The organism is Streptosporangium nanhuense (genome assembly GCF_059358815.1).
Genome location: NZ_JCADBG010000015.1, coordinates 57,395 through 169,124, shown reverse-complemented (window position 1 = coordinate 169,124; position 111,730 = coordinate 57,395). Strand labels below are relative to the sequence as shown.

Here is a 111,730-nt window from a genome sequence, read left to right as displayed (position 1 = left end):
GTCGAAGCCGAGCTCCTCGGCGAGCACGGCGTTCTCGACGACCTCGCGCAGGCGCGCGTTGGTCGACTTGAGCTCGCCGGTGATGGGGTCGGGGCCGTGGACGATCAGGGTGATGGCCAGAAATCTCATCGTTCGTTCTCCAGGCCCAGGTGGCCGCGCAGCGTGGTGGTCTCGTACTCGGCGCGGAAGACCCCGCGCTCCTGCAGCAGCGGTACGACCCTGTCGACGAAGTCGTCCAGGCCGCCGGGGGTGAGGTGCGGCACCAGGATGAAGCCGTCGGAGGCGTCGCCCTGCACGAACTCGTCGATCTCCTCGGCGACGCGCGAGGGCGAGCCGATGAAGGACTGCCTGCCGGTCACCTCGATGATCAGGTCGCGGATGCCGAGCTTCTTGGCCTCGGCCAGGGCCCGCCACTCCGCCGCCGTCTTGAGCGGGTCGCGCGACATCCGGGTCCGGCCCTTGATGATCGAGTCGTCCGAGACGTCCGGGTCGATCTCGGGCAGCGGGCCCTCGGGGTCGTAGGCCGACAGGTCGCGGTTCCACAGCTGCTCCAGCAGCAGGATCGCGGTCTGCGGGCTGACCTGCTGGCGGCGGATGTGGTCGGCGTTCTCCTGGGCCTCGGCGTCGGTGTCGCCGAGCGCGAACGTGGCACCGGGCAGGATCTTCAGGGAGTCGGGCGACCGGCCGTGCGCGGCCAGCCTCGACTTGACGTCCCGGTAGAAGGCCTGCCCCTCCTGGAGCCTGCTGTGCCGGGAGAAGACGGCGTCGGCGGTGGCCGCCGCGAAGGCCCTGCCCCCCTCGGAGTCCCCGGCCTGGATGGTGAGCGGGCGCCCCTGCGGGCTGCGCGGCACGGTGAAGTGGCCGCCGATGTCGAAGTGGGTGCCCCGGTGGGCGAACTCCCCCGCCTCCGGCCTGGCGAACGTGCCCGCCTCCGGGTCGGCGACGAGGTCGCCGGCGGCCCACGAGTCCCAGAGCTCGTTGACGGTCCGCACGAACTCCTCGGCCCGCTCGTAGCGCCGCGCGTGCTCCAGGAAGCCGCCCCTGCGGAAGTTCTCCCCGGTGAACGCGTCGGAGGAGGTGACGACGTTCCACCCGGCCCGGCCGCCGGACAGGTGGTCGAGGGTGGCGAGCTTGCGGGCGAGCTCGTACGGCTCGTTGAAGGTGGCGTTGATCGTCCCGGCCAGGCCCAGGTGCTCGGTGACCGCGGCCAGGCCGGAGAGCACGGTGAGCGAGTCGGGGCGGCCGACCACGTCGAGGTCGTGGATCCTGCCGCGCTGCTCGCGCAGCCGCTGCCCGTCCGCGAGGAAGAAGAAGTCGAACCTTCCGCGTTCGGCGGTCCGCGCCAGATGGGTGAAGGAGGCGAAGTCGATCTGGCTGCCCGAGGCGGGATCGCTCCAGACCGTGTGGTTGTTCACGCCCGGGAAGTGGGCGGCGAGGATGACCTGCTTCATCGTCGGCTCCCTGCGTAGCGGCTGGCGGGTCGGGGCAGGCGGAGGTGGCCGCGCAGCGTGTCGGCCTCGTACGCGCGGCGGAAGGCGTCGCGCGCCTGGAGCTCGGGCACCAGGCCGCGGGTGATCGCCTTCAGGTCGGTCGGCAGCACGGCCGGCCGCAGCCTGAAGCCCTCCAGACCGGCCGCGCGCCACTCCAGGAGCAGGTCGGCGAGCTCGCCGGGCGTGCCCGCGAAGATCGCGGCGTCGGAGGTGTGGGCGGCGCCGTCGAGCTCGTCGAGCCGGACCCCGCGCTCGCGGGCGTCGTCCCCGTTCTCCGCCAGGAACACGACGAGGTCCGCGAAGATCTTCAGCTCTCCGGCGTCCGGGTCGCGCACCTCGCCCTCGATCTCGCGCACCTCGCCCACGATGGCCCGTACCTGCCCGGTGTCGTGCGGCGTGACGTGGACGACGTCGGCCCCGCGCGCGGCGAACTCGTACGGCAGCCGGGCGTGTGCCAGCGCGGTGACCAGCGGCTGCCCCTGGGGCGGCCGCGGCACGATGGAGGGCCCCTTGACGGTGAAGCGCTCGCCCTCGAAGTCGACGTAGTGGAGCCTGTCGCGGTCGACGAACCGGCCGGTGGCCACGTCGCGGATGACCGCGTCGTCCTCCCAGCTGTCCCACAGGCGCCGCACCGCCTCGACGGCGTCGGCGGCGTCGCCGAACAGCTCCCGCACCAGGGGGGACCTGTCGATGTCGGCGAGGTCCTCGGGCCTCAGCTCGGGAACCTCCCTGCGGCCGAAGTGGGCGGCCTCGGTGTGGCGCCCGGAGATCTGGGCGCGCCACCCGGCCCGCCCGGAACTGACGTAGTCGAGGGTGGCGATGGAGCCGGCGACGTGGAAGGGCTCGGTGTGCGTGGTGGTGACCGTGGGCACCAGCCCGATCCTGCTCGTCAGCGGGGCGATCCTGGAGGCCACGAGGACGGCGTCGAGACGCCCGCGCACCTGGTCGGTACGGCCGTCGTGGCCGTCCAGGCGCGTGGTCTGCAGGGCGAGGGAGTCCTCGATGGTGACGAAGTCGAGGAGGCCGTGCTCGGCCTCGGCCACCAGGGCGGCCCAGTAGGCGGCGGTGAACAGGTCTTTCGGGGAGGCGGCGGGGTCACGCCAGGCCGCGGGATGCCATCCTGCGCCGTCGAGCGCGACGGCGAGATGCAAAGGAACTGCCGACATATGACGACAATAACACTAAAACCCTTAATCTCTACATGTTTAGTCGGTTATATCGCCGGAGCCCGCTTGGCGGACCGGCCGCGTCCGGGACGCGGGCCCCCGGGGAGGACGTCCCCCTGACGCGGACGCGAGGATCTGATAGGCATTCCTCCCGTGACGCGTTTTCCGGTAGTACTCGCGATGGTTCTTCCCCTTATGGCGGCCAACACCCCGGCTTCGGCCGGAGTCCCGGTTTCGGCCCCGGATTCGGCTTTGGTCCCGGTTTCGGCATCGGTTTCGGCTTCGGCCCCTGCTTCGGCCGCCGCGCCCGGGAAGCCGCGCGTCCCGGCGGGGGTGACCGCCGGGTACGTGGTCTTCGACCGGCAGGCGGGAAAGGTGACCGAGTACCGCAACGCGCACCGGAGGTTCCGGTCGGCGTCGGTGGTGAAGATCCTCATCGCGATCGACCACCTGGAGTCCCGCGCGCGCGTCGCCCCCCGGGACCTGGCGCTGCTCAAGGTCATGCTGCGGGTCAGCGACGACAACGCGGCGACGTCCTTCTGGACCAGGGGCGGCCAGGGAAGGATCGTCCAGCGGATGGCCCGCAAGCTGCGACTCACCGACACCGCTCCCCCGCCGGCCGACAAGCCGGGCTTTTGGGGCTACACCTCGCTCAGCGCGATGGACGTCGTCAAGACCTACCGCTACCTGCTCGACCAGGCCGACCCCAAGGTCCGCGACCTGATCCTGGGCCACCTGCGCAGGTCGGGGCAGTGCGGCTCCGACGGCTTCGACCAGTACTTCGGCATCCCGCGCGCGGTGCGCGGGCCGTGGGCGGTCAAGCAGGGCTGGTCGGGGTACGGCTCCACGCCCCCGGCCCGCTGCCGCCCCACGGCCTCCCCCGCGACCGCTTCCACTTCCACGGCCGCCACCCGGCCCGCGGCCTTCGACGCGTCCGCGTCCACCGCCCGGCACGCGACCTTCGACGTGCCCCCGTCCGTATCCGCGTCCGCCGCGCGGGTCGTATCCGCCGCGCAGGTCGCGCCGGCCTCGCAGGTCGTATCCGCCCAGGCCGGGCCGGTGCCCGACCTGGGGCGTCCGGTCCTGCACACCACCGGGCTCGTCGGACCCAAGGAGCGCTGGATCGTGGTCCTGCTGACCGCCCACCCGGCGGGGACCACCCGGCAGCGCTCCACCGCCCAGACGACGAGGCTGGCCCGGGAGGTCCACCTCAGCGGAACCTCCTGACCACCGGCTCGCCGAGATGGGCGGCCGCGAGCCTCTTGGGAGCGACCATCCGCCAGGCCTCCTCGACGAGCTCCCGCGTCTCGGCCTCGTCGATCGCCGCGAGCCACACCCGCACCCAGTTGTAACGCTCGTCGGAGGGCCGGGGCATGTGGAACCTCTCCGGCTCGGCCGCGACCAGCGCGGCCCGCTCCTCCCTGGGGAAGGCGAAACCCATCGAGGTCTCGTCCGGCGAGATCGCGACGTAGACGATCCGGCCCACCCGGAACGTCACCCGGTCCCTGACGAGCCTCTCCTCGGTCCTGGGCAGCGCCGCGGCGACGCGGCGCACGTCGTCGGCCGTGGTCACCGTGCCGCCTCGTCGAGGGAGGCGGTGAGGCGGCGCAGGGTGTTCTGCAGGTCGGCGACCTCCGTGGGCGCGAGACCGGACGCCTCGAAGATCTGGAGGGGGACGTCGCACGCCCGCTCCTCCATCTGGGCCCCCTTGGACGTGAGCCGCACCAGCACGGACCGCTCGTCGTCGGCGCTGCGCTCGCGACGTACCAGGCTCGCCGCCTCCAGCCGCTTCAGCAGCGGCGACAGGGTGCCCGAGTCGAGCCGCAGCTTCACGCCGAGCTCCTTGACCGTCATCGGCTCGCGATCCCAGAGCACCGTCATGACCAGGTACTGCGGGTAGGTCAGGCCGAGTTCGGCCAGCACCTTGCGGTAGACGGCGTCCAGCGCGCGGGACGCCGCGTGCACGTCGAAGCAGACCAGGTTCTGGACGGAGATCTTCACACCACGATTGTACCGAACTTGACTGTTATCAACTAAATTGCGCACAATTGAGTTGCCCAAAACCGAGAAGGAGATCCCGATGAGTACCCTCTACACCGCCATCGCCACCGCCAACGCCAGCGGCAGGGAAGGACGGGCGGTCTCGTCCGACAAGCGCCTCGACGTGAACCTCGCCCCGCCGCAGGAGATGGGCGGCTCCGGCGAGGGCACCAACCCCGAGCAGCTGTTCGCGGCCGGATACGCCGCCTGCTTCGCCAGCGCGCTCCAGCTGATCGGCCGCAAGCAGAAGGCCGACGTCTCCGAGGCCTCGGTGACCGCCGAGGTGGGTCTCGTCAAGGAGGACAAGGGCCTGTCACTCGCCGTGACGCTGCGCGTCGAGCTGCCCGACGAGCTGCACGGGGAGGCCGGCACCGCCCTCGTGGAGGCCGCCCACCAGGTATGCCCCTACTCCAACGCCACCCGGGGCAACATCCCGGTCAACCTCGTGATCGAGTAGTCGGGCCCCAGGGGGTCGCGGTCAGGGAAGGGGCCTGCGACCGGCGAAGCCGAGCTCGTCCCGGTGGTACCACACCAGCTCGCGATCCCCTTCGAGCCAGCACAGCCGCACCCGTACGCCGTCGAGCACCGAGGGGAAGTCGACCAGCAGGGGCGCGACCCCCTTGACCTCGATGCCCCGCTCCTCGAACCAGCCGAGGATCTCCTCCAGCCTGGCCTCGTAGGCCTTCGCCTCCGCCAGCCCGCCCGCCTCGGAGGTGCCGGTGCTGCGGAGCTCGTACGCGAGCTCGGCCAGCTCACCCCGCATCGTCACGAACGCGGTGGCCCGCTCCAGCAGCACGGGCATGAGCGCCCGCGCCTCCTCGACGGTGAAGATCCTGTCCACCCCTGCACGCTAGCAGCGTCCCCGCCGGGAACGCTGCGAGGCACCGGGAGCCCAGACGGCGGCGGGAGGCGGCGGGCGGCGGGAGCAGCGACAGGGCGCCGACCGGTTGCCGAAACCGTGTCAGCAAGAGCTGACAAAAGAGAGTTTGTCAGCTTATGCTGACGGCATGGGATCGCTGAACAAGCTCGCCGAGGCCGTCGACGGCGAGGACCCGGTGGTGGCGCTGGCGGCCGTGGCGGCGCTGCGCAGGCTGCTGGAGGAGCTTGAGGCCGCGCACGTCATCGAGGCCAGGAACCGGGGGGCGTCCTGGGAGGTCGTCGCCGCGGCGCTCGGCGTCAGGCGGCAGACGGCCCACCGCAAGCACGCACACCGAATCACCGAGGGCGGGAGCTGACGATGTTCGCGAGATTCACCCCCGAGGCCCGGCGGACCACGGTCCGCGCCGGACTGCTGTCGCTCGACCACGGCCGCACCACGCTCGACGAGGACATGTTCCTGCTCGCCCTGGCCGAGTCCTGGCCGGTGGCGGGCTCCGCGACCACCCCGGAGACGGCCACCCCGGAGACGGTCAGCCCTGAGACGGTCCGCGTGGAGGGGAACGGCGTGGAGGCGGTCCCTCCCGAGACGGTCACCCCCGAGACGCTCGGCCTTGAGCCGGTCACCCCCGAGACGGTCGGCGCGGAGATCCGCGACCGCGAGGCCGCGAGGGGCCGCGCGGGCGACCGCGAGCTGCTGGCCGCCATCGGCGTCGACCTGGACGAGATCAGGCGGCGCCTCCCGGCCCGGCGGGAGGACCCCCTGGTCTGGCGCCTGACGCGCTCCCGGCTCCGCCCGCTGAACGTGACGCTCAGCGGCCCGGCCGGTGACCTGCTCCTCACCGCCGGGGCGAGAAAGGTCGTCGAGGTCGCCCTGCACACCTCCGGCACCGGCACAGGTCCCGGCTCCGGCTCCGGGGTGACCGATGAGGATCTGCTGAAGGGCCTGCTGGCCGACGCCTCGAACGCCTCGGTCTCCATCCTGCACCGCCTCGGCGTCGACGTCCGCGGCCTCGCGGCGAGCATCGGCTTCCTGCGCGAATCAGCCTGAGGACAGCGCGGATCCCGCCCCCGGAACGGAACCGATCACCGCGGGAACAGGGCGGATCGGCCCCGGGGCGGAGCCCATCAGGCCGAGGGCGGACCCGACCGGCCCGAGGGCGAGCGCGCCGGGTCAGACCTCGATGCCGTAGAAGCGCGCGGCGGTGCCGCCGAGGACGGCGTCCCGGTCGGCCGTGCCGAGGCCCGAAAGCAGCACGCCGGTCTCCTCCCAGACCCTGGCGTAGTCACCCGCGAGGACGGCCACCGGCCAGTCGCTGCCGAACATCAGCCGCTCGGGGCCGAAGACCTCGAGCGCGTGGTCGACGTAGGGACGAAGGTCCCCGGCGGTCCACGTCTCGGGGTCGGCGGCGGTGTTGAGACCGGACACCTTGCCGTACACGTTGGGATGCTCGGCGGCGCGGGCGATGAGCGACGCCCAGGGCTCCCAGCCCTTCTCCCTGATCGGCGGCTTGGCCAGGTGGTCGATGACCAGCCGCAGCCCGGGAACGCGCTCGGCGAGGAACGACACGTGCTCCAGGTGCCTGGGCAGCACCGCGACCACGTCGAACGGCAGCCCCGCCGCCGCGAGCAGGCCCAGGCTCTCGACCACCGTGTCCTGGACGACCCAGTCGGGGTCGGGGTCGTCGTGGATGAGGTGCCTGACCCCGGCGAACCTCGGATGCCTGCCGTAGCGCTCCAGCGCCCCGGCCGCCTCGTCGGGCCGGTTCAGCGGCACCCATCCCACCACGGCCGCGACGACGTCGTAGGCGTCCGCCTGCGCCAGCATCGCGTCGGTGTCGGCGTAGGTGTCGGCGGCCTGGACCAGCACGGTCCGCTCCACACCGGCGGCGGCGAGCTGCGGGAGGAGCTCCTCGGGGGCGAAAGTGCGGTAGAGCGGCCCCGCCTCCGGCGTCAGCCAGGAGTAGGAGCCCGTCTCCAGGTTCCAGAAGTGCTGGTGGGCATCGATGACGGCCATCCACCGCTCCCCTTCGATTCCTCGATCATTCGTCTGAGCCTGCACAAACTAGGGCGCGGCGGCAGGGGTGTCAACGCCCCCGGCCTGCGGGGATCCGCCGGGGGCCGTGCGGGCCCTCACGCGTACGGGCCGGTGGCGGACGCCCCCTCGGAGGAGTGTCCGCCACCGGCCCGTACGCGTGCCGGAAGGTCCGGAAGGTACCGTCGCTACACCGGCGACAGGGCCGGGTCGTCCGTCCGCGAGGCGGGCGGCGGGGGCGGGTTGTCGTCGCCGTGCTCGTCGTCGAGGAGGGTCGTCTCGTCGAACGGCGCCCTGCCCGCCAGGACCTCGCCCGCGCGCTCCCGGTCGAACTCGCCCGTCCAGGTGCCGATCAGGACGGTGGCGACCGCGTTGCCGGCGAAGTTGGTCAGCGCCCGCGCCTCGGACATGAAGCGGTCGATGCCGACGATGAGGCCGACGCCGTCGACCAGGTCGGGGCGGTGGGACTGCAGGCCGCCCGCGAGGGTGGCCAGGCCCGCGCCGGTGACCCCGGCCGCGCCCTTCGAGGCGATCATCATGAACACCAGCAGGGAGACCTGCTCGCCGAAGGCGAGCGGGGCGCCGGTGGCGCTCGCGACGAACAGCGTGGCCATGGTCAGGTAGATGGCCGTGCCGTCCAGGTTGAAGGAGTAGCCGGTCGGCACGGTGATGCCGACGACGGGCTTGCTCACGCCGAGGTGCTCCATCTTGGCGATCAGGCGGGGCAGGGCCGACTCCGACGACGAGGTCGACAGGATCAGCAGGAACTCCCTGCCCAGGTAGCGCAGCAGCGAGAACAGGCCGACCCGCGCCACCAGCCAGAGCATCGGGCCGAGGATGACGAACACGAAGAGCACACAGGTCAGGTAGAAGGCGAGCATGATGACGCCGAGGCTCCTGAGCGCGTCCATGCCGGTGGCGCCGACGACCGCGGCTATCGCGCCGAAGGCGCCGACCGGGGCGGCCCACATGATCATGGCGAGGATACGGAAGACGAGGCGCTGGATGTGCGTGATGCCGTTCAGGATGGGCTTGGCGCGCTCGCCCATCGCCTGCAGGGCGAACCCGGTGAGCAGCGCGACCAGGAGGGTCTGCAGCACCTGACCCTCGGTGAACGCCGACACCAGCGTGGTGGGGATGATCCCGAGCAGGAACGACACCGTGTCGGTCTCGCCGCCCTTGGCCGCCTCGGCCTCGGCGGCCTTGCGGAGCTCGTCGGTGAGCTGCAGGCCCTGTCCGGGGTCGACCAGGTTGCCCACGAGCAGGCCGATGCCCAGCGCGACGGTCGACATGACGATGAAGTAGCCGAGCGCGAGGCCGCCGACCCGTCCGACCTTGGCGGCCCTGGTGACCGATCCGACGCCGAGCACGATGGTGCAGAAGATGATCGGGCTGATCATCATCTTGATCAGGGCGACGAAGGCGGTGCCGAGCGGCTTCAGGGCCACGCCGACGTCGGGGGCCGCGAACCCGATCGCGATACCGGCGACCACGGCGGCGATGACGGCTATATACAGGTAATGTGTTTTGTCTCGGGCCGCGCTCATGCGTGCTCCACCGCGCTAGAGGAAAAATCCGGTCGAGCGACTATCTCCGGCCCTGTGATCTAAGTCACCATTGCGTACATTTCGTTCGTGAACTTGCGGAAACTTCCCAGACGCATACGCGACTGGAGTCTGGCCAGGCAGATGCTGGCCCTCCAGATCGTCGTCGTAGGCGTCACCGTGACCGGTGGCGCCCTGCTGGCGTTCCTGCAGATGCGTGACCTGCTCGTCGAGGAGGCGACCGGCACCGCCAGGGCGGTGACCGTCAGCGTGGCCGACTCCCCCTCCGTCCTCGCCTCCCTGGGCGACCCCGCGGCCCTGCAGCCGTACGCGGAACGGGTGAGGCGGGAGACCGGGGTCGACTTCATCACGATCATGAGCCTCGACGGCGTGCGCTACACGCATCCCAACCCCGCCGAGATCGGCCGCCGGTTCCTCGGCAACACCGCGCCCGCCCTGGCCGGGCGGGTCTTCACCGAGACCTACACCGGCACCCTCGGCCCCTCGGTCCGCGCCGTCGCGCCTGTCCGCGACGCCGGAGGCGAGGTACGGGCCCTGGTCAGCGGGGGCATCACCATCAACAAGATCAGTGTCAGGCTCCGCGGGCAGATCACCGGCGCCGTGCTGATCGGCCTGCTCGGCCTGTCCGTCGGCGGGGCGGGCACCTACCTGGTCGGGGCCCGGCTGCGCCGCCAGACTCACGGGATGGGCCCCGCCGAGCTGAGCCGGATGTACGAGTACCACGACGCGATCCTGCACGCCGTACGGGAAGGGCTGCTGCTCGTCGACGACGCGGGCACGGTGACGCTCTGCAACGACGGGGCCAGGGAGCTCCTGGGCCTGGCGGGCGAGGTGAACGGCAGGCACGTCACCCGGCTGGGCCTTCCCTCCTCGCTGGGCGAGCGGCTGGCGGCGACCGAGAACCGCACCGACGAGATCCACATGACCGGGGAGCGGACGCTGGTGGTGAACGTGGCGGTGGTCCGCTCCGGCAACCGCTCGCTCGGCACCGTGATCACCCTTCGCGACCACACGGAGCTGCAGTCCCTGACCGGGCAGCTCAGCGCCGAGCGCGGCTTCGCCGACTCCCTGCGGGCCGCCGCGCACGAGTCGGCCAACCGGCTGCACACGGTCATCACCCTCGTCGAGCTGGGCCGCGCCGAGCAGGCGGTGGCGTTCGCGACCGAGGAGATCAAGGCCGCCCAGCAGCTCACCGACCGGGTGGTGGGCGCCGTACGCGAACCGGTGCTCGCCGCGCTGCTGCTGGGCAAGAGCGCGGAGGCCGGGGAGCGCGGGGTGGAGCTGTCGATCACCCCGGACAGCGAGCTCGACGACCTCGGCCTGGACACCCGCGACCTGGTGACGATCGTCGGCAACCTGATAGACAACGCGGCGGACGCGGCCATGTCGGGCACCCGGCCCGCGCGGGTGGAGGTGCGGCTGCGCGCCGACGAGACGACCTTCGTGATCAGCGTGGCGGACAGCGGCCCGGGCCTCGACCCGGCGACGGCGGGCGAGGCCTTCCGGCGGGGATGGACCACCAAGGGCGACGGCCGCGGCCTCGGCCTGGCCATGGTCGGCCAGGCGGTCCGCCGCATGGGCGGGACGATCGAGGTCGGCGGCACGACCGGACCGGACCGGACGGACGGGCCGGGCCAGACGGGCGAGCCGGGCCAGGTGGACGAGCCGGGCCAGGTGGACGAGGTGGCGCGGGGCGAGGGGGTGCCCGAGCCGGACACGGCCGTGGCGGCCGCCCGCGGCGTCGCGGGCGAGGGAGGCGCCGGGCGACCGGCGGAGAGCGGGACGGGCGCGGTGTTCACCGTACGGCTGCCGGTGCGGGGGAAGGGCGTCTCATGATCTCGGTACTGGTCGTCGAGGACGAGGAGATCACCGCCGAGGCGAACCGGGTCTTCGTGGAGCGGGTGCCCGGCTTCCGGGTGGCGGGGGTGGTCAGGTCGGGCGGCGACGCGCTGCGCTTCCTGCGCAGGCACCCCGTCGACCTGATCCTGCTCGACCTCTACCTGCCGGACATGCACGGGCTGGAGGTGTGCCGGGCGCTGCGGGCGGCCGGCGTGATGTCGGACGTCATCGCGGTCACCTCGGCGCGCGACCTGTCGGTGGTCAGGTCGGCCGTCTCCGTCGGCGTGGCCCAGTACCTGCTCAAACCGTTCACCTTCGCCTCGCTGAGCGAGAAGCTCACCCGCTACGCCGAGTTCAGGTCGTCGGTGGAGGCCACGGGAGAGGCGAGCGGCCAGGGCGAGGTGGACCGCGCGCTGGCGGCGCTGCGGGGCCCGGCGCAGAGCCCCCTGCCGAAGGGGATGACGCAGGCCACCCTCGACGCCGTGCTGGCGGAGCTGCGCAAGGCCCCCGGCGGTCTGTCGGCCCAGACCGCCGGGGCGGCGATCGGCGTCTCCCGGGTGACCGCCCGCCGCTACCTGGAGCATCTGACGGAGAGCGGGGTCACCCACCGGGTGCCCCAGTACGGGGGGCTCGGACGGCCCGAGCTGCTCTACCGGATGACCTGACATCACGGTTTCCCGACCTTGGCGGTCTTCCGGGAAGCCGGTTTTCCGGGGGACCGGTCTTCCGGGAAAGCGGTCTTCCGGGAGACCGGCGCCTATCGGCAGCCGCACCCGCGGGGCGATCGGCACGGTGTGCGGCGCGCGCACGGGCACCGCCGGAACGGCAACGGAACAGGCCATCTGAGGATCAAGGGATGAACAAGCCGGGGCGCCGTATGCTTCGGACCCGGATCATTTGAGGCCCCGCCGGGGCGCGGTGGTCCCGGAACTGGTAGTAAAAAGGCAGCCCGCCCTGCCACCCGCGGGCAAAGGAGCGCAGCATGGCCTTTTTCACGGTCTCATCGAGCCTGCTCGAGACGGGTTTCGTCGTCCGGGTGCTCGGAGAGCTCGACTACCGGCACTCCCCCGCGCTGCGCGCGGAGATGGACAAGGCGTGGGCCGCCGAAGCCCCCTCCGTGGTCGTGGCCGACGTCACGGGTCTCACCTTCTGCGACTCCACCGGGGTCGCCGAGCTGATCCTGGCGCTCCGGCGGAGCCGCACCCTGGGCGTCCGGCTGGCCCTCGTCGGCGTGCACGGCACCCTGGAGCGGATCCTCGCCATCACCGGCCTGCGCACCTCCTTCGAGGTCTTCACCTCTGTCGAGGAGGCGCTGCAGAAGGTCTGATCAGCTGTGGCCCTGGTCCATCGGCACGCGGGGCGCGTCGATGATGACGTCCGAGAAGATGTCGACCACCAGGGCGATCACACCGCCGATCGCGATGATCCCGGCGCCGACCCAGAAGAACGTCCAGTTGGGACCGAGGCAGAGGGCGACGCCCCCCACGGTGAACCCCAGCAGAATGACGATCACCGCGAGCCAAGACTTGGGGCTTCCCCCGTGACTTCCGGCCATGAGCCTTTCCTCTCCCTTGTCCTCTGATTCTCCGCGAATCAGCGATGCGCGCCGTCCGCCGCGGCGATCACCCGTGTCAGCGACCGGTGGAGCTCCTGGAGCTCCTCCAGGTTCATACCCAGACGACTGACGATCGCCGGCGGAACCTTCTCCGCCTCGTCCCGCAGCCTGCGGCCCTCCGGTGTGAGCGAGACGGCCAGGACACGCTGGTCCTGGCTGTCACGCCGCCTCCGGATGTAGCCGACGGCCTCGAGACGCTTCAGCAGCGGGGACAGCGTACCGGGGTCGAGTCTCAGTAGCTTGCTCAGCTCCTTGACCGACAGCGGTGCCCGTTCCCAGAGGGCGAGCATGACCAGATACTGGGGGTGGGTGAGACCCATCGGATCCAGCAGGGGCCGGTAGAGCCCGATGACGTTCCGCGAGGCGATCGCCAGGGCGAAGCACACCTGACTTTCCAGGCTCAGGGGATCGACCATGTCACTCACGCGCACCTCCCAACCGACATAGTACGATAGTTAGTACACAAACCATTATCGCCCCAATCGTCGGCGAGCAAAGGATTCCCATGTTTCACAGCAAGCCGATCGAGGAGCGGATCGCCGAGCGCCAGGCCAGGCGTTCCACCCTCAAGGAGGGCCGGCACTTCGAGCACGGCCCGGCGAAGTTCGTCTTCGTCTTCGTGATCGTCTTCGTGGTCGTCGGCCACCTGGCCGGCCTGCTGCTGATGATGGCCCTGGGCATGCACTGACACAGGACGACGCCTCCGGGGGTGCGCCGACACGGGACGACGCCCTTGGGTGTGCACCGGCACAGGACGACGGCCCTGGGCATGCACCGGCACAGGACGACGGCCCTGGGCATGCACCGGCACAGGACGACGGCCCTGGGCATGCACCGGCACAGGACGACGGCCCTGGGCATGCACCGGCACAGGACGACGGCCCTGGGCATGCACCGGCACAGGACGACCGCCTGGACATGCGTTGACGCGGGACGACGGCCCTGGGGGTGCACCGGCGCGGCCGGACGGCGTGCCGGCAGAGCCGCGGCACGTGCCCTCCCCTCTCAGCGCCTCCGCCCCTCGCGGAGCCCCTGCCCCTCCGCGGAGCCTCCGTATCCCCTTCGCGGAGCCTCCGCCCCCCTCGCGGAGCCTCCTTCCTCTCAGAGCCGAAGCGGGGGGCCTGCACGCCGGAAGGGTCCGGATGAGAGGATGATGATCCTGTTGGTCGGGGTTGGACCGCCCGATAGATCAGGAGGTCTGTAATGTCTGACGTCACGCCGGAGCCCGAAGGTTCCGAAAGTTCCGACGAGGAGCTGAAGCGCAAGTTCCGCGAGGCACTGGAGCGCAAGAAGCTCGCCCAGGCGGACGCGAGCGCCGGGGGCAAGGGGAAGAACTCCTCGAAGATCCACGGTGCTCACGGCCCGGCTGCGGCCAAGCGCTCCTTCCGGCGCAAGAGCGGCGGCTGAGCCGTCCGCGAACCAGGTTCGGCCCAGGGCATCCGCCCCCCGGATCTCGGCCGCCCCGCTGGCTCCCGGCCAGCCGGGCGGCGCGCTCCCTCCCCCGGCTTCCGCCGACCCCTTGGACGGCGCCCGGGTCTGCAATAGGCTGTGCGCGTGCGTGATCTTGGTGAGGACCCCCGGCCGGCCCGAGGCGCGGTCAGCGAGGTCCACCGCGTCGACCGGGCCGCGACCCTGAACTACTCCCCCGACCTCGACGGGCTCGCCGACCCCGGCGAGATCGTCTGGGCCTGGGTCCCCTACGAGGAGGATCCGGACCGGGGCAAGGACAGACCGCTGCTGGTCGTCGGCCGCCACGGGCGCAAGCTGCTCGCGCTGATGCTGTCCAGCCGGGGTGGCGGCGGCGACCCGGGCGACTGGCTGGAGATCGGCCCCGGCCAGTGGGACCGCGAGAACCGGGTCTCCTACCTGCGCCTGGACCGGGTCTTCGCCCTCGCCGAGGGTGACATCCGGCGTGAGGGCTCCGTCCTCGACGGCGCGCGCTTCGCCCGCGTGGCCGCCGTCCTCAAACGCACCCACGGCTGGGCCGCCGACGGCTGAGCCCGTCCCGTACCCCCGCACCGGCCCCGGGCGACCGTCCGGCGGGAGGCGCGAGGGTGTGAAGGCACGAAGGCCGGGAGAGCGGGGGCCGCGAGGCCGCCCGGACACACGGCCGGGCGGGGGCGCCGGGCGTGAATCCGGTGGAAAACGGCGACGCGAGTCATCATCCTGGTGACCCATGGACGACAGACGGCCCATGGACGACGAACGGCTCGTCCGGGTCTCCAAATACCTCTCCAAGCATCTCAGGCACCAGCCCGAGCGCATCGGGCTGGTCCTCGACCCGCAGGGCTGGACGGACGTCGACACCCTGCTGGCCGCCACCGCGCGGCACGGCTTCGCGATCACCCGTGACGAGCTCGCGCTGGTGGTCGCGGGCAACGACAAGCGGCGCTTCACCGTCGAGGGCGACCGGATCCGCGCCAACCAGGGCCACTCGATAGGCGTCGACCTGGGCCTTCCCCCGGTCGAGCCGCCCGAGTTCCTGTTCCACGGGACGGTGGGCGCGTACGTGGGCGCCATCCGGCAGGAGGGCATACGGCCGATGGCCCGGCACGCCGTGCACCTGTCGCCCGACAGGGAGACCGCGGTCCGCGTGGGCGCGCGCCGGGGCAGGCCTGTCGTGCTGGTCGTCCGCTCGGGGGAGATGCACCGGGCGGGTCACGAGTTCCGGATCAGCGCCAACGGCGTCTGGCTGGCCGCCCACGTGCCGCCCGCCCACATCTCGTTTCCCGGGTGAGGGGCGCCTCGCGACGAACCCCGTGACGCCTGCCTGACAGGCTCCGCGACGAACCCCGTGACGCCTGCCTGACGGGCTCCGCGACAAACTCCGTGACGCCTGCCTGACGGACTCCACGACGAACCCGTGACGCCTGTCTGACAGGCTCCGCGACGAACCCCGTGACGCCTGTCTGACAGGCTCCGTGACGAACCCCGGGGTCCCTCCGGAGTGTCCTGATCGGCTTCCGTCCCCCTGATCACCTGCCGTTCTCTTCCAAAGCTCCTCGGGGACCCCCGAGGATCTCCGGGGATTCCCGCGGCTCCCCGCGGATCCCCGTCACGCCGGGAACCCCCGCTCCCTCCGGAGACCCCGGACGCCGGGAATTCCCCGCCCTCCGAAGACACCCGGCCCCGGAAACCTCCGCCCCCGGAGATCCCCGGGCTCCGTCCCTCGCGCCGCGATAGCCCCGAAACCCCACATCACCTCGCGCCGAGAGCCACATCCCCCCGTGCCGGGAGCCACGTCGATTCCAACGCGTTCCAAAATCCGGGCCAACCGCGGCCCCACCCTCGCTCGAACCCCCAACCCCAGGCAAATACCTGGGGTTTTTCATGTTCTTGCCGGTTTAGGGGGAAGTCAACCCATTGACGTTCCAACACACTCGGGTGTAAATAAAGCTGAAACAACACTGAAACGGTGGTGAATCAACAGCATGTACGCCGAGGAGCGGCAACAGGAGATTCTGCGCCGGGCGCGGACCGTCGGCCGGGTGGACGTGGTGACACTGGCGGAGGAGTTCGCCGTCACCACGGAGACCATCCGCCGCGATCTGACCGCGCTGGAGCGCTCCGGGATGCTGCGACGCGTGCACGGCGGCGCGATCCCGGTCGAGCGGCTGGGGTTCGAGCCCGAGCTGGCCGCCCGCGACGAGGTGATGATCTCGGAGAAGGAACGCATCGCCAAGGCGGCGCTCGCCGAACTCCCCGAGGACGGCGCGATCATCATCGACGCCGGCTCGACGACAGGCAGGTTGGTGCAGGCGCTTCCGGTCGATCGGGAGCTGACCGTGATCGTGAACTCACCGCCGCTGGCGACGGCGATGGCCACCCGCCTCAACCTGACGGTGATCATGCTGGGCGGGCGGGTGCGCGGGCGGACCCTGGCCACCGTCGACGACTGGGCGCTGCGCCCTCTCGCCGACCTGCACGTGGACGTGGCGTTCATGGCCGCCAACGGGTGCTCGGTGGCCAAGGGGCTGACGACACCCGACCCGGCCGAGGCCGCCATCAAGCGGGCGATGATCGACGCGGCGCAACGGTGCGTGCTGCTCGCCGACCACACCAAGTTCCCCAACACCTACCTGGCGCGCTTCGCCTCGATCCAGGAGATCGACGTTGTGATCAGTGACACCGGGCTCGACCCGGCGGTCGCGGCCGAGATAACCGCCGCCGGCCCGGAGGTGGTACGGGCGTGATCCTCCCCTCCCCCCCGGCCCTCGCCAGGACCGCACAGGCGATCGTCCCCTCGCCCCCCGGCCCCCGCCGGGACCGTACGACCGAGGCGGTCCCCGCATGATCGTCACCCTGACCCTCAACCCCAGCCTGGACCGCACCATCGAGGTCGGTTCACTGACCCGCGGGGCCGTCATCCGCGCCGCCGCCGCCCATCTCGACCCCGGCGGCAAGGGCGTCAACGTCTCCCGGGCACTGCTGGCCAACCAGGTCCGCTCGTGCGCGGTCGTCCCCTTCGGCGGCGACGAGGGACGGCGGCTGGTCACCCTGCTCTCGGCCGAGGGCATCGAGATGATCACTGTCCCCGTCGGCGGGTCCACCCGGTCCAACGTCGCGCTGGCCGAGCCCGACGGCACGGTCACGAAGATCAACGAACCGGGGACGGCCCTGTCGCCGACCGAGCTCGACACCATCGCCGAGGCCGTGCTCGGCGCGGCCAGCTCCGCGGACTGGGTGGTCGCCTCGGGCAGCCTCCCGCCCGAGGTGCCCGCCGACGTCTACGCCCGCCTGTGCGAGCGGTTCAGCGGGGCGGGCATCAACGTCGCGGTCGACACCAGCGGCCCCGCGTTCGTCGCGGCGCTCGCCGAGTCCCCCGCCCTGGTCAAGCCCAACCGGGAGGAGCTGAGCGAGGCCACCGGGATCTCCATCTCGTCCCTGGGCGACGCCATCAAGGCCGCGGAGAACCTGCGGGCGCGAGGCGCGGGCACCGTCCTGGCCAGCCTGGGCGCCGACGGCGCGATCCTCCTGCAGGACGACCAGATCTGGCACGGCCAGTGCCCGGTGGCCGAGCCGCGAAGCACCGTCGGCGCCGGCGACGCCATGCTGGCCGGGTTCCTCGCCGGCGGGGCGCGAGGCGAGGGCGCGCTGGTCGAGGCGCTGGCCTGGGCGACCGCCGCGGTCGGGCTGCCGGGCAGCCGGATGCCCTCCCCACACCACATCCACCGTGACGACGTGCGCGTCACCGGAGCCGATCCCACCTTGCCGCTGCGGTTCGAGGGCTGACAGCGACATAGATCCACCCCCCAGGCCGGCCCATCTGCCGACCCCCCAGAAGGAGCAAAGTCACATGAGCGAATACACCCCAACAGTCACAGGAACAGGGGCAAGAGCCACCATTCAGCGTTTCGGCGGATACCTCGCCGGGATGATCATGCCGAACATCGGCGCGTTCATCGCCTGGGGCCTGATCACCGCTCTGTTCATCCCCACCGGCTGGCTGCCCAACGAGGAGCTCGCCGTCCTGGTCGGGCCGATCGTCTCGACGCTGCTGCCGGTCCTGATCGGCTACACCGGCGGCCGGATGGTCCACGGCCAGCGCGGCGCCGTGGTCGGCGCCGTCGCCACCATGGGCGTCGTCGCGGGCGCGGAAAGCCCGATGTTCCTCGGCGCGATGCTCATCGGCCCGCTGACCGCGTACCTCCTGAAGCTGTTCGACGGGCTCGTCGCCGACCGCGTCAAGTCCGGCTTCGAGATGCTGGTGGACAACTTCAGCGCCGGCATCATCGGCGGCGCCATGGCCCTGGTGGGCCTCAAGGCCATCGGCCCCGTCGTCGCCGGAGTCACCAGCGTCGCGAGTGACGCGGTCGCCTGGCTGATCGGCAACAACCTGCTGCCGCTGGCCTCGGTCGTGATCGAGCCCGCCAAGGTCCTCTTCCTCAACAACGCCATCAACCACGGCGTGATGGGCCCGCTGGGCGTGGCTCAGGCGGCCGAGACCGGCAAGTCGATCCTGTTCATGCTGGAGTCGAACCCCGGCCCCGGCCTCGGCCTGCTCCTGGCCTTCATGTTCTTCGGCCCCCGCGCGCTGCGCCCCAGCACCCCCGCCGCGATCATCATCCACTTCTTCGGCGGCATCCACGAGATCTACTTCCCGTACGTGCTCATGAAGCCCCGCCTGATCCTCGCGGTCATCGCCGGCGGCGCCACCGGCGTCCTGGTCTTCCTCATGACCGGTGCCGGACTGGTGGCCACGCCGTCGCCCGGCAGTATCTTCGCCTTCCTCGCGGTGACCCCCAGGGGCGGATGGTTCGGCACCCTCGCCGGCGTCCTCGCCGCGACCGTCGTCTCCTTCGTCGTCGCGGCGGCGCTCCTGGGCTTCGGGCGGGGCAAGGACGACAGTGAGGAGGTCGAGACCGCCGAGGACCCGCAGACCGCACCCACCGTCAAGGAGGCCTGAGCGATGCCCAGCATCGAGAGCAAGGACATACACAAGATCGTCGTCGCCTGCGACGCGGGAATGGGCAGCAGCGTCATGCTCGCCAGCCAGCTCCGCAAGCAGCTGAAGGCACAGAACATCCACGTGGAGCACACGCCGGTCAACACGATCCCCGCCGACGCCGACGTGGTGCTCTGCCACGCGGGCCTGGCGGACCGGGCCAGGGCCGGGGCTCCGGACAAGGTCCTGATCCCGTTCCAGGTCTTCATCGGGGACCCGGCGGTGACCAAGCTGCTCAGCACGATCAAGAGCGGTGGCACCGTCAATGCCTGAGACGGCGCCGTTGCCGCTGGACCCGCGCGCCATCCGGCTGGCGGCCTCGGCCGCCGGCCGCGATGACGCGATCCGGCAGTGCGGGGAGGCCCTGCTCGCCGTCGGCGCGGTGGAGAGCGCCTACATCGACACCATGCTCGAACGGGAGCGGTCGATCTCCACCTACGTCGGCGAGGGGGTCGCCATCCCGCACGGCACCCTGGCCGCCAAGGACGCCGTCCTGCACGACGCCATCAGCGTCGTGCGCTTCCCGGACGGCGTCGACTGGGACGGCGAGGAGGTGACGGTGTGCATCGGCATCGCCGCCAAGGGCGACGGCCACGTACGGCTGCTCGCCGAGCTCGCTCAGATCCTGATGGATCCCGACCAGGCCAGGGCCCTTCGCGAGGCGACGGAGGTCGCCGAGGTGCTCCGGCTGCTGCAACCGAACGAAGAGGACGAACAACAGTGAAGGTCGCCCGTTTCTACGCCCCTGGCGACATCCGCGTCGAGGAGGCGCCGGAACCAGTCGCCGGGCCAGGCGAGATCAAGATACGCGTGCGCAACTGCTCGACCTGCGGCACCGACGCGAAGATCCTCAAGCACGGTCACCACCACATCAAGCCGCCCAGGGTCATGGGGCACGAGATCGCCGGCGAGGTGGTCGAGGCCGTCGACGCGGGCGAGTGGGCACCGGGCGACCGGGTCCAGGTGATCGCCGCGATCCCCTGCGGGACGTGCCCGGAGTGCCTCCGGGGCCGGATGACCGTCTGCCCGAACCAGGAGTCGATGGGCTATCACTACGACGGCGGTTTCGCCGAGTACATGATCGTCCCGGCGAAGGTCCTCGCGGTCGACGGCGTCAACCGCGTCCCCGACGAGATCGGTTTCGCCGAGGCGTCGGTGGCGGAGCCCCTGGCCTGCGTGCTCAACGGCCAGGAGCTGGCCCGCGTGGGCGAGGGCGACGACGTGGTGATCATGGGCTCCGGCCCGATCGGCTGCCTGCACGTGCGGCTGGCGCGGGCGCGGGGCGCGGCGCGCGTCTTCCTCGTCGACATCAACGCCGGGCGGCTGGAGATGGCCGCCAGTCTGGTCCACCCGGACGCGGTCATCCACGGCGAGGACGTCGTCGAGCAGGTGCTCAAGCTGACCGACGGCAGGGGTGCCGACGTCGTCATCACCGCCGCCGCCTCGGGAGCGGCCCAGGAGCAGGCGCTTCGGATGGCGGCCCGCCAGGGGCGGATCAGCTTCTTCGGCGGCCTGCCCAAGGACAACCCGATCATCCAGTGCGACTCCAACCTGGTCCACTACCGGGAGCTGACCATCGTCGGCGCCAACGGGTCCAGCCCGGCGCACAACGCCAAGGCCCTGCGGCTGATCGCCGACGGCGCGGTGCCGGTCGCCGACCTGATCACGCACCGGCTGCCGCTGGCGGAGGTCCTGGAGGGCATCGACATCGTCAGCAGGGGCGAGGCCATCAAGGTGACCGTCGAACCCTGACCGGTCCCTCGGTCCCCTCCCGCCGTGCCCGGCGGGAGGGGACCGGCACCGGCCGACGAACCCAGGCCGCCAGGGCACGCGCACAGGCCGCACACACCAGGCCGCGGCCCGCACGCATGGGCCCCGGCACGAGGGTCCGCACACACAAGCCACACAGGGCTTCACACACCAGACCGCGGCCGCAGGCACAGGCCGCGCGGGGCCTCACACACCAGGCCGCACAGGGCGTACGGGCCCACAGGCCCGGCAGGACCGCCAAGCTCGCACACCACTCGCACCACTCGCAGAACGCGCGGAACGCGCAGAAGGAGAACCGGAGATGCCGGAGAGGACAGTGGTCGTCGCCTCAAGCACGGGCCTTCACGCCCGGCCCGCGAAGATCTTCGTGCAGGCCGCGGCCAAGCAGGGGATACCCGTCCGCATCCGCGTCGGGGACGGCAAGGCCGTACCCGCCAACAGCATGCTCGCCGTACTGGCCCTGGGCGCCACGCACGGCACGGAGGTCACGATCGAGGCCGAGGGACCGGGGGCCGACGAGGCGCTCGACTCCCTGGCCGAGCTGCTCGCCCGCGACCTCGACGCCGAAGAGAACTCCCGTGGCTGAGACGCTCAGAGGTCTGGGTGTGAGCTCGGGCCTGGCCGCGGGACGGGTCTGCCGGATGGCGGGCCCGCCGGAGCTGCCCGCCCCCTCCCCCGTCACCGACGCCGACGCCGAGTTCGACAGCGCGCTGAACGCGCTGCGCGCCACCGTCTCCGAGCTGGCGGCGCGGGCGGAGAAGGCGCCCGACGCCGACGCGAAGGCGATCCTGGAGGCGCAGTCCTTCATCGCCGACGACCCGGGCCTGCACGAGTCCGTGGAGGCGAGCGTCAGGTCGGGCAAGAACGCGGCGCACGCCATCGACGAGGCCTGTGCCCACCACCGTCGCGCGCTGCTGGACGCGGGCGGCTACTTCGCCGAGCGCGCCGCCGACCTCGACGACATCCGCAACCGGGCCGTGGCGGCGGTGCTGGGCCTGCCCGTCCCCGGGGTGCCCGACCCCGGCCACCCGTTCGTCCTGGTCGCCGGGGACCTCTCCCCCGCCGACACGGTGAACCTGGATCCCGGATCCGTCCTCGCCCTCGTCACCGAGAAGGGCGGCCCGACCAGCCACACGGCCATCCTGGCCCGCGCCCGCGGCCTGCCCGCCGTGGTCGCCTGCCGGGGCGCGGCCGACATCGCCGAGGGGACATGGGTGTCGGTCGACGGCCTGCGGGGCGAGGTGGAGGTCGGCATCGACGAGGAGGCCGCCGCCGGGGTCCAGAGCCGGGCCGAGGAGGACCGCCGCCGGAAGGGCACCAGCCGGGGCCCCGGCCGGACCTCCGACGACCACCCGGTCAAGCTGCTGCTCAACATCGGCTCGGCGGCCGACCTCACACCGCCCGGCCGGGTCCCCCCTGCCGAGGGGGCTCCGGGAGTGGACGGCGAGGGGGTGGGGCTGTTCCGCACCGAGTTCCTCTTCCTGGACCGGCGCGAGGAGCCGGACTACGAGGAGCAGGTGGCCGCCTACGCCGCGGTCTTCCGCGCCGCGCCCGGCGGGCACGTCGTGGTCCGCACCCTCGACGCGGGCACGGACAAGCCGCTGCCGTTCCTCGGGCTGGCCGAGGAGACCAACCCGGCGCTGGGCGTACGGGGACTGCGGGTCTCCCGGGTCAGGCCCGAGGTGCTCGACATCCAGCTCGACGCCATCGCCGAGGCGGCCCGCGAGACCGGGGCCGAGCCGTGGGTGATGGCGCCCATGGTGACGACGGTGGGCGAGGCCGCAGACTTCGCCGGGCGGGCCCGCGCCCGGGGCATCGTCCACGTCGGGGCGATGGTGGAGGTCCCCGCCGCCGCGCTGCGCGCCGGACGCCTGCTGAAGGAGCTCGACTTCCTGAGCATCGGCACCAACGACCTGAGCCAGTACACCTTCGCCTCCGACCGGCAGCACGGGGAACTCGCCGACCTGCTCGACCCCTGGCAGGCCGCGCTGCTCCAGCTGATCGCCGACTGCGCGGCGGCCGGGCAGGCGGCGGGCAAACCCGTCGGCGTGTGCGGCGAGGCCGCGGCCGACCCGCTCCTGGCCACCGTCCTGGTCGGGCTGGGCGTCACCAGCCTGTCGATGTCGGCGCCCGGGATCCTCGCGGTACGGGAGAGTCTGGCCGCCCACTCCCTGGAGCGGTGCCGCGAGAACGCCCGGCTCGCCCTGGCCGCCGACGACCCGGGAGAGGCCAGGAAGGCGATCGCCCCGGATCGCTGAACACCCCGGCCCCACCCACGGCCGGGCCAGAACCCCCTCTCTGGCCCGGCCCCCTTCCGTCCCGTGTCCCCGGCCGCGTCGCCTCGGTGCCCCCCCGGATTCCCCTTGGCGCGCATCGGTGAAATCACCGGTCTTCACAAAGCCGCCGGTACACCGGTGCAGGCCAGCGGGGGCCGGTTGGGAACCCCGCGACCCGCTCTTTCCAGGCGCGACACACGCGCGTAACACTGAGGCATGTCCTCCCTCTCCGCCGCCACCCGGTCACCGGCGCTGCACGGCCGTGACACGGAGCAGGACGCGCTGCTGCGATTACTCGACGCCGCCCGTGGCGGCTCCGGGGGGGCGGCGATCCTGCGAGGGGCGCGGGGAACGGGAAAGACCGCGTTGCTCGACCTCGCGGCGGCCCACGCGAGCGGCACCGGCACGAGCGCCACCGCCGACACCACCACCACCGCCACCGGCGGCGCGGGCGGCATGAACGGCACCGGCACGAGCACCACCGGCGCCGGCACCATCGGCACCGCCACCGCCACCGCCACCGGCCACACGAGCGGCACCGGCGACTTCGTCGTGCTCAGGGTGCGCGGCACCGAGGCGGAGTCGCACCTGCCGTACGCCGGGCTGCACGGACTGCTCCGGCCGATCGCCGACCGGCTTCCCGCCCTCCCCCCTGCGCAGGCGGAGGCGCTGACGCGAGCGCTGGAGCTGGGCGCGGCGGACGGCGGGCTGGCGCTTCCCGCGGCGGTCCTCAACCTTCTGGCGGCCACCGGCGGCCCGGTGCTGGCCTGCGTCGACGACGTCCACCACCTCGACGCGCCCAGCCGCGAGGCGCTCTTCTTCGCGGCCAGACGGCTCGCGGGGGAACCGGTCGTGCTGCTGTTCGGGACCGACGACGGCGACGGCGCCGCCGTGCCCGACGACGTGACGGCGTTCGAGCTGGGCCCCCTGGACGAGGAGGCGGCCAGGCGGCTCGCCGGTGACCTGGTGCCGGGGCTGGCCGACGACGTACGGGCGTCGCTGCTGGAGATCGCCCACGGCAACCCGCTGGCGATCGGGGAGCTCGCCGGGTCGCTGAGCCCCGAGCAGATCTCCGGCGCCGCCGCCCCGCCCGCGACCCTGCCGAGGAGCGGGCGGCTCTGGCGCGCGTACGCCGACCGGCTGGCGCGTCTGCCCGGCGAGACCGCGGACGTGCTCCTGCTGCTCGCGGCCGATCCGGAGCTGGAGACGGTCACCCTGGCCGGCGCCGCGAAGCCGGAGTGCGCGCTGACCGCGCTCGAACCGGCGGAGAGGGCGAGGGTGATCGTCCATGTCGCCGACGGTGACGGTAACAGTGACGGTGACCGCTACGACTTCCGCGAGCCGGGGATGCGGACGGTCGTCTACGCCGAGGCCTCCCTCGCCCGGCGCCGCGCCGCGCACCGCCTGCTCGCGGGCATGTTGCGCCACGACCACCAGCGGCTGCGGCGGGCCTGGCACCGGGCCGCCGCGATGGACGGCCCCGCCGAGTCGCTCGCCGACGAGCTGGCCTCGGCCGCGGCCGCGGCGGGCTCCCACGGCGGCCACCCCGCGACCTTCCTCGCCTTCGAGCGGGCGGCCGAGCTGACCGCGCACGGCGACGTCAAGGCCGCGCGCCTGGCCGCCGCCGCCAACCGCGCCTGGCACGCGGGCCTGCCCCGGCGTGCCCGTTCCCTGCTCACCCGCCTGCAGTCGCTGACGATCTCCGAGGAGGTGCGCAGCCAGGCCGAGCTGATCCGCGGCAGCCTGGAGCTGCGCAGCGGGAAGACCGGCAGCGCCGGGGACGACCTGATGGCGGCGGCCGAGTCGCTGCTGGACAGGGACCGGGGGCAGGCCGTCCGGGTGCTCATCCGCGCGGGCGAGGCGAGCTACCTGGCAGGTGACAACCTTCGCTACCTGGACATGGCGCGGTGGGCCGCCACGCTGCGCCGCCCGGACGACCCGGCGGCCACCCAGCTGATGTTCGAGTATCTGGCCGGTACGGCGGCGACCTTCGACGGCCGTCACCGGGAGGCGGCCGATCCGCTCCGCCGGGTGCTGGAGCTCGCGCCCTCGGTGCGCACCCCCTCGGTGCTGGTGTGGGCGGGGGTGGCCAGCCTGCTGCTCGGCGACGACGCGCAGGCGATGAGGCTGTGCGGCCGGGCGGTGGAGACCGCGCGGGCCCGCGGGGCGGTCTCCACCGTGCCGCAGGTCCTGGAGTTCATGATCCATGCCGAGCTCTGGATGGGCCGCTACGCCTCCATCACCGCCAGCGCCGTCGAGGGTCTCCGGCTGGCCCAGGAGCGCGGGCGCCCCAACAGCGCGGGCCAGCACCTGGGCTGGCTGGCCCTCACCGCGGCCGTCGAGGGGGACGAGGAGACCTGCGCGATCAGGGCGGCGAGCGCCATCGAGCTGGCGGGTGCCCACGGCGTGTGCGTGGCGGGGGCCCTCGGCAACTGGGCGCTGGCCCATCTCGACCTCGCGGCGGGCCGCCACGCCGACGCCGCCAAGCGGCTGCGGGCCACGGCCAGGGCGGACGGGACCAACGGCCACCTCGTCATGCGGGTGATGTCGACCCCGCTGTTCGTCGAGGCCAGCGCCCGTACGGGCGACCGGGAGCGGGCCGGGGAGGCGCTGCGGGTGCTCGACCGCTGGGTCGGCAGCACCCGCAGTCCCGACCGGCGCGCGCTGGCCGCGCGCTGCCACGCGCTGCTGGCCGCCCCCGGTGACGCCGAGGAGCACTTCAGGGCCGCGCTCGACCTGCACCACCAGGGGTTCTCCGAGTTCGAGACGGCCCGCACCCAGTTGCTCTTCGGCAGCGCGCTGCGCAGGAACCGTCGTCCGGGCGCGGCCAGGGAGCACCTGCACAGCGCGCTGGAGACGTTCGAGCGCTCCGGCGCGCGGCTCTGGGCCGAGCAGGCCCGCACCGAGCTGCGCGGGGCGGGAGAGGCCGTCCGGTCGCACCGCCCGAAGGCCACCGAGAAGCTCACCGCGCAGCAGTACCAGATCGCGCGCATCGTCGCGGACGGCGCCACCAACCGGGAGGTGGCGGCCCGGCTCTTCCTGAGCCCGCGGACCGTCGAGCACCACCTCAGGAACATCTTCGCCAAGCTCGACATCCGTTCCCGGGTGGAACTGGTGCGGTTGATGTCGTGATTCACCGGTTGATTCCGTTATTCCCGGTGTTAACCATCGCGATGGAGTACGGGTGATTTCACCGATGCACTCCGGGGCTGACAACGAGAAAGTGGCGTCTGTCAGAAATCCGAGGAGGCACCCCGGTGACGCTGACCGTACCGCCGCCGTTCCCGGTGGCGGGCGGGCGCGCGACGAACGGCCGTCGGCACCGACCGCCGTATCGCCGTGGTTCCCCCTACAGGAACGGAGTACAGCAACGTGCAGCCGTACGGCACCACCCCCCAGGCCCCCGCGTCCAGGCGTTCCCGCCGGGCGACGACGGTCGCGCTGACCCTCGCACTCGCTCTGCTCGGCACCGGCGGGACCCTCGCGCCCGCCGCGCAGGCCGTCGCGGCCCCGGCCGCGCAGGCCGCCTCCGCCGGTCCCTACGACCGCGGCCCCGACCCGACCGTCTCCCTCATCGAGTCGGCCAGGGGACCGTTCGCGATCTCGGAGACCACCGTCTCCTCGCTCCGGGTGAGCGGCTTCGGCGGAGGCACGATCTACTACCCGACGTCCACCGCGCAGGGGACGTTCGGCGGGGTCGCCATCGCCCCCGGCTACACCGCCAGCAGGTCCAGCATGGCCTGGCTCGCCTCGCGGCTGGCCTCCCACGGCTTCGTGGTCTTCAACATCGACACGCTGACCCGCTCCGACCAGCCCGCCAGCCGGGGACGGCAGCTGCTGGCCGCGCTCGACTACCTCACGGAGGAGAGCACGGTCGCGAACCGGGTCGACGCGAGCAGGCTCGGCGTCGCCGGGCACTCGATGGGCGGCGGCGGCACGCTGGCCGCCGCCAACAGCCGGCCGCAGCTGCAGGCGGCCATCCCGCTGACGGCGTGGCACACGACCAAGAACTGGTCGGGCGTGCGCGTCCCGACACTGATCATCGGCGCGGAGAACGACTCGGTCGCCTCGGTGACCACGCACTCCAAGCCGTTCTACAACAGCATCCCCGCCTCGTCGGAGAAGGCGTACCTGGAGCTCAACGGCGCCAGCCACTTCGCGCCCAACTCCTCCAACACGACGATCGCCAAGTACAGCATCTCGTGGCTGAAGCGGTTCATCGACAACGACACCCGGTACGAGCAGTTCCTGTGCCCGGCGCCCCGGCTCGACCTGAGCATCTCCGAGTACCAGGACACCTGCCCGCACTCGTAGGACACCGGGAGCGCGGCCGGGCCACCGCCCCGGCCGCGTTTCCCGCCGGCGGCCGGTGATCCCCCGGCGACGAGCGGTGGTCCTCGGCGGCACAGGACCGCGAACCACCTGGCAAGACCGTGAAACGCCCGACCCGACGGCGGCCGCGGCACGCGGCCGCCGTCGGCGTATTCCCACGGCCCCCCGCAGTCCCCTTGAAACCCCCCTGGAGTGCCGTCATATGACGGATTTTCTCCTGGTTTGATTAGTTACCGCCGGGTGGCAATAAGGTTTACGGTCTATGCCCAGGAACGCAGTGAGACGTGACCCTAAGACCGTTCTGTGGCTTCTCGCGCTGAGCATCGTGGTCACCTTCACAGCGGGTGGGGCCACGGTGCTGAGCGGTCACCTCGAACCCGTTCCCGACAGGCCCGCGCCTCCTGACGCCGCCCCGCCCGGGATACCGGCGGAGCCCGCGACGCCGACCCCGCCGCCGCAGCCCCAGGACACCCGGAACCCCCAGAACCCTCAGAACACGGCCGCGCCCGCGACCTCCGCCGGTCCCACGACCCAGCCGCCGGCCAAGGAGCCCCTGCTGCTCGCCAACGGCCGGCAGCAGCCGCTGAGGGTGAAGGTCCCCCGCTCGGCCAAGGGCCGCTACGCCGTCGCCCCCGGCGAGGCCCGGCCCCCCAAGGGGAAGGGCAAGGTGATCCGCTACGTGGTGGAGGTCGAACGGGGGCTGCCGTTCGAGGTGGAGGAGTTCGCCGCCGAGGTGCACCGGATCCTCAACGACCGGCGCGGCTGGGGGTACCGGTTCAAGCGGGTGGCACGCGGCCCGGCGAGGATCAGGGTCTCGCTGACCAGCCCCCGGACGGCCGACAGGCGGTGCCTGCCGATGCGGACCAACGGCATACTCTCCTGCTGGAACGGCGAGCGCGCGGTCATCAACGCGGTCCGCTGGAACAGCGGGGCGACCGGCTACGGCCGCGACGTGGCCTCCTACCGCGAGTACGTCATCAGCCACGAGGTCGGCCACGGCCTCGGCCACGGCCACGTGCCCTGCCCGGGACACGGCCGCCGGGCGCCGGTGATGCTCCAGCAGACCAAGTCCCTGTACGGCTGCCGCCCCAACCCCTGGCCGTCTCCGCGCCGCTGACTTCCCGCCGTCCCCGCCGTCCTCCCGCCGGCGACTCCGGGAGGCCGGCGCGCGTACGGCCACCTCCGGGCGGCCCCGGTCGGCCGGAGGTGGCGGTCGCGCGTCACCGGATCGTCTCCACGTACGGCAAAGCCGCCGCGAAGATTGGTTCGCCGGGCCCCCCGAGGGCAGGCGGTAGGCATGCGAGTAGTGGTAGTAGGCGCGACGGGAAACGTGGGCACGAGCGTGGTGTCCGCCCTCGCGGCCGATCGGGACGTCACATCCATCGTGGGCCTGGCCCGCAGGCAGCCGGACTGGAGCCCGCCCAAGACCACCTGGCGGACCGCAGACGTCGCCGGCGACGACCTGGCGCCGCACCTGGAGGGGGCCGACGCGGTCATCCACCTGGCGTGGCTGTTCCAGCCCACCCGTGACCCGGTGACGACCTGGCGGAACAACGTCCTGGGCAGCATCAGGGTCTTCGAGGCCGCGGCGCGCGCCGGGGTCTCCAAGCTCGTGCACACCTCCTCGGTGGGCGCCTACTCCTCCGCGCCCAAGGACCGGGCCGTCACCGAGGACTGGCCGACCCACGGCTGGCCCGGTGCCGCCTACGGCCGGGAGAAGGCCTACGTGGAACGGGTGCTCGACCTGTTCGAGCGCGACCACCCGGACATCAAGGTGGTGCGGTTGCGGCCGGGCTTCATCTTCAAGCGGGAGGCGGCGGTGGGGCAGCGGCGCCTGTTCGGCGGGCCGTTCGTGCCGCAGCGGCTGGTACGGCCGGGGCTGATCCCGTTCGTGCCCGACACCCCCGGGCTCCGCTTCCAGGTGGTCCACAGCGACGACGTCGCCGAGGCCTACCGGCTGGCGGTCACCCGGCCGGTGTCGGGCCCCTTCAACATCGCCGCCGGCCCGGTGATCGAGCCCTCGGTGCTGGCCGACCTGCTCGGTGCCCGGCTGGTTCCCGTCTCGGGCTGGACACTCAGGAGCACCGTCGCCGCCGCCTGGCACCTGAGGCTGATCCCCGCCTCCCCCGGCCTGGTCGACCTGGTGCTCAGAATGCCGATCATGGACATCGGCCGCGCCCACGCCGAGCTGGGCTGGCAGCCGCGCTACACGGCGACGGAGGCGATGAGCGAGATGTTCAAGGGACTGCGGAGCGCCGAGGGCATGAACACCCCGCCGCTGTCGCCGCACGCCGGCGGCCCCGCACGCCTGGGCGAGCTGGCCTCCGGGATCGGCCGGAGGCCGTAGCGGCCCGGGGACGCCCAGGAGACCGTAGCGGCCCGGGGTCCGGCGTGACGCCCCCGGCCCCTACCCCGGGCAGTCACCGGCCGGCGGGGACACGGAGGTTCGGGAGTCAGGAATCAAAGGACGGGACTCGGGCAGCGGGAGACGAGGAACGGAGCTCAGGGCCCGGAGGACGAGGCCCGGAAACGGGATCCGGGCGGACGCCGGGCCTGTCAGGGAGGGCGCGAGTATGGGCAGGATCCTCGTGGGCACGGCCTCGTGGACGCACCGGTCGCTGCTGGAGTCGGGCTGGTACCCCGACGACGCCTCCACCCCGGCGAAACGCCTGGCCTACTACGCGACGAGGTTCCCGATCGCCGAGGTGGACGCCACCTACTACCACCCGCCGTCGCTGAGCACCGTGGAGGCGTGGCGTGACCGCACGCCCGCGGGGTTCACCTTCGACATCAAGGCGTTCTCCCTGCTGACCGGGCACCCCACCCGGCCCGCCTCCCTCTACAAGGACCTGCGGGAGGAGCTCGGCGCGCCGCCGCAGCGCAACCTCTACCCGAAGGACGTGCCCCCGAAGATCGCCGACGAGGTCTGGCGGCGGTTCCTCGGCGCGCTGGAGCCGCTGCACGAGGCGGGCAAGCTGGGGGCGGTGCTCTTCCAGTTCCCGCCGTGGTTCCCGATCGGGGAGGGAAACAGGCGCTACATCCTGGAGTGCGCCCGGCGCTGCGCGCCGATGCGCGTCAGCGTCGAGTTCCGCAACCACACCTGGATGGACGAGGAGAACCGCGAGGCCACCCTGGCCTTCCTCGCCGAGCACGACCTCCCGTACGTGGGGGTCGACATGCCGCAGGGGCACACCTCGTCGATCCCGCCGGTCCTGGCCGCGACCTCCGACCTCGCCGTGCTGCGGCTGCACGGGCACTCCGACAAGTGGACCAGCAAGAACGTCGACGAGCGCTTCGCGTACATGTACTCGGAGCCGGAGCTCGGGCGGTGGGCGGCCAGGGTCAGGGAACTCGCGGAGGACGCCGAGGTGACCCACGTGCTCTTCAACAACTGCTGCGCGGACAACTCCCAGCGCAACGCCACCCGGTTCCGCGCCCTGGTCGGCGAACCCGGCGAACCCGGTGAACCCAGTGAGATCGGTGAGCCCGATGAGCCCGGCCTTGGAGAATCAGGCGGACCGGACGCACCGGAGCGGATGTCAAACGGAAACGGCGAGGCCGGAGAGCCGCGCGAGGGCCGGAAGGCCGGTCGACGTGGAAGGGCGGCCGCTACCTGACCCGCCGTCTCTCCCCGGTCATGGTGGCCCTGCGCTCCTCAGGGGTGGTACCTCCCCAGACGCCGTACATCTGCTGGGTGCTCAACGCGTACTCCAGGCAGCGCCCTCGCACCGGGCACCGGCGGCACACCGCCCTGGCGCGCTCGTACTGCTCACGGCCCGGTCCCTCGTAGGACACGGGAAAGAACAGCTCGGGGTCCTCGCTGAGGCACGACGAGCGGCGGGACCAGTGGATGATCGGAATGACGTTGCTCTTAGCAGGCATGGCAGTCCAAATGGGAGTCGGAACGGCTCAGGTACTGGCGGCTCAGGTTGAGGATCGCGTGCCCGCTGTAATGGCATTCATACCTTTTAAGCGGAAAAATCGGGCGACCTTGACCGAGGGTTTCTTCCGTCCGTGAAGCTCCTGGTCAGCGCGTTCCCGGGGTGAGTGGATCATCTTCGCCTCCCCGGGACGCCCTCTCGCGCGGTGGTCCCCCGCTCACGTCCCCGCCCCGCCGGGCCGGAGCACGGCTCGCTCCGGCCCGGCGGCGGTTCCTACGTCTCGGCTCTCGCCCGCTCGTCGGGCACGCAGTGGGTCATCTTCAGCCCGTCCACGTCGCGGGACCCGTTCTTGCCGAGTCTGGACATCCGCTCGCGGTCCTCGTCGCCCAGGTCCTGGCTCGCCAGCGGCTCCAGGTGGGAGACGTCGTCGGGGCCGATCCCGAGTCCCTCCCCGACCCTGAGCCCGAGATCGTCCTCGACCATCAGGAAGTGCCAGACCATGCGCTCCTGGACCGGCCGCGCGGCCTGGGACAGCATGTCGACGAAGTTCCGCACGAGATCGTCGCGCTCCCACTCCTCCATCAGCAGGTAGCGCTGGCCCGCCTGGGTGTAGTCGTCGGTGCGCGGGATGCGCTTGCGGGTCAGCCGTCCCGAGACGACCGGGCCCTGCTCGTCGTGGGTGGGATACCGCCCCTCCCTGAGCCCTCCGGTGATGGACGGCTCGTAGTTGACGTGCGGGTTCTCGCCCTCCCCGTCGACGTGGTAGGTCATCTGGCCGTCGCGCTGGTTGGTGCGCACCTCGGCGTGCTTGGCCTGGTTGACCGGCAGCTGCAGGTAGTTGGGCCCCACCCGGTGGCGCTGGGTGTCGCTGTAGGAGAACGTACGGCCCACCAGCATCTTGTCGTCGGAGAAGTCGAGACCGTCGACCAGGACGCCGGTGCCGAAGGAGATCTGCTCGTTCTCCGCGAAGTTGTTGGCCACGTTGCGGTCCAGGACCATCCTGCCGACCGGCACGGGCGGGAAGTCGTTCTCCGGCCACACCTTGGTGTCGTCCAGCGGGTCGAAGTCCAGCTCGGGGTGCTCGTCGTCGCTCATGATCTGCACCATCAGCTCCCACTCGGGGAACTCGCCCCGGTCGATCGCCTCGTGCAGGTCCTTGGTGGCGTGCCCGAGCTCCTGCCCCTGTACGACGGCGGCGTCCTCGGCGGTCATGCTGCACACGCCCTGCTTGGGGATCCAGTGGTACTTGACCAGGTGGGTCTCGCCCTCCTCGTTCACCCACTTGTAGGTGTTCACGCCGAAGCCCTGCATGTGCCGGTAGTCGGCGGGGATGCCGCGCGGGCTGAACAGGTTGACGATCATGTGCATGCTCTCCGGCGTCTGCGACATGAAGTCGAAGATCCGGCCGGGCTCCTGCCTGAACGTCACCGGGTCCGGCTTGAGCGAGTGGATCACGTCGGGGAACTTGATGGCGTCCCTGATGAAGAAGACCGCCAGGTTGTTGCCGACGAGGTCCCAGTTGCCGTCCTCGGTGTAGAACTTCACCGCGAACCCGCGCGGGTCGCGGGCGGCCTCCGAGGAGTCCCTGCCGCCGATCACCGTGGAGAACCGCACGGCCACCTCGGTCCGCTTCCCGGCCTCCTGGAAGAGCTTCGCCCTCGTGTAGCGGCTGATCGGCTGGTCGCCGAACCTGCCGTAGGCCTCGAAGTGGCCGTAGGCGGTCACGCCCCGGGCGTGGACCACCCGCTCGGGAATGCGTTCGCGGTCGAAATGGCTGATCTTCTCCAGGAACTGGTAGTTCTCCAGCGTGGCCGGACCCCTCGCGCCGACCGTGCGCTGGTTCTGGTTGTCGTAGACCTGGTGCCCCTGACGGTTGGTCAGGACCGGACGGTCATCGCCCGGCTGGGGTCCCATGCTCGACACATCCGTCATGACGACGCTCCCTTTCCCTGCCGCGGTCGCTGTCGGCGTGCCGATTCATATATCGACACACGGCCTCCTTATCCGACATATAGCGCCTTATAGCGAGAAAGAGGAGGAATCTTCGCAAAGAGGGACAGCAATTTACGCATGGCGATGCCCGCCCGGGGACACGCCCCGGGCGGGCATCCGGTGCTCAGGAGCTCAGCGGGCCTTCGCCGTGGCCCGCCGGTTCGCCTTCTCGATGGCCGAGACCAGCTCCTCCTTCGACATCGTGGACCGCCCCCTGACGTCCAGGCGCCTGGCCACGTCGTAGAGGTGCCGCTTGGAGGCGTTGGCGTCCACCCCCCCGGCGCTCCGGCCCCCTCCGGGCCCGCGCCGGGCGGCGCGGGCGTCCGACGGCCCCTTGTGGTCCTTGGGCTCCCAGTGGTCGCCGACCTTCTCGAAGGAGTGCTTCAGCGCGGCGAACGCCGTGCGGTGCGCCCGCTCCCCCTCCCCGTAGGTCTCCACCGCGGAGTCGTGAGCCTTGATCCACGTCTCCCGCGCCTTCCTCGGCGAACGCCGCAGGGTGGTCGGGATCTCCTCGCGTGCCGGCATGCGTGGTCACCTCTCCTTGTCGCAGGTCACAACCTCGGTCGCGGACATGCCCACCCCGTCACCGATCATGCCCCCTCCCGCCCAGCAGGGAGATGACGGCCCGTTCCACGGAGCCGTGCGTGGCCGGCCCCCCGAACCCGGTGTCGGCTCCCGGCCGGTCGAGCGCCCGCGCGACGGTCCTGCCCCTGCCGTACGCGTCGATGACGCGCGGGTGACGCCCGTGGCGCTTCGGGAACGACGGCCACGCCTGCGGATCAGGCCTCGTCTCCCCCCGCCGGACCCCCGGAAACTCCCCGCGCCGGCACCCCGGAGACCGCCTGGACCGTCTGGACCACCTAGAGCGCCTGGGACGGCTGGGGCGGCTGGGACGGCTGGACGGTCACCCCGGCGTTGCGCAGGATCTCCTCCCCGGGCAGCACCGTGCTCCGCGCGACCGTCAGGCCGGACGCGGCCAGGTGGGCGTCGACGATGCGCAGGCCCACCCCGTAGCCGGCCATGTCGGGGACCCCGACCGGTTCCTGGCCGAACCGGCTCATGGCCGTGTCACCCAGCACGTAGGCCGGAGTGTTCCACATGCCCTGCAGACCGGCGGCGGCGGTGATCGTGTCGTACGCGCGGTCGAGCTCCGCGCCGGTCACCATCCCCGACCACGGGCCCATGGCCTCGGGACCCGACAGCTCCCTGACGAACGCCTCGGCCAGCCCCTCGGACACGATGTGCTCGCCGACGGTGACCGTCGCGGGGTTCCACTCCACGTTGTGGTAGCGCACCTGGTGGTGGAACTCGTGCACCGCGCAGTGGGCGATCCTGCCGATGACGTCGTCCGAGGGCCAGGCCAGCAGGTAGAGCCAGCCCGGCGAGCCGCCCATCCCGTAGTAGCCGCCGGCGACGTTCATGAGGTACGTGTCGTCGGGGTCGCCGAGGACGAACATGACCTGCAGGCTCTCCGGCCCCTTGATGTCCGGTACGGCCTCGCGGAGACGCCTCCAGGCGGACCGCAGGGCGTCCTCGATCTGGCCGCGCACGTCCTGCTCGATCAGCCGCCGCAGCGCGGGGAGCTGGCGGTCGTCGTCGCGGTCCGCGCGGAAGCCGCCGCCCGTGTGGTGGATGTCGACGATGTCGCCGGGCATGGGGACGGCCTCGCGCATGGGCGCCAGCATCGCGCGCAGCGCCTCCTGACGCCGCTCCAGCGGGAGACCCACCAGGTCCAGCATGGCCCGCGGGGTGTCGTGAACGATGATTTCCATGCCCGGGATGCTAAAGGCTCCCGTTACGGGAGACTCAAGCGAATTACCCGCTCACCCGCGAGGAACCGGGGAACGCGGGAGCGCCGCGCTGTCAGCGTTGTCGTCGCCGCCGTCGCTGCCGTCGCTGCCGCTGTTGCCCTTGTCGCCGGTGTCGTCGGTCCACAGGTGGCCGAAGCTCATCCGCTTGACCGGCGGCAGGGTGTCGCACAGGCGGAACCAGGCCTTCGCGCCGCGCCGGACGAGAGGACTGCCGGAGATCATGAACTTCGTGAACCTCGCGGAGGTCCGGACGGCGCCGAAGCCGTACGCGCGCATCCGGGCCTCGTAGCCGCCGATGGCCTCCGGCAGGGTGCCCCGGCCCCGCTGGAACGCCGCCAGCCCGCTCGCCAGCAGGGCGGCGTCGCGCAGCGCCGTGTTGGCGCCGAAGCCCATCGCGGGCGTCATGTTGTGGATGGCGTCCCCGAGCAGCGTCACCGGCGTCGCGGGCCACGGGCCGACAGGGACGGAGGTCTTGAACGGCATCAGCTGGACACTGGCCGGATCCGCCTCGGCGACCAGACGGCGCAGGGCGGGGTGCCAGCCGGAGGTCATCGTCCCGGCCAGATCCTTGAGCCCGTCGCCGTCGAGGCCCGCGGCCCCGGCCGGATAGGCCCCGCGAGGGGCGACGAGGGCCCACAGCACGTAGTCCTGCAGATCGTCGGCCAGGGACCTCAGATCGAGCCCGAACCCGGCGAGGCCGGCCTCCAGATCGGTGAGGCCCCCTTCCCCCGCGGCGCCGCCGGCCCCTCCGGCGGCGGCCCCGGCCTCGCGGGCGGGATCGGGCCCCGCCCCCCGGGCGAGGAGGCCCTCCGCCCTGCGCCTGCCGTCGAAGGCCGCGGTGAACATGGCGCTCCCGCCCGGCGGCAGGACGAGGTTGAGCCCGTCGGCGAGGTTTCCGGGCAGCCACCCGCGGGCCCGGTCGTCCAGCGGCAGCCGGGCGCCGATCGCGAGCGCGCCGGTGTCGACGCGGCGGGCCCGCGGCAGATACTGGCCGCGTACGCGCGAGTTGGCACCGTCGGCGCCGACCAGCACGTCCCCGGTGGCCGAGGTGCCGTCGGCGAAGAAGGCGACGATCCTGCCGTCCGGCCTCACCTCGTAGCGCTGGAACGTCCTGCCGTGGTGGACGACGCCCTCCAGCCCGGCCAGCAGGAGCCTGCGCAGGGTGGTGCGGCTGACCGCGTACTGGCCGCCCGAGGGGTCGGCGGCCCCGCCGGTCATCACGCTCTCCTCCACGAACACGAGCTCCCGCAGCCGATGGGTGTGGAAGCCGAAGCCGGGGCCGGGGTGGCCGGAGGTGGCGAGGAACGCCTCCCACAGCGGGCCCGGCAGGCACCGGTGCAACGCCCGGCTGCCGACCTGGTTCAGGTGGATGCGGTAACCCCGCACCCAGCCGGCGGCGTCACGCTCGCGCTCGTAGACCTGGACGTTCACCCCGGAGGGCAGCAGCGCCTGGGCCAGTGCCAGACCTCCTATGCCGCCTCCGACGACGAGGACGTCGAGTGGTTTCGCGGGCATGTCAGGCTCCCTCTCCTTCGGTGTCGCCGGAGGGCGTCCCGGGGGATCCCTCGGCGGCGCCGAGAAGCCGGGGCAGTTCCTCGAGCAGGGTCTCGTGCCAGGTGATCTCCGCCCGCAGGCGGACGAGGGTGTGGTCGAAGCCGAGCGGTTCGAGGCCGCGGAGGTGGGGGGTGGCCGCCTCCCTCAGCCGCTGCCAGCTCTGGAGCTCGGCGGTGAGCCTGCGATGCCGGTCCTCGATGACGGCCCGCAGCTCCTCCTCGCCCATGTCGGAGCTGAGCTGGAGGGCGAGATCCACGGGATCGGGCCGCAGGCGGGTGTCACGCAGGGCCGCCTCGCGCAGCGACTCCAGCTCCAGCCCGCCGTCCTCGGTGATGGCGTAGACGGTCCGCGCCGGGAGGTTGCCCTGCTGCTCGGTGCGCACCGTCTCGATCACCCCTTCGGCCTCCATCCGGTGCAGCGCCCCGTACAGGGATCCGACCTTGATGTCGGTCCACAGCTCGGTCCGGTCCGTCTGCGCGCTCTGGCGGATCTGGTGACCGTGCATCGGCCCCCGGCGGGCCAGCGCGCCCAGGATGAACAATCGTGTACTGCTCATGCGACTACTCAAACACGAGTAGTCGAAGAAAGTCAAACATGAGTACTCGCAAACGAGTAGCCGGACAGGGAGGACCCACGAAATCGATCTGTCCGGACACCCGGGGCTCGCCTTCTAGCCCGGCGGGCGTGTCACCTCACCGGGGCGGGTCTTCCCGGCAGGGAAGATCCACGCGTTCTCTTCACGTGGACGTCCACCGGCTTGCCTTCGAGCCCGGCGGGCGCGTCCCGCCCGGGTGCGGCCAAGCGGCCGGGCGTCCAGGCGTCCAGGCGTCCAGGCGTCCGGGTGTCCGGGTGTCCGGGTGTCCGGGTGTCCCGGTATACGGGTGTCCAGGTGTCCCGGCATCCGGGCGTCCGGGCCTAGATGGGCTCGCCCTCGTTCTCGTCGCCCTCCTCGGGGCCCGGCGTGCCGGTCCCGCTCTGGCTCGGCGACGGCGACGGGGTGGGCTGGCCGGGCTCGGGGGTCGCCGGGACCGGCGGCGGGGTCGGCACGAACACCGTGGGCGGCAGCGGCCTCGGCAGCGGCTCGAAGTCGTCATCCTTGCGCAGCAGGAACCAGACCATCACCGCCAGCAGCACGAGCAGCACGGTCAGCACGACCCCGGCGATGATCACGGAGCGGCGGGTCTCGGTCGGCGGCGGCGCGCCCTTGGGCGGCGCGGGCAGCGCGGGCGAGCGGTCGCCCACCCAGTGCGGCGCGAAGTCGGGGCCGTGCCGCTCACCGATCAGCGTGCCGCTGACCAGCACCGGTTCGAGGAACCTCTCCGCCCCGGCCCTGTCGGGCTCGTACGGCGTGGCGACCCACGGGGCGCTCCCGCCGTCCATGGCCAGCACCTGCGGGACCGTGTCGGCCACGGCGGTGCGCCCGCGTGTCGCCCTGGCCATCCAGCCCCGTACGCCGGACCTGCTGGCCGTCGCGTCGCGGACCCCGGTGACGAAGCGGTCGCGGGCCGCCGGGTCGAGGGCCGCCCCCTTGGTCAGCACCGCGACCGAGACGGCCCGGCCGTCGGGCGCCAGCCCGAGGTAGACCAGCCCGGCGGGTCCCACGCGCAGGCGGGCCTGCACGAGGAAGGGCCCCAGCTGGGGCGGGTCACCGTACTGGAGTGGAGTGGCCACGTCTGACATGAAAGCACACCCCGCCGATCACCCCGCGCCCCACGGGGACCCCCGCCGACGCCCGGGGCGCGCGGAGGGCACGCGGAGGGCCCGCGGAGGGCACGCGAACGGCGCACGAGGACGCGCGGAGGGCACGCGAAGGCACATATGGGCACGCCGGGGGCACCCGGCCCGGATCTTGAGGGGCCTCGGGGGCCCGCCGCGGGCACTGTCAGGAAATACGGAGCGGGCCCGCCGTGCGAGCCGCCTTTTCATTTGATGGAATACCGGCATGACCGTCGCCGAAGAACTGCCGAGCGAGACCGACACCGGACTGCTGCGCGACGCCCTGGCCGAGGTCCGGAGGGTCATCGTCGGGCAGGAGCACATGGTGGAGCGGTTGCTCGTGGCGCTCCTGGCCAGGGGCCACTGCCTGCTGGAGGGGGTGCCGGGGGTGGCCAAGACCCTGGCGGCCTCGACCCTGGCCACGGTCGTCGGCGGAGACTTCGCCCGCATCCAGTTCACCCCCGACCTGGTCCCGAGCGACATCGTGGGGACCCGGGTCTACCACCCCTCCCGCGAGGCGTTCGACGTCGAGCTCGGCCCGGTGTTCGTCAACTTCCTGCTCGCCGACGAGATCAACCGGGCCCCGGCCAAGGTGCAGTCGGCGCTGCTGGAGGTCATGGCCGAGCGGCAGGTGACCCTGGCCGGGGAGACCCACCCGCTGCCGAAGCCGTTCATCGTGCTGGCCACCCAGAACCCGATCGAGTCCGAGGGCGTCTACCCCCTCCCCGAGGTCCAGCGCGACCGGTTCCTGTTCAAGGTCCGCGTCACCCATCCCAGCGCCCACGAGGAGCTGGAGATCCTGCACCGGATGAGCGTGACCCCGCCGACCCCCGAACGGGTGCTCGACCCCGCGCGGCTGGCCGCCCTGCAGTCCATGGCCGACCAGGTGTCGGTCCACCAGCTCGTCGCCGACTACGTGGTCAGGCTCGTGATGGCCACCCGCTCCCCCGCCGAGTACGGCCTGGCCGAGCTGCAGGAGAACATCGAGATCGGCGTCAGCCCCCGGGCCACCCTCGGCCTGGTCGCCGCCGGGCGCGGCCTGGCGCTGCTGCGCGGGCGCGACTACCTGCTCCCGGACGACGTGCGCGACGTGGCGGTGGACGTGATGTCCCACCGGCTGATGCTCACCTTCGACGCCATCGCCGACGGGATCGACCCCGAGGACGTGGTCCGCCAGATCCTCGCCGCGGTGCCGCCCCCGCTGGTCGTCTGGAACCAGGGCCCCCGGTGACCGGCCCGGAAGGCACTGATGATCTTGATTTGGGCACGGCCGAGCAGGCGTTGCGGCGGCTGGAGCTCACGATCGTCCGACGCCTGGACGGGTTGCTCCAGGGCGCGTACCAGGGGCTCCTGCCGGGCCCGGGCAGCGAGTTCGGCGACAGCCGGGTCTATGTGCCCGGCGAGGACGACATCCGGCGGATGGACTGGTCGGTGACCGCCCGCACGACCGTCCCGCACGTGCGCGACCTGATCGCCGACCGGGAGCTGGAGACCTGGGCCCTGGCCGACCTGTCGCCCAGTATGGACTTCGGCACCGCCGGCATGGAGAAGCGGGACCTGGTCGTGGCCGCCGTCGGGGCGATCGGCTTCCTGTCGGGCCGGATCGGCAACCGCTTCGGCACCTACGTCCTGCACGACGAGTACGTCCACCGGATGCCCGCCAGGAACGGCCGCCCGGCGCTGTACGGCCTGCTGCACTCGCTGATGGACGCCCCCAGGGGCCGCGCCGTCGCCGGCGCCCCCGACCTGGCCGAGGCGATCGAGATCCTGGCCTCGGCGCGGCGGCGACGCGGCCTGCGGGTGATCGTCTCCGACTTCCTCGACCCCGAGCCCACCCTCGATCCCGCCCTGGAGCTGCCCTGGGAGCGGCCGATCCGCCGGCTGGCCGCCCACCACCAGGTGCTGGCCGTCGAGGTGATCGACCCTCGTGAGCTGGAGCTGCCGCCGGTGGGGCTGGTCAGCATGACCGACCCGGAGACGGGGCGCAGCCGCGAGATCCAGCTCACGCCCAGGGTCCGCCAGGCGTACGCGGAGGCCGCCGCCGCGCAGCGACTGGCCAACCAGGTGGCGTTGCGCCGCTCCGGGGTGGCCCACCTGGTGCTGCGCACCGACCGTGACTGGGTGTTCGACATCGCCCAGTTCGTGCTGCGACAGCGCCGCATGGCGCACCTGACCCATCGGCCCCCGAGGTCGGGAGCGACACGGTGACCTTCCTCTCTCCGGTCTGGCTGTGGCTGTTCGCCGCGCTGGCGCTGCTCGTGGCGGGCTACGTGGCCGCCCAGTTCGCCCGGCGCCGCTACGCGCTGCGCTTCACCAACCTGCCCCTGCTGGCGCTGGTGGCCCCCGCCGGGCCCGGCTGGCGGCGGCACGTGGCCCCGGCCCTGTTCCTCGTCATGATGAGCCTGCTGATCGTGGGCGCGGCCCGCCCCGCCGACTCGGTGCGCATCCCCCGCGACCGCGCGACGATCATCATCGCGCTGGACGTCTCGCTGTCGATGGAGGCCGACGACGTCCAGCCGAACCGCATCACCGCGGCCAAGGAGGCCGCCCAGAAGTTCGTCGCGGACCTGCCGGAACGTTTCAACGTCGGGCTGGTCGCCTTCGCCCGCTCCGCCTCGGTCGTGGTCTCGCCCACCACCGACCACCAGGCGGTCGGCACCTCCCTCGGCACCCTCAGCACCCGGGCGGGCACCGCGATCGGCGAGGCGGTCTTCAGCTCCCTGGAGTCGCTGCGCTCCTTCGACCAGCAGGCGGTGACCGACCCGCCCCCGGCCGCGATCGTGCTGCTGTCCGACGGCGACAACACCTCGGGACGCTCGGTGGTCGAGGCGATCGACGCGGCCAAGGCCGTGCGGGTCCCGGTCTCCACGATCGCCTACGGCACCCAGGAGGGGACGGTCTCGATCGACGGCCGCGACGTGAACGTACCGGTGAACAAGGCCACCCTGCAGACCCTGTCGGAGGGCACGGGCGGCCGGGCCTACGAGGCGGAGTCGGGCAGCGAGCTGAAGCAGGTGTACGAGCAGATCGGCACCTCGCTGGGCTACCGGACGGTCAACCAGGAGATCACCCAGTGGTTCGTGGTGGCGGCGATCCTGACCGGGCTGGTGACCGCCGGGGCGGCCCTGCTGCTGGGGTCGCGGATCCCCTGACCCTCACACGTCCACGGTGGAGGGCACGGTCGCGACCGCCCTGAGCCGGTCCCGGCCGTTGGTAACGTTCTACGACGTGGCACATTACTTCGAGGAGCGTCCGGAGACCGCGGGCCGTCCCGGCTCGGTCACGCTCGTGCTCCCCGACCTGCATCTGAAGCTGGAGACCGACAGCGGGGTGTTCTCCGCCGAGCGCGTCGACCAGGGCACCCGGATCCTGCTGGAGAGCGTCCCCCCGCCGCCGCGGGGCGGCGACCTGCTCGACCTGGGCTGCGGCTACGGGCCGATCGCGCTGACGATGGCCTCGCGCGCCCCGGAGGCGACGGTCTGGGCGGTGGACGTCAACCGCAGGTCGGTCGAGCTGTGCGCGAGGAACGCCAGGGCCGCCTCCCTTGACAAAGTAAGGTCGATGCATGTCGACGAGGTCCCGCCGCAGGTGCGGTTCTCCGCCATCTGGTCCAACCCGGCGATCCGCATCGGCAAGGCCGCGATGCACGAGATGCTGACCCGCTGGCTGTCGCGCCTCACCCCTGACGGCGCCGCCCACCTGGTCGTCCAGAAGCACCTGGGCTCCGACTCCCTGCAGCGCTGGCTGAACGAGCGGGGCTGGCCCACCGAGCGCGTGGCCTCCCGCTCCTCGTACCGGATCCTCCGGGTGGGGGCGCGCCCGGAGGCGGAGCCGCGGTGAGCGACCACTCCCCCGCGAGCGCCGCCGGCGCGGCGGGACGGGCGAGCGGGCACGGGCACGACCTGCGGCACGGCGACACGGCGGGACGCGGAGCACCGCGAGACGCGCGGAACGAACGAGGAACGACGAGGAACGGTGAACGACCGATGACGGCGAACCCGCGCAGGCAGCTGCGCCCGACCGATGTCAAGCGCCTCAACCGCGGCTGGCGCAGGAACACCGAGGGGCGGCTGGCCCTGATCCTGGAGTCGGTGACCGGCCCGTTCAACATCGGTTCCATCTTCCGCACGGCCGCCGCCTTCGGCGTGGAGCGGGTCTGGCTGGCGGGCAACGCCACGCCGCCGACCAACCCCAAGGCGCAGAAGACCGCGCTGGGCACCGACCGGCTGGTGGCCTGGGAGGAGCCGGTCCCCGTCCTGGAGGCCGTACGGGCGGCCAAGGAGGACGGGTTCACGGTGATCGCGGTGGAGCTGACCGGGGACGCCGTGCCCCTGTCCGAGGCCAAGCTGGACGGGGACGTGTGCCTGGTGGTGGGCAGCGAGGACCACGGCTGCTCCCCCGCGCTGCTGGAGGCCGCCGACGGCGTCTGCTACATCCCGCAGGTCGGCCGGGTCGGCTCGTTCAACGTCGCGGTGGCGGCGGCGATCGCGGTGGCCGAGGCCCGCCGCCAGGAGTGGTCGGGCAAGGCGCTCTCCGAGGAGTGACGGCCGCGCGGCCGCCAGGCCCGTCACGGCGGCCGGTTCTCGTCCGTCCCCGGGCCGACGGCCGCGCGCCCGGCACCGTCGCGTCCCTCCCGCTCGCCGTGACCGTTGTGGCCGTCATGGGCGTCATGGCCGTCATGGCCGTCATGGGCGGCGTGCTCGCCGTGGCCGTTATGGTCGCCGTGGTCGCCGTGGTCGCCGTCGAGCGGGACCTTCTCCCCGCCGTACGCCCTGCTCATCGCGGCGCGAAGCCTGCGGAGCGGGTGGTGCTTGCCGTCCCGCGGGACACCGTCGCCGTCCCCGTCGCCGTTCCCGGCCGCCCCCGGGAGGATCGGGACCGGCTCCTTGCCCCGCACCTGGGCCTCGATGGACTCCATGGGCGGGACGTGGACCTCGATGTACTCCCCCGTGGGCCGACGCTTGATCACACCGGTCTCCACGCCGTGCCCGAGGGCGTCGGCGTCGCGGCGCTGCAGGCCCAGGCAGATCCGGTAGGTCACGAAGTACGCCAGAGCCGGGCCGAGGAAGACCAGGCCCCGGCCGATGTAGATGATCGTGTTTATCGAGAGGCGGAAGGTCAGGGCCATCACGTCGGTGGAGGCCATCAGCCACAGGACGCCGTAGAAGGTGACCGCCGACATGCCGATCGCGGTGCGGTGCGGGTTGTTACGGAGGCGGTCCGCGAGGTTGTGCTCGCGGCGGTCCCCGGTGATCCACTGTTCGGCGAACGGATACAGGACCATCCCCAGCAGGATGATCCCCAGCGGGGCCAGCGCCGGGACGAGCACGCTCATCGGCAGCGTGAAGCCCAGGAAGTTGATCTCCCAGGAGGGCATCAGGCGCAGTGAGCCGTCCAGGAACGCCAGGTAGAAGTCGGGCTGGGAGGCCGCCGAGATGTCGGACGGCGTGTAGGGCCCGTACAGCCACACGGGGTTGATCTGGGCGAAGGCGCCCAGCAGCGCGACGACCCCGAAGGTGAACATGAAGTAGGCGCCCGACTTGGCCATGAAGGACGGGTAGGTCGGCGCGCCCACCACGTTGTCGTTGGTGCGGCCCTTGCCCGGCATCTGCGTGTGCTTCAGCACCCACGTCAGGATCAGGTGGGCGGTGATGAGCGCGAGCAGGATGCCCGGGAGGAGAAGGATGTGGATCGAGTAGAAGCGCCCGATCACGTCGTCACCGGGATACTCGCCGCCGAGGAGGAAGAAGGTGAGCCAGGTGCCGACCACCGGCAGCGACTGCGCCACCCCGGCGGTGATCCGCAGACCGGCGCCGGAGAGCAGGTCGTCGAGCAGGGAGTAGCCGGTCAGGCCCTCGAACAGGGCGAGGGCCAGCAGGGCGACGCCGATCAGCCAGTTCAGCTCGCGGGGCTTGCGGTAGGCGCCCTGGAAGAACACCCGGAGCATGTGGATCATCATGCCGCCGATGAACAACAGGGCCGCCCAGTGGTGCATCTGCCGCATCAGCAGGCCGCCGCGCACGTCGAAGCTGATGTCCAGTGACGAGATGTACGCCTCGGACATCCTGACGCCCTTGAGCGGCGCGTAGGAGCCGGTGTAGACGAGCTCCTCCATACCCGGCTTGAAGAAGAACGTCAGGAAAGTGCCGGTCAGCAGCAGGATGACGAACGAGTAGAGAGGGATCTCGCCCAGCAGGAACGTCCAGTGGTCGGGAAAGATCTTTCGCATGTTCCGCTTGAGGAATCCCGCCGCGCCGAGACGGTCGTCGACGAAACCACTCGTAGCCGCCAGACGTCCGGGCGTGCTTCTCCCGCTCATGCGCGGCCTCCGTTCTCACGGGCCTCGGCCTCGGCGTCGCCACGCCCCCGGCAACCGGAAATCGGCCGGGACGGCGAGATCCACCGTGGACGACCAGGTATTTTTCCCATCATCCACGGCGATTGGCAGGTCAGGGCAAAGCCCAGCCCGGGCTCCGGCCGCGTTGGGACCACCGTCGCGTCCCTTTCACGGCCTTGCGATCGGAACACCCACCGATCCGGCCGCACCGGGACCACCCGCCGCGTCCCGTCCGGGGCCTTGCGATCCGGACACCCACCGATCCCGCCGCGTCCCGTCCGGGGCCTTGTGACCCGGACACCCACCGATCCCGCCGCGTCCCGTTGAGGGCCTTGTGACCCAAACGTTCACCTGGTCGCGATGACGTGTCCCGCCCGCAGGGGGCATACTCCTGCACGTGCGACGCCGTTACCCCTTCCTCGACCATCCCGGCCCCCTGCCCTTCGCCCACCGGGGTGGAGCCGCCGAGGGCAGGGAGAACACCTTCGCCGCCTTCGAGCGGGCCGTCGGGCTCGGTTACACCTACCTGGAGACCGACGCGCACGCCACCGCCGACGGGGTGCTGCTCGCCTTCCACGACCACACCCTGGACCGGGTGACCGACCGCCGGGGCCGGATCGCCGAGCTGCCGTACCGGCTGGTGCGCGAGGCGCGGATCGGCGGCGTGGACGAGATCCCGCTGATGGAGGACCTGCTGGGCTCGTGGCCCGAGGCGCGCTTCAACATCGACGTCAAGGAGTCGGCGGCCATCGCCCCGCTCGCCACGGCGATCGGCCGGACCGCCTCCCACGACCGGATCTGCCTCACCTCCTTCTCCGAGGAGCGGCTCGCCAGGGCCCGCGCCGCGATCGGCCGCGACGTCTGCTCCTCGCTGGGCCCGCGCGGCGTGGCGACCCTGCGCGCCGCCGCCACCACCTCCGGGTACGGCCGCCTGCTCGCCCGCCTGGCCCGCGCCGGGGTGCCGTGCGCGCAGGTGCCGGTGGGTTTCCGCGGGCTGCGGATCACCACGCCCGCCCTGATCCGCACGGCGCACGCCCTCGGCATGCAGATCCACGTGTGGACCGTCAACCAGACCGGGGTGATGGAACGCCTGCTCGACCTCGGGGTGGACGGCCTGATGACCGACAACATCTCGGGGCTGCGCGACGTGCTGGAGTCCCGCGGCCAGTGGTATCCGGGCCGCCTCGCCGCGTAGGCACGCGAACGCGGCCCCCTGTTCCCCCCCGCCCCCGCTTTCCCCCCTCCCAACAGACCGAGGACCGCTCATGACCTCCGAACAGGCCGTCGAGGACTCCCCCCAGTCCCGGCGCCGCGAGCAGCGCGGCTGGTACTTCTACGACTGGGCGAACTCCGCCTTCCCGACCACCATCCTGACGGTCTTCCTCGGCCCGTACCTGACGACGATCGCGGAGACCGCCGCCCAGGGGCGCGAGTACGTCGACGTGATCGGGTTCGACGTGCGGCCCAGCGCCTACTACTCCTTCGTGGTGGGCTTCGCGGCCATCCTGCAGATCGTCCTGATGCCCCTGGTGGGCGCGCTGGCCGACCACACCGGCCGCAAGAAGGAGCTTCTCGGCGTCTTCGCCTACATCGGCGCCGGTGCGACCGTCTGCTTCTGGTTCGTCGCCGACGGGCGCTACCTGCTGGGCGGCGTGCTGTTCCTGGTGTCCAGCGTCGCCTTCGCCGCCGCGTTCGTGATCTACAACTCGTTCCTGCCGGAGATCTCCACGGCGGACGAGCGCGACAAGGTCTCCGCCCAGGGATGGGGCTTCGGCTATCTCGGCGGCGGCCTGCTGCTCGCCGTCCATCTGGCGCTCTTCCTCGGCCACAAGAGCTTCGGCGTCACCGAGAGCGAGGCCGTGCGCATCGCCCTGTCGTCCGCGGGCCTGTGGTGGGGCGGGTTCACGATCATCCCGCTGCTGCGGCTGCGCAACCGGCGGGCGCTCCCCTCGGGCGCGGAGAACGTGGGCCAGGCCGTGACGGGCAGCTTCCGCCAGCTGGGCCGCACGATCAGGGAGCTGCGGCGCTACCCGCTCACCCTGGGCTTCCTGGTCGCCTACCTCATCTACAACGACGGCGTGCAGACCGTCATCTCCTTCTCGGCCACCTACGCCGACAAGGAGCTCGGGCTGAGCCAGACCGTGCGGATCGGGGCGATCCTGATGGTGCAGTTCGTGGCCTTCTTCGGGGCGCTGCTGCTCGGCAGGCTCGCCGCCTCGTACGGGGCCAAGCGGGTGGTGATGGTCGCGCTGGTCGCCTGGATCGCCGTGGTGGCCGTGGCCTACTTCCTGCCCAGGGGCGCGGCCCTGCCCTTCTTCGCGCTGGGGTTCGCCATCGCGATCGTGATGGGCGGGACCCAGGCCCTGTCGCGATCACTCTTCTCCCACGTGATCCCGAAGGGCAAGGAGGCGGAGTACTACAGCCTGTACGAGATCAGTGACAAGGGCTCGACGTTCCTCGGGTCGTTCACCCTCGGCCTGGCGCTCCAGCTGACCGACAGCTATCGCCTCGGCATCATCTCTTTGGTGATCTTCTTCGTGCTCGGTTTCGTGCTGCTCGCCCTGATCAACCTGCCCAAGGCCATCAGAGCGGCCGGGAACCAGGTGCCCGAACGCATCTGAGAACACCGAGAAAAAAGGGTCCTTCGCAGACCGGGTCAAGAACGTGCGATTGGATCACCCTGTCTGTGGGAATCCACACACGGTATCAAGCGTTGTACGCCGTGGGAGACAAACCCCTCACGACGGGGCCCTCAGGAGGCATTCAGACATGGGCGAGCGTGCGCTACGCGGCACCAGACTCGGGGCGACCAGCTACGAGAACGACCGCAACACCGATCTGGCCCCGCGCCAGGAGGTGTCCTACACCTGCCCGAAGGGTCATCGATTCGACGTTCCGCTTGCCGCTGAAGCCGAGATCCCGGCGACCTGGGAGTGCCGCATGTGCGGCGCGACCGCCCTCCGGGTGGACGGCGAGGTCCCGGAGGCCAAGAAGGCCAAGCCCCCACGGACGCACTGGGACATGCTGCTGGAGCGCCGCACGATCGAGGACCTGGAGGAGGTGCTCAACGAGCGCCTGGCGATTCTACGCGCCCAGCGCCGCAAGAGCGCCTGACCGATTCCGAGAGTTCGAGAGCCGGAGACCCCCGGCCCCCACCGGGGCCGGGGGTCTCCGGCTTCCCGCCCCGCCGGGCCGGACGCGGGGAAGGTGGCCCAGTCGATTGGCAGGCGATTGGCTCTTAAGGTCGGTCCACTTTCCCCTTAGGGTCGCTCCATGACCACTACCAGCGAGGACACCGGCGGCGACGCTTCGGCGACGGTCCGTGACAAAGCCTCGGCCCTGCGGGCGCTGCACGTGCCCGGCAAGCCGCTGGTGCTGCCCAACGTCTGGGACGCCGCCTCGGCCCGCGCCGTCGAGGCCGCGGGCTTCCCGGTGATCGCCACCGGCAGCGCCGCGATCGCCCCGGTGCTCGGGTACGACGACGGCGAGGAGACCCCGGCCGGGGAGATGCTGGCCGCGATCGCCAGGATCAGCCGCTCGGTCGCCCTGCCGGTCACCGCCGACATGGAGCGCGGCTACGGGCTGGAGCCCGCGGAGCTGGTCGAGCGGCTCGTCGCCGCGGGGGCGTCCGGCTGCAACCTGGAGGACTCCGACCCCCGTACCGAGGAGATGGCCGGCGTCGACGAGCAGGTCGCGCTCCTTCGCGCCGTCAGGGACGCCGCGACCGCCGCCGGCGTGGACCTGGTGATCAACGCCCGGGTCGACACCTACCTCAACGGCACGGGCGGTGCCGAGGAGCGGCTGGCCGAGGCGGTGCGGCGGGGCCGCCGCTACCTGGAGGCGGGCGCCGACTGCGTCTATCCGATCTTCGCGAGCGAGGCGGGGGCCGTTCGCGCGCTGGTCGAGGAGATCGACGGGCCGATCAACATCCTGTTCCGTCCCGGCACGCCGTCGCTCGGCGAGCTGGCGGCCCTCGGGGTGGCCCGCGTGAGTTTCGGCCACGGCCTGCACAAGGCGGTGCAGGCGTACGCGGCCCAGATGCTCACGGCGATCCGCGACGGCGAGAGCCCCTACCCTCCCGGGCCGCCCGCTTCCTGAGCCCTCCCCGCCGCCCGGCCCGCGAAGCTCCCCGGGCGGCCCGTCCTCCGGCGCCCGGCCACCCGACCACCCGACCACCCGACCACCCTGCCCCCGGTCACCCGGCCGCCGTGGCCCCGGCTCAGAGGCGCAGTTTTCCCTGGGCGCCGCCGCGCCACTCCACCAGCAGGACGGTCGCGTCGTCCTGCAGCCTCCCGTCGTGATACTCCAGCACGCTGCGGACCAGGCGCCGCAGGGTTTCGGGCACGGGAAGGCCGTCGGCGTTGCGGCGGATGATGAAGTCGACGAAGCGCTCCAGGCCGAACTCCTGGCCCAGCCGGTTACGGGCCTCGGTCATGCCGTCGGTGTAGAGGAGGACCCGGTCGCCGGGTTCCAGCTGCTCCCTGCACAGGGTCACGGGCAGCCCCAGGCCGAGCCCCATCGGGTGGGCGGGCGGGCACCGCAGGGTGGCGACCCAGCGACCTCTCCTGATCACCACCGGTGGGTGGTGCCCGCGGTTGACCCAGGTGAACACGCCGGTGCGCATGTCCAGGTTGGCCAGGATCGCCGTGGCGAAGCGGTTGCCCAGGCCGAACTCGGCGATCAGCACCTCCTCGATCCCCTCGCTGACCTCGATGAGCCCGGCGCCCTGGCGGCGGCGGTTGCGGCAGGCGGCCACCGCGAGGTTCGCGGTCAGCCCCGCCGACGCGTCATGGCCCATCGCGTCGAAGACCCCCAGGTGGACGAACTGGCCGGACAGCGCGTAGTCGAAGGCGTCGCCGCCCAGCTCGTAGGCCGGTTCGAGCGCGGCACCGATCACCACCTCCTCGTTGGCGAAGGTGAGCGACGGCAGCAGGTTCCACTGCATCTCGGCGGCGACGTTCATCGGCCGGGTCCGTACCAGCCGGGCGTAGGAGTCGCTCTGGGAGCGCTTGCTCACCAGCAGCAGCGCGGTCATGGACGCGAGATGCCTCATGTCCTCCTGGGCCCGGCTCTCGTCCGTCCGCGGCCGGACCCTGGCGCGCAGCACCCCCAGGCGTTCGGTGCCGTCGAGCAGCGGCACCCACCAGCAGCCCGGCTCGCCCTCCGAGGGGAGCTTGGGCAGGACGCGCACCTCCTGGAAGGCCCGGCCGGCCAGCGTCCCGTCGATCCGCAGCTCGCCCTCCTCCGGCGCCGTCCCCGTGGCGGCGCCGTGGCCGGCCAGCGGGCGCAGCACGTCCTGCTGCAGGTCGGCCAGGTAGATCAGCACGTCGTACAGCCCGACGTAGGCGGCGTGCTTCTCAAGGAGGGCCGGTAGGTCCTCGACCGCGCTCATGTGGCTGGCCTCGGCCAGCCCCGCGAGCATGCTCGCGCGTCCCTCGCCGGCCCCCGTCCCGGCGTCCCCGCGATTTCCGTTCGCTCGCGGTCCAGATGGCACAGACCCCTCCACGACCACCCCTCGACGCTCACGGCACCACCGGACGGCCGGTACGAGCGGTGCGTCCGGTGCCCATCCAGGACTTCTACCCCCGCCCGGGGGGTTGACCCGGCTCCTTCCCACCCCGTTCACGGGGCCGGCCGGTCACCACTCGTCAGCCGGCAGGTCGACGCCGTTGACGCGGTCGTAGATCACCAACCCGTCGGACAGCCTGACCACGCGCACCCTTCTGGCGAGCCCGGCCGTCTCCAGGTTGCGAGCCGAGTGCACCGCGTGCCCGGGGAAATGGTAGAGGTCACGGGTGCTCCCGTGTGGTTCGTCGCGCTCGCAGGCGACCTCGTAACGGTCCTGCGGCCATATCGGAGGCGGCGTCTTGCGTCCCTGACCGGTGAGCCTGGTCATCGGCCCTCCTCCTCTTCTTGAATGTTCACTTCTCGAATGTTCACTTCACGTGAGCGGAACAGTCACCGAGTGATCGTTTCAGGCATTCGTAATCACCCCATTATGGCCATTCGGAACCTCGGAACTGTAAGGTGAGCACCCCTCGTAGTGATTGGACGGTCAGCCAATCACGGTACGGGCCCCCTCTCGACCACCCGCGCGCGCCGACCGCCCTGACCTCGGTGTGGCACGTTCCAAAATGCCTTCCGTCCGCCAGGAGTTCGCCATGCCAGCCATCGACCATTTCGCCTACGGGTTCGTCACACCGGCGGCCTCCTACATCATGTCGAGCATCGGCTGTCTGCTGGGGCTGCTGCTCGCCGCGCGGGCACGCGGTACCGAGGAGAGCTCGCCCCTGCTCTGGCTCGGCGGCGCGGCCCTGTCCATCGGCGGGACCGGCATCTGGGTGATGCACTTCATCGCGATGATGGGCTTCGACGTGCGGGGCACCTCGATCCGCTACGACGTGCCCCTGACGATCGCCTCCGCGCTGCTCGCGATCGTCGTCGTCGGCGCGGGCCTCTTCCTGGTCTCGCGCAAGGAGAACAGCACCGGCGCGCTCCTCGGCGGCGGGCTGCTGACCGGCCTGGGGGTGGCCGGGATGCACTATCTGGGCATGGCGGCCATGAACATGTCGGCGCACGTGAGCTACGACCCCCTCCTGGTCGGGTTGTCGCTGCTCATCGCCGTGGTCGCGGCGACGGTGGCGCTCTGGTTCAGCCTGCGCGTGCGCGGGGCGCTCGCCACCACCGGCGCCGCCCTGCTGATGGGGCTCGCGGTCAACGGGATGCACTACACCGGCATGTTCGCCATGGACGTCGGGGTCCACGACACCGTCACGCCGGCGAGCGGGGCACAGGGGATGGACTTCATGCTGCCCCTGCTGGTCGGGATCAGCCTGCTCACCCTCGGGCTCCTCCTGGCCATCTTCCTGTCCCCCTCCGAGCAGGAGATGCGCGAGGACGCGGAGCTCCAGGCACAGCTGCGGCGCAACCGCGCGGGTGACGGCAACGCGAGCGACGGCCGTCACCCGGCCGGACCGATGGAACCGCACGCGCAGCCGATCCGGCGGCGCGAGCCCTCCCTGTTCGACGACCACGGCCCCGGGCGCTGACCGGGCGCCCCACTGTCCGGCCGGGCAGGCCGTGGCGCTCCGGCCCGGGAAGGCCTCGGCGCTCCGGCCCGGGAAGGCCTCGGTGAAAACCCGTGGCGCCGACGGCCTCCCCGACGGCACACTGCCCGCGTGAGCGAAGCATCGGGCCGCACGTGAGCGCCCCCGTGAACGAGGCGTCGGGCCGTACGGTGAGCACCCCCGTGAACGAGGCGTCGGGCCGTACGGTGAGCACCCCCGTGAGCCAGGCGTCAGGCCGTACGGTGAGCGCCCTCGTGACGGCCGGCGGCGAGTGGCTGGGAACGGTCGGGCCGTTCCCGGTGGCCGATCCCTGGTGGGCCGAGGTCGGATCGGTCGTGGCTCACCTGGAGGGGGTGCTCGGCACGCCCGTGGTGGTACTGCGCCTGGTCGACGCCGAGGAGCGGGGCCGCGGCCCTCGCGAGGGCCACACGACCTACCACGTCGAGGTCCTCGGCCCGCCGCCGACCGGCCTGGCCTCCCTGCGGCCCGGTGATCCGGACGCGACCGGGAAGCCTCACGCGCCCGAAGACCTGACGGGCCCCGTGGCGCACCGGGCGGAGTGGGCGAAGGCCTCGGGGGTGCGCGCGGCGCTCGGCTGGGCCCGGAACGCGCTGCGCGAGGCGGGCAGGCCCGCCGAGGGGCCCGCACGGCAGGTGAAGACCTGGAACCTGGCGGGGCTGTTCCGCATCCCCACGAGCTCGGGACCGGTCTGGCTGAAGATCACTCCCGGCTTCGCCGCCGACGAGGCCCGCGCGATCGGGATGCTCGCGGCGGAGGACCCCGGCCTGGTGCCCGCGGTGGTGGCGGCCGACACCCCGAACCGGCGGGTGCTCCTGGAGCACGTGCCCGGCGACGGCTGTCACGACGCGCCCCGGGAGATCGTCACCGGGGCGGTGAGCCGGCTGGCGAGGGCACAGGCGGCTCACGCCGCGCGCGGGGGCGGGCGGCCCGACGGGCTGCTCGACCGCACCCCCGCCGCCATGGCCGCCCTGGTGGGCGGGCTGCTCGACGGCGAGGCGGGCGGCGACCTGGACACCGGGGAGCTGCGCCTGGCCCACCGGCTGGCCGGCCGCCTGCCGTCCCTGGTCGCCGCGCTGGAGTCCTGCGGCCTGCCGTGCACGCTGGTGCACGGCGACTTCCACCCGGGCAACTGGGTGTCGGGGCCGCGCGGCACCGTCGTGCTCGACCTGGCCGACAGCCACTACGGCCACCCCGCCCTCGACGGGCTGCGGCCCCGCGACTTCCTGCCCGCCGACCGCTGGGAGGCGGCCGCGGACGCCTGGTGCGCGACGTGGGCGGCGAGCGTCCCCGGCTGCGACCCGGCCCGCGCGCTGATCCTGGCGGAGCCGCTGCAGCATCTCGCGTACGCCCTCCGCTACCAGGAGTTCCTCGACAACATCGAGTTCAGCGAGCGGCGCTATCACGAGGGTGACCCGGCGCAGGCCGTTCGCGCGGCCGTGGCGGCCGCCGAGGCGATCGGGGTCCTCTGAGGGGGTCTCCCCCTCGGCGTCCTCCGGGGTGACCACGCCCTCGGGGCGGTCGGCCCGTCACTCACCCGCGCACAGCGCGGGAGCCTTCTTGTGCGGGTAGACGTGGTCCAGGTCGTGGCCGGGCGGCAGGACGCAGCGGCGCTCGCCGGGCTCGGTGTGCGGGCACCGGAGCGCGTCGACGCGGCGCGGCAGCGTCTCCGTCTCCTCGCTCCCGCCGTCGACGGCGGCTTCGACGGAGGCGGCTTCGTCAGTCATGACACATGTCCTTCTGTGACGTCCGGGCCGTGACGGCCCGGCTGTGAGGGGCCGGGACGGCGGCCCGCGCGGGGCGCGTCCGGGGGCGGCACGGAACGGACCTCGCGGGGGCGCCTTCCCCGCGATCGGCCGCACGTGCGGTGCAGCGATCCATCCTCGCGAGTTCTGGATGTCCAGAACAAGTCATCGACGCTGCTCCGTTTGATCGCTTCAGGAATCGGCACCCGTGCGCCGAAGGCGCGGCGACCAGTCTTCCAGAGTTCCCCCCGCCCGCGCGAGTAGGGGAAGCACGCGATCGCCGATCGCTCGCCCGCCGTTTCGGCTCCATTCCTCGGCGGTTTCGGTCACCTCACCGCCCCGGGAGGAAGGCGTCCGCGGTCCGCGTACGATCGCCGCACTTCAGCCCGCCATAAGTCCATAAAAGCCAGCAAGACCCCCCATAACATCGCGATAGGGACTCTTTGGGAGATCCCTCCGCGAGCCTCTCCCGAATACCTTGACATCACCCCTCACAAGGAGTGTTCATGTTACGTCGAGGTACCCTCCTGACCGGCGCCGCTACCGTGGCCCTGTACCTGGTCGCCACCGTGGCGCCCGCCGTCGCAGCATCCGCCCCCCCTGCCCCCCAGCCTCCGGCAGCCATGCTGGACGCCCTCCAGCGCGACCTCGGCCTCACCGCCGAGCAGGCCGTCCAGCGCCTGGCCAACGAGCACCGCGCGGCCGCCTCCGAGGCCGCCCTGACCCAGGAGCTCGGCGCCGAGTACGCCGGTGCCTGGCTCAACGGAGACGCCTCCCAGCTCTCCGTGGCGACCACCGACGCCGCCGACGCGGGTGCCATCAGGGCCAAGGGCGCGCAGCCCGTGATCGTCGGCCGCTCCCTCGCCAGCCTCGAGGCCGTCAAGGCCAAGCTCGACGGGGCGTCGGCGGAGGCGAAGGCGGGCGCGTCCGTCTGGTACGTCGACGTCACGACCAACAGCGTCGTGATCCTCGCCGGCAGCCAGGCCGCGGGCGAGGCCCTCGCCGCCGCCGCGGGCGCCGACAAGGGTGTCGTGAAGGTGGTGCCCTCCACCGAGAAGCCCGAGGCCTTCATCAACATCATCGGCGGCAACGCCTACTACATCGGCGGCAGCCGCTGCAGCATCGGCTTCTCCGCGCGCCGTGGCAGCGCCCCCGGCTTCGTGACCGCCGGTCACTGCGGCAGGGCCGGCGCCGTCACCAGCAGCCCCTCCGGCTCCTTCTACGGCTCGTCGTTCCCCGGCAACGACTACGCCTGGGTCTCCACCCCCGGCCACACCATGACCCCCTACGTCCGCGGCTCCGGCGGCGCCAACGTCACCGTGCGCGGCTCCACCCAGGCCTCGGTCGGATCCTCGATCTGCCGCTCCGGCTCCACCACCGGCTGGCGCTGCGGCACCATCCAGCAGCACGGCGCCAGCGTGACCTACTCGCAGGGCACGGTGAGCGGCCTGACCCGCACCAGCGCGTGCGCCCAGCCCGGCGACTCCGGCGGCTCGTTCATCTCCGGCAGCCAGGCCCAGGGTGTCACCTCCGGCGGCTCGGGCAACTGCAGCGTCGGCGGCACGACCTACCACCAGCCGGTCAACGAGATCCTCTCGGCGTACGGGCTGACGCTCGTCACCGGCTGATCTCGCCTCCTCACCAGCTGCTCCTCGTGAGCAACCCCCCGATGGCCGAGGAGGCCCGCTAAAAATGTCGAGAATCATTCGCTTCGGCGTCGCCCTCATCCTGGGGCTGGCCTTCCTGGTGACGGTCACCCCCGCCCAGGCCGCGCCCGCCCACGCGGCGGACGCCCGGACGGCAGTGGTTCGCGTGCTCAGGTACGACGCGAGCAGGGCCGCGGAGTTCCGGTCCGCCGTGAACCAGGCGGCCCAGATCTGGAACTCCAGCGTCTCGAACGTACAACTGGTGGCCGGCAGTCCCGCGGACTTCGTGGTGATCGCCGACAACGGCTGGCCCCGTGCGCAGCCCACCAGCCTGGGACGCGGAACCGTGTGGATGGGGCGGCAGGCGACCGCTCAGGGTCACAACCCGCTGCGGATCGCCACCCACGAGATCGGCCACATCCTGGGCCTGCCCGACCGGCGTACCGGTCGGTGCACGGACCTGATGTCCGGCGCGAGCGCGGGTACGAGCTGCACCAACGCCAACCCGAACGCGGCGGAGAGAGCTGAGGTCCAGCGCAACTTCGCCGGCTCCACCCCGTCGATCGACTTCGGTCGGATCTACGTCGACAGCCCGGAGCTCGTGGCGTCCCCGTCCTAGACAGACGCCCGCGAGTACCTCGCCGGTCCGGCCGCCCCCTCGGCCGGGCCGGCGAACCCGTGTCCGGGGACCGGCGAGGAACCCGCTCCCGGCGACCCGGCACGGATCTGCCGGAATGTCCCCCACCGCGGGAGTCCGGCGTCGGGGAGGCCGCCTGAAACGGACCGGGGAAGCCTCCCCGCCGCAGGTCAGAGAAGCTTCTCGAAGCAGAGGGAGCCGGGGAGCCGCTCGTAGGGAGGGAAGACGGGGATGCGGGTGTAGCCCTCCCGCTCGTACATCCTCACCGCGTCCGGCTGGCGGGGACCGGTCTGCAGGACGACCCGGGGCGCGCCCAGCGCGCGGGCCGCGTCCTCGGCGGCGGCCAGCAGGGCCCGCGCCACGCGGGTGCCCCGGTGGGACGGGGTCACGAACATCCGCTTGAGCTCGACGTCGTCACCGAGCGCGCGCAGCGCCACGTGGCCGACCGCGACGCCCTCCGCGTAGGCGACCCCGGTGTAGGCGACGGTCTCCGGCTCGACGTTCATGCCCTTGGGCACGAGTCCGGCGACGGCGAGCACGTCGGCGTAGCGGGCGTCCATCTCCTCCGTCATGGCTCGCCGGAGCGCCACGGCCGCCGTGTCCTCCCAGCCGACCGGCCTGACCTCGACCAGGCCGGTTCCCTGCGCGAATGCGGTCATGTGTGAAACCGCCCCTCTCCCCGTTCTCGCGGCCACGGGCCGTCCCGGGCCCGCCGTGGCGCGTGTCGCGCCGGCACGCCCTCGCGACCCCGGGTCGCCCGAAATCCCGACTTAAAAGGTAGAAAAATAGGATTTTACTGTCAACGCCCACGGCAGGATCTCACGGCGCGGCGCGACGGCCACGCGGGGGGCACGAGGGGCACAAGGGTCGGCCGCCGGTCACGGGGGAAGGATCCAGGAATGACCAGTTCTCACATCAGCGTCTCGGTGGACGCGCACGTCCCGCCGGAACGGGTGTTCGCCGTGCTGACCAATTGGCCGAGACATGACGAGTGGATGATCCTGACCCGGGCGCGCGTCACCGCCGGGAACGGTCACAGCGTCGGGAGCCGGTTGGAGGCCTTCACCGGGGTGGGGCCCGCCGGGTTCCTCGACACCATGGAGATCACCGACTGGGACCCGCCGAGGAGCGTGGGGGTCCGGCACACCGGATGGCCGGTGCGCGGCACCGGGGTCTTCCGCGTGCTGCCCCGCGAGGGCGGCAGCACGATCGTCTGGGAGGAGGAGCTCGACGTGCCGTTCGGCGCGGCCGGGCGTCTCGGCTGGCAGGTGATCAAGCCGTTGAACGAGGTCCTGTTCCGGTTCTCGCTGCACCGCCTGGCCGCGCTCAGCGGCCGGTGAGACGGCGGTGGTGAATCATCGGCCGCCGCGCCGCCCGGCCGCGCTCAGCGATCGGTGAGACCCCGGCCGGAGTCTCCCGGACCGCCCGGCGCTCCGGTGCCGCCCGGCTCGTCGCGGACGACCTCGCCGTGGACGACCGGCCCGGAGCCGGGGGGCCTGCCCGCGTCGCGCAGCACGTCGAAGGGCGAGCCCGCGCCGCCGAACGGCGAGCCGCCGAGCCCGGCGCCCGCCGAGCTCCTGGCGACGAGGGTGCGGACCCGGCGGGCGAAGAACCAGGACCCGAGCCTGCGGACCAGCGGCCGGGTGAACGGCAGCAGGCACAGGAAGCCGAGGACGTCCGTGAGGAACCCCGGCGTGAGCAGCAGCGTGCCGCCCACCAGGATCAGCGCGCCGTCGGCGAGCTCGCGGTCGGGCATCCGGCCGCTCTGCAGGGCGCCCTGGAGGTTGCGCCAGGCCCGGCGGCCCTCGCGGCGCACGATCCAGGCGCCGAGCAGGCTGTCGGCGAGCAGAATGGCCACCGTCGGCCACCCGCCGATGACCTGGCCGACCTGGATGAGCACCCATATCTCGAGGACGGGCACCACGAGGAAGGTCAGGAACAGCAGAATGCGCATTTTCGCCTCAACTCGTGCGACAGCCGTACGACATGAACAACGTCTCGGGGTGGCGGCGCGTTCCGCGTTCGCTCAGCGTGGACGGCGTCCTCAGCGGACTCTCAGGATCGCGCCCCCGGAGGGTCCGGCGGCCTCGCGGGAGCGCCCCGCACGCCCCGGCGCGGGAGCCGCGGGCTAGCGGGCGGCGGGGCCGCGGAGCCGGCGCTCGCGGCGGCGGCGCAGGCGGGAGGGCAGGCCGGTGACACCCCAGACGGTGACCCGCCACAGGGCCTCGAACACGATGCCGCGGCTCATCTTGCTGGCCCCGACGGTGCGCTCCACGAAGGTGATCGGCACCTCCTTGACGCGCATCCCGCAGACGGCCGTACGCAGGGTGAGGTCCACCTGGAAGCAGTAGCCCCGCGACTCGACGTCGTCCAGGCTGATCCTCTCCAGGGCCGAGGCGCGGTAGGCGCGGTAGCCGGCGGTGGCGTCCCGGACCGGGAGGCCGAGCACGAGGCGGGTGTAGATGTTGGCGCCGCGCGACAGGAACTCCCGTGAGGCCGGCCAGTTGACGACCTTGCCGCCGGGCACCCAGCGGGAGCCGATCGCCAGGTCGGCCCCCTTGGCGAGCGCCTCCAGCAGCTTGGGCAGCGCCTCCGGCGGGTGGGAGCCGTCGGCGTCTATCTCCACCAGGACGCCGTAGCCCTCCTTCAGGCCCCAGCGGAAGCCCGCGATGTAGGCGGCGCCCAGGCCCTGCTTGGCCGGCCGGTGCAGCACGTGGACGTGGTCGTCGTCGGCCGCCAGCTGGTCGGCGATCTTTCCGGTGCCGTCGGGGCTGTCGTCGTCCGCGATCAGGAGGTGGGCCTCGGGCACGGCCTCGCGCAGCCGCCGGGTGATCAGCGGCAGGTTCTCCCGCTCGTTGTACGTCGGGACGATGACGAGCACCCGACCAAGCATCCGCTCCATCACGCGTCTCCCACCTGCTGATCATCCTCCCGGTTCACGGAGTGCCCCACGCCGGGCCTCCGGCGCCGCCAGGCGGCGGCCACCGCACCCGCACCCACAAGTATCAAGGCCCATTCGGGCAGCGCGCCCACGCGGGTGGCGAGGGTTCGCGCGGTCCTGACCGGAACGGTCAGGACGTTCATGGCCGGCACCAGCTCGCCGGTACGCCAGGCGATCGAACCGTCTGGGGTCACATATGCCGATATGCCGGTAATCGCAGAAGTGATCACCGCTCGATTGTGCTCCACGGCGCGCAGCTGGGACATGGCGAGTTGCTGCGGCGGCAGGTTGGTCAGGGCGTAGGTGGCGTTGTTGGTCTGCACCACCAGCGGCGTGGCACCGGTCCTGGCGGTGTCGCCCACGATGCCGTCGAAGGCCACCTCGTAGCAGTTGATCGCGCCGACGGTCACCGGGCCCAGCTTGAGATCGCCGTCGCGGGTGCCCGCCACCGACTGCCTGCCGACCAGGGAGGCCCGCTCGAACAGGGCCAGCACGAGCCCCTGGAGCGGGGTGAACTCCCCGAAGGGGACCAGCTGCTGCTTGTCGTAGTAGGCGCCGGGGCCGGTGACCGGGTCCCAGACGATGCTGCGGGTCGCCCGGTTGCTCTCGCCGATCCTGACCACGGCGCCGACCAGGACGGGAACCCCGACGTCCTTGACCGCCGCGTCGATCTCGCGCCGGGCGAACTCGTCGCTCAGCGGGTCGATGTCGGTGGAGTTCTCCGGCAGCACGACCAGGTCGGGGCGGGGTGTCCTGCCCTCCCTGACGTCCCGCGCCATCTGGTGGAGCATCCGGGTGTGGTTGCCGAGGACCACGGCGGGCTCGTCTCCCAGGGGGTGCATGCCCCGGCCGGGGACGTTGCCCTGGATGACGCCGACGGTCACGCTCCTGCCCTCGTCGCCGTACCGGGGAACGGCCAGGGTCGCGGCCGGCACGGCCAGCGCCCCGGCGAGCGGCAGGGCCAGCGCCCGCCCCCAGCGCCCGTCACGGGCGCGGCGAGGGACGGCGGACGCGGACGGGCCCGAGGACACGGGCGGCACCGGGGCCGGGAGCGAGCGGGAGGCCGCGGCCTCGGGGGCGACCGCCGGCGAAGGAGCGAGCGGCGAAGGAGAGAGGTCCGGGAGCGAGGAGGCGGCCGGGAACGAGCGCACCGCCGCCAGGGCGAGCAGGCCGCCGCACAGGGCCACCGCGAAGCTCACCAGCGGCGCCCCGCCGAGCGCGGCGTACGGGGTGAAGATCGACTCCCCCTGGCTGAAGGCCACCCGCGCCCAGGGGAATCCGCCGAAGGGGAACTGTCCCCGCGCCCACTCGGCCGCCACCCAGAGCGCGGCGCTCCACAACGGCCACAGGCGCAACCGGGTCACCAGGGCGACTCCCGCCCCCCAGAGGGCGTAGAAGGCGCTCTCCATGGCCACCAGGCCCAGCCAGGCGTCGGTGCCGATCGGGCTCACCCAGTGCAGGCCGGGCAGCAGCAGGCCGAGTCCGGTCAGGAGGCCGAGCCAGGTGCCCCGGCGCGGGCGGGTGCCACGGACCGCCAGGACCGCCAGGGCCATGCCGAGCGGCGAGAGGAACCAGAGCCCGAGCGGCGGGAAGGCGAGGAACATCAGCAGCCCACCGGACACCGCGCCCGCGACGCGGGCGGGCAGCGCCAGGCGCGAGGCGGGGGACGGGGCGAGGGGCGGGACCTCCGCGCCGGGCGAACCCTCACCGGGCCCGCCCGCCGAACCGTTCACGGCCCCACTCCCCGGACCGGCCGCCGAACCGTTCACGGCCCCACTCCCCGGACCGGCCGCCGAATCATCCGCGGAACCGATCTCCGGAGCGCCCGCCGGACCGTGCGCGGGAACGGCCTCGGGAACCCGCGCGGGACCGGCCGCCGGGCCGTTCGCGGGATCGCCCGCCGCGGACCTCTCCGGTACCGGAGCGGCCGTCTTGTCCTGCACCACGGGCGGGGCTCCTTGCGATGTCGTGCGGGCGGGTGGCGCCCGGGTCCTCCCGGTCGGTCTTCCCCGCCGGAACGCCGGTCTTCCTAGCCGGAACGCTACCGCCCGGAAGGCACGCCCCCAAAAGCTCCCCACCACATTAACCAGGAGAACCAGAAATAACGCTAAAGCACTTTAAATCCGACAAATACCGCTGTAAACGGCTCCAGACGCGGCAACGGGGCGGCCCGGGGTGCCCTTCGACACCCCGGGCCGCCCCGACGCTTGCGGCGCTCGCACGGGAGCGGGAAGAGGGCCCGGACGACCCTTCGGACCGGTTCCGTCCCGTCGGCGGCGAGCGCGGATTGCCGTTGTCTACTGGGTGCCCGGACCCCTCCTGGGTCCAACCCCCCGCCCGGAAGGAGTGCCCCGCCTCGACGGACTGCCGGTCCTGCGCCTGGCTGTACGGACGGGGTGAACCCCGTCACGGGCGCAGGAGACGGCGATGTCGAATGGCGGCCGACCGGCCAGTCCCGTGCTGGACTGGGCAGCAAACTACCGAGCCCAGCGCAGATGTCAACCGTGTCACTAACTGCGGAAACATCAAGTTTTCGCAGCTGGGACATGATCGACGAGAGCCGTCAATGGTCTCATGTGATCCGATGTCCCTCAAGTCGAGCGAGCGCGTCGGGAAGCGGACCGTCGTGCACGACGCCAAGCCGCTGGGTGGCGCGGGTCAGCGCCACGTAAAGGTCGCTCGCCCCGCGCGGGGACTCGCCCAGGATCAGCTCCGGTTCGACCACGACGACCGCGTCGAACTCCAGCCCCTTGGCCTCGGCGACGGTCAGCACCGCCACCTGCGCGTCCAGGGCCGCCGCGCCCGGCCCGGCGACCGCGCCCTCGACGGATCGCACCACGACCTCCCCGTACTCCCCGGCGCGCGACTCGGGGACGATCACGACGAGCCGCCCGCCCTCGACGACCTCGGCCTTGACCACCTCGCCGAGGGAGGCCGTCGGGGAGGCCGCCCACGGGCGCGCCCCCGTCTCCCTGACCGAGGCCGGGGCGGTCAGCCCAGGGTCGACCAGGGTGAGCACGTCGGCGGCCACGGCCATCAGCTCGGCCGGGGTGCGGTAGTTGACGCTGAGGGTCTCCTCGCGCCAGCGTCCCGAGACGTACGGGTCGAGGACCCGGCCCCAGGAGCGCGCCCCGGCCGACGAGCCGGTCTGGGCCAGGTCGCCGACGATCGTCATCGACCGCGTCGGGCAGCGGCGCATCAGCATCCGCCAGTCCATCGGCGACAGCTCCTGCGCCTCGTCGACGATGACGTGGCCGAAGGCCCAGGTGCGGTCGGCCGCCGCGCGCTCGGCGGTGGTCAGGAAGACGTCGTCGCCGAGGTGGCGGGCGGCGAACTTCTCGGCGTCCATGATGTCGGACAGGCCGGTCAGCTCCAGGACCTCCTTGGCGTAGGCGAGCTGGTGCTGCCGCTCGTCGAGCGCGGCGGCGCGCTGCGCGGCCTGCTCCTCCTCGGCCATCCAGGCCCCGGCCCGCAGCACCGCGGGGTCGATGTCGCCGAGCAGCTCGGCGGCCTCGTCCAGGAGCGGCACGTCGGACTCGGCCCACCAGTTCTCCCCCGTGCGGGGCGGCTCGCGCAGCATCAGCTCGCGCTCGGCCTCGCCGAACTCGGCGGCGGCGTGGTCGAGGCGCTCGCGGGAGGTGAACAGGCCGATCAGGAGCTGCTGCGGGGTGACGTAGGGCCACAGCCGGTTCAGGGCGGCCTTGACGGGCCGCTCGGTGCGGAGGTCCTCGCGGATGTCGGCGAGCTCGTCGTCGTCGATCATCCCCTTGCCGAGCTGCCTGGCGGCCTGCCGGGCGAGCGCGTTGAGCAGGTGGCGGACGAAGACGGCACGGGCCTCGTTGTGCGCCCTCTTGGAGCGGGCCGCCCGGTTGCGGGCGGCCTCCAGGACGCTGCCCTCCAGCCGGAGGGTGTAGCGGTCGAGCTTGATCTCGATCGGCTTGCGCGGCACCCGCTGCCGCTCGCGCACGGCCCGCGCGACGACCTGGGCCATCCGGGCGTCGCCCTTGACGCCGGCCACCTCGGGACGCTCCCTGCGCCCGGGGACGACCCCCGGGTACAGCTCCGAGACGGTCGACAGCAGCACGTCGGTCTCGCCCAGGGAGGGCAGCACCTGCTCGATGTAGCGCAGGAAGGTGAGGTTCGGCCCGAGGATGAGCACGCCCCTGCGGGCCAGCTTCTCCCGGTGGGTGTAGAGGAGGTACGCGGCGCGGTGCAGCGCGACCACGGTCTTGCCGGTGCCGGGACCGCCCTGCACCACCAGCACCCCGTTGAGGTCGGAGCGGATGATGCGGTCCTGCTCGGACTGGATGGTGGCGACGATGTCGCGCATCCGGCCGGTCCGCTTGGCCCCCAGGGAGGCCAGCAGCGCGGCCTCCCCGTTGAGGGTGGCCACGTCCTCCTCGGTGAGGCTGTCGAGGTCCAGGAGATCGTCGTCGATCCCGATCACCTTGCGGCCCTTGGTCTGCAGGTGGCGGCGGCGGGTGACGCCCATCGAGGCCGCCGGGGTGGCGCCGTAGAAGGGCTGCGCCACCGGCGCCCGCCAGTCGATCAGCATCCGGCGCTGGTCGTCGTCGGCCATGCCGATGCGGCCTATGTAGAGTGAGGTGTCGTCGGCGTTGTCGAGCCGGCCGAAGCACAGGCCGTTCTCGACCGCCCACAGACGGCCCAGGCGTTCGGCGTACATCCCGGCGAAGCTGTCGCGCTCGGAGCGGTTCTGATGCGTGCCGCCACTTCCGCCCTGCGCGAGGACGCCGTCCAGCTGCCGCTGGGTGCGCTCGCGCAGCAGATCGAGCCGGGCATAAAGGCAGGAAACATACTCCTGCTCCCGGGCCAGCTCGATTTGACGGGTTGCCGTCGCTCCATTATCGTTGCTAGTAATGGGATACTCCGGGCCATTGCGCTGGTTGTTATGACAAACCATCACCTTAGCAGGTCCGTCGAGAAGTCTACCCACCCCTCCGTCATCACAGCTTGATTGCGGCGCTCCTCGCCTCCTTGACGAAAATCCGCCGGGTTCCTTACATTCACTCGAAGTTAGGAAAGTTTCCTAACTTTGCGCCATCCCTGGATGCAAGGACGTACGCGGAGGATCAGTGACCCAGCCGACGCCCGGCACCCCCAGCCTGCTGCGCGCGATCAACGACCGCGCCGCCCTGCAGGCGCTGCTGGAGCGCGGCCCGCTGACCCGCCCGGAGATCGGCGCCCTCACCGGCCTGTCCAAGCCCACCGCCTCCCAGCTCCTCATCCGCCTGCAGGAGGCGGGCCTGGTCGTGCTCGACGGCATCCGCGAGGGACTGCCCGGCCGCACCGCCGAGGTCTACCGGCTCAACCCCGCCGCCGCGCACGTCGCCGCGCTGGACGTCACCCGCTCGGGCATCGACGTCAGGGTCGCCGACATCACCGGCGCCGTGGTCGGCGAGCACCACCTGCCCAGCCCCGGCCGCTCGGGCGGCGACGCGCTGGAGCGGGTCCGGGCCGCGCTGGAGGGCGCGGGCGCCCCGGCGGGGCTGCGGCGCGTGGTCATCGGCGTGCAGGGCACGATAGACCCCGGCACCGGCAAGATGGCGTACGCCACCAGCAAGGACATGCCCGGCTGGCACATCCCCGACCTGGTCCGCACCCTCGCCGACGGCCTGGGCGTGCCGGTGGCCGTGGAGAACAACGTCAACCTCGTCGCCCAGGCCGAGCAGGCGCACGGCGTGGGCCGCGGCCACCGCGACTTCGTGCTGCTCTGGGCCGACGAGGGCCTCGGCGCCGCGCTGGTCCTCGGCGGGCGGCTGCACCGGGGCGCCACCGGCGGCGCGGGAGAGGTCGGCTACATGCCCACCCCCGGCGCGCCGACCGCCAGGGAGACCGGCCGCTACGCCAACCACGGCTACCAGGCCCTCACCGGCGGCCCCGCGGTGCTGAAGATCCTGCGGTCGTACGGCGTGCGCGGCAGCGCGCCCGCGCAGGCGGTGCTGAACGCCGTGCGGTCCTCCGCCTCCACCGGCAGGCGCGCCGACGACGCCCGCGCCGGGCTGCGCGACATCGCCTCCCGGCTGGCCGTCGGGCTGGCCGCGATCACCTCCGTCGTCGACCCCGAGATCATCGTGCTGACCGGCGGCACCCTCCTGGCCGGCGGCGACACCCTGCGCGAGCTCGTCGAGCACGAGCTGCACGCGCTCACCATCCCCCGGCCCCCGCTGCTGCTGTCGACCGTCGAGGGCAATCCCGTCCTCGCCGGCGCGCTCGACCTCGCCCTCGCGACCGCCCGCGACGAGGTCTTCAGCTCCACCGTCCCCTCCTGATCCCCCGCCGCCCACCACGCAAAGCCCCGTACGGACCCCAGCCAGATCCACCGCCCCCAGGAGGCAGCCGTCGTGCACCGACGCTTTCTCACCTTCGCCCTGGCCACCCTGACGGCCGCCACCCTGACCGCCTGCACCGCGGGCACCGAGAGCGCGCCCGCGCTGGGCTCCCAGCCCAAACCCTCGGGCTCGGCCTCCGCCGCGCTGCCGGCCTCCACCATCGAGCTGTGGCACGGGTTCTCCGCGCCGGCCGAGGTCAAGGCGTTCGAGGACGCCATCGCGGGCTTCCGCACGAAGTTCCCCCAGATCACCGTCAAGCTGGTCAAGGGCGTGCAGGACGACCAGATCACCCAGGCGGTGCGCGGCGGCAAGGCGCCGGACGTCGCCTCCTCCTTCACCACCGACAACGTGGCCCAGTGGTGCCGCAGCGGAACGTTCCAGGACCTCACCCCGGTGATCAAGCAGGACGGCATCGACCTGTCCGTGCTGCCGGAGGTCTCGCGCTCCTACACCGAGTACGAGGGCAAGCGGTGCGTGATGCCGCTGCTCGCCGACGCGTACGGGCTCTACTACAACAAGGCCCTGATGAAGGGCGAGCAGCCGCCCAAGACGCTCTCGGAGCTGACCGCGCTGACCAAGAAGCTCACCGTCCGCGACGCCGACGGGAACATCAAGGTCGCCGGGTTCGTCCCGAGCTTCCAGTACTACGAGAACTCCGCCTCGCACATGGGCCCGATGGTCGGCGCCACCTGGTACAAGCCGGACGGCACCTCGGCGGTCGGCTCCGACCCGGCGTGGAAGGAGCTGCTGCGCTGGCAGAAGGAGCTCGTCGACTGGTACGGGTACGACAAGCTGGAGAAGTTCCGTAAGGGCCTGGGCCAGGAGTGGTCGGCCGACCACCCCTTCCACAAGGGCAAGATCGCCATGGTTCTGGACGGCGAGTGGCGCAACGCCATGCTCGCGGGCGAGGCCAAGCACGTCGACTACGGCACCGCGCCGCTCCCGGTCTCCGACTCCAAGCCCGACCTGTACGGCAGCGGCTTCACCGCGGGCACCGTGATCGGCGTGCCCAAGGGCGCCAAGAACCCGCAGGCCGCCTGGGAGCTGGTCAAGTATCTGACCACCGACACCTCGGCGCTGGTCACGCTCTCCAACGCGCTGCGCAACGTGCCGACCACCAAGGCGTCGCTGGAGTCGCCCGACCTGGTGAAGGACGCGAACTTCCAGACCTTCCTCGACATCTTCGCCCACCCGAAGACGAGCACGGTCCCGGCCAACGTCAACAGCACCTTCAACCAGGACTCGCTGCAGGAGTTCCTGGTCAAGTGGGAGAACGGCTCGGCCACCGACCTCGACGCCGGGCTCGCCGCGGTCGACAAGCGCCTCGACGACAAGATGAAGCTCTCCGGGGGCTGATCCTCGATGAGCACCGTCCACGCCGCGCCGCCCAAGTGGCGGCGCGGCGAGGGCCTCAAGGCCCTCCTTTGGATGTCGCCCTGGCTGGTGGGATTCGCGGTCTTCTTCGCCTACCCCCTCGCGGCGACGGTCTACTTCTCCTTCTACCGCTACGACCTGTTCACGCTGGAGTTCGTCGGCCTGGACAACTACCGCTACTTCCTGGTGGACGACCGGGCCTGGGTCTCCATCAAGAACACGTTGTGGCTGGTGGTCCTCATGGTCCCCGCGCAGGTGCTCTTCGGGCTGGGCGTGGCGTGGCTGCTCACCCGGCTCAAGTCGGGCGTCGGCTTCTTCCGCACGGTGTTCTACCTGCCGTCGCTGATCCCGGTGGTGGCCGGCACGGTCTCCTTCGTGTTCCTGCTGAACCCCTCGGGGCCGTTCAACCAGTTCATCGAGTTCTTCGGGATCGCCGCGCCCGACTGGTTCGGCGACAAGGACTGGTCCAAGCCCGGCCTGACGATGCTGGCCATGTGGGGCATCGGCAACACCATGATGATCTTCCTGGCCGCGCTGCTCGACGTGCCCAAGCACCTGTACGAGGCCGCGGCCATCGACGGGGCGGGCGCGTGGCGGCAGTTCAGGAGCATCACGCTGCCGACGATCTCGCCGGTGCTGATGTTCTCGACGGTCACCGGCGTCATCTACGCCCTGCAGTACTTCACCCAGGCGATGATCGCCTCCCGGGTCGCGGCGGGGGTCACCGACTCCCCCGGCAGCAGCTTCGTGCCCGGCTATCCGGAGCTGTCGACGCTGACGCTGGCCCAGTGGCTGTTCCACGTGGGCTTCCGCGACTTCAGCATGGGGTACGCCTGCGTGCTGGCCCTGCTGCTGTTCGCCTTCTCCACGATCTGCACCCTCATCCTGCTCCGCAGGTTCCGCGCGTTCGACGAAGGAGGCGACCGGTGACCACTGTGAACACTGTGGCTACGAGGCCCGCCGAGGCCTCCGTCCCCGGGCCGCGCCCCGCCATGCGCGGCCCGCGCGGCCGCGCGATCCTGTACTGGATCGCCACCCACGCCATCGCCATCGCGCTGTCGCTGATGTTCGCCGGCCCGCTGGTGTTCGTGGCGCTGACGGCCGTGATGAGCAACGACCAGGCGCTCACCGGCGACCTGTGGCCCCGCACCTGGAACTGGGGCAACTTCGCCGACGTGTTCGCCAGGTCGCAGCTGCTGGCCTGGCTGGGCAACACGTTCCTGTACGCCGGGCTCGGCACCGCGTTCATGCTGCTGTCGTCGATCCCGGTGGCGTACGCGATGGCCCGCTTCCGCTTTCGGGGACGCAGGCTGGCCTTCCTCGCGGTCATCACGATGATGATGCTGCCGCCCCAGGTCGTCGCGGTGCCCGTCTATCTCATCTGGGCGCGCCTGGAGCTCACCGGCACGCTGTGGCCGCTGATCGTGCCGATGCTGTTCGGCGACGCCTTCTCCATCTTCCTGCTGCGGCAGTTCCTGGTCAGCATTCCCAAGGAGTACACCGAGGCCGCCAAGGTGGACGGCTGCTCGGACTTCCGGACGCTGGTCAGGGTGGTCCTGCCGATGGCGCGCCCGGCGATCGCGGCGGTGGGCCTGTTCCAGTTCTTCTACTGCTGGAACGATTACTATGGTCCGCTGCTCTACGCCTACACAAACGAGGCGAACTGGACGCTCTCCCTCGGGCTGGCGTCCTTCCGGGCACTGCACAGCGTGCAGTGGAACCTCACCATGGCGGCGACCCTGCTCGTCATGGCCCCGGTCATCATCGTGTTCTTCTTCGCCCAGAAGGTCTTCATCGAGGGCGTCACGCTGACAGGAGTAAAAGGGTGAAACTCGCCGTTGTCGGGGGCGGCTCGACGTACACGCCGGAGCTGATCGACGGGTTCGCGCGGCTGCGCGACGAGCTGCCGCTGACCGAGATCGCGCTGGTCGACCCGGACGTCCACCGGCTGGAGCTGGTGTCGGGGATGGCGCGCCGGATGCTCGCGCGGGCCGGGCACCCGGCCACGGTCCTCGCGACCACCTCGGTCGAGGAGGGCGTCGCCGGGGCGCACGCGGTCCTGCTGCAGCTGCGCGTCGGCGGCCAGGCGGCACGGAACGTGGACGAGACGCTGCCGCTGGAGTGCGGCTGCGTCGGCCAGGAGACGACCGGCGCGGGCGGGCTGGCCAAGGCGCTGCGCACGGTGCCGGTGGTGCTCGACATCGCCGAGAAGGTCAGGAGGCTCGCTCCGGACGCCTGGATCGTCGACTTCACCAACCCGGTCGGCATCGTCACCAGGGCGCTCCTCGAGGCCGGGCACCGGGCCATCGGGCTGTGCAACGTGGCCATCGGCTTCCAGCGCCGCTTCGCCGCGAACCTGGGCGTCGCCCCCGAGCGGATCTCGCTTGGCCACGTCGGCCTGAACCACCTCACCTGGGAGCGGGCCGTCCACCTGGACGGGGTGGACGTATTGCCGAAGCTGCTGGAGAGCCACGCCGAGGAGATCGGCCGGGACGTCGGCCTGCCCGCCGCGCTCATCCGCCACCTGGGCGTGGTGCCCTCCTACTACCTGCGCTACTTCTACGAGCACGACCTGGTGGTGGAGGAGCAGCGGACCAAGCCCTCGCGCGCGGCCGAGGTCGCGGCGATGGAGAAGACCCTGCTGGAGCTGTACGCCGACCCGGCGGTGGACACCAAGCCCGAGCTGCTGGGCAAGCGCGGCGGGGCCTTCTACTCCGAGGCGGCGGTCGCGCTGATCGCCTCGCTGGCCGGCGACCGCGGCGACACCCAGGTGGTGAACCTGCGCAACGACGGCACGCTGCCGTTCCTGCCCGACGAGGCGGTCATCGAGGTCCCGGCCACGATCACCTCCGCGGGCGCGTCCGCGCTCCCCGTCGCCCCGGTGGAGCCCCTCTTCGCCGGGCTCATCGCCCACGTCACCGCGTACGAGACGCTGGCGATCGAGGCGGCGCTGCACGGCGGCGAGGACCGCGTCGCCGACGCGCTGCTGGCCCACCCGCTGATCGGCCAGGCCTCGCTCTCCGGCGACCTGGCCAGGCGCCTGATCGAGGCCAACCGCGGGCACCTGTCCTGGGCGACCGCGTGAGGACGGTCCTGGCCGTCGACGGCGGCAACAGCAAGACCGACATCGCGCTGGTGGCCGAGGACGGCTCGGTCCTCGCCACCGGGCGCGGCGGCGCCTTCCAGCCCCAGACCACGGGGGTGAGCGTCGCGATCGACGTGATCGGCGACGCCGCGCGCTCCGCGCTCGGCCCCGGCGCGACCGCGCCGTACGCCGACCACGTGGCCGCCTACGTGGCGGGCGCGGACCTGCCGGTGGAGGAGGAGGCGCTCCGGGAGGAGATCCTCTCCCGGGGGTACGGCGGGGAGGCGACCGTCGGCAACGACACCTTCGCGCTGCTGCGCGCCGGGGCCTCCGGGCCCGCGGGGGTGGCCGTGGTGTGCGGCGCGGGGATCAACGCGGTGGCGGTCTCCCCCTCGGGGGAGGTGGCGAGGTACCCGGCGCTGGGACGGCTCACCGGCGACTGGGGCGGCGGCCTCGGCCTCGGCGAGGAGACGCTCTGGCACGCGGTGCGCGCCGAGGACGGCCGGGGCCCGGCGAGCGCGCTGGACCCCGCGGTCCGCGAGCACTTCGGCACTCGTACGGTCGAGGAGGTGGCCCTCGCCATCCACTTCGGCGAGCTGTCCTACGGCAGGCTGAACGAGCTGGTGCCGGTGCTGATGGCGGTCGCGGGCCGGGGGGACGGGGTGGCCCGCTCGCTGGTGGCCCGGATGGCCGAGGAGGTCGTCCTGCTCGCGGTGGTCGCGATGCGCCGCCTGGACCTGCTCTCCGTCCCGATGGAGGTGGTCCTGGGCGGCGGCGTGCTCACCGCCCGCGACCCGCTCATGAGCGAGCTGCTGGAGCAGGGCTTCGCCGGGAGCGCGCCGCAGGCCAAGCTGATCGTCGCCGACGTCGCGCCCATCATGGGCGCCGCCCTGCTGGGCCTGGACGCCCTCGGCGCCACCGAGGAGGCCAGGGCCCGGCTGCGGGCCCACTTCCACGCCCTGACCTGATGTTTCTTGAAATATCGTGACATCGTGCCGCACACGGCCCGCGTCGTGGGACGCGGGCCGCGGCATGCGGGGACACGGGCGGCGACGGCCTCAGGGCCCGATCGACGTCGCGACCCGGTCGTAGACGGTCAGCAGCAGGTCCCAGAAGCGGCCCACGTCGAGGGACGTGCCGACCAGGGCGTTGGGGGCGCGGCCCCGCAGGGCGAAGTCGGTCACGGTCATCCCGGCGGTGAAGCGGCCCGCCGTCTCGACGTCCACGACGGCGGGTTCGAGGGTGATCAGCGACGGGTCGATCAGGTGGGCGATCGCGCAGGCGTCATGGATCGCGGGCCCGCCCTCCTCGGTGATCACGCCGTAGAACCGCACGCACGGCAGGAGCAGGTCGGCGCCGAGCCTGCCCATGGCCGCCATGCGCTCCGCCACCGCCCGCGTGGTCACGGCGCCGCGGCTCACGTCGAGGCCGATCATGTTCACCGTCCAGCCCGCGCCGAAGACGACCGCGGCGGCCTCCGGGTCGGCGGCGATGTTGAACTCGGCCGCGGGAGAGAAGTTGCCCCGCGTGTAGGAGCCGCCGAGGATCGTGAGCCCCCGCGCCCAGCCGGCGATCGCCGGTTCCCTGAGCACGGCGAGCGCCACGTTGGTCAGCGGGCCGATGGCCACCAGGGTCACCTCGCCCGGGGCGGCCCGGAGCGTCTCGATGATGAAGTCGGCGGCGTGCCCGGCGGCCGGCGGGAGCGACGCCGGGGGCAGCAGCGCCTCCCCGAGACCGGAGTCCCCGTGCACCCCGGCCGCGTTCACCGGGGGGCGCAGCAGGGCGCCCGCGCTGCCCGCGACGACCGACACGTCGCCGAACCCCAGGAACTCGCGGAGCCGCAGCGCGTTGTCGGTGGTCCTGGCCAGCTCGACGTTGCCGCCGACCGTGGTGATCCCCAGGATCTCCAGCTCCGGGCTCCCGTGGGCGAGGACGAGCGCCAGCGCGTCGTCGATCCCCGGGTCGCAGTCGATGATGATCTTTCTGGGAAGCACCCGTCCAGCTTGGGGCAATCACCTCATCCCCGGCAAGCCGGGAACGGCTTGCCGGGCGAAGGGCGATCACGAGACGCGGAGAACGCCGGCGGCCCCGCGCCCGCCCGCGGGGAACGCCCCGGGACGATCAGGGGCGCTCCTCGGGCCTCCCGCCGTCCTCGCCCGCCGGCTCCGGGGTGCGGTGCTCGTACGGCGTGCTGAGCACCACCGTCGTGCGGGTGGAGACGTTGGCGGCGGTGCGGATCTGGTTCAGCAGCTCCTCCAGCGCGATCGGCGAGGCCACCCGGACCTTGAGGATGTAGCTCTCGTCCCCGGCCACGCTGTGGCAGGCCTCAACGGCGCTCAGGTGGGCCAGCCGCTCGGGGGCGTCGTCGGCGGCGGCCGGGTCGATCGGCTTGATGGAGACGAACGCGGTGAGCGAGAGCCCGATGGCGTCGTAGTCGACCAGAGCGGCATACCCCCGCAGCACGCCGCGCTTCTCCAGCCGGCGCACCCGCTGGTGCACCGCCGACACCGAGAGCCCGGTCTCCCTGGCGAGATCGGTGAAGCTCATCCGGCCATCCCTGGCCAGCAATGTGACGATACGGCGGTCGATCTCCTCCATCCGGTAAACGGTAACGGCATTCGGATACCGTGCGTACCGTCCGCGTGTCACGGCACGGTCCCAACCGCGATCTCCGCGGAGTCCTCCCGCCCGCTCTCGCCCTCCCGCTCCGGCGCGACGGACTCGGCGGGCAGCGTGATGACGAAGCGGGCCCCCTCGGCGTACTCGGTGTCCAGCCGGATCGTGCCGCCGTGCTGCTCCACGATCTTCCTGCAGAGCGCCAGGCCGATCCCGGTGCCCTCGTAGGCGTCGCGCTGGTGCAGCCGCTGGAAGATGACGAAGATCTTGTCGGCGAAGTTGGGCGAGATGCCGATGCCGTTGTCGGTCACGGTCATCCGCACCTCCCCGTCGAGCCGTTCGGACCCGATCTCGATCCGGGGCGCGCGGCCGGGGTCGCGGAACTTCAGGGAGTTGCCGATCAGGTTCTGCCAGAGCATCACGAACTGGGTCCGGTCACCGACAACGGTGGGCAGGTCGCCGACCTCGATCTCGGCGCCGGACTCCTCCACCGCCGCGGAGAGGTTGACCAGGGCCCTGCCGACCACGTCGTTCAGGTCCATCTCGACGGGCTCCCTGCTGATCCTCCCGACCCGGGAGAAGGTGAGCAGCTCGTTGATGAGCACCTGCATGCGCTTGGCGCCGTCCACGGCGAAGTCGATGTAGGTGTTGGCCCTCTCGTCGAGCTGGGAGGCGTAGCGCTGCTGGAGCATCTGGCAGAACGACGCGATCTTCCGCAGCGGTTCCTGCAGGTCGTGCGAGGCCACGTAGGCGAACTGCTCCAGCTCGGCGTTGGAGCGCTTCAGCTCCTCGGCCTGCGCCGCGATCCGCAGCCGGGCGCCGCGGGCCTCCTCCAGCTCGGTGACGATGCGCCGGCGCATCGCCTCCACGTCGTCGGCCAGCTCGGCGAGGTCGGCGGGGCCGCCGGTGTCGACGTGGTGCGTGAAGTCCCCCATGGTGACCCGGCGGGAGGCCTCGCGCAGGCGCGACAGCGGACCGAACACCGCGCTCCTCAGCAGCACCGCAACGGTGACGATGGTGACCAGGAACGCGGCCAGGATGCCGAAGAAGGTGGCGTCCCTGACCTTGCGGGCGACCTCCAGGTCGGCGCGGGCCAGCTCCCTGGCGTCGGCCCAGGCGGCGTTCTGGGCGTCGAGCCCCTTCCTGACGGCGTCGAAGGAGCGCTTGCTCTCCTCGGCCTGCGCGGCGCTCACGCTCTCCGGGCCCTCGCCCCGGACACTGGCGATCATCGGCTCCGCGTAGCGGGCCCGCCAGTCGGCGGCTAGCCGTCCCACCTCCTCCAGCGCCCGCAGCGGCTCCGCGCCCGGCGCCAGCCGCTCGATCTGCGCCGACACGGCGATCTCGTCGCGCCGCCCCGCCACGTACGGCTGCAGGAACTCCTCCTTGCCGGTGATGACGAAGCCCCGCACCCCGGTCTCCTGGTTCAGCAGGGTCGCCTGCAGGCGCTCCGCCTGGAGCCTGCCCGCCGAGATGTGGTCGATCAGCCGGTTGGAGGCCGACGCCGCGTTCTGCAGGACCGTGGCGCCGACGATCGCCGACACTCCCAGCAGGAGGGTCATGGCGAGCAACACGACGTTGAACCACGTCTGCGCGCTCCAGCGGCTCTTGCGGAATCCGCTCGGAGGTGTCTCGGTGGTCATTCGGCCTCTCACTTCACGCGGTGTCTTCCCGGCGGGGCCGTGGGTGCCCGGCGGGGTGGACGAAAGATACCGGAAGCGGCCGCCTGGCACGCGCGTGATCCCCCGGGAGGCGGCGCCCCCGGTCCCCGGTGCCCGGCGGTACCCGATCTCGTCGTACATTCGCGGGATGAGCAACCTGGAAACGGACCCGCGGGAATCGACGTGCGGCGGCCTCGCGGACGTGGCGGCGGAGCCGGTGAGCGAGCTGCTGACCGGCCGGGACGTGGTCCTGGGCGGCCCCCGGGCGATGAAGGTCACCAGGACCCTGCCGAACCGGGACGTCAGGATGGTCGGCGCGTGGTGCTTCGTCGACCACTACGGCCCCGAACGGGCGACGATGCACGTCCCCCCGCACCCGCACACCGGCCTGCAGACCGTCAGCTGGCTCGTGGAGGGCGAGATCCTGCACCGCGACAGCGTCGGCAGCGAGCAGCTGATCAGGCCCGGCCAGCTCAACCTGATGACCGCCGGGCGGGCCATCTCCCACGCGGAGGAGTCGCCCGCCGAGGCCGCGCTGCACGGGGTCCAGCTGTGGGTGGCGCTCCCCTCGGCCGCCCGCGACACCGCCCCCGCCTTCGAGCACCACCCGGCGCTGCCCGCGCTGACCTCTCCCGGCGTCACGGTAACGGTCATCATGGGCGAGCTGGGCGGTGTCACCTCCCCGGCGACGACCCACACCCCGCTGGTCGGGGCCGAGGTGACCCTGGAGGCGGGCGCCGCGACGACGGTCCCGCTGCGTCCCGGCTTCGAGTACGCCGTGCTGGCCCTGTCCGGCACCGTACGGGCCGGCGAGACGCCACTCTCCCCCGGGCCCCTGCTCTATTTGGGCAGCGGGCGCTCGGAGCTGGCGCTGGGCACCGAGGGGGGCGGGCGGCTGCTGCTCCTCGGCGGCGAGCCGTTCGAGGAGCGGATCGTCATGTGGTGGAACTTCGTCGGCCGCAGCCACGAGGAGATCGCCGGATTCCGGCGGGAGTGGATGGAGGGCGAGGCGTTCGGCACGGTGCCCGGCACGGGGGCCGCCCCGCTGCCCGCGCCCGGGCTGCCCCTGACCCCCCTCAAGGCACGCGGGCGCCGCCGCTAGCGGCCCGCGCGGCCCGCCGCGGGCCTGTTCAGATCATCCGCCGCAGGGCGGTCTCCACGGCGTCGACGAGCGCGTCGCCCTCGGTGCCGGGGTGGCGGGCGAGGCCGAGCTCGACGTCCGGCAGGGCGGGCAGCGCGGACGCGTCGTGGCAGGCCATCGCCGGTTCGAGGTTGGCGGGCAGGAGCGCCGCGACCCCGAGCCCGGCCCGTAGCGCGGCGAGCACCCCGGCGAGACCGTTGCTCTCGAACGCCACCCGCCAGCGGCGTCCCGTGCCCTCCATCGTCTCCATCGCCTCCAGCACCGACGTCCGCCAGGCACACGTGTTCGAGAACAGCACCACCGGCAGCGGGTCGGCGTCGACGGCGACCCCCTGCCCGACCGCCCAGACCAGCGGCAGGCGTACCGTCCAGCGCGGCGGCCAGGGAAGATCGGGGACCTCGTCGAGCACGAGCTGGACCCGGCCCGTGTCGTAGGCGTCCCGCATCTCCGCGCCGGAGAGGCTGAGCACCTCCAGCGTCGCGCCGGGGTGCAGCCGCGCGAGATCGGCGAGCGCCTGGGAGAGGCGGGAGGCGGCGAGATCCTCGATGAGGCCCACCCCGCAGCGCCCGGTGAGCGCCCGTCCCGTCTCGGCGAGCGCCTGTGCCGACAGCGCGAGAATGCGCTCGGCGTAGGGCAGCAGCTCCTCGCCCGCCCGGGTCGGCGAGACGCCGGACGGCGCCCGGTGCAGCAGCGGGCTGCCGACGGCCCTTTCGAGCTTGCGCAACTGCTGGCTGAGCGCGGGCTGGGTGCGGCCGAGCGCCGCCGCCGCGCGGCTGATGCTGCCCGCCCGCACGGCGGTGACGAACGACCGCAGCAGTGCGGTGTCGAGATCACGTGCCATAAGCGTTCATTATGCCCGCCCCAACGAATTGACGGCTTCCTATGGCCTCCCGAGTGACCTAGCGTTGAATCGGTGACCGGATTTCGACAGGTGCTCGCGGTGCCGGGGATGACCCCGCTGCTGGGCGTCTCGCTGCTCGCCCGTGCCGCGATCACGGCGGACGCGATGGCGTTGACCATGTACGTCGTCATCGCCCTCGACATGAGCTACGCGGCGGCCGGAGGCGTGGTGGCGGCGCTCACCGCCGGGGTCGCGCTGGGCGGGCCGCTGCTGGGCCGGATGATCGACCGGCGGGGCCTGCGAACCGTGCTGCTGTCCACGATCGTGCCGCAGCTCGTGTTCTGGCTGACCGTGCCCGTGCTGCCGTACGTGATCCTGCTGGGCGCGTCCTTCGCCGCCGGCCTGCTGATGGTGCCGGTCCAGTCGGTCACCAGGCAGGCGATCGCCGCGATGACGACTGCGGGGCAGCGGCGGGCGGCCTTCGCGCTGGAGTCGGTGGTGGGCGAGCTGTCGTACATCGTGGGACCGGCGGTGGTGATCCTGGGCGCGGCGACGGTGTCCCCCGGTGTGGTGGCGTGGGGGGTGGGTGCCGCGATCGTCGCCGGCGGGGCGGGGATCGCCCTGCTCGACCCGCCGATGCGGGCCGAGGGCGAGACGGGCGGCGAGGCGGCGGGCCTGCCCCGGCTCCGGCGCCGGGAGTGGCTGGGAGCGCCCATGGTCGCCGTCCTGACCATGGGGTTCGGCGTCGCGATGCTGCTCAGCGGCGTCGACCTGGCCATCGTCGCCACCCTCCGGGAAGCCGGTCAGGTCTCGTGGGCGGCCGTGGTCGTCGTCGTGTTCGGGGTGACGTCCGTCGTGGGCGGCCTGGTGTACGGGTCGCTGCCCCGGTCGATGCCCACCTGGCTGCTGCTCGGCCTGCTCGGGCTGGTGACGATCCCGGCCGGGCTCGCCCAGGACTGGCCCTGGCTGTGCGTGGCCGTGGTCGGCGCCGGGCTGCTCACCGCGCCGACCCTTTCCACGGTCTCCGACGCGGTGAGCCGGCTGGCGCCGGCCGGTGTGCGAGGTGAGGCGACCGGCCTGCAGTCCTCGGCGGCGAGCGCGGGGTTCGCGCTCGGCGCCCCGGTCGTGGGAGTGGCGATCGACGCGTCCGTGCCGGCGGGCGGCTTCGCGGCGGCCGGCCTGACCGGCCTGCTCACCGCGCTGGCGGGGTACCTGCTCTCGCGCCGGTCACCCGCCGCCGCGCCGTCCCCGCCGTCCCCGCCGTCCCCGCCGTCCCCGCCGTCCTCGTCGTCCTCGTCGTCCTCGTCGCGGGCGGACGCGTCCCGCGACGCCGTCGCGCCGGCCCCGTGACGCGGCCCGCACGGCCCGGCACGGCCCGGCACGGCCGCGGGCGTACGGCGCCGCCGACGAGCCGGGTACGGCCACCGGCTCACCCGTTCCCGCCGCGTCCCGGTCAGATCAGCCCGCAGTGGCGGCACCGTCCCCGTCTGCGCTGGTGGTACGCCAGCGTCGCCACGCCGAGGGCCACGGCCCGGATCGGCCAGTACGCCATCGGGCTGCTCAGCCAGGCGGCCGGGTCGGTCCAGTCCGTGGTGCGTACGGTCTGCGTGCCCGCCGACAGCAGCACGGCCGTGACCACCGAGGCGAGGGCGACCGGGAGGGCGGGCGGCACCCGCCTGCCCGCCAGTCCGATCCGCAGGTGGCCGACGCGCTGCGGCGCATCGAGGAGGCGGGCCTGCGGGCTCTGGCCGCCATGGACCGGACCGTCCGGATGTTTCACGAGGCCGACGAGGCCGACGAGACCGGACCGGACGCGGCGGGACCGCTGCCCGGGGTCGACGGCCCGTAGCGCACGCCGGCCGCGCCACGGGGGTCACTTCACGCCCCGCCCCGCCCCGCGCCTCGGGGCCTCCGGGCCTCCGGGCCCCGGGCGCCGGATTCCGGCGGGAGTGGATGGAGGGCGAGGGGTCCGGCACGGGGGCCGCCCCGCTGCCCCTGACCCCGCTCAAGGCGCGGGCGCCGCCGCCGGCGGCCCGCGTTCCCCGCACGTGGGTGATCCTCGGCGAGGGGATCACTCCCGACGTCCTCGAACGCCGCGGAGCGTGCGGGTGCCGCCTCAGGTGTGCATCCGCCTGCCCAGGACGGTCTCGTAGGCACGCATCGTCCGCACGATCGTGGCGCGCTCGGCCGGCGTGAGGCCTTCCAGGACCTCGGCCCACGCCAGCGCGCCGCCGGCCAGCCACTCGCGGATCGGCCCGGCGTACTCCGGCGCGATCGCGACGACCCGCCGTCGCCGGTCGGCGTCGTCCTCCTCCCGCGTCAGGACGCCCCTGCGGGACAGGTCGCCCACCATGAGGCTGACGGTCGTCGGGGCGACCTCCAGCCGCTCCGCCATCTGGCTCACCGTGGTGGGGCCGTCGTACTGCAGGTGGGCCAGCAGCGACAGGTGGCGCGGCGCGAGGTCGAGCGTCCGCAGCGGCTCGGGGACGGGCATCCGCTTGGCCCGCCCGACGAGCCTGGGCATCAGCAGCAGCATGACCCGCACCGCCTGCTGGGTCGTCATGCCGTCCGCGTCGTTGACCATCTGACACCTCGCCGATTATCTTTGCTTGCAAAGCTAATTTGAGAACAAACGGGAGGCTCACGATGCCACATCTGACCGTCCGGGTCCTGGAGCCGCAGCTCGAAGGCAACGAGCCGGCCCTCATCGCCGCGCTGACCGACGCGGTGACCGACGTGTACGGCGAGTGGGCCCGCGACGTCGCGGTCATCCACCTCGACGGCGTGCCCGCCGGGCGCTGGGGTCTGCGGGGCAGGCCGGTCGACGAGGCCCCGCCCGCGATCACGTTCGGTGTCCGCGAGGCGGCGTTCACCCGGCCCGACAGCGGCGAGATCGCCGCCAGGCTCGTGCGGACCGTCACCGACGCCGTCGCAGGCGTCCTCGGGGCGCACCTGCGCGACACCATCACGGTCGAGCTCGTCGCGACCCCGGCGGGCCGCACCGGGATCGGAGGCGTGATCGTCGACGGCTAGCCTCGCTCCCGCACGCCGAGGCGGCCGGGCTCTCCCGGCCCCCCTCGGCGTCGGCTCGCGAACCCTCCGCCGAAGATCACACAGGAGCGGGAGCGATCCTCGTGGGCGCAGGGCGCCCTCCCCGTCACAGGGGTGGGCGCCCTGCGCCGTTTTTACCCCCTCCGGAACCCGCGGGTTTCACAGGACCCGCAGGGCCCACAGGGTTCTGCAGGATTCGCAGGACCGGGGCGGAGGCTCCACGGCGCAAGGAAAAGCCGGGAACGCACCCGAAGGCCGGACGTGCGATGGAAGGCCGGGAAAGGCCGCGCCACCCGGTCCCGTTAGGCCGCACGCCCTTGACATCCCAATATTCCTACCTAAATAGCATGGATATATTCGAGCCGCCGCCGCAGGACAGCGCCGAGCCGCGCGGATCCTCACCAGCCGCGACCGCGAGGAGACCCTCCGATGCAGGAATCCCCCCACCATGCCCCTCGGAACCCCCCCCGGAGCACACCTTGGGGCGCCGCCACCCCCGGCGGTCCGGGCCACGAGACGCTCTCCCGCCTTCCCGGCCTGTCACGACGCCTCTTCCTCGGCGCGGCCGGGGGTGCCGCGCTGACCGGGCTGCTCGCCTCCTGCGCGGGCGGCGCGGGCGGCGCGGGCGACGTGGGCGACACTGCGAGCGCGGGCGGCGGCCCCCGGACCGCCGGCGCCTCCCCGCCGGGCACCCCGAAGACCGGCGGCGTCCTGCGCGCCGGCTCTCCCCCGCCGCCGACCGCGGTCGACCCCGTCACCATGTACGACGGCTCCGCGATCGCGATCGTCCAGCTGGTGGCCGACTATCTGATCTGGCTGGACAGGGACTTCAAGCTCGTACCCTGTCTGGCGGAGAAGTGGGAGTCCGAGGAGGGCGGCAGGCGCTGGGTCTTCTCCCTCCGCGAGGGCGTCACCTTCTCCGACGGCACGCCGCTGGACGCGAAGGCGGTCAAGGCGACCAGCACCCGCTGCCCGTACAAGGGAGTCGCCTCCTACCGGTCCGTGCGCGAGGGCGGCTCCGTCCCGGCCGACGTGGCCTGGGCCTACCCCGACCCGATCCCGGCCGCCGAGAGGATCAGGGATCACATCGCCTTCCACAACGAGGTCGTCGACATCGTCGTGGACGGCGTGAAACTCGAAAGGCCCGTCACGCTCTTCACCGAGCGCCTGCTGGAGGCCTGAGAGGACCAAGGGGGATGTAAGGCCAGGGGCACGTCCCCGTGCTCCTCGCGTTCCCCGTCCGTCCGCCCCGGCCCCGATCGCACCTCCCGGCCCCGCCCGCGCCTCCCGCCGCGGGCGGGGCCGCGCCGTGCGCGCACCCCGCGGGCGGTCCCGGCCCGGACCCGCCGGGATCCGGGGCGTGTCCACGGCCCCGGCCCGAGGGTGCGAAGCTGGTACGACCGCGTCGCCGGGGGCGGCGCGCGGTCGTTGGCCGGTTCTCTGTGGGAGGTAAGTCGTGTCGGACGAGTTCGACGTGGTGGTTGTGGGCGCGGGACCCGCCGGCGAGAACGTCGCCGGCCGCGCGGTCAGGGGAGGGCTGACCGCCGCGATCGTCGAAAGGGAGCTGGCCGGCGGCGAATGCTCCTACTGGGCGTGCATCCCCAGCAAGGCGCTGCTGCGCCCGGTGGATCTCACCGCCGAGGTCGCCCGGGTGCCCGGCCTCACACCGGGCCCGATCGACACCGCCGCCGTGCTCGCCCGGCGCGACGAGGCGGTGTCCCACTTCGACGACAGCGGCCAGGTCGAGTGGATCAGAAGCGTGCCCGCCGAGTTCGTCCGCGGGCACGGACGGCTGGACGGCCCCAGGCGGGTCGTGGTGACCGCGAAGGACGGCTCGGTCCGCACGCTCACCGCCCGGCGGGCGGTCGTGCTGGCCACCGGCACCGGCGCGACCGTCCCGCCGGTCCCCGGCCTGGCGGAGGCGTCGCCGTGGACGAGCCGTGAGGTGACGGCGACCCAGAGCGTGCCCGGACGGCTGGCCGTGCTGGGCGGCGGCGTGGTGGCCTGCGAGATGGCCCAGGCCATGCACGGGCTCGGCGCCCGGGAGACGACGGTCCTGGCGCGCAGCGGGCTGCTCGGCAAGATGGAGCCGTTCGCCGGGGAGCTGGTGGCCGCGTCCTTCGCCGAGGCCGGCATCACGGTGCGCACGGGCGTCAAGGTGGCGAGGGTCGAGCGGCCCGCACCCGGCGGCCCGGTGACGGTCCACCTGTCCGAGGGCCCGCCGGTGGAGGCCGACGAGCTGCTGGTGGCCACCGGCAGGCGACCGGCGACCGGCGACCTCGGCCTGGAGACCGTCGGGCTGGAGGCGGGCGGCCTGGTGGAGGTCGACGACAGCATGCGCGCCACCGGCGTCCCCGACGGCTGGCTGTACGCCGTGGGCGACATCAACGGCCGCGCCCTGCTCACCCACATGGGCAAGTACCAGGCGCGGGTGTGCGGCGACGTCATCGCGGCGCGGGCCAAGGGCGGGCCCGACGACCTGCCGGGCCTGCGCGACCTGGCGGACGCGTACGGCGCGCCGCAGGTGGTCTTCACCGACCCGCAGGTGGGCTCGGTCGGCCGGACCGAGGCACAGGCCCGCGCCGAGGGGTTCGACGTCCGCGTGGTCGAGTACGACCTGGCCAGGGTGTCGGGGGCCTACCTTCAGGGCGACGGCTACCGGGGCAGGGCCAAGGCCGTCGTGGACGAGCGGCGCCGCGTCCTGCTCGGGGTGACCTTCGCCGGCCCCGCCGTGGGCGAGATGCTGCACTCCGCGACGATCGCCGTCGTCGGCGAGGTCCCCCTCGACCGGCTCTGGCACGCCGTGCCGTCCTACCCCACGGTCAGCGAGATCTGGCTGCGGCTGCTGGAGACGTACGGGCTCTGACCCGGCGCACGCGACCCCTGACCCGGCGGCCCGGGCCGGGAGGCGCCCCCTCCCCGGCCCGGGCCGCCACCGCCGGAACCACCCGGCGGATCACCGGCGCGTGGACCTCACCGCTCACCCACGGGCCCGCCGACGCCCGCGCGACGGATCACCGGCCCGCGGACGTCACCGCCCGGCGTTCTCCGCGTCCCTGGCGAGGGCGCGGCCGATGACCAGGCGCTGGACCTGGTTGGTGCCCTCGACGATCTGCAGGACCTTGGCCTCCCGCATGAGGCGCTCGACCGGGAAGTCCTCCACGTACCCGTAGCCGCCGAGGACCTGGACCGCGTCGGTGGTGACCTTCATGCACATGTCGGTGGCGAAGAGCTTCGCCATCGCGGCCCGCGTGCCGTAGGGCCGGCCCGCGTCGCGCAGCCGGGCGGCGTCCAGGTAGAGGGCGCGGGCGGCGGCGATCTGGGTGGCCATGTCGGCGAGCATGAAGCCGACCCCCTGGAAGTCGATGATCCGCGAGCCGAACTGGCGGCGCTCGGCGGCGTACGCGGTGGCGGTCTCGAAGGCCGCCTGGGCCACGCCCACGGCGCAGGCGGCGATGCCGAGCCTGCCGCCGTCCAGGGCGGCCATCGCGATCCGGAAGCCCTCCCCCTCGGAGCCCAGCAGGGCCTCGGGCGCCAGCCGCACCCCGTCGAAGCGGACCTGGGCGGTCGGCGAGGACCTCATCCCCATCTTCCGCTCGGGCGCGCCGAACGACAGCCCCTCCGTCCCGGCGGGCACGTGGAAACAGGAGATGCCGCGCGCGCCGTCGGCCGAGGTGCGGGCCATCAGCGTGTAGAAGTCGGCGGCGCCGCCGTGGGTGATCCAGGCCTTCACGCCGTCGACCGTGTAGCCGGTGGAACCGGTGGAGCCGCCGTCTCCGGGGACCGCCCTCGTCGCCAGCGCGGCGGCGTCGGACCCCGACTGCGGCTCCGACAGGCAGTACGCGCCCAGCCACTCGCCGCCCAGCATCTCGGGCAGCAGCGCGGCCCGCTGCTCGGCGGTGCCGTAGGCGGCCACCGGGAAACACGACAGCGTGTGGACCGACAGGCCGAGACCGACCGCCAGCCAGCCGGCCGCGAGCTCCTCGATCACCTGCAGATAGACCTCGTACGGCTGCGCCGCCCCGCCGTGCTCCTCGGGGTAGGGCAGGCCGAGCAGCCCCGCGCGGCCGAGCGTGGTGAACACCTCCCGGGGGAAGCGCCCGGCGGACTCGTCGGCCGCGGCCCGGGGCGCGACCTCCTTGCCGATCAGGTCGCGGACCAGGTCCAGGAGGTCATGGGCGTCGCCGGTGGGCAGAACGCGCTCAACGGTCATCTGAGTCCTTCCAGCGTGGAGACCCGCCCCAGGGTTCGCGGGGAGGGGGTCGCGCCCGCGTGCTCCGGTTCCCGGCACTGTGTCCCGGCACTGTGTCCCGGCACTGTGTCCCGGCTCCGAGGTCCCGGCGCGGACGGCGAGAGGGCGGCCGGGATCACCGGCCACCCCGATTCTGACACCCGCCGCGCGACCGCGGCCACACGGCCGCCCCCGCGCGGGCACGCTCACACGCCCCGCCCCGCACGGGCACACTCACACGGCCTTCCCAAGGGCACGCTCACGCGGCCGTGCTCTTGAGCCGTCCCCGCACGACCGCGGCCACACGGCCGCCCCGCGCGGGCACGCTCACACGGCCCTCCCCAAGGGCACGCTCACACGGCCGTGCCCTTGGGCCGTCCCCGCACGACCGGGCCGGAGGCCGGCGGCCCCGGAGCCCCGCTAGACGATCACCAGCTCGCGAGGGCGGTGGTTGACCCGCTCGCCGCCCTCGTCGGTGCAGACGAGGATGTCCTCGATGCGGGCGCCGTGGGCCCCTGGCAGGTAGATCCCCGGCTCGACGGAGAAGGCGAAGCCGGGCGCCAGCGGCTCGGTGTTGCCCGCGACGATGTAGGGCTCCTCGTGGGTCTCCAGGCCGATGCCGTGGCCGGTGCGGTGGATGAAGTAGTCGCCGTAGCCCTCGGCCGCGATCACCTCCCGCGCGGCGGCGTCGACCGCCTCGCACGTCACCCCGGGGGCCACGGCGTCGCAGGCCGCCTGCTGGGCGCGCCTGAGCACCTCGTAGTACTTCAGGAACCCGGCCGGGGGCTCGCCGACGGCGTAGACGCGCGTGGAGTCGGAGCAGTAGCCGCCGGGCATCTGGCCCCCGATGTCGATCACGACCGGCTCGCGCTCCTGGATGACGCGGTCCGACAACTCGTGGTGCGGGCTGGCGCCGTTGGGCCCGGAGCCGACGATGACGAAGTCGACGGTGGAGTGGCCGGCCGCGATGATCGCCTCGGCGATGTCCCTGCCGACCTCGCGCTCGGTCCTGCCGGCCCGCAGGAAGCCGGGCACCTGGGCGTGGACGGCGTCGATCGCGGCGCCCGCCTCGCGCAGCGCCGCCACCTCGGCCGGGCTCTTGCGCATCCGCAGCCCGCGCAGGACGGTCCCGGCGAGCACCTGCTCCGCGCCGGGGATCGCGTCGCGCAGGCGCAGCGACTGCATCGCCCACATCCGGTCGGCGAGACCGACCTTGCGGACCGCGCCCAGGCGTTCGCCGACGACCGCGTACGGATCGTCGGTCTCGTCCCAGGGGACGAACTCGACGCCGAGCCGCGACGCCGGCGAGTGCTCGGCGGCGGGCAGCTCCAGGCGGGGCACCATCAGGAACGCCTCGCCCCTGACCGGGAGCACCAGGCAGGTGAGCCGCTCCAGCGGCAGGGCCTCGTAGCCGGTCACGTAGCGAAGGTCGGGGCCGGGCGTGAGCAACAGCGCGTCGAGCCCGGCGGCGGCGGCCGCCTCGCGGGCGGCCGCCAGGCGGGTCACGGGATAAAGGTCGTCAGAGGGCTCCGTCTTCACGCCGACCAATCTAATCCCGGCTTGAACGACGACGCATCCGGCCGGGCCCGGAAACCGAAAGTCAGGGAAAGGAAGGCACGAAGGCGACTCCGCCACTACAATCTGTTGAAGTACGATCACATTTTGTTGGCAAACTATCCGTAAAGCCACACATTTCGAGAGCGAGCTACATGGTCGGCGTAGTGGGCGGCCACCAGCCACCCCTCCACCCACGAAACGACCAGGTGACCGGTCCGGCCCCGTCGACCGCCGCTGAGACGGCGCAGCGGTTGCGCGGCGAGCCGGACGAGCACATGGCCGTGGAGCGACACCTCCTCACCGCACGCCTGGCGCACGCGGAGCGCATGGGCGAGATGGGCTGGACCGAGTGGGATCTCCAGACCGGAGAGTCCACCTGGTCCGACCAGGCGTACACCATATTCGGCCGTGCCCCCGGTGACGGCCCGATCCACCTGCGCGACCTGCCCGGTCACGTCGAGGCGGCCGACCGGCCCGACCTCGACCGGCTGCTGTGGTCGGTCGTGCACCGGGCCGAGTGCGGGGAGGCCGAGTTCCGCATCCGCCGCGACGGGGAGCTGCGGCACCTGCGCGCCGCCCTCGACCCCGTCGTGACCGGCGGGCGTCGCGCCGTGCACGGCGTCGTGCAGGACATCACCTGCCGCCGCCGCGCCGAGCGGATCATGTCGGAGTCGCGCAGCAAGCTGCTGCGGGTCCGCGAGCAGGTCGCGGAGGAGCACGACATGAGCGTGGCGCTACGCGAGGCGATCATGCCGGGCCTGGGCGACACCATCGACCTGCCGCACGCGCGCATCGCGGTCCGCTACGTGGCGGCGGGGGTCAAGCCCGGCCTGGGCGGCGACTGGTACGACGCCGTTCCCCTGGCCGACGGAAGGGTGCTGCTGGCCATCGGCGACGTGTCCGGGCACGGGATGCCCGCGATCTCCCAGATGGCCCAGCTGCGCCACGCCCTGATCGGCCTCTCGATGACCGGCCACTCCCCCGACAGGCTGCTGGCCTGGCTCAACGACCTCGTGCTGCACCGGATGCCCGAGACGACGGCGACCGCGGTCGTCGGCCACCTCGATCCGGCCACCAGGAGGTTCACCTGGGGGCAGGCCGGGCACCCGGCGCCGATCCTGGTCCGGGACGGGACGGCCACCCAGCTCGACCCGCCCGCCGGGGTGCTGCTGGGCGCCACCCCCGACGAGCCGTACGAGCTGGCCGGGGTCGAGCTGCGGGAGGGCGACCTGCTGTTGCTGTTCACCGACGGGCTCGTGGAGCGGCGCACCCGCGACATCGACGAGGGCCTGGCGCTGACCATGGAGGCCGCGGCCCTGCTCAGGGGCGACCTGGACGACGGGCTCGACCGGCTCATCGAGGTGATCGGCGGCCCCAACCCCGAGGACGACACCTGCGTTCTGGCGATCGGCGTGCTCGGCTGATTGGCTAGGTTGGTCGCCATGCCCGGCCTGATGCTTCTCGACACCCCCTCGCTGTACTACCGCGCCTTCTACGGCATCCCCGAGTCGATGACCGCGCCCGACGGGATGCCCGTCAACGCGGTGCGCGGCGTCATCGACATGATCGCCATGCTGGTCCGGCGACACTCCCCCGCCGAGCTCGTCGCCTGCATGGACGCCGACTGGCGCCCGGCCTTCCGGGTGGCGGCGATCCCGACGTACAAGACCCACCGGGTCGCCGAGGGCGGCGCGGAGGAGACCCCCGGCACGCTCGCCCCGCAGGTGCCGGTGATCGAGCGGGTGCTCGACGCGGTGGGCGTCGCCCGCGTCGGCGTCCCCGGCTACGAGGCCGACGACGTGATGGGCACGTTCACCGCGCGGGCGGCCGGCCAGGTCGACGTCGTCACCGGCGACCGCGACCTGTTCCAGCTGGTCGACGACTCCCGGCCGGTCCGGATCCTCTACACCGCCAGGGGGGTCAAGAACCTCCAGGTGGTCGACGAGGCGGCCGTCGCCGAGAAGTACGGCGTCCCCGGCCGTTCCTACGCCGACTTCGCCACCCTGCGCGGCGACCCCAGCGACGGGCTGCCGGGCGTGCCGGGGGTGGGAGACAAGACCGCGGCGGCCCTGATCACCCGGTTCGGGTCGCTGGAGGCGCTGCTGCGCGCCGTCGACGGGGGCGAGGGCGGCGGCGACCTCACCGCCGGGCAGCGCGCCAAGCTGTCGGCGGCCCGCGACTACCTGCGGGTGGCGCCCGGAGTGGTCCGGGTCGCCCACGACGCCCCCCTTCCCGAGGTCGACATCGCGCTTCCCGCCAAGCCCAGGGATCCGGAGGCCCTGGCTGCGCTGAGCGAGCGCTACGGCCTCTCCGGGCCGCTGGAGCGCCTGACCTCCACGCTCTGACCCCACCCGGCCGGGCCGGCCCCACCGCTTGCCTCCCACCGCGTCCGGGCTCTGACCTGGCCCTCGGCCGTGCCGGTCACCGTCGCCCCGGCCGGCCGGTGGGGCGGCCCGCCGGGAGCCGGTAGGTTGCTGCCTGTGCCTCACAAGAGCATCCGGGTGCCCGGAGAGTCCCATCCGCGGCTCGACGACGGTTTCGAACGGATCCGCCGTGAGATGAAGCTGCCCGAGGAGTTCCCCCGGGCGGTGGTCGACGAGGCCGAGTGGGTCGCCGAGGTGCCCGCCCTGCCCCGGCTCGACCGGACCGACCTTCCTCTGATCACCATCGACCCCCCGGGGGCGATGGACCTCGACCAGGCCGTGCACCTGGAGGAGCAGCCCGGCGGCTACCGCGTCTGGTACGCCATCGCCGACGTCGGGGCGTTCGTCAGGCCCGGCGGCGCGATCGACGCGGAGGCCCGCGTCCGCGGCGAGACGGTCTACATGCCCGACGGGCGCGTGCCGCTGCACCCGCCCGTCCTGTCCGAGGGCGCCGCCAGCCTGCTGCCCGGCGTGACGCGGCCCGCCGCGCTGTGGTGCGTCGACCTGGACGCCGAGGGCCGGATCGTGGGCGCGGACGTGACCAGGGCGCTGGTACGCAGCCGCGAGCGGCTCGACTACGACTACGCGCAGGCGGCCATCGACACCGGCACCGCCGACGGCACGCTGCGGCTGCTGGCCGAGATCGGCCGGCTCAGGCTGGCCCAGGAGCGGGCCAGGGGCGGCGTGACGCTGCCCACCCCCGACCAGGAGGTCGTCTCCGACGGTGACGGCTACCGGGTGGAGCTGCGCGCCCCGCTGGACGCCGAGGCGTGGAACGCGCAGATCTCGCTGCTGACGGGCATGGCCGCCGCCGCCATGATGCTGGACGCCGAGATCGGCCTGCTGCGGGTGCTACCGCCCGCCCCCTCGGAGAGGATCGCCCAGGTCCGCCGGGTGGCCGCCGCGCTCGGCGTGCCGTGGCCCGAGGGTGCCGGGTACGGCGACGTCGTGCACTCCCTCGACCCGAGGGTCCCCGAGCAGGCCGCGTTCCTGCAGGAGTCGACCGTGCTGCTGCGCGGCGCCGGATACGTCGCCTTCAACGGCGAGCCGCCCGCACAGGCCGAGCACGCCGCCGTGGGCGGGCCGTACGCGCACGTGACCGCCCCGCTGCGCCGCCTCGTCGACCGCTACGCCACGGAGATCTGCCTGGCCATCGCGGCGGGCGAGCCGGTGCCCCAGGAGATCCAGCGGGCCATGGGCGAGCTGCCGGAGATCATGCACGCCACCGGGCGCCGCGCGGGCGGCGTCGAGCGGGCCTGCGTGGACCTGGTGGAGGCCTTCGTCCTGCGTGAGCGGGTGGGCCAGACGTTCGAGGCCGTGGTGATCGACGTGGCCGAGGACCGGCCGTGGGGCCAGGTGCAGGTCACCGACCCGGCGGTGGTGGCCCGCTGTGACGGCGAGGGGCTCCCCTTGGGGGAGACCGTACGCGTGCGGCTGACGCGCGCCGACCCGACCACCCGCGAGGTCCGCTTCAGCCTGGCCTGAGAGGCCCCTGGGAGCCCCGCGCGGCCTCGCCGTACCGGGTTGCCGTACCGGGTGCGAGACCGGGCGGGCCCGCCCGGTCTCGCTCCCCGCGGCCCGGCTCGGGCCCCGGGAGACTGTCCGAACCGGGAACGGCCCGGGCCCCGGACCGGGCGTGTCAGGTCAGGGACGAGCGGGCCACTCCCCGGCAGGAAGCGGGCCGCACGTCTCAGGTCAGGGACGAGTAGGCAACCACCCCGCGCCGCAGGGCGTCCATCGCCTTGCCCGCGGTCTGCTTGACCTTGCTCCCCGCCGGGGCCGCGTCGGAGATCTGGCCGAGGAGGTCGAGCAGCTGCTTGGTCCAGCGGACGAAGTCTCCGGCGGCCAGCTCCGCGCCCGCGGCGCCGTCGCGGAGCACGGCGTCCAGGGTGTGGCCCTTGGCCCAGCGGAAGGCCGCCCAGGCGAAGCCGAAGTCGGGCTCCCTGATGAACGACAGGCCGTGGTCGCCCTCGATCGCCTCCAGCTCACCCCAGAGGCGGACCATGTCGGCCAGCGTCTTCTGGGCCGCTCCCGCGGGGATCCTGGGCTGGCGGGCGTCGTCGGCCTGCCGCGACTCGAAGACCAGGGACGACACGCACGCGGCCAGCTCGGCCGGGTCCAGGTCGTTCCAGAGCCCCCCGCGCAGGCACTCGGCGGTCAGCAGGTCCAGCTCGGTGTAGAGCTGGGCCAGGCGGCGGCCCTCGGCGGTGACGCTCTCGCCGTCGAGGTAGCCGAGCTGGTCGAGCACCCCGCAGACCTTGTCGAAGGTGCGGGCGATGACGTGGGAGCGGCCCTCGACCCGGCGGCGCAGCCCCTCGGTCTCGCGCAGCAGCTTGTAGTAGCGCTCGGCCCAGCGGGCGTGGTCCTCGCGCTCGTCGCACCCGTGGCAGGGATGCTGGCGGATCTCCCGGCGCAGGCGGTTGATCTCGTCGTCCTCCGCGGCGTGGTCGCGCGCCCTGATGGGCTTGCCGAAGTCACGGTCGCCGATCTTGGCGTGTACGGAGGAGACCAGGTTGGCCCGCTCCTTGGGCGAGCGGGCGTTGAAGTTCTTCGGGATGCGCAGGTGCTCGACCGGCTCCACCGGGACGGGGAAGTCGGCCGGCGACAGCTTCTTGACCTGCTTGCCGATGGTCAGCACCAGCGGGGAGGGGCCCTCGCCCCGGGAGTTGAGGCCCGGGTCGAGGACGACGGCCAGACCGGCGCGGCGCCCGCCGGGGACCCGGATGATGTCGCCGGGCTTGAGCGCCTCCAGCGAGCGCAGCGCCTGCGTCCTGCGGGCCGCGCCGCGCTGGCGCGACAGCTCGGCCTCCCGGTCGGACAGGGCCCTGCGCATCGCGGCGTACTCCTCGAAGTCGCCCAGGTGGCAGGTCATCGCCTGGCGGTAGCCCTCCAGTGCCTCCTCGGCGCGGCGCACCTGCTTGGCGATGCCCACCACGGCCCGGTCGGCCTGGAACTGCGCGAACGAGGACTCCAGGAGGGTCCTGGCCCGCTCCCTGCCCACCTGGCCCACCAGGTTGACCGCCATGTTGTACGAGGGGCGGAAGCTGGAGCGCAGCGGGTAGGTGCGGGTGCTGGCCAGCCCGGCGACCTGGAGCGGGTCGGTGCCCGGCTGCCAGTGGACGACCGCGTGGCCCTCCACGTCGATGCCGCGGCGCCCGGCCCGCCCGGTGAGCTGGGTGTACTCGCCGGGCGTGAGGTCGGCGTGGGTCTCGCCGTTCCACTTGTCGAGCTTCTCGATCACCACGGAGCGGGCGGGCATGTTGATGCCCAGCGCGAGGGTCTCGGTGGCGAACACGGCCTTGACCAGGCCCCGGGTGAACAGCTCCTCGACGACCTCCTTGAAGGCCGGGAGCATGCCCGCGTGGTGGGCGGCCAGGCCGCGCTCCAGGGCGTCGCGCCACTCCAGGTAGCCGAGCACGCCCAGGTCCTCGTCGGGCAGGTGCGCGGTGCGCTCGTCGACGATCTGCCGGATCTCGTGGCGCTCGGTGTCGGTGGTGAGCCGGATGCCGTCGTGCAGGCACTGCATCACGGCGGCGTCGCAGCCGGCCCTGGAGAAGATGAAGGTGATCGCGGGCAGCAGGGCGTCGGCGTCCAGGCGCTCGATGGCCGCGGCCCGGTCCGGCGGGCCGTTCCTGCGGGGCCGCGAGTAGCCCCGGCGCCCCCTGCCGTACGTCTGGCGCTCCTCGTCCCTGGCGATGCGCAGGAGGTTGGGGTTGATCTGCGGGCGCCGGTCGTCGTCGCCGGTGACGAACAGGTCGTAGATGCGGCTGCCGACGAGCATGTGCTGCCAGAGCGGGACCGGGCGGTGCTCGTCGACGATGACGCTGGTGTCGCCGCGGACCTCGCCCATCCACTCGCCGAACTCCTCGGCGTTGCTGACCGTGGCCGACAGGGCGACCAGGCGCACCGACTCGGGCAGGTGGATGATCACTTCTTCCCAGACCGCGCCGCGGAACCGGTCGGCGAGGTAGTGGACCTCGTCCATGACGACGAAGCCGAGCCCCGCCAGGGTGGAGGACCCGGCGTAGAGCATGTTGCGCAGCACCTCGGTCGTCATGACGACGATCGGGGCCTCCCCGTTGACGCTGTTGTCACCGGTGAGCAGGCCCACCTTGTCGGTGCCGTACCGCTTGACCAGGTCGTTGTACTTCTGGTTGGACAGCGCCTTGATCGGGGTGGTGTAGAAGCACTTGCGGCCCTCCTCCAGGGCCACGTGCACCGCGAACTCGCCCACGACGGTCTTGCCCGAGCCGGTGGGGGCCGCCACGAGGACCCCGTCGCCCGCTTCCAGCGCCCGGCAGGCGTCGAGCTGGAAGTCGTCCAGCTCGAAGTCGTACAGACCGCGGAACGAGGTCAGCGCCGGCCCGCTCTCGGCCTGGCTCTGACGGAAGGCAGCGTATCGTTCCGCTGGGGTCGTCATGCCTCCAGCCTACCGATATCGGGATTCCGGTCCGTCCCCCCTTTCTCCCGGCGGCCACCGGCCGCGCGGGCCGTCCGGGACGGGCTTCCGGCCGGTGCCGTACGGCGTCGTGAGCCGGTGCCGTACGGCCTCGTGAAGCCGTCGTGAAGCCACCGGAGGACACGGCCGGCCTAGACGAGGACCTCCAGCGCGCCGGGAACGATCTCGCACGTCAGCGGGGTGGGACCGACCCGCTCGCCGTCGGCGTAGGCGATCACTCCCGGCGCCTCCAGGGTCACCCGGCGGGCGCGGCGCATGGTGACGGCGGGGTGGGCGCCGTGGGAGCCCCGGTAGACGCGGGGGAAGGTGCGCAGGAACTCCCCCTTGGGGATGGCGCCGAGGATCGTCACGTCCAGCAGGCCGTCGTCGGGGGCGGCGCCGGGGCACACGCGCATGCCGGCGCCGTAGGAGGAGGTGTTGCCGACCGCGACCAGCATGGCCTCGCGCTCGACGATCTCGCCGTCCAGGTCGATCCTGAACGGGATGGGCCGGAAGGAGCGCAGCTCCTCGGCGAGGGCGACCAGGTATCTGGCCATGCCGGGCGGCCAGGTCATCGTGTTGGCGCGCTCGTTGACCCGGGAGTCGAAGCCGCAGGCCAGCACCCCGGCGAACCACTCGTCCCGGCCCACCTTCGCGGCGTCGACCGTGCGCACCCGCCCGCGCAGGACGGTGTCGGCGGCGGCCAGCGGCGCCTTCAGGGGAATGCCGAGCGCGGCGGCGATGTCGTTGCCGGTGCCCACCGGGATGACGCCCAGCGGCACGCCGCTGCCCGCGACCGCCTGGACGGCCAGGTGGACAAGGCCGTCGCCGCCGAAGGCCACCAGCGCCTCCGGCTCCTCGGCGACGGCCGTGCAGGCGCGTTCCAGGGCGTCGGAGGCGGAGTCTCCGAGGATCACCGACACCTCGCGCCCGCCCTGCCTCAGGCGGTCGAGCACCGGGGAGAGCAGTCCCCGCGAACGGCCGCCGCGGGCGGCGGGGTTGACGAGGACTGCGATCTCTGCGGGCACAGACCGGAACTTATCCCCTATTTGCTGGGATCGGTGTCGGTCGTTCTCGAATCGATAGGAGCCGGGTCGCCGACGGGAGCCACGTCACCGACGGGGACCACGTCACCCAGGGGCGAGGCGTCGTCGTCGAGCGAGGAGGCCTCGTCGTCGGACAGGTGGGAGAAGTCGTCGTTCTTGGACTGCCTTCTCTCCCTGAGGTACATGAACCCCTCGGCGAGGGCGAACAGCACCACCATCGGCAGGGCGAGCGCGATCATCGTGAACGGGTCGCCTCCGGGGGTGGCGACCGCGCCGAAGACGAACATGATGAAGATGACCATGCGTCGGTGCTTGGCGACCAGCGCGTGCGGCAGCACCCCGATGATGTTCAGGAACACCATGAGCAGCGGCAGCTCGAAGGAGATGCCGAACACGATGAGCATGATCAGCGCGTAGCCGAGGTACTCGTCGATCGTGATGCCGGTGAGCGTTCCCGGAGGGGCGAAGCCCAGCAGGATCGACAGGCCCGTGTCCATCACGAAGTAGGCCAGCGCCGCGCCCGCGAGGAACAGCGGGACGGCCAGCATGATGAACAGGATCGAGTAGCGCTTCTCGTTGCGGTACAGACCCGGGGTGACGAAGCCCCAGATCTGCCACAACCAGATCGGCGAGGAGGCCACGAGGCCGAACATCGCCGCGACCTTCAGGTTCACGAAGAAGGAGTCGAAGACGCCGAGGATCAGCATCGTGCACTGGCCCGGCCGCAACTCCTGCGCCTGGGGAAGCCCGCAGTAGGGGGCCGACACGAAAGACCAGATCGGGTCGAAGAAGATGAAACCGACGATGATGCCGGCGACCAGACCTAGCAGGGCGATGACCAGCCGGTTACGCAGCTCGCGCAGGTGCTCCATGAGCGGCATGCGGCTGTCGCCCGCGTCGGCGGGCGGGGGTGCCGCCCCGTTCCGGCCCGATTTAGGCCACTTCAGCAGCGCCATTCGCGAATCCTGGGGTGACGAGTCGGATGATCAGGGTAGATCTTCAGGCTACCGCCGATCACTGCGACTTGGGCGCTCCGGCCTGGGCACGCAGCCGGGCGGCCTGCTCCTCGAGCCGGCGCGCCTCCTCCTCGGCGCTCGGCGCGGGGGCCGGGGCCGGGGTCGCCGCCGGGATCGGCTGCGGGGCCGGGGCCGGGGGCTGGGGCTGTGCCTGGACGACCGTGGCGGTCGTGGTCTGCGGCTCGTCCTCGTCGCGGAGCTTGGCGGTCTCCGACTTGAAGATGCGCAGCGACCGGCCGAGCCCGCGGGCGGCTTCCGGCAGCTTCTTGGCACCGAAGAGCAGCACCAGGATCAGGCCGATGATGATCAGCTCAGTGGGTCCGAGGTTGGGCATTACACATCCTTACGCCGGGCGACGTGCAGTCTCTGCCCCGATCGTACGCTCCCCGAGGGACAGACTCATCCCTTTGGACCCCGTACAGCCGCCGTACGCTCGCCGAACAGGACACGAACGGGCTCCAACCGGCCCTGCGTGCGGTCGACCTCGCGGCTCAGCTCGGCGGCCGCGCGCAGCACGCGAAGGGCCAGGAAGGCCAGGACGGCCAGCCCGGCGAGGGCCAGCGAGACCGCGGCGATGATCCAGTTCATGTCGGAAGGCTCCGGCTCCGTCGCGTCAGGAAATCGACTCGTAACGATTCAGCGCGGCGGTGGCCGCGGCCCGGACGCTCTCGTCCAGCGAGGCGGGGGAGATCACCCTGCCGGTGTCGCCGAGGCGCAGCGCCAGGCGTACCAGCCAGCCCTGGTCCCTGGCCCGCAGGGCCACCCGCAGGCGGCCCTCGCCGAGCTCCTCGACCCGCTCGCACGGGTAGTACTCGGCGACCCAGCGGCCCGCGGCGGTCAGCTCCAGCTCCACCAGCTCGTCGGTCGGCGAGGGCCGGAACACCCCGGGCGTCACCTCGTCGGCCACGGCGTCCTCCGGCGGGTCGGCGAGCACGTCGAGCACGTCCACGGAGAGCATCCGGTCCACCCGGAACAGCCGGACCGCCTCGGCCCGGTAGCACCAGCCCGACAGGTAGGGGCGGCCGTCCACGACGACCAGGCGCATCGGATCGACCTCGCGCGGGGTGACCTCGTCGCGGCCCGGCACGTAGTAGCGCAGCGACAGCCGCCTGCCGCTGCGCAGCGCCTCGTTGACGACGGGCAGCGCGTCGGGCGCGGCGTCGACCTCCACCGCGACCTGGCTGCTGACCGCCGCCGCGCCCTCGCCGGAGGCCTGCTCGAACTTGGCGATGACCCGGGCCAGCGCGTCGCGCTCCCCGAACTCCGGCATCTCGGCGAGCAGGCGCAGCGCCACCAGCAGGGCGCTGGCCTCGTCGACGCCCAGCCGCAGCGGGCGGGCGATGGTCTCGGCGTTGTCGATGACGATCTCCCCGCCGTCCCACGACACGTCGATCAGGTCGCCGGGGGTGTGGCCGGGCAGCCCGCACATCCACACCAGCTGCAGGTCGTCGATGAGCTGCTTCTCGCTCAGCCCGAAGATCTTCGCGACCTCGGGCACCTGGGCGCCGGGGTGCGACATCAGGTAGGGAACCAGTGCCAGCAGCCTGGGCAGGCGATCGGCCGTGCTCACGCGAGTGCTCCCTTCAGGCGGCAGATGACCGCGTCGCGGGCGTCCGGCGGGCCGACCACCTCGGCGTCGTCGGCGAAGCCCACGATCCACCCGGCCAGCCGGCCCGGGTCGGTGAAGTCGACGTCCAGCTCGTCCCAGCCGTCGCCGGAGGGCCGCACCGCCTTGGCCACCTGGCGCAGCCCCTGGCAGGTGTCCTCCCTGACCCGGACGAGGGCGGTGCGCTCGCGGACGGCGGCGTCGCTGAAGCCGACCATGGACTTGATGTCGACGCCCTCGGGCACCACCACGGCGCCGGGGCGGCCGACGGTGGTGACCGTGCCGCTGATCCGGCTGAGCCGGAAGACCCTCGGCGCGTCCCGGTCGCGGTCGTGGCCGACCATGTACCAGCGGCCCCGGCGGCTGACGACGCCCCAGGGCTCCACCGTGCGGGTCAGCACGTTCTGGCTGGCCGCCGCCCGGTAGGCGAAGCGGACCGCGCGCCGGTCGCGCACGGCCTCCCACAGCGCGGGGAAGGAGGGGTCCTGGGTGTCGACGCGCAGCTCCAGCGCCCCGCCGAGCACCCCGTGGGCCTCGTCGGTCTGCACGCCCCCGGCGCGCAGCTTCAGCAGGGCACCGCTGGCCGCCTCGGCGAGGCTGGCCCGCTGCCACACCTGGGCCGCCAGGCCCACCACGGCGGCCTCGTCGGGCTCCAGGGTGATCTCCGGCAGCTCGTACGCCGAGCGGACGATCCGGTAGCCCGGATCCTCCTCCCACGGGTCCTTGTGGACCTCGATCGGGATGCCGATCTCCCGCAGCTCGTTCTTGTCCCGCTCGAACATCCGCTGGAAGGCCTCGTCGTTGTCGGCGTCGTAGCCCGGCACCGCCTGGCGGATGTGCTCGGCGCTCAGCGGCCGTCGCGTGGCCAGCAGGCAGATCACGAGATTGAGCAGCCGCTCGGTCTTCCGGCGCGACATCCGGCCTCCTCCCTGTTCGAGTGACGCTACCCTTCCCCCGTGATCAGATGGCGCAGGGGCGAGGTCGTGCGGGTCCGGCGCGAGTGGCCGGGGGCGGTGGAACTCGACGTGACCACCGGGGACGGTGAGGCTCGCGCGCTCGCCTACCCGGCCCTGGTGGGACGTCCGGAGCCCGGTGACGTGGTGCTGCTCAACACGACCGCGCTCGCGATGGGTCTCGGTACGGGAGGCTACGCCATGGTGGTGGCTGTTCCCGACCGTTTACCGCAAGATCCCCAAGGCCCCGGACACCTGGTGAAGGCACGCTACACCCCGTTGCAGGCCACCGTCCTCGGCGCGGACGAGCAGGACTCGCCCTTCCACGAGGTCCTGCGTGACGCCGACTCCGTGGACGGCATGCCGGTGATCGTCGCTGACCTGCACTCGGCCCTGCCCGCGATCCTCTGCGGCCTGTACGGCGCCAACCCGCCCGGACCCGGAAAATCCGCGGGCGAGCCTGACGGCGCGAACCCCTCCGAACCCGGGCAGACCACGGGCGGACCCGGCGGCCGGGAGCGCGGGAGGCCCGTCAGGGTCGCCTACGTGATGCTCGACGGGGGCGCGCTGCCCGCCTGGTTCTCCATGTCGTGCGCGCGGCTGCGGGAGACCGGCTGGCTGTGCGGGGTCGTCACGGCGGGCCAGGCCTTCGGCGGCGACGTGGAGGTGGTGACCCCGCACACCGGCCTGCTCGCGGCCAGGCACGTCCTGGAGGCCGACGTCGCGATCGTCACCCAGGGGCCGGGCAACCTGGGCAGCGGCACCCGCTGGGGCTTCTCCGGCGTCTCGGCCGGCGAGGCGGTCAACGCCGCCGCCGTCCTGGGGGGCCGCCCGGTCGCGGCGCTGCGGGTCAGCGAGGGCGATCTGCGCGAGCGCCACATCGGGGTGTCGCACCACTCGCTGACCGCCTACGGCCGGGTGGCGCTCGCCCCGGCCCAGGTCGCCGTGCCCGTGCTGCCCGGCGACTTCGGCAGGCGGGTGGCCGAGCAGTCGCGCCCGCTCGCCGCGCGGCACGAGCTGGTCGAGGTGCCGGTGGACGGGTTGCACGAGGCGCTGCGGGACTCTCCGGTGCGGCTGTCGACGATGGGCCGGGGCCTGGACGAGGACCTGGCCTACTTCCTGGCCTCCGCCGCCGCCGGGCGCCACGCGGCCTCGCTGCTCTCGTAGAAGTCCCTGAAGGTGAAGGCCTCCGGCGTGGGGCCTTCGGCCCTCAGCCGCTCCAGGCGCTCCATCCCCTCGGCGAGCGTCGGCTCGTACCCCTCGGGGATCCACCACATCACCAGGTACGGCTCCGCGACGCGCAGGAACCACTCCCTGCGCCGCTGCAGGAACGCCAGGTGGCCGCTGCGGTAGACGTAGTCCCACAGCGCCTCGCGCGACCTCCACACGGAGAAGGTGATCAGCAGGTGGTCGCCGTACCCGTGCTCGATCATGTCCTCGGGGCCGTCACCTCCCTTGAGCCGCCACACGAAGCCGGGGTCGGCCTCGGCCAGCCTGTTCATCGAGTCGAGGCCCGCCACGAAGGAGGCCAGTTCCGGGGAGTCCTTGGACGCGCGCGCGTGGGCGACGTTCAGCTGGGCCAGATGCATGGACACAGCAGATCATCCGCGATCCTTCTATGTCAATCGTCATTGTTTTTAGAAAAGGCGACGCAGCACTCCCCGGGGCGCGGGTCCAGGCCGGCCGCCGAGGCGTCCTGCCCGAGCGCGTCGAGCATCCCGCGGCACAGCTCCAGGTTCACCGAGCAGACCAGCAGCGGGTGCTCCTCGGCCGGCACGTGGAACGGGCAGTTGCGCAGCCGCACCCGGCCGTCCTCCTCGTACGGCTCGTACCCGCGCCGCCGCAGCACCCCGGCGAGATCCTCGCCCTCCTGCGCGAACCGGGCCCCCGCGCGCCGGGCGGCCTGCTCGGCCCGCTCGTCCCCGCCGAGCAGCTCGACCGCCTCGGCCAGCACCAGGGCGAGGGTGCGGTAGTCCCTGGCGGGCACGCTGACCTGCCACTCCCCCGGGGCCCTGCGGTAGACCTTCGCCGGCCTGCCGCTGCCGGGCCCCGTCCGCTCCGTCAGCCGCCGGAAGCCCGACTCGAGCAGGCCCGCCTCGACGAGCCGGTCGAGGTGGAAGGCGGCCAGGGTCCGCTGCACCCCCACCGCCTCGGCCGCCTCGTTGCGTCCCACGTCCTGGCCCCGGGAGGCCACGTAGTCGTAGACGGCCCGGCGCACCGGGTCGTGAAGTACCGCCACCGTGTCGAGATCGTCGCCGCTCACAGCCCGGATTGTAGGCCGGGCCCGCGGGGGTCACGCTCGCCCGTACCCGCTCGCACGGCGTCCGGGGGTCACGCTCGCCCGCATCCGCTCGCACGGCGTCCGGGGGTCACGCTCGCCCGCACCCGCTCGCACGGCGTCCGGGGGTCACACTTCGCCCGTACCCGCTCGCACGGGGCCAGGCGGGTCACCTGCCCCGTGCGCGGGCCGGGAGGCCAGCCGGGAAAGCACGGAGCCCGGCCGTGCGTGCACGGCCGGGCTCCGGAGCGGGACGGGTCGCCCCGGTGGCGGCCCGATGGGGCCCCGCCGGGGCGGAAGATCGAATCAGCGGCTCAGTAGGCGCCCAGCACGTCGACCAGGAACACCAGGGTGTCGGTGCCCTTGATCTTGTCGCCGGAGCCCGCCTTGCCGTAGCCGAGGTCCGGCGGGATGCTCAGCAGCACCCGGCTGCCGATCGGGACGCCGACCAGGCCCTGGTCCCAGCCCTTGATGACCTTGCCGGTGCCGATCTGGAACATGATCGGCTGGGCGCCGCGGGACCAGCTGCTGTCGAACTCGACGTCCGATCCCCAGATCTTCCCGGCGTACTGCACCAGGATCGACTGGCCGGACTTGACCTCGGGGCCGGTGCCCTTGATCACGGTCTCTTTGACGAGCTTCTCCGGGGCCTTCTTCTTGGTCTTGGTGGTGAGCTTCGGCGCGGCGTCGCCGCCCGGGCTCTCCACCTTGACGCCCTCGACACCGGGGTCGACCGCGGTGCCCTTGGCGGCCTTCTCCTGGGGGACGCCCACCACGTCGACCACGAAGACCTGCGCCTGGCCGGCGGGGGCCTGCGCCTGCTGCTCGGCGGGCAGCGCGTCCTTGGCGACGACCGACATGAACCTGCCCCCGCCCTTGGTCTCGGCGAAGCCCTTGCGGAGGATCTCCGGGACCTGCTCGTTGAGCGAGATGACCTGCGGCCCGCCCTCGTCGTAGGTCGAGCCGGCGATCTTGTTCTCCTTGCCGTCCCAGGTGAAGACGGTGAAGTTGGCGACCACGCTGGTGCCGAGCTTGGCCGCCTCGCCCGTGGTGCCGGGGGTGAGCACCTTGAAGGAGGAGGTCTCGACGACCTTGGACGGGAAGGCGACGGTCGGCTTGGCGCCGGCCTGCCCGGTCACCTGCAGCTCGGTGACCCCGCTGCTGCTGGCGGGGCTGGAGGCACCGGTGGCCACGCCCCCGCCGGAGCCGCATGCTGCGACGAACATCAGAGGCACTGCGGCCAGTACGGCCATGCTGCGGCGGCGCATAGGTATCCCTCAAGCAGACGTCAGGTTCGCGCCACACTACCCGTCCCGGCGTACGGAGGGAGTAAGGCCGGGACGGGCTTACCGAAGCATGACCGTCACATTCCGGCGATGAGCTTGTCCACTCTCTCGTCGACGCTGCGGAAGGGGTCCTTGCACAGCACGGTGCGCTGCGCCTGGTCGTTGAGCTTCAGGTGCACCCAGTCGACGGTGAAGTCGCGGCGCTTCTCCTGCGCCTTGCGGATGAACTCACCGCGCAACCGGGCCCGGGTGGTCTGCGGCGGAACCGACTTGGCCTCGAAGATCTTCAGGTCGGAGGCCACCCGCTCCACCGCGCCGCGCTTCTGCAGCAGGTAGAACAGGCCACGGCGGCGGTGCACGTCGTGGTAGGCGAGGTCGAGCTGGGCGACCCTGGGGCTCGACAGCGGCAGGTCGTACTTCTTGCGGTAGCGCTCGATCAGCTGGTACTTCGTCACCCAGTCGATCTCGCGGGCGACCTTGTCGAGATTGCCCGTCTCGACCGCGTTGAGGGTGCGCTCCCACAGCTCCAGCACGCGGTGGCTGATCTCGTCGCCGCCGCGGCGGTCGACGAAGTCGCGGGCCTTGGAGAGGTATTCCTCCTGGATCTCCAGCGAGGACGCCTCACGGCCGTTGGCCAGCCGGACCCGCCGCCTTCCGGTCATGTCATGGGAGACCTCGCGGATGGCCCGTATCGGGTTCTCCAGGGACAGGTCACGCATCACGGTGCCCGCCTCGATCATGCGGAGCACCAGGTCGGTCGCGCCGACCTTGAGCAGCATGGTCGTCTCGCTCATGTTGGAGTCGCCGACGATGACGTGCAGGCGGCGGAACCGCTCGGCGTCGGCGTGCGGCTCGTCGCGGGTGTTGATGATCGGGCGCGACCGGGTGGTGGCGCTGGAGACGCCCTCCCAGATGTGCTCGGCCCGCTGGGAGACGCAGTAGACCGCTCCACGCGGGGTCTGCAGCACCTTGCCCGCCCCGCAGATGATCTGCCGGGTGACCAGGAACGGGATCAGCACGTCGGCCAGGCGGCCGAACTCGCCGTGCCGGCCGACCAGGTAGTTCTCGTGGCAGCCGTAGGAGTTGCCCGCGGAGTCGGTGTTGTTCTTGAACAGGTAGATGTCCCCGGCGATGCCCTCCTCGCGAAGACGCTTCTCGGCGTCGACCAGGAGGCCCTCCAGGATGCGCTCGCCCGCCTTGTCGTGGGTGACGAGTTCCACGACGTTGTCACACTCGGGGGTGGCGTACTCGGGATGGCTGCCCACGTCGAGATACAGGCGCGCCCCGTTGCGGAGGAAGACGTTGCTCGATCGGCCCCAGGAGACGACACGGCGGAATAGATAACGCGCTACCTCGTCGGGTGACAGCCGCCGCTGCCCCCTGAACGTGCAGGTGACGCCGTACTCGTTCTCAAGCCCGAAGATGCGACGATCCATTGCCTCACACTATTCGCCGAACCCCTCTCGCGGGAGGGATCATGGGGTTTTCGGTCGTACGGCTTATGCCCCGGGCTGTGAGCGGCTAAGCGCGGACGCGGCCCGCGCCCGGCCCGCGCCCGGCCGGCCGCCGGACGCGGGTGGTGCGGAGGCGCCGGGATCGGCGGCCGCGATCAGCCCCCGCCCTGCCAGAAGATCTCGACAACCTTGGTGATCCTGCCGTTCTCGGTGGTGATGAGGGCCGGCCGGTACAGGCCCTCCACCCCGGTCAGGGAGGCGGCCTCCTTGACGTTGGCGATCAGCGTCTCGCGGGTGCAGCTCTCGGTGCCGAGGTTGGTGGCCCTGTCGTACGTCTGCGTCGTGCCGTCGCAGCCGCTGTCGGCGAGGAACCGGACGTCCTCGGCGACGGGCGCCAGGTAGCGGACCACGTCGCCCTCCTCGGGGCCGTCGAAGTGGCCGTCCTCGCCGCCCTTCTGGACGAACCGGATGGGCCGGTACTCGGCCACCCCGTCGTCGTCCACGTCGGTGAGCCAGCCGCGCAGGACGCCCTCGAAGGGCGGCGGCCGTCCCTTGCTCCAGTCGTGCTCGGGAGCGGCCTGGAACTCGGTACCGAAGATCTCGGGCGTGGCGGCGGGGACGGGCCGCGCGGAGGCGTCGGGCGCGCCCGACGAGGAGGCGGACGCGGCGGAGCTCGTCGCAGGGGTCGCGGCAGGGGTCGCGGCACGGGAGGGGGCGGAGGCGGTCACAGCGGGGGAAGCGGCGCAGCCGGACACCAGCGCCGCGGCCGCGAGCAGGGCGAGCGCCGCGCCGGCCCCTCGCGGGGCGGCGGGAGCGGTCAAAGGAGGGACGAGCCTGGTCCAGGCGCGCGGGATGGCGTTCTTCACACAGTCTGGGACCACCGCGAGGCGGTGTCGGTTGCCCGGAGAGGGTGTGATCCACGACACATCGAAGCGCCGCCCCCGTGACGGGGGCGGCGCTTCGTGTCGTCGTCGGGCGCGGTCAGCCGCTGGATCCCGTGTCGATGTCGCCGTCGGGCGCGGTCGGCGGGACGCCGGGCGTCTCGGGCGCGGAAAGGGGGTTCTCGCCCGCGGCCGCCTGGGCGGCCGACTCGGCCGCGGGGGCCCCGTCGGCCAGCAGCCGCTCCAGCCTGGGGCCGTTGAGCCGCAGGAACTTGCGGTGCGGCCGGTTGCGGTCGAGCACCGCCACCTCCAGCTGGCTCGCCGGGAAGCGCTCGCCCCCCGGCTCGGTCAGCGCGAACAGCGCCGCCTCCAGCGCCTCGGCCAGCGACAGGCCGTCGTGGTAGCGCTCCTTGAGACGGCCCGCCACCGCCTCGGCCTGGCCGCCCATGGCGACCAGGCCCGCCTCGTCGAAGACCGAGCCGTCGAAGGTCAGCCGGTAGATGTGGTCCTCGTCGGAGGAGTCGCCGACCTCGGCGACCACGATCTCCACCTCGAACGGCTTCAGCGACTCGGTGAAGATCTGGCCGAGGTTCTGGGCGTAGAGGTTGGCCAGGCCACGGGCGGTGACGTCGTCGCGGGCGTAGGTGTAGCCGTTGATGTCGGCGTACCGGATGCCGCCGAGGCGCAGGGCCTCGAACTCGTTGTAGCGGCCGACCGCGGCGAACCCGATCTTGTCGTAGATCTCGCTGATCTTGTGCAGGGCCCGGGACGGGTTGGGCGCGACGAACAGGATGCCGTCCTCGTACTGCAGGACGACGACACTACGGCCCCGCGCGATCCCCTTGCGCGCGTAGTCCGCCTTGTCCCGCATCTGCTGCTCGGGCGAGACATATCCAAAAGGCATGGACACCTGGGGTGATCCTCTCGTGTTAGCGCAGCGGGGCGACGGGGCCGTCGGGGCGGTCCGCGCGGGATTCGACAACGACCTGGACGAGCTCTCCGACCTCCTCGTCGGGGAGCCGGTGGTATCCGTCGGCGGTGATCACCGCGACGACGGGCCAGATCTTGCGGATCACGTCCGGGCCGCCGGTCGCCGAGTCGTCGTCGGCCGCGTCGTAGAGGGCCTGGATCAGCGTCAGCACGGTGTCCTCGGGGGAGGCGCCCTCGCGGTAGAGCTTCTTCAGGGCGCCCCGCGCGAAGATCGAGCCGGACCCGATCGCGTGGTGCCTGCGCTGCTCGTAGGGGCCGCCGCCCACGTCGTAGCTGAAGATCCGGCCGCCGTCGACGTCGGGGTCGTAGGCGGCGAAGAGCGGGACGACCACGAGCCCCTGCATCGCCATCGGCAGGTTGCCGCGGATCATCGTGGCGAGCCGGTTGGCCTTGCCGGCCACCGAGAGCGTGCGGCCCTCGCGCTTCTCGTAGTGTTCGAGCTCCACCCGGTAGAGGCGGGCCATCTCGATGCCGGTGCTCGCCGCCCCGGCGATGCCCATGCCGGAGTGGTCGTCGGTGCGGAACACCTTCTCCATGTCACGCTGGGAGATGATGTTGCCGGAGGTCGCCCGGCGGTCGCCCGCGATCACCACGCCACCGGCGCACATCGCCGCGACGATCGTGGTGGCGTGCGGGATCTGGTCGCCCACCGGAGTTGCCAAGGTCTCGTTACGGCCAGGCAGCAAGTCCGGCGAATGGGACCTGACAAACTCGGTGAACGAGGAGCTCCCGGTGTCGGTAAAGATATGATTCACCATGCCGGCGGGCAGGTCCCTGTGAGATCCCACGCGACTCCCTCCAAAGGTGCAGTCCTTTAAGGCCCGACCTTACTCATCTTGCCGTGCTGCTTGCACTTCCCTGGATCAGCTCAGCGCGAACCCCTCGCGGCGGGCTTTTGAATCTTCGCGGGTGATCGGTACCGGTCGCCGGATCCGTCGCGGAACCCCCCGGACGCGGCGAAGGCGACGAAGACGACGGATGCGGTGAAGGTGGCGACGGGCCCGGATCCGCCGGACCGCGAGGAGGCGTGGGGCGCCCGCGGAGGGCGCTCGGGGCCGCGGTGGATCCCCCGCCGCACGGGCCGGCCCCCGAGGGAGGCAGGGGCTCGCGGAGGGCGCGGGGCCGCGCTTCCACGAAGAGGGCGGAGGCTCACGGAGGGCACGAGGACGAGCTCGCGGGGAAGACGGGACGGCGCCCAGGGACGCCCGGGGAGGCTCGGCGAGGGCACGGGGACGCGCTTTCAGGGGGACACGGGGCCGCACCCGCGGAAGGGACGTCGCGGGGGCCGGGGCTCGTGGTCCTCCACCGCGCCGGCTCTCGTCACGGAGGTGGCGGGACCGGCGGGAAACGGCCGGCCCGCCGGACCGGGAACGGTCGCGGCCGAACTCGGCCCGCGCCTTCCCGCCGCGCACTCCGGACGGTGCTCATTCCCTCCGGGAACCGTTCCCGGAGGGGCCTCCCCTGATCGGCTCAACTGATCGGCTCAACACGCTCGCGGCGCTCGGCGGCGGAACGGCCGCGAAGCCGCTCCCGGCGGGGACGGCCGCACGTCACCCACCCGCCGGGCCCGGCGGGCGCCGGGCCGGGTCGCGGTCAGGACGGGTCCTCCGGCTCCTCGCCGGATCGGCTCCTCGCCGGATCCGCCCCACCCCCGACCCCGGATTCCACCGGGCGGGCTACTGACCGCCCTTTTGCACGTAACTCCTCACGAACTCCTCGGCGTTCTCCTCAAGGACCTCGTCGATCTCGTCGAGGATCGCGTCGACGTCATCGGAAAGCTTCTCGTGGCGCTCCTGGACGTCGGAGGTTTCCGCCTGGGCGGTCTCCTCGACCTCCTTGTCGGTACGGCCGGTCTGCTTCTGGCCGCCGGTGTCCTTGCTTGCCATGTGTGGCACCTCCACCTGGGGGACGGATCTGATTCATATCTTCCCCGAACCGGGCGACATTGCGCGCGGATCGTCCCGCGATCTTTACGGGAGCCCGCACGGGCCGTGCCGAGTTCCTGTCCGCCAGGGAACCCTCCCCGAGTCCTCCAAGGCAAATTCTTGTGCCCTTGACTGGATAGCACCCCTATCCAATAATTGGCTAGCACCACTATCCAACGAGAGGCTCCCCATGTCACCGTCGTCGCTGAGCACAGCGGGAATACTCCTCATCACCGTGCCCGCCGTGGCCTTCGGCGGGGTCTCCCTGCTCGCGCACATCATGCGCGGCATCCCCGGATACATGGACAATCCGGTACGGCGTGGCCTGTGGCGGGCCGGGCACGCGCACGCGGGCGTCCTGGTGCTCTTCGCGCTCGTCGCGCTGCTCTACATCGACCGGGCGGACCTGTCCGGCGGCTTGAAAGACCTGTCCCGGATCCTGATCGCGGTGGCGCCCATCCTGATGCCGCTGGGCTTCTTCCTGTCCGTGGTGCGCCCCTCCGACACGAAGCCGAACAGGCTGATCTGGCTGGTCCCGGCGGGTGGGGTGTCACTGGGCGCGGGCACCCTGCTGCTCGGCGTCGGCCTGCTGTGACGCTCCAACCCCTCAGCGCGGTCTCGCGCGAGGCGCACACGGGCTTCCCGAGCCCGTACGCACCTCGTGTGAGCATCGTCACCCACGAATCCGGGCAGATCCGACACTCCTGGGGAGATAAGGAACGTTCCAGGTAGGCCTTCGGGGCTGGAAACTGCGATCATTGGGGGGTGAGTACCATCATCGCGCGCAGATACAAGCTCGTCTCACGCGTCGGCCAGGGGGCGACCGGCGTCGTCTGGCGCGCATACGACCTGCTTCTGGAGCGAGAGGTGGCCCTCAAGGAGATACTCCTGCCACCGGGGGCCGCCGCGGCCGAGCAGCGGCGGCGGGTGGTCAGGGAGGCGCGCATGGCGGCGCGGCTGAGCCACCGGGGCATCGTGACGGTGCACAACCTCACCGAGGAGGCCGAGCGCCTCTGGATCGTCATGGAGTTCCTGGAGGCGCTGACGCTGCACGACACGCTCGTACAGGCGGGCCCGCTCCCGGTGGACCTGGTGGCGGCGATGGGGTGCCGCCTGCTGGAGGCGTTGCGGCACGCGCACGACGGCGGGGTGATCCACCGCGACATCAAGCCCGCCAACATCATGCTGACCGGCGACCGGGTGGTGCTGGCCGACTTCGGCTTCGCCGCGCCGGAGGGCGCGGCCACGACCTCGACGCGGGGCACCCCGGCGTTCATCGCGCCGGAGGCGCTGCAGGGCAGGGGCGGCACCCGCGAGGCGGACATGTGGTCGTTCGGCGCGACGCTGTACATGGCGGTGGAGGGCAGGACCCCGTTCCGCACGGTGAACTCGATGGCGGCGCTGGTCGCGGCGCTGCGCGAGCCGCCGCGCGCGCCGAAGCGGGCGGGCGCCCTGGAGCCGGTGCTGCGGGGCCTGCTGCGCAAGGACCCGCGGGCGCGGCTGAGTGCCGAGCGGACCTCGAAGATGCTGGAGGACGTGCGCTGCTTCAGCGCGGCCTGAAACCGTTGCGGCCTGAAACCGTTTTCGAGCGTTTCCGAAACACTTTCACCAATCCCTGGACTATTTTCTTGAATCCGCAATCAGGGTTTACGGACAGGGCAAAAAATCCCATCATGCCCATGCGTCTAAATCGTTACAGAGAATCACTGTAAGTAATCACATAGCGCGCCGTTCCGGGTGAAAATATGAATCGGCTGAGGGGCCCGGCTTCTATGTGCAGCAGGTGATTCATGGGAACAGATGCGGGAAAGGCACGCTTACTAGGTGATCGTTATCACTTGGCCTCGCTGATCGGGCGGGACGGCGTGGGCACGGTGTGGCGAGCCCACGACTCCCTGCTCGGGCGGAACGTGGCGATCAAGGAGATCCAGCCCCGGTTCGACGAGAACGGGGCCGACATGCACGACGCGCGACGCCGGGCGCTGCGCGAGGCACGCTCGGCCGGGAGGCTGAACCACCCGGCGGTGATCTCCGTGCACGACCTGCTGGAGGAGGACGGGCGGCTCTGGATCGTCATGGAGCTGCTGGAGGCCCTCACGCTCAAGGAGACCGTACGGCACCTGGGCCACCTGCCGATCCACTGGGCGGCGTGGATCGGCTTCCAGCTGCTGAGCGGGCTGCGCCACGCGCACGGGGCGGGTGTCCTGCACCGTGACATCAACCCGCGCAACATCCTGCTGACCGGCAACCGGGTGGTGCTGGCCGACTTCGGCATCGCGGCGCTGCACGGCGACCCCGGCACCTCCGCGACCGTGCCGCTGGCCCACATTCCCACCTTCGTCGCGCCGGAGCGGCTGCGGGGCGGGCCGCCGACCCCGGCGGGCGATCTGTGGTCGTTCGGGGCGAGCCTGTACTTCGCGGTGGAGGGCCGGCCGCCGCGCCCCCTCTCCCGTACTCCGGCGCAGCGCGACCCGGGGGGTGGCGGGCGCCAGGAGGCGGTGGCGCGGGCGGGGCTGCTGTGGCCCGTCCTGGAGGGGCTGCTCCGGCGCGACCCGGCGGCCCGCATCAGCATGGGGCAGGCGGGCCGCATGCTGTCGGCGATCCTCCACACCGAGGGGGTGGCCCTGGCCCCGCCACGGCTGCCCGCGGCCCGGCTGCCACCGGACACCTTCACGTAGACCTCACGGGACCTCACGGGACCTCACGCGCCTTCGAGCGGGCATTCGAGGCGAGGAGGGTGTCTTTTCCCCGTCCGGTGTCCCGGGTCCGCGACGGCCGGGCCGGGCGCGTTTCTCCGAATGGGCGGAATTCACCGGAACGGAGGGAGCCAGAAAACCGCCGAAAAGCCAAGTCTCGATATTTCTGGCATTCCTGGCGGGTGAAACACCTCGGTTCTTCCCTGAACCATCGCCAACCATCGCGAACCGGCTCGAACCGGCTCGAACCGGTGCGGGAATTCCGACCGGTCCGAGCCGCCCGGAGCGGGAGAAGTCAGACGACCGGGACGCGACGGCAGGCCTCGACGAACCTGGAGGCCAGCCGGGGGCTGCCGGCCCAGTGCAGATGCAGGTAGGAGGCGGTGACCCGGCCGTCGGCGAACCCGTCGGCGCCGCCCCGCCAGCGGAACAGCGGCAGGTCGGGGGCGGGCTCGACCGCGGTGCGGTGGAACTCGTGACCCCGGTAGCGCTCCCCGGCCCTGGTGAGCGGCGAGTCGCGGACGGCCACCGCGTCCCGGTAGCCGAGGGTGAGGGTGCCGGTCATCCTGGCCTCGATGTCGAGGACCCCGCACATCGGCCTGCCGTCCAGCCTCCTGGCGAGGTAGAGCAGGCCCGCGCACTCGGCCGAGATCGGCCCGTCGAACGCGGCGACCCGCTCGCGCAGCGGCTCGTTGGCCGACAGCTCTGCCGCGTAGACCTCGGGGAAGCCGCCCCCGATGACGATCCCCCGGACCCCCTCGGGGAGGGTCTCGTCGACGAGCGGGTCGAAGGGGACGACCTCGGCGCCCGCCGCCGCCAGCAGCTCGGCCTGCTCGGTGTAGCCGAAGGTGAAGGCCTGCCCCCCGGCGACGGCGATCCGCGTGACGGGGGCGGCGGGCGGCCCGGGACTCCACGGGACGGCCGCCAGCGGCGGCGCCGTACGGGCCAGGCGCAGGATCTCCTCCAGGTCGCAGGAGGCGGCGACCAGGTCCGCGACGGCGTCCATGGCCCGCACGGCCTGGGTACGGCGCTCGGCGGCCGGAACCAGGCCCAGGTGCCTGGAGGGGGTGGCGACGGCGTCGCTGCGGCGGATCGCGCCGAGCACCGGGACACCGCTCTCGGCGAGCGCCTCGCGGCAGATGGCCTCGTGCCGTTCGGAGCCGATCCGGTTGAGGATCACCCCGCCGAGCCTGATCCGGGTGTCGTAGGAGGCGAAGCCGTGCACCAGCGCCGCCACGGAGCGGCTCTGCTTGGCCGCGTCCACGACCAGGACCACCGGGGCGCCGAGCAGCCTGGCGACGTGCGCGGTGGAGGCGAACTCGGTGGAGCCCGCGCCGTCGTACAGGCCCATCACGCCCTCCACGACCGCGACGTCCGCCCCGGCGGCGCCGTGCAGGAACAGCGGGGCGACGAGCTCCTCCCCCACCAGCCAGGGGTCGAGGTTGCGGCCCGGGCGGCCGGTGGCCATGGCGTGGTAGCTGGGGTCGATGTAGTCGGGCCCCACCTTGTGCGGGGAGACCGCCATGCCCCGGCGGGCGAGGGCGGCCATCAGACCGGTCGCCACGGTCGTCTTGCCCGCCCCGGAGGCGGGGGCCGCGATGACCAGACGGGCTACCATTCGATGCCCTTCTGCCCCTTCTGCCCGGCGTCCATGGGGTGCTTGACCTTGCCCATCTCCGTGACGAGGTCGGCGGCGTCGAGCAGCCGGGGGTCGGCGTCACGGCCGGTGACGACGACGTGCTGGCCGCCGGGGCGGCCGCGCAGGGTCTCGACCACCTCCTCGACGTCGATCCAGCCCCACTTCATGGGGTACGTGAACTCGTCGAGCACGTACAGCCGGAACGTCTCGGCGGCGAGGTCGCGCTTGATCTGCTCCCAGCCCTCGCGGGCGTCGGCGGCGTGGTCCTCCTCGCTGCCCGGACGCTGGATCCAGGACCAGCCCTCGCCCATCTTGTGCCAGGAGACCGGTCCGCCCTCACCGGAGTCGCCGAGCACCCGCAGTGCCCGCTCCTCGCCGATGCGCCACTTGGCGGACTTCACGAACTGGAAGACCCCGATCGGCCAGCCCTGGTTCCAGGCGCGCAGGGCCAGGCCGAAGGCGGCGGTGGACTTGCCCTTGCCCGGCCCCGTGTGGACGATCAGCAGCGGCCGGGTGCGGCGCTGCCTGGTGGTCAGGCCGTCCTCGGGCACGCTGACGGGTTTGCCCTGCGGCATCGTCGCCCTCCCCTCACTGTCGTACGGCTCACTGTCATACGGCTGTCATGCGGCGCGGCGTCCCTACCCGCCGGTCGTTTTCGTGCGGCACGCCGTTCTCGCCGGTCTCGCCGTTCTCGCCGTCCTCGGCGGCCCTTCGCGGTCACGCGGCGCCGCGCCGCTCGCGGACCATCCCCGCCAGGTCGGTGAGGTCGTCGAGGCGTACGGTCTCCGCGCCCATCCGCGCCGCCAGCGAGGCGGCGAGGCCGAGGCGCACGTGGCCGCCCTCGCAGTCGACCACCACACCCGCGACCCCGGCCAGCAGTCCCGCCGCGCGGTGGGACTCCTCGACGGTGCCCGAGGTGGCCCGCCCGTCGGTGACCAGGACCACCAGCGGGCGCCTGGAGGGGTCGCGCAGGCGCTCGACCCGCAGCACCTCCGCGGCCCGCAGCAGGCCCGCGGCCAGCGGGGTACGCCCCCCGGTGGGGAGCTCGCGCAGCCGGGCCGCTCCGGCCTCGACGGAGGAGGTCGGCGGCAGGACCAGGTCGGCGCGGGCGCCGCGGAAGGTGACGAGCCCGACCTTGTCCCGGCGCTGGTAGGCGTCGAGCAGCAGGCCGAGCACCGCGGTCTTGACCGCCCGCATGCGCTGCCTGGCGGCCATGGAACCGCTCGCGTCCACCACGAACAGCACCAGGTTGCCCTCGCGGCCCTCGCGGACCGCCTCCCTGAGGTCACCGCGCCGCAGCAGCAGTCCCGGTCCGCTCCTGCCCCGCGCCACCTGGTACGGGGCGGCGGCGCCGACGGTGGCCCGCAGGTGGAGGGAGCCGGTGTGGCCCTCGGGGACCCGGGCCCCCGTGGTGCGGCCCAGGGGCGTCCTGGCGCGCGACCGGCGGCCGGGTGCTCCGGCGCCGACGCCGGGGACGGTGAACAACCGGGTCCTGCCCCCGGGCTCGGCGTCGAAGGTCCGCTCGCGGGCCGGTGCTCCCCCGGCCGCCTCCCGCGCCTCACCGGGGTTCGCGGCGGAGGTGGTGGTGGAGTCCGGGGACTCTCCCGTCCCGGGCCCGGGACCACCCGGGACGTCCGGGCCCTCCTGGGTCCCGGACCGGGGGGCGTCCCCGCCGGAGTCGCCCCGGCCGTCCGAGGTGGCGTCCTCGGCCTCGGGGCCGCCGTCGGGCGCCGGTCCGTCCGGCCCCCCGTCGGGGTCGGTGCCCCCGGGGCCGCCGGGGCCGCCGGGGTCGTCGGGCTCCTCGGGGTCGTCGGGAATCCGGTCCAGGAGGTCCTGGAGCTTGGACTCGTCCAGGCCCGGCGCGTCGAAGGGGTCGCGGCGGCGGCGGTGCGGGAGCGCGAGCCTGGCCGCCTCCCGTACGTCGTCGGCGGTGACGAAGGCGCGGCCCTGCCAGGCGGCGTGCGCGATCGCCGCACCGGCGGTGACCAGGTCGGCCCGGAGCCCGTCCACCTCGAACCCCGCGCAGACGGTGGCGATCCTGAGCAGCGCCGCGTCCGGCAGCACGACGTGGGGCACCCTGGCACGCGCCTCGGCGATGCGCGCGGCCAGCGCCCGCTCCTCGTCCGACCAGGCGGCGGCGAAGGCGTCGGGGTCGGTCTCGTAGGCCAGGCGGCGCCGTACCACGTCCACCCGCTGGGACGGCTCCCGCGAGGCCCGGACCTCCACGGTCAGCCCGAAGCGGTCGAGCAGCTGCGGGCGCAGCTCTCCCTCCTCGGGGTTCATCGTCCCGACCAGCAGGAACCTGGCCGCGTGCCGCACCGACACCCCCTCGCGCTCGACGTAGCAGGTGCCGAGGGCGGCGGCGTCGAGCAGCAGGTCCACCAGGTGGTCGTGCAGGAGG

General features: G+C 72.4%; 109 protein-coding genes (2 of these 109 cut by a window edge). 57 read left to right on the top strand and 52 right to left on the bottom strand.

The features are described from left to right. The 3 genes in view from AC5L38_RS27475 to AC5L38_RS27465 are tightly spaced (each overlapping or abutting the next) and all read right to left on the bottom strand, a layout consistent with a single transcriptional unit that may run on beyond the window. A protein-coding gene (locus tag AC5L38_RS27475; RefSeq protein WP_495245700.1) for an LLM class flavin-dependent oxidoreductase crosses the window boundary here: on the bottom strand, nucleotides 1-129 show its 5' portion. 1,038 nt of this gene lie to the left of the window's left edge; 129 of the gene's 1,167 nt are visible here — the first part of the coding sequence; its start codon is at nucleotides 127-129; its stop codon lies beyond the left edge, outside the window. Beyond that, complete coding sequence (locus AC5L38_RS27470; RefSeq protein WP_495245699.1) at nucleotides 126-1,451, bottom strand: NtaA/DmoA family FMN-dependent monooxygenase; 1,326 nt, start codon at nucleotides 1,449-1,451, stop codon at nucleotides 126-128. The genes AC5L38_RS27475 and AC5L38_RS27470 overlap by 4 nt, the downstream gene beginning before the upstream one ends. Continuing rightward, a complete protein-coding gene (locus AC5L38_RS27465) occupies nucleotides 1,448-2,656 on the bottom strand; it encodes an LLM class flavin-dependent oxidoreductase (protein WP_495245698.1) in 1,209 nt (402 codons plus the stop codon). Before AC5L38_RS27465 ends, AC5L38_RS27470 begins: the two co-directional genes overlap by 4 nt. 333 nt (nucleotides 2,657-2,989) lie before the next feature. Here AC5L38_RS27465 and AC5L38_RS27460 point away from each other — a divergent pair, with 333 nt between their 5' ends. Continuing rightward, a complete protein-coding gene (locus tag AC5L38_RS27460) occupies nucleotides 2,990-3,883 on the top strand; it encodes a hypothetical protein (RefSeq protein WP_495245697.1) in 894 nt (297 codons plus the stop codon). Here AC5L38_RS27460 and AC5L38_RS27455 read toward each other — a convergent pair. Together AC5L38_RS27455 and AC5L38_RS27450 are read right to left on the bottom strand one after the other, a co-directional pair. Further along, nucleotides 3,867-4,229 carry an MmcQ/YjbR family DNA-binding protein gene (locus AC5L38_RS27455; protein ID WP_495245696.1) on the bottom strand — a complete coding sequence of 121 codons (363 nt, stop codon included), beginning with the start codon at nucleotides 4,227-4,229 and terminating at the stop codon, nucleotides 3,867-3,869. The genes AC5L38_RS27460 and AC5L38_RS27455 overlap by 17 nt on opposite strands. After that, nucleotides 4,226-4,657, bottom strand: a complete 432-nt coding sequence (locus AC5L38_RS27450) for a MarR family winged helix-turn-helix transcriptional regulator (protein WP_495245695.1) — start codon at nucleotides 4,655-4,657, stop codon at nucleotides 4,226-4,228. Before AC5L38_RS27450 ends, AC5L38_RS27455 begins: the two co-directional genes overlap by 4 nt. 79 nt (nucleotides 4,658-4,736) lie before the next feature. On the opposite strand from AC5L38_RS27450, the gene AC5L38_RS27445 reads away from it, so the two are divergent. Then, nucleotides 4,737-5,153: an organic hydroperoxide resistance protein gene (locus tag AC5L38_RS27445; protein ID WP_495245694.1), complete on the top strand. Its 417-nt coding sequence runs from the start codon at nucleotides 4,737-4,739 to the stop codon at nucleotides 5,151-5,153. 21 nt (nucleotides 5,154-5,174) lie between these two features. On the opposite strand, the gene AC5L38_RS27440 is transcribed toward AC5L38_RS27445, so the two are convergent. Continuing rightward, entirely contained in the window at nucleotides 5,175-5,537 is a 363-nt protein-coding gene (locus tag AC5L38_RS27440) for a DUF2203 domain-containing protein (RefSeq protein ID WP_389912813.1), read from the bottom strand. A 166-nt stretch (nucleotides 5,538-5,703) separates the two neighbouring features. On the opposite strand from AC5L38_RS27440, the gene AC5L38_RS27435 reads away from it, so the two are divergent. Together AC5L38_RS27435 and AC5L38_RS27430 are read left to right on the top strand one after the other, a co-directional pair. After that, entirely contained in the window at nucleotides 5,704-5,931 is a 228-nt protein-coding gene (locus AC5L38_RS27435) for an RNA polymerase subunit sigma-70 (protein ID WP_495245693.1), read from the top strand. 2 nt (nucleotides 5,932-5,933) lie between these two features. Then, complete coding sequence (locus AC5L38_RS27430; protein WP_495245692.1) at nucleotides 5,934-6,623, top strand: hypothetical protein; 690 nt, start codon at nucleotides 5,934-5,936, stop codon at nucleotides 6,621-6,623. Nucleotides 6,624-6,746: 123 nt separating this feature from the next. Here AC5L38_RS27430 and AC5L38_RS27425 read toward each other — a convergent pair whose 3' ends face one another. Continuing rightward, on the bottom strand, nucleotides 6,747-7,589 hold the full coding sequence (locus tag AC5L38_RS27425) for an amidohydrolase family protein (protein WP_495245691.1): 843 nt from the start codon (nucleotides 7,587-7,589) through the stop codon (nucleotides 6,747-6,749). Between the two features lie 206 nt (nucleotides 7,590-7,795). Further along, entirely contained in the window at nucleotides 7,796-9,154 is a 1,359-nt protein-coding gene (locus AC5L38_RS27420; RefSeq protein WP_495245690.1) for a cation:dicarboxylate symporter family transporter, read from the bottom strand. A gap of 87 nt (nucleotides 9,155-9,241) precedes the next feature. Here AC5L38_RS27420 and AC5L38_RS27415 point away from each other — a divergent pair, with 87 nt between their 5' ends. From AC5L38_RS27415 to AC5L38_RS27405, 3 genes are all read left to right on the top strand, one after another. Further along, nucleotides 9,242-11,008: a sensor histidine kinase gene (locus tag AC5L38_RS27415; protein WP_495245689.1), complete on the top strand. Its 1,767-nt coding sequence runs from the start codon at nucleotides 9,242-9,244 to the stop codon at nucleotides 11,006-11,008. Further along, a complete protein-coding gene (locus AC5L38_RS27410) occupies nucleotides 11,005-11,676 on the top strand; it encodes a response regulator (RefSeq protein ID WP_495245688.1) in 672 nt (223 codons plus the stop codon). Before AC5L38_RS27415 ends, AC5L38_RS27410 begins: the two co-directional genes overlap by 4 nt. Nucleotides 11,677-11,993: 317 nt before the next feature. Beyond that, nucleotides 11,994-12,338: an anti-sigma factor antagonist gene (locus AC5L38_RS27405; RefSeq protein ID WP_495245687.1), complete on the top strand. Its 345-nt coding sequence runs from the start codon at nucleotides 11,994-11,996 to the stop codon at nucleotides 12,336-12,338. Here the strand turns inward: AC5L38_RS27405 and AC5L38_RS27400 are convergent, their stop codons facing one another. Further along, entirely contained in the window at nucleotides 12,339-12,566 is a 228-nt protein-coding gene (locus AC5L38_RS27400) for an HGxxPAAW family protein (RefSeq protein WP_495245686.1), read from the bottom strand. A gap of 38 nt (nucleotides 12,567-12,604) precedes the next feature. Continuing rightward, nucleotides 12,605-13,051, bottom strand: a complete 447-nt coding sequence (locus tag AC5L38_RS27395; RefSeq protein ID WP_495245685.1) for a MarR family winged helix-turn-helix transcriptional regulator — start codon at nucleotides 13,049-13,051, stop codon at nucleotides 12,605-12,607. 80 nt (nucleotides 13,052-13,131) lie between these two features. On the opposite strand from AC5L38_RS27395, the gene AC5L38_RS27390 reads away from it, so the two are divergent. The 17 genes from AC5L38_RS27390 to AC5L38_RS27310 all read left to right on the top strand — a co-directional run bounded on the left by AC5L38_RS27390 (nucleotide 13,132) and on the right by AC5L38_RS27310 (nucleotide 31,066). Continuing rightward, entirely contained in the window at nucleotides 13,132-13,314 is a 183-nt protein-coding gene (locus tag AC5L38_RS27390; protein WP_362873986.1) for a hypothetical protein, read from the top strand. Nucleotides 13,315-13,829: 515 nt separating this feature from the next. Then, entirely contained in the window at nucleotides 13,830-14,033 is a 204-nt protein-coding gene (locus AC5L38_RS27385) for a DUF5302 domain-containing protein (RefSeq protein WP_495245684.1), read from the top strand. A 147-nt stretch (nucleotides 14,034-14,180) separates the two neighbouring features. Further along, entirely contained in the window at nucleotides 14,181-14,624 is a 444-nt protein-coding gene (locus tag AC5L38_RS27380; protein ID WP_495245683.1) for a type II toxin-antitoxin system PemK/MazF family toxin, read from the top strand. 178 nt (nucleotides 14,625-14,802) lie between these two features. Beyond that, entirely contained in the window at nucleotides 14,803-15,363 is a 561-nt protein-coding gene (locus AC5L38_RS27375) for an RNA 2'-phosphotransferase (RefSeq protein WP_495245682.1), read from the top strand. Between the two features lie 694 nt (nucleotides 15,364-16,057). Continuing rightward, the gene (locus tag AC5L38_RS27370) at nucleotides 16,058-16,819 is read left to right on the top strand and encodes a DeoR/GlpR family DNA-binding transcription regulator (RefSeq protein ID WP_389912847.1); all 762 of its coding nucleotides are present in this window, start codon (nucleotides 16,058-16,060) and stop codon (nucleotides 16,817-16,819) included. Nucleotides 16,820-16,916: 97 nt separating this feature from the next. Further along, nucleotides 16,917-17,858: a 1-phosphofructokinase gene (gene pfkB / locus AC5L38_RS27365; protein WP_495245681.1), complete on the top strand. Its 942-nt coding sequence runs from the start codon at nucleotides 16,917-16,919 to the stop codon at nucleotides 17,856-17,858. Between the two features lie 64 nt (nucleotides 17,859-17,922). Beyond that, nucleotides 17,923-19,032 carry a mannitol-specific PTS transporter subunit IIC gene (mtlA, locus tag AC5L38_RS27360; protein WP_495245680.1) on the top strand — a complete coding sequence of 370 codons (1,110 nt, stop codon included), beginning with the start codon at nucleotides 17,923-17,925 and terminating at the stop codon, nucleotides 19,030-19,032. Nucleotides 19,033-19,035: 3 nt separating this feature from the next. Then, nucleotides 19,036-19,344 carry a PTS lactose transporter subunit IIB gene (locus tag AC5L38_RS27355; RefSeq protein ID WP_495245679.1) on the top strand — a complete coding sequence of 103 codons (309 nt, stop codon included), beginning with the start codon at nucleotides 19,036-19,038 and terminating at the stop codon, nucleotides 19,342-19,344. Continuing rightward, nucleotides 19,337-19,795: a PTS mannitol transporter subunit IIA gene (locus tag AC5L38_RS27350; protein WP_495245678.1), complete on the top strand. Its 459-nt coding sequence runs from the start codon at nucleotides 19,337-19,339 to the stop codon at nucleotides 19,793-19,795. The genes AC5L38_RS27355 and AC5L38_RS27350 overlap by 8 nt, the downstream gene beginning before the upstream one ends. After that, on the top strand, nucleotides 19,792-20,823 hold the full coding sequence (locus AC5L38_RS27345; RefSeq protein WP_495245677.1) for a zinc-dependent dehydrogenase: 1,032 nt from the start codon (nucleotides 19,792-19,794) through the stop codon (nucleotides 20,821-20,823). Before AC5L38_RS27350 ends, AC5L38_RS27345 begins: the two co-directional genes overlap by 4 nt. A 319-nt stretch (nucleotides 20,824-21,142) precedes the next feature. Then, nucleotides 21,143-21,427 carry an HPr family phosphocarrier protein gene (locus AC5L38_RS27340; RefSeq protein WP_495245676.1) on the top strand — a complete coding sequence of 95 codons (285 nt, stop codon included), beginning with the start codon at nucleotides 21,143-21,145 and terminating at the stop codon, nucleotides 21,425-21,427. Further along, nucleotides 21,420-23,099, top strand: a complete 1,680-nt coding sequence (gene ptsP / locus AC5L38_RS27335) for a phosphoenolpyruvate--protein phosphotransferase (RefSeq protein ID WP_495245675.1) — start codon at nucleotides 21,420-21,422, stop codon at nucleotides 23,097-23,099. The genes AC5L38_RS27340 and ptsP overlap by 8 nt, the downstream gene beginning before the upstream one ends. Nucleotides 23,100-23,333: 234 nt before the next feature. After that, complete coding sequence (locus AC5L38_RS27330) at nucleotides 23,334-26,249, top strand: helix-turn-helix transcriptional regulator (protein WP_495245674.1); 2,916 nt, start codon at nucleotides 23,334-23,336, stop codon at nucleotides 26,247-26,249. A 240-nt stretch (nucleotides 26,250-26,489) separates the two neighbouring features. Beyond that, complete coding sequence (gene bdeA / locus AC5L38_RS27325) at nucleotides 26,490-27,431, top strand: bis(hydroxyethyl) terephthalate hydrolase (protein ID WP_495245775.1); 942 nt, start codon at nucleotides 26,490-26,492, stop codon at nucleotides 27,429-27,431. 295 nt (nucleotides 27,432-27,726) lie between these two features. Continuing rightward, nucleotides 27,727-28,566, top strand: coding sequence for a DUF3152 domain-containing protein (locus AC5L38_RS27320; RefSeq protein WP_495245673.1), 840 nt, complete (start codon nucleotides 27,727-27,729; stop codon nucleotides 28,564-28,566). A gap of 180 nt (nucleotides 28,567-28,746) precedes the next feature. Next, on the top strand, nucleotides 28,747-29,796 hold the full coding sequence (locus AC5L38_RS27315) for an NAD-dependent epimerase/dehydratase family protein (RefSeq protein WP_495245672.1): 1,050 nt from the start codon (nucleotides 28,747-28,749) through the stop codon (nucleotides 29,794-29,796). A gap of 226 nt (nucleotides 29,797-30,022) precedes the next feature. After that, nucleotides 30,023-31,066 (top strand): DUF72 domain-containing protein, encoded by a 1,044-nt coding sequence (locus tag AC5L38_RS27310; RefSeq protein WP_495245671.1) that lies wholly within the window; start codon nucleotides 30,023-30,025, stop codon nucleotides 31,064-31,066. Here the strand turns inward: AC5L38_RS27310 and AC5L38_RS27305 are convergent. From AC5L38_RS27305 to AC5L38_RS27275, 7 genes are all read right to left on the bottom strand, one after another. Continuing rightward, nucleotides 31,059-31,331 carry a WhiB family transcriptional regulator gene (locus AC5L38_RS27305; RefSeq protein WP_495245670.1) on the bottom strand — a complete coding sequence of 91 codons (273 nt, stop codon included), beginning with the start codon at nucleotides 31,329-31,331 and terminating at the stop codon, nucleotides 31,059-31,061. The two genes, AC5L38_RS27310 and AC5L38_RS27305, sit on opposite strands and share 8 nt — an antisense overlap. 272 nt (nucleotides 31,332-31,603) lie before the next feature. Further along, a complete protein-coding gene (locus AC5L38_RS27300; protein ID WP_495245669.1) occupies nucleotides 31,604-33,262 on the bottom strand; it encodes a catalase in 1,659 nt (552 codons plus the stop codon). A gap of 192 nt (nucleotides 33,263-33,454) precedes the next feature. Next, entirely contained in the window at nucleotides 33,455-33,847 is a 393-nt protein-coding gene (locus AC5L38_RS27295) for a ChaB family protein (RefSeq protein WP_495245668.1), read from the bottom strand. A gap of 335 nt (nucleotides 33,848-34,182) precedes the next feature. Beyond that, complete coding sequence (locus tag AC5L38_RS27290) at nucleotides 34,183-35,094, bottom strand: DUF2268 domain-containing putative Zn-dependent protease (protein ID WP_495245667.1); 912 nt, start codon at nucleotides 35,092-35,094, stop codon at nucleotides 34,183-34,185. A gap of 51 nt (nucleotides 35,095-35,145) precedes the next feature. Next, nucleotides 35,146-36,648 (bottom strand): FAD-dependent oxidoreductase, encoded by a 1,503-nt coding sequence (locus AC5L38_RS27285; RefSeq protein ID WP_495245666.1) that lies wholly within the window; start codon nucleotides 36,646-36,648, stop codon nucleotides 35,146-35,148. Between the two features lies 1 nt (nucleotide 36,649). Further along, nucleotides 36,650-37,243, bottom strand: a complete 594-nt coding sequence (locus tag AC5L38_RS27280; RefSeq protein WP_495245665.1) for a PadR family transcriptional regulator — start codon at nucleotides 37,241-37,243, stop codon at nucleotides 36,650-36,652. A gap of 359 nt (nucleotides 37,244-37,602) precedes the next feature. Further along, complete coding sequence (locus tag AC5L38_RS27275) at nucleotides 37,603-38,367, bottom strand: hypothetical protein (RefSeq protein WP_495245664.1); 765 nt, start codon at nucleotides 38,365-38,367, stop codon at nucleotides 37,603-37,605. Nucleotides 38,368-38,629: 262 nt separating this feature from the next. Here AC5L38_RS27275 and AC5L38_RS27270 point away from each other — a divergent pair, with 262 nt between their 5' ends. The 5 genes from AC5L38_RS27270 to AC5L38_RS27250 all read left to right on the top strand — a co-directional run bounded on the left by AC5L38_RS27270 (nucleotide 38,630) and on the right by AC5L38_RS27250 (nucleotide 42,947). Further along, nucleotides 38,630-39,634: an AAA family ATPase gene (locus tag AC5L38_RS27270; protein WP_495245663.1), complete on the top strand. Its 1,005-nt coding sequence runs from the start codon at nucleotides 38,630-38,632 to the stop codon at nucleotides 39,632-39,634. Nucleotides 39,635-39,663: 29 nt separating this feature from the next. Further along, nucleotides 39,664-40,611, top strand: a complete 948-nt coding sequence (locus AC5L38_RS27265; protein ID WP_495245662.1) for a DUF58 domain-containing protein — start codon at nucleotides 39,664-39,666, stop codon at nucleotides 40,609-40,611. Next, nucleotides 40,608-41,555, top strand: coding sequence for a VWA domain-containing protein (locus tag AC5L38_RS27260; protein ID WP_495245661.1), 948 nt, complete (start codon nucleotides 40,608-40,610; stop codon nucleotides 41,553-41,555). Before AC5L38_RS27265 ends, AC5L38_RS27260 begins: the two co-directional genes overlap by 4 nt. A 76-nt stretch (nucleotides 41,556-41,631) precedes the next feature. Then, a complete protein-coding gene (locus AC5L38_RS27255) occupies nucleotides 41,632-42,243 on the top strand; it encodes a class I SAM-dependent methyltransferase (RefSeq protein ID WP_495245660.1) in 612 nt (203 codons plus the stop codon). Between the two features lie 146 nt (nucleotides 42,244-42,389). Then, nucleotides 42,390-42,947, top strand: coding sequence for a TrmH family RNA methyltransferase (locus tag AC5L38_RS27250; protein ID WP_495245659.1), 558 nt, complete (start codon nucleotides 42,390-42,392; stop codon nucleotides 42,945-42,947). A gap of 23 nt (nucleotides 42,948-42,970) precedes the next feature. On the opposite strand, the gene qcrB is transcribed toward AC5L38_RS27250, so the two are convergent. Further along, nucleotides 42,971-44,722, bottom strand: coding sequence for a cytochrome bc1 complex cytochrome b subunit (gene qcrB, locus AC5L38_RS27245; protein ID WP_495245658.1), 1,752 nt, complete (start codon nucleotides 44,720-44,722; stop codon nucleotides 42,971-42,973). Between the two features lie 415 nt (nucleotides 44,723-45,137). On the opposite strand from qcrB, the gene AC5L38_RS27240 reads away from it, so the two are divergent. The 4 genes from AC5L38_RS27240 to AC5L38_RS27225 all read left to right on the top strand — a co-directional run bounded on the left by AC5L38_RS27240 (nucleotide 45,138) and on the right by AC5L38_RS27225 (nucleotide 48,838). Further along, entirely contained in the window at nucleotides 45,138-45,935 is a 798-nt protein-coding gene (locus AC5L38_RS27240) for a glycerophosphodiester phosphodiesterase family protein (RefSeq protein WP_495245657.1), read from the top strand. Between the two features lie 70 nt (nucleotides 45,936-46,005). Continuing rightward, the gene (locus AC5L38_RS27235; protein WP_495245656.1) at nucleotides 46,006-47,361 is read left to right on the top strand and encodes an MFS transporter; all 1,356 of its coding nucleotides are present in this window, start codon (nucleotides 46,006-46,008) and stop codon (nucleotides 47,359-47,361) included. Between the two features lie 148 nt (nucleotides 47,362-47,509). Continuing rightward, the gene (locus AC5L38_RS27230; protein ID WP_030904469.1) at nucleotides 47,510-47,854 is read left to right on the top strand and encodes an RNA polymerase-binding protein RbpA; all 345 of its coding nucleotides are present in this window, start codon (nucleotides 47,510-47,512) and stop codon (nucleotides 47,852-47,854) included. A gap of 159 nt (nucleotides 47,855-48,013) precedes the next feature. Further along, the gene (locus AC5L38_RS27225; RefSeq protein ID WP_495245655.1) at nucleotides 48,014-48,838 is read left to right on the top strand and encodes an isocitrate lyase/PEP mutase family protein; all 825 of its coding nucleotides are present in this window, start codon (nucleotides 48,014-48,016) and stop codon (nucleotides 48,836-48,838) included. A gap of 121 nt (nucleotides 48,839-48,959) precedes the next feature. On the opposite strand, the gene AC5L38_RS27220 is transcribed toward AC5L38_RS27225, so the two are convergent. Further along, complete coding sequence (locus AC5L38_RS27220; RefSeq protein ID WP_495245654.1) at nucleotides 48,960-50,162, bottom strand: PP2C family protein-serine/threonine phosphatase; 1,203 nt, start codon at nucleotides 50,160-50,162, stop codon at nucleotides 48,960-48,962. 216 nt (nucleotides 50,163-50,378) lie between these two features. Beyond that, nucleotides 50,379-50,636 carry a hypothetical protein gene (locus AC5L38_RS27215; RefSeq protein ID WP_495245653.1) on the bottom strand — a complete coding sequence of 86 codons (258 nt, stop codon included), beginning with the start codon at nucleotides 50,634-50,636 and terminating at the stop codon, nucleotides 50,379-50,381. 265 nt (nucleotides 50,637-50,901) lie between these two features. On the opposite strand from AC5L38_RS27215, the gene AC5L38_RS27210 reads away from it, so the two are divergent. Continuing rightward, nucleotides 50,902-51,789 (top strand): MHYT domain-containing protein, encoded by an 888-nt coding sequence (locus tag AC5L38_RS27210; protein WP_495245652.1) that lies wholly within the window; start codon nucleotides 50,902-50,904, stop codon nucleotides 51,787-51,789. Between the two features lie 152 nt (nucleotides 51,790-51,941). Beyond that, the gene (locus AC5L38_RS27205) at nucleotides 51,942-53,297 is read left to right on the top strand and encodes a phosphotransferase (protein ID WP_495245651.1); all 1,356 of its coding nucleotides are present in this window, start codon (nucleotides 51,942-51,944) and stop codon (nucleotides 53,295-53,297) included. Nucleotides 53,298-53,354: 57 nt separating this feature from the next. On the opposite strand, the gene AC5L38_RS27200 is transcribed toward AC5L38_RS27205, so the two are convergent. Beyond that, complete coding sequence (locus tag AC5L38_RS27200; protein WP_495245650.1) at nucleotides 53,355-53,552, bottom strand: hypothetical protein; 198 nt, start codon at nucleotides 53,550-53,552, stop codon at nucleotides 53,355-53,357. A 524-nt stretch (nucleotides 53,553-54,076) separates the two neighbouring features. Here AC5L38_RS27200 and AC5L38_RS27195 point away from each other — a divergent pair. Both AC5L38_RS27195 and AC5L38_RS27190 read left to right on the top strand, forming a co-directional pair. After that, nucleotides 54,077-55,198 (top strand): S1 family peptidase, encoded by a 1,122-nt coding sequence (locus AC5L38_RS27195; RefSeq protein ID WP_495245649.1) that lies wholly within the window; start codon nucleotides 54,077-54,079, stop codon nucleotides 55,196-55,198. A 64-nt stretch (nucleotides 55,199-55,262) separates the two neighbouring features. Next, a complete protein-coding gene (locus AC5L38_RS27190; RefSeq protein WP_495245648.1) occupies nucleotides 55,263-55,835 on the top strand; it encodes a snapalysin family zinc-dependent metalloprotease in 573 nt (190 codons plus the stop codon). 188 nt (nucleotides 55,836-56,023) lie between these two features. Here AC5L38_RS27190 and AC5L38_RS27185 read toward each other — a convergent pair whose 3' ends face one another. Next, the gene (locus AC5L38_RS27185; protein ID WP_495245647.1) at nucleotides 56,024-56,512 is read right to left on the bottom strand and encodes a GNAT family N-acetyltransferase; all 489 of its coding nucleotides are present in this window, start codon (nucleotides 56,510-56,512) and stop codon (nucleotides 56,024-56,026) included. Between the two features lie 240 nt (nucleotides 56,513-56,752). Between AC5L38_RS27185 and AC5L38_RS27180 the strand changes: the two genes are divergently transcribed. Beyond that, nucleotides 56,753-57,193: an SRPBCC family protein gene (locus AC5L38_RS27180; RefSeq protein ID WP_495245646.1), complete on the top strand. Its 441-nt coding sequence runs from the start codon at nucleotides 56,753-56,755 to the stop codon at nucleotides 57,191-57,193. A gap of 44 nt (nucleotides 57,194-57,237) precedes the next feature. Here AC5L38_RS27180 and AC5L38_RS27175 read toward each other — a convergent pair whose 3' ends face one another. From AC5L38_RS27175 to AC5L38_RS27160, 4 genes are all read right to left on the bottom strand, one after another. Next, a complete protein-coding gene (locus tag AC5L38_RS27175; protein WP_495245645.1) occupies nucleotides 57,238-57,807 on the bottom strand; it encodes an FxsA family protein in 570 nt (189 codons plus the stop codon). 174 nt (nucleotides 57,808-57,981) lie between these two features. Beyond that, nucleotides 57,982-58,755: a polyprenol monophosphomannose synthase gene (locus tag AC5L38_RS27170; protein WP_495245644.1), complete on the bottom strand. Its 774-nt coding sequence runs from the start codon at nucleotides 58,753-58,755 to the stop codon at nucleotides 57,982-57,984. Beyond that, nucleotides 58,755-60,398 carry an apolipoprotein N-acyltransferase gene (gene lnt / locus AC5L38_RS27165; protein ID WP_495245774.1) on the bottom strand — a complete coding sequence of 548 codons (1,644 nt, stop codon included), beginning with the start codon at nucleotides 60,396-60,398 and terminating at the stop codon, nucleotides 58,755-58,757. The genes AC5L38_RS27170 and lnt overlap by 1 nt, the downstream gene beginning before the upstream one ends. A gap of 968 nt (nucleotides 60,399-61,366) precedes the next feature. Next, on the bottom strand, nucleotides 61,367-63,715 hold the full coding sequence (locus AC5L38_RS27160) for a HelD family protein (RefSeq protein ID WP_495245773.1): 2,349 nt from the start codon (nucleotides 63,713-63,715) through the stop codon (nucleotides 61,367-61,369). Between the two features lie 172 nt (nucleotides 63,716-63,887). Between AC5L38_RS27160 and AC5L38_RS27155 the strand changes: the two genes are divergently transcribed. From AC5L38_RS27155 to AC5L38_RS27130, 6 genes are all read left to right on the top strand, one after another. Continuing rightward, entirely contained in the window at nucleotides 63,888-65,084 is a 1,197-nt protein-coding gene (locus tag AC5L38_RS27155; protein WP_495245643.1) for an ROK family transcriptional regulator, read from the top strand. A gap of 72 nt (nucleotides 65,085-65,156) precedes the next feature. Then, complete coding sequence (locus AC5L38_RS27150; protein ID WP_495245642.1) at nucleotides 65,157-66,500, top strand: extracellular solute-binding protein; 1,344 nt, start codon at nucleotides 65,157-65,159, stop codon at nucleotides 66,498-66,500. Nucleotides 66,501-66,506: 6 nt separating this feature from the next. After that, the gene (locus AC5L38_RS27145) at nucleotides 66,507-67,448 is read left to right on the top strand and encodes a carbohydrate ABC transporter permease (protein WP_495245641.1); all 942 of its coding nucleotides are present in this window, start codon (nucleotides 66,507-66,509) and stop codon (nucleotides 67,446-67,448) included. A gap of 14 nt (nucleotides 67,449-67,462) precedes the next feature. Next, nucleotides 67,463-68,347, top strand: coding sequence for a carbohydrate ABC transporter permease (locus tag AC5L38_RS27140; RefSeq protein WP_495245640.1), 885 nt, complete (start codon nucleotides 67,463-67,465; stop codon nucleotides 68,345-68,347). Then, nucleotides 68,344-69,603, top strand: coding sequence for a 6-phospho-beta-glucosidase (locus tag AC5L38_RS27135; RefSeq protein ID WP_495245639.1), 1,260 nt, complete (start codon nucleotides 68,344-68,346; stop codon nucleotides 69,601-69,603). The genes AC5L38_RS27140 and AC5L38_RS27135 overlap by 4 nt, the downstream gene beginning before the upstream one ends. Further along, on the top strand, nucleotides 69,600-70,571 hold the full coding sequence (locus tag AC5L38_RS27130; RefSeq protein ID WP_495245638.1) for an N-acetylglucosamine kinase: 972 nt from the start codon (nucleotides 69,600-69,602) through the stop codon (nucleotides 70,569-70,571). The genes AC5L38_RS27135 and AC5L38_RS27130 overlap by 4 nt, the downstream gene beginning before the upstream one ends. Before the next feature lie 90 nt (nucleotides 70,572-70,661). Here the strand turns inward: AC5L38_RS27130 and AC5L38_RS27125 are convergent, their stop codons facing one another. The 3 genes from AC5L38_RS27125 to AC5L38_RS27115 form a co-directional block, all read right to left on the bottom strand. Next, nucleotides 70,662-71,597 carry a nucleoside hydrolase gene (locus AC5L38_RS27125; RefSeq protein WP_495245637.1) on the bottom strand — a complete coding sequence of 312 codons (936 nt, stop codon included), beginning with the start codon at nucleotides 71,595-71,597 and terminating at the stop codon, nucleotides 70,662-70,664. A 127-nt stretch (nucleotides 71,598-71,724) separates the two neighbouring features. Continuing rightward, complete coding sequence (locus AC5L38_RS27120) at nucleotides 71,725-72,201, bottom strand: Lrp/AsnC family transcriptional regulator (RefSeq protein WP_495245636.1); 477 nt, start codon at nucleotides 72,199-72,201, stop codon at nucleotides 71,725-71,727. Between the two features lie 47 nt (nucleotides 72,202-72,248). Continuing rightward, on the bottom strand, nucleotides 72,249-73,859 hold the full coding sequence (locus AC5L38_RS27115; protein ID WP_495245635.1) for a sensor histidine kinase: 1,611 nt from the start codon (nucleotides 73,857-73,859) through the stop codon (nucleotides 72,249-72,251). A 166-nt stretch (nucleotides 73,860-74,025) separates the two neighbouring features. Here AC5L38_RS27115 and AC5L38_RS27110 point away from each other — a divergent pair, with 166 nt between their 5' ends. Continuing rightward, nucleotides 74,026-74,979 (top strand): pirin family protein, encoded by a 954-nt coding sequence (locus AC5L38_RS27110; RefSeq protein ID WP_495245634.1) that lies wholly within the window; start codon nucleotides 74,026-74,028, stop codon nucleotides 74,977-74,979. Nucleotides 74,980-75,007: 28 nt separating this feature from the next. On the opposite strand, the gene AC5L38_RS27105 is transcribed toward AC5L38_RS27110, so the two are convergent. Continuing rightward, a complete protein-coding gene (locus AC5L38_RS27105) occupies nucleotides 75,008-75,859 on the bottom strand; it encodes a LysR family transcriptional regulator (RefSeq protein ID WP_495245633.1) in 852 nt (283 codons plus the stop codon). A gap of 72 nt (nucleotides 75,860-75,931) precedes the next feature. On the opposite strand from AC5L38_RS27105, the gene AC5L38_RS27100 reads away from it, so the two are divergent. After that, nucleotides 75,932-77,209, top strand: coding sequence for an MFS transporter (locus AC5L38_RS27100; protein ID WP_495245632.1), 1,278 nt, complete (start codon nucleotides 75,932-75,934; stop codon nucleotides 77,207-77,209). A 103-nt stretch (nucleotides 77,210-77,312) separates the two neighbouring features. On the opposite strand, the gene AC5L38_RS27095 is transcribed toward AC5L38_RS27100, so the two are convergent. Beyond that, nucleotides 77,313-77,531 carry a hypothetical protein gene (locus AC5L38_RS27095; protein ID WP_495245631.1) on the bottom strand — a complete coding sequence of 73 codons (219 nt, stop codon included), beginning with the start codon at nucleotides 77,529-77,531 and terminating at the stop codon, nucleotides 77,313-77,315. 27 nt (nucleotides 77,532-77,558) lie between these two features. Between AC5L38_RS27095 and AC5L38_RS27090 the strand changes: the two genes are divergently transcribed. Beyond that, nucleotides 77,559-77,708 carry a hypothetical protein gene (locus AC5L38_RS27090; protein WP_495245630.1) on the top strand — a complete coding sequence of 50 codons (150 nt, stop codon included), beginning with the start codon at nucleotides 77,559-77,561 and terminating at the stop codon, nucleotides 77,706-77,708. A 267-nt stretch (nucleotides 77,709-77,975) separates the two neighbouring features. On the opposite strand, the gene AC5L38_RS27085 is transcribed toward AC5L38_RS27090, so the two are convergent. Beyond that, nucleotides 77,976-78,443, bottom strand: a complete 468-nt coding sequence (locus tag AC5L38_RS27085; RefSeq protein WP_495245629.1) for a MarR family winged helix-turn-helix transcriptional regulator — start codon at nucleotides 78,441-78,443, stop codon at nucleotides 77,976-77,978. A gap of 62 nt (nucleotides 78,444-78,505) precedes the next feature. Here AC5L38_RS27085 and AC5L38_RS27080 point away from each other — a divergent pair, with 62 nt between their 5' ends. The 3 genes from AC5L38_RS27080 (at nucleotide 78,506) to AC5L38_RS27070 (ending at nucleotide 81,776) form a co-directional block, all read left to right on the top strand. Next, nucleotides 78,506-78,892 carry a tautomerase family protein gene (locus AC5L38_RS27080; protein ID WP_495245628.1) on the top strand — a complete coding sequence of 129 codons (387 nt, stop codon included), beginning with the start codon at nucleotides 78,506-78,508 and terminating at the stop codon, nucleotides 78,890-78,892. Between the two features lie 447 nt (nucleotides 78,893-79,339). Then, nucleotides 79,340-80,092 carry a DUF427 domain-containing protein gene (locus tag AC5L38_RS27075; protein WP_495245627.1) on the top strand — a complete coding sequence of 251 codons (753 nt, stop codon included), beginning with the start codon at nucleotides 79,340-79,342 and terminating at the stop codon, nucleotides 80,090-80,092. A 274-nt stretch (nucleotides 80,093-80,366) separates the two neighbouring features. Beyond that, nucleotides 80,367-81,776 carry a dihydrolipoyl dehydrogenase family protein gene (locus AC5L38_RS27070; RefSeq protein WP_495245626.1) on the top strand — a complete coding sequence of 470 codons (1,410 nt, stop codon included), beginning with the start codon at nucleotides 80,367-80,369 and terminating at the stop codon, nucleotides 81,774-81,776. A 165-nt stretch (nucleotides 81,777-81,941) separates the two neighbouring features. Here AC5L38_RS27070 and AC5L38_RS27065 read toward each other — a convergent pair whose 3' ends face one another. Continuing rightward, nucleotides 81,942-83,123, bottom strand: a complete 1,182-nt coding sequence (locus AC5L38_RS27065) for an acyl-CoA dehydrogenase family protein (protein ID WP_495245625.1) — start codon at nucleotides 83,121-83,123, stop codon at nucleotides 81,942-81,944. A gap of 438 nt (nucleotides 83,124-83,561) precedes the next feature. Then, nucleotides 83,562-84,647, bottom strand: a complete 1,086-nt coding sequence (locus tag AC5L38_RS27060; RefSeq protein ID WP_495245624.1) for a M24 family metallopeptidase — start codon at nucleotides 84,645-84,647, stop codon at nucleotides 83,562-83,564. A gap of 257 nt (nucleotides 84,648-84,904) precedes the next feature. Here AC5L38_RS27060 and AC5L38_RS27055 point away from each other — a divergent pair, with 257 nt between their 5' ends. The 3 genes from AC5L38_RS27055 (at nucleotide 84,905) to AC5L38_RS27045 (ending at nucleotide 88,606) form a co-directional block, all read left to right on the top strand. Next, nucleotides 84,905-86,122, top strand: coding sequence for a PP2C family protein-serine/threonine phosphatase (locus AC5L38_RS27055; RefSeq protein ID WP_495245623.1), 1,218 nt, complete (start codon nucleotides 84,905-84,907; stop codon nucleotides 86,120-86,122). An 18-nt stretch (nucleotides 86,123-86,140) separates the two neighbouring features. Continuing rightward, the gene (locus AC5L38_RS27050; protein ID WP_495245622.1) at nucleotides 86,141-87,043 is read left to right on the top strand and encodes a 5'-3' exonuclease; all 903 of its coding nucleotides are present in this window, start codon (nucleotides 86,141-86,143) and stop codon (nucleotides 87,041-87,043) included. Between the two features lie 135 nt (nucleotides 87,044-87,178). Beyond that, nucleotides 87,179-88,606: an RNB domain-containing ribonuclease gene (locus tag AC5L38_RS27045; protein ID WP_495245621.1), complete on the top strand. Its 1,428-nt coding sequence runs from the start codon at nucleotides 87,179-87,181 to the stop codon at nucleotides 88,604-88,606. A 205-nt stretch (nucleotides 88,607-88,811) separates the two neighbouring features. Here the strand turns inward: AC5L38_RS27045 and AC5L38_RS27040 are convergent, their stop codons facing one another. From AC5L38_RS27040 to AC5L38_RS27010, 7 genes are all read right to left on the bottom strand, one after another. Continuing rightward, nucleotides 88,812-91,541, bottom strand: coding sequence for a DEAD/DEAH box helicase (locus AC5L38_RS27040; protein ID WP_495245620.1), 2,730 nt, complete (start codon nucleotides 91,539-91,541; stop codon nucleotides 88,812-88,814). A 170-nt stretch (nucleotides 91,542-91,711) separates the two neighbouring features. Next, nucleotides 91,712-92,587 (bottom strand): diacylglycerol/lipid kinase family protein, encoded by an 876-nt coding sequence (locus tag AC5L38_RS27035; protein WP_495245619.1) that lies wholly within the window; start codon nucleotides 92,585-92,587, stop codon nucleotides 91,712-91,714. Between the two features lie 17 nt (nucleotides 92,588-92,604). Beyond that, entirely contained in the window at nucleotides 92,605-93,561 is a 957-nt protein-coding gene (gene tatC, locus AC5L38_RS27030) for a twin-arginine translocase subunit TatC (protein ID WP_495245618.1), read from the bottom strand. Between the two features lie 58 nt (nucleotides 93,562-93,619). Then, nucleotides 93,620-93,955, bottom strand: coding sequence for a Sec-independent protein translocase subunit TatA (gene tatA, locus AC5L38_RS27025; RefSeq protein ID WP_495245617.1), 336 nt, complete (start codon nucleotides 93,953-93,955; stop codon nucleotides 93,620-93,622). 65 nt (nucleotides 93,956-94,020) lie between these two features. Continuing rightward, nucleotides 94,021-94,209: a hypothetical protein gene (locus tag AC5L38_RS27020; RefSeq protein ID WP_495245616.1), complete on the bottom strand. Its 189-nt coding sequence runs from the start codon at nucleotides 94,207-94,209 to the stop codon at nucleotides 94,021-94,023. A gap of 25 nt (nucleotides 94,210-94,234) precedes the next feature. After that, on the bottom strand, nucleotides 94,235-95,191 hold the full coding sequence (locus AC5L38_RS27015; RefSeq protein ID WP_495245615.1) for a helix-turn-helix transcriptional regulator: 957 nt from the start codon (nucleotides 95,189-95,191) through the stop codon (nucleotides 94,235-94,237). Continuing rightward, on the bottom strand, nucleotides 95,188-96,144 hold the full coding sequence (locus tag AC5L38_RS27010) for a helix-turn-helix transcriptional regulator (protein WP_495245614.1): 957 nt from the start codon (nucleotides 96,142-96,144) through the stop codon (nucleotides 95,188-95,190). The genes AC5L38_RS27015 and AC5L38_RS27010 overlap by 4 nt, the downstream gene beginning before the upstream one ends. A gap of 39 nt (nucleotides 96,145-96,183) precedes the next feature. Between AC5L38_RS27010 and AC5L38_RS27005 the strand changes: the two genes are divergently transcribed. Beyond that, complete coding sequence (locus AC5L38_RS27005; protein WP_495245613.1) at nucleotides 96,184-97,347, top strand: DUF3866 family protein; 1,164 nt, start codon at nucleotides 96,184-96,186, stop codon at nucleotides 97,345-97,347. Here AC5L38_RS27005 and AC5L38_RS27000 read toward each other — a convergent pair. The 8 genes from AC5L38_RS27000 to AC5L38_RS26965 form a co-directional block, all read right to left on the bottom strand. Then, nucleotides 97,293-97,769: a DUF3291 domain-containing protein gene (locus AC5L38_RS27000; RefSeq protein WP_495245772.1), complete on the bottom strand. Its 477-nt coding sequence runs from the start codon at nucleotides 97,767-97,769 to the stop codon at nucleotides 97,293-97,295. The two genes, AC5L38_RS27005 and AC5L38_RS27000, sit on opposite strands and share 55 nt — an antisense overlap. 32 nt (nucleotides 97,770-97,801) lie before the next feature. Continuing rightward, nucleotides 97,802-98,443, bottom strand: coding sequence for a helix-turn-helix transcriptional regulator (locus AC5L38_RS26995; RefSeq protein WP_495245612.1), 642 nt, complete (start codon nucleotides 98,441-98,443; stop codon nucleotides 97,802-97,804). A 329-nt stretch (nucleotides 98,444-98,772) separates the two neighbouring features. Beyond that, nucleotides 98,773-99,684 (bottom strand): FKBP-type peptidyl-prolyl cis-trans isomerase, encoded by a 912-nt coding sequence (locus tag AC5L38_RS26990; protein WP_495245611.1) that lies wholly within the window; start codon nucleotides 99,682-99,684, stop codon nucleotides 98,773-98,775. A gap of 137 nt (nucleotides 99,685-99,821) precedes the next feature. Continuing rightward, nucleotides 99,822-101,180 carry a Pup--protein ligase gene (gene pafA, locus AC5L38_RS26985; RefSeq protein ID WP_030904553.1) on the bottom strand — a complete coding sequence of 453 codons (1,359 nt, stop codon included), beginning with the start codon at nucleotides 101,178-101,180 and terminating at the stop codon, nucleotides 99,822-99,824. A gap of 173 nt (nucleotides 101,181-101,353) precedes the next feature. Further along, nucleotides 101,354-102,064 carry a hypothetical protein gene (locus tag AC5L38_RS26980; RefSeq protein WP_495245610.1) on the bottom strand — a complete coding sequence of 237 codons (711 nt, stop codon included), beginning with the start codon at nucleotides 102,062-102,064 and terminating at the stop codon, nucleotides 101,354-101,356. Nucleotides 102,065-102,179: 115 nt separating this feature from the next. Continuing rightward, entirely contained in the window at nucleotides 102,180-102,983 is an 804-nt protein-coding gene (prcA, locus tag AC5L38_RS26975; protein ID WP_495245609.1) for a proteasome subunit alpha, read from the bottom strand. A gap of 25 nt (nucleotides 102,984-103,008) precedes the next feature. Then, the gene (prcB, locus tag AC5L38_RS26970) at nucleotides 103,009-103,827 is read right to left on the bottom strand and encodes a proteasome subunit beta (protein WP_495245608.1); all 819 of its coding nucleotides are present in this window, start codon (nucleotides 103,825-103,827) and stop codon (nucleotides 103,009-103,011) included. A gap of 918 nt (nucleotides 103,828-104,745) precedes the next feature. After that, on the bottom strand, nucleotides 104,746-104,955 hold the full coding sequence (locus AC5L38_RS26965; protein WP_389913070.1) for a ubiquitin-like protein Pup: 210 nt from the start codon (nucleotides 104,953-104,955) through the stop codon (nucleotides 104,746-104,748). Nucleotides 104,956-105,184: 229 nt separating this feature from the next. On the opposite strand from AC5L38_RS26965, the gene AC5L38_RS26960 reads away from it, so the two are divergent. The 3 genes from AC5L38_RS26960 (at nucleotide 105,185) to AC5L38_RS26950 (ending at nucleotide 107,672) form a co-directional block, all read left to right on the top strand. Beyond that, nucleotides 105,185-105,589: a hypothetical protein gene (locus AC5L38_RS26960; RefSeq protein ID WP_389913073.1), complete on the top strand. Its 405-nt coding sequence runs from the start codon at nucleotides 105,185-105,187 to the stop codon at nucleotides 105,587-105,589. A gap of 170 nt (nucleotides 105,590-105,759) precedes the next feature. Continuing rightward, nucleotides 105,760-106,554: a serine/threonine-protein kinase gene (locus AC5L38_RS26955; protein ID WP_344743373.1), complete on the top strand. Its 795-nt coding sequence runs from the start codon at nucleotides 105,760-105,762 to the stop codon at nucleotides 106,552-106,554. A 278-nt stretch (nucleotides 106,555-106,832) separates the two neighbouring features. Continuing rightward, nucleotides 106,833-107,672, top strand: a complete 840-nt coding sequence (locus AC5L38_RS26950) for a serine/threonine-protein kinase (RefSeq protein ID WP_495245607.1) — start codon at nucleotides 106,833-106,835, stop codon at nucleotides 107,670-107,672. Nucleotides 107,673-107,985: 313 nt separating this feature from the next. On the opposite strand, the gene AC5L38_RS26945 is transcribed toward AC5L38_RS26950, so the two are convergent. From AC5L38_RS26945 to AC5L38_RS26935, 3 genes are all read right to left on the bottom strand, one after another. Beyond that, complete coding sequence (locus AC5L38_RS26945) at nucleotides 107,986-109,308, bottom strand: cobyrinic acid a,c-diamide synthase CobB (RefSeq protein ID WP_495245606.1); 1,323 nt, start codon at nucleotides 109,306-109,308, stop codon at nucleotides 107,986-107,988. Continuing rightward, nucleotides 109,302-109,904: a cob(I)yrinic acid a,c-diamide adenosyltransferase gene (cobO, locus tag AC5L38_RS26940; protein ID WP_495245605.1), complete on the bottom strand. Its 603-nt coding sequence runs from the start codon at nucleotides 109,902-109,904 to the stop codon at nucleotides 109,302-109,304. The genes AC5L38_RS26945 and cobO overlap by 7 nt, the downstream gene beginning before the upstream one ends. A gap of 142 nt (nucleotides 109,905-110,046) precedes the next feature. Then, nucleotides 110,047-111,730, bottom strand: partial view of a VWA domain-containing protein gene (locus AC5L38_RS26935; RefSeq protein WP_495245604.1) — the 3' portion only. Its footprint extends 485 nt past the window's final position; the window shows 1,684 of its 2,169 coding nt (coding positions 486-2,169); its start codon lies beyond the right edge, outside the window; it ends in the stop codon at nucleotides 110,047-110,049.

Coding starts and splice junctions, on each gene's coding strand:
- AC5L38_RS27470 (WP_495245699.1), bottom strand. CDS start 1,451: ATGAAGCAGGTCATCCTCGCCGCCCACTTCCCGGGCGTGAACAACCAC.
- AC5L38_RS27465 (WP_495245698.1), bottom strand. CDS start 2,656: ATGTCGGCAGTTCCTTTGCATCTCGCCGTCGCGCTCGACGGCGCAGGA.
- AC5L38_RS27445 (WP_495245694.1), top strand. CDS start 4,737: ATGAGTACCCTCTACACCGCCATCGCCACCGCCAACGCCAGCGGCAGG.
- AC5L38_RS27435 (WP_495245693.1), top strand. CDS start 5,704: ATGGGATCGCTGAACAAGCTCGCCGAGGCCGTCGACGGCGAGGACCCG.
- AC5L38_RS27430 (WP_495245692.1), top strand. CDS start 5,934: ATGTTCGCGAGATTCACCCCCGAGGCCCGGCGGACCACGGTCCGCGCC.
- AC5L38_RS27425 (WP_495245691.1), bottom strand. CDS start 7,589: ATGGCCGTCATCGATGCCCACCAGCACTTCTGGAACCTGGAGACGGGC.
- AC5L38_RS27420 (WP_495245690.1), bottom strand. CDS start 9,154: ATGAGCGCGGCCCGAGACAAAACACATTACCTGTATATAGCCGTCATC.
- AC5L38_RS27410 (WP_495245688.1), top strand. CDS start 11,005: ATGATCTCGGTACTGGTCGTCGAGGACGAGGAGATCACCGCCGAGGCG.
- AC5L38_RS27405 (WP_495245687.1), top strand. CDS start 11,994: ATGGCCTTTTTCACGGTCTCATCGAGCCTGCTCGAGACGGGTTTCGTC.
- AC5L38_RS27400 (WP_495245686.1), bottom strand. CDS start 12,566: ATGGCCGGAAGTCACGGGGGAAGCCCCAAGTCTTGGCTCGCGGTGATC.
- AC5L38_RS27390 (WP_362873986.1), top strand. CDS start 13,132: ATGTTTCACAGCAAGCCGATCGAGGAGCGGATCGCCGAGCGCCAGGCC.
- AC5L38_RS27385 (WP_495245684.1), top strand. CDS start 13,830: ATGTCTGACGTCACGCCGGAGCCCGAAGGTTCCGAAAGTTCCGACGAG.
- AC5L38_RS27375 (WP_495245682.1), top strand. CDS start 14,803: ATGGACGACAGACGGCCCATGGACGACGAACGGCTCGTCCGGGTCTCC.
- AC5L38_RS27370 (WP_389912847.1), top strand. CDS start 16,058: ATGTACGCCGAGGAGCGGCAACAGGAGATTCTGCGCCGGGCGCGGACC.
- pfkB (WP_495245681.1), top strand. CDS start 16,917: ATGATCGTCACCCTGACCCTCAACCCCAGCCTGGACCGCACCATCGAG.
- mtlA (WP_495245680.1), top strand. CDS start 17,923: ATGAGCGAATACACCCCAACAGTCACAGGAACAGGGGCAAGAGCCACC.
- AC5L38_RS27355 (WP_495245679.1), top strand. CDS start 19,036: ATGCCCAGCATCGAGAGCAAGGACATACACAAGATCGTCGTCGCCTGC.
- AC5L38_RS27350 (WP_495245678.1), top strand. CDS start 19,337: ATGCCTGAGACGGCGCCGTTGCCGCTGGACCCGCGCGCCATCCGGCTG.
- AC5L38_RS27340 (WP_495245676.1), top strand. CDS start 21,143: ATGCCGGAGAGGACAGTGGTCGTCGCCTCAAGCACGGGCCTTCACGCC.
- AC5L38_RS27330 (WP_495245674.1), top strand. CDS start 23,334: ATGTCCTCCCTCTCCGCCGCCACCCGGTCACCGGCGCTGCACGGCCGT.
- AC5L38_RS27315 (WP_495245672.1), top strand. CDS start 28,747: ATGCGAGTAGTGGTAGTAGGCGCGACGGGAAACGTGGGCACGAGCGTG.
- AC5L38_RS27310 (WP_495245671.1), top strand. CDS start 30,023: ATGGGCAGGATCCTCGTGGGCACGGCCTCGTGGACGCACCGGTCGCTG.
- AC5L38_RS27305 (WP_495245670.1), bottom strand. CDS start 31,331: ATGCCTGCTAAGAGCAACGTCATTCCGATCATCCACTGGTCCCGCCGC.
- AC5L38_RS27300 (WP_495245669.1), bottom strand. CDS start 33,262: ATGACGGATGTGTCGAGCATGGGACCCCAGCCGGGCGATGACCGTCCG.
- AC5L38_RS27295 (WP_495245668.1), bottom strand. CDS start 33,847: ATGCCGGCACGCGAGGAGATCCCGACCACCCTGCGGCGTTCGCCGAGG.
- AC5L38_RS27290 (WP_495245667.1), bottom strand. CDS start 35,094: ATGGAAATCATCGTTCACGACACCCCGCGGGCCATGCTGGACCTGGTG.
- AC5L38_RS27285 (WP_495245666.1), bottom strand. CDS start 36,648: ATGCCCGCGAAACCACTCGACGTCCTCGTCGTCGGAGGCGGCATAGGA.
- AC5L38_RS27280 (WP_495245665.1), bottom strand. CDS start 37,243: ATGAGCAGTACACGATTGTTCATCCTGGGCGCGCTGGCCCGCCGGGGG.
- AC5L38_RS27275 (WP_495245664.1), bottom strand. CDS start 38,367: ATGTCAGACGTGGCCACTCCACTCCAGTACGGTGACCCGCCCCAGCTG.
- AC5L38_RS27270 (WP_495245663.1), top strand. CDS start 38,630: ATGACCGTCGCCGAAGAACTGCCGAGCGAGACCGACACCGGACTGCTG.
- AC5L38_RS27250 (WP_495245659.1), top strand. CDS start 42,390: ATGACGGCGAACCCGCGCAGGCAGCTGCGCCCGACCGATGTCAAGCGC.
- qcrB (WP_495245658.1), bottom strand. CDS start 44,722: ATGAGCGGGAGAAGCACGCCCGGACGTCTGGCGGCTACGAGTGGTTTC.
- AC5L38_RS27235 (WP_495245656.1), top strand. CDS start 46,006: ATGACCTCCGAACAGGCCGTCGAGGACTCCCCCCAGTCCCGGCGCCGC.
- AC5L38_RS27230 (WP_030904469.1), top strand. CDS start 47,510: ATGGGCGAGCGTGCGCTACGCGGCACCAGACTCGGGGCGACCAGCTAC.
- AC5L38_RS27225 (WP_495245655.1), top strand. CDS start 48,014: ATGACCACTACCAGCGAGGACACCGGCGGCGACGCTTCGGCGACGGTC.
- AC5L38_RS27220 (WP_495245654.1), bottom strand. CDS start 50,162: ATGCTCGCGGGGCTGGCCGAGGCCAGCCACATGAGCGCGGTCGAGGAC.
- AC5L38_RS27215 (WP_495245653.1), bottom strand. CDS start 50,636: ATGACCAGGCTCACCGGTCAGGGACGCAAGACGCCGCCTCCGATATGG.
- AC5L38_RS27210 (WP_495245652.1), top strand. CDS start 50,902: ATGCCAGCCATCGACCATTTCGCCTACGGGTTCGTCACACCGGCGGCC.
- AC5L38_RS27200 (WP_495245650.1), bottom strand. CDS start 53,552: ATGACTGACGAAGCCGCCTCCGTCGAAGCCGCCGTCGACGGCGGGAGC.
- AC5L38_RS27195 (WP_495245649.1), top strand. CDS start 54,077: ATGTTACGTCGAGGTACCCTCCTGACCGGCGCCGCTACCGTGGCCCTG.
- AC5L38_RS27190 (WP_495245648.1), top strand. CDS start 55,263: ATGTCGAGAATCATTCGCTTCGGCGTCGCCCTCATCCTGGGGCTGGCC.
- AC5L38_RS27185 (WP_495245647.1), bottom strand. CDS start 56,512: ATGACCGCATTCGCGCAGGGAACCGGCCTGGTCGAGGTCAGGCCGGTC.
- AC5L38_RS27180 (WP_495245646.1), top strand. CDS start 56,753: ATGACCAGTTCTCACATCAGCGTCTCGGTGGACGCGCACGTCCCGCCG.
- AC5L38_RS27175 (WP_495245645.1), bottom strand. CDS start 57,807: ATGCGCATTCTGCTGTTCCTGACCTTCCTCGTGGTGCCCGTCCTCGAG.
- AC5L38_RS27170 (WP_495245644.1), bottom strand. CDS start 58,755: ATGGAGCGGATGCTTGGTCGGGTGCTCGTCATCGTCCCGACGTACAAC.
- lnt (WP_495245774.1), bottom strand. CDS start 60,398: ATGTTCCTCGCCTTCCCGCCGCTCGGGCTCTGGTTCCTCTCGCCGCTC.
- AC5L38_RS27160 (WP_495245773.1), bottom strand. CDS start 63,715: ATGGTTTGTCATAACAACCAGCGCAATGGCCCGGAGTATCCCATTACT.
- AC5L38_RS27145 (WP_495245641.1), top strand. CDS start 66,507: ATGAGCACCGTCCACGCCGCGCCGCCCAAGTGGCGGCGCGGCGAGGGC.
- AC5L38_RS27120 (WP_495245636.1), bottom strand. CDS start 72,201: ATGGAGGAGATCGACCGCCGTATCGTCACATTGCTGGCCAGGGATGGC.
- AC5L38_RS27115 (WP_495245635.1), bottom strand. CDS start 73,859: ATGACCACCGAGACACCTCCGAGCGGATTCCGCAAGAGCCGCTGGAGC.
- AC5L38_RS27110 (WP_495245634.1), top strand. CDS start 74,026: ATGAGCAACCTGGAAACGGACCCGCGGGAATCGACGTGCGGCGGCCTC.
- AC5L38_RS27105 (WP_495245633.1), bottom strand. CDS start 75,859: ATGGCACGTGATCTCGACACCGCACTGCTGCGGTCGTTCGTCACCGCC.
- AC5L38_RS27085 (WP_495245629.1), bottom strand. CDS start 78,443: ATGGTCAACGACGCGGACGGCATGACGACCCAGCAGGCGGTGCGGGTC.
- AC5L38_RS27080 (WP_495245628.1), top strand. CDS start 78,506: ATGCCACATCTGACCGTCCGGGTCCTGGAGCCGCAGCTCGAAGGCAAC.
- AC5L38_RS27075 (WP_495245627.1), top strand. CDS start 79,340: ATGCAGGAATCCCCCCACCATGCCCCTCGGAACCCCCCCCGGAGCACA.
- AC5L38_RS27065 (WP_495245625.1), bottom strand. CDS start 83,123: ATGACCGTTGAGCGCGTTCTGCCCACCGGCGACGCCCATGACCTCCTG.
- AC5L38_RS27050 (WP_495245622.1), top strand. CDS start 86,141: ATGCCCGGCCTGATGCTTCTCGACACCCCCTCGCTGTACTACCGCGCC.
- AC5L38_RS27040 (WP_495245620.1), bottom strand. CDS start 91,541: ATGACGACCCCAGCGGAACGATACGCTGCCTTCCGTCAGAGCCAGGCC.
- tatC (WP_495245618.1), bottom strand. CDS start 93,561: ATGGCGCTGCTGAAGTGGCCTAAATCGGGCCGGAACGGGGCGGCACCC.
- tatA (WP_495245617.1), bottom strand. CDS start 93,955: ATGCCCAACCTCGGACCCACTGAGCTGATCATCATCGGCCTGATCCTG.
- AC5L38_RS27020 (WP_495245616.1), bottom strand. CDS start 94,209: ATGAACTGGATCATCGCCGCGGTCTCGCTGGCCCTCGCCGGGCTGGCC.
- AC5L38_RS27010 (WP_495245614.1), bottom strand. CDS start 96,144: ATGTCGCGCCGGAAGACCGAGCGGCTGCTCAATCTCGTGATCTGCCTG.
- AC5L38_RS27000 (WP_495245772.1), bottom strand. CDS start 97,769: ATGCATCTGGCCCAGCTGAACGTCGCCCACGCGCGCGCGTCCAAGGAC.
- AC5L38_RS26990 (WP_495245611.1), bottom strand. CDS start 99,684: ATGTTCGTCGCAGCATGCGGCTCCGGCGGGGGCGTGGCCACCGGTGCC.
- pafA (WP_030904553.1), bottom strand. CDS start 101,180: ATGGATCGTCGCATCTTCGGGCTTGAGAACGAGTACGGCGTCACCTGC.
- prcA (WP_495245609.1), bottom strand. CDS start 102,983: ATGCCTTTTGGATATGTCTCGCCCGAGCAGCAGATGCGGGACAAGGCG.
- prcB (WP_495245608.1), bottom strand. CDS start 103,827: ATGGTGAATCATATCTTTACCGACACCGGGAGCTCCTCGTTCACCGAG.
- AC5L38_RS26965 (WP_389913070.1), bottom strand. CDS start 104,955: ATGGCAAGCAAGGACACCGGCGGCCAGAAGCAGACCGGCCGTACCGAC.
- AC5L38_RS26960 (WP_389913073.1), top strand. CDS start 105,185: ATGTCACCGTCGTCGCTGAGCACAGCGGGAATACTCCTCATCACCGTG.
- AC5L38_RS26945 (WP_495245606.1), bottom strand. CDS start 109,308: ATGGTAGCCCGTCTGGTCATCGCGGCCCCCGCCTCCGGGGCGGGCAAG.
- cobO (WP_495245605.1), bottom strand. CDS start 109,904: ATGCCGCAGGGCAAACCCGTCAGCGTGCCCGAGGACGGCCTGACCACC.